The sequence below is a fragment of the Sedimentibacter sp. B4 genome, assembly GCF_000309315.1.
Lineage (GTDB): Bacteria > Bacillota > Clostridia > Tissierellales > Sedimentibacteraceae > Sedimentibacter > Sedimentibacter saalensis.
Genome location: NZ_CANG01000010.1, coordinates 1 through 89315 on the forward strand (window position 1 = coordinate 1; position 89315 = coordinate 89315).

Below are 89315 nucleotides of genomic sequence, written 5' to 3' on the forward strand. Positions count from 1 at the left end.
TAGTCCTTCATCTCGTCAACTGACTTGTTTGCTCCTATAAGGTAGCTTCTGAACGGTGTATCTATACCGAAGAAGCATGAATGAGTGACAGGTGGAGAAGCAATTCTCACATGTACTTCCTTTGCTCCTGCATCCCTTACCATCTGGGCAAGCTGTCTTGTTGTTGTTCCCCTTACAATGCTGTCGTCAATCATTACAACAACCTTATCCTTCACAAGCTCCTTGTTCACACTTAACTTAGTTTTAACTCCTTCTTCACGAAGTTCCTGGCTTGGCTCAATGAATGTTCTTTTTGCATATCTATTTTTTATGAGGCCAAGGCCGTAAGGTATTCCAAGCTCATTTCCATATCCTATGGCAGCTGGAGTTCCAGAGTCCGGAACGCAGAATACCAGATCTGCCTTCACGGGAGCTTCCTGAGCAAGAATTCTTCCTGCGTTATACCTTGACTGGTATACATTCACCCCGTCGATGGTGCTGTCAGGTCTTGCAAAATAAACATATTCGAAAATACATGATTTTTGTTGTGCGTACTTGCTGCTTTTTATGCTTTCGATTCCGTTTTCATCTATGATTATTATTTCTCCAGGCTCAATGTCTCTTATGAACTCTCCGCCCATGGCATTTATGGCGCAGCTTTCAGAAGCAAGCAGGTATCCACCGTCAGGTCTTTGTCCAAGACATAGAGGTCTTAGGCCAAAGTGGTCCCTCACGCCTATAAGCTGTTTTTCGGTTGCTATTACAAAGGCAAATGCTCCCTTTATGATTTCCATCACATTTTTAATTGACTTTAAAACATCTCCGTTTGCATTTCTTGCAATCATGTTTGCCACAACTTCAGTGTCTATGGAAGTTTGAAAAATAACTCCGCTGTCTTCAAGAATATTTCTAAGACTATCAGCATTTACAAGATTTCCATTGTGTGCAAGAGCCAGCGTTCCATTTTTATACCTTACAACAAGAGGCTGAGCATTTTCAATTTCACTTCCTCCTGATGTGGAGTATCTAACGTGACCTATGGCAATTCCGCCTGATAACCTTTGAATAACATCGCTGGTCATGACGTCAGAAACAAGCCCCATATTTTTGTGAAATTGAATTTTTCCTCCGGTATTGATTGCAATGCCGGCACTTTCCTGTCCCCGGTGCTGCAGCGCAAACAATCCGTAATAAATCAATTGTGATGTTATATCAGGGTTGCCTGAAAATACTCCCACCACTCCGCATTCCTCATGCAGCTTGTCATCTAATATTATATCCTGCATATTGTCTCCTCTTAGTGTTATTTCTTTTTGCTTATTCTTTCAAGAACTTCCTGATATACTTCTTCAACACCGCCTAAATCTCTTCTGAATCTGTCCTTGTCAAGTTTCTTGTTTGTATCTGCATCCCATAGTCTGCATGTGTCAGGGGAAATTTCGTCTGCAAGAATTACCTTACCTTCATACAATCCAAACTCAAGTTTGAAATCTATGAGTTTAATGTTGATTTCAAGGAAGAATTTTTTCAGTACTTCATTTACTTTTAATGCATAGCTTTTTACTGTATCAAGCTGCTCATCTGTTGCATAGCCCATTGCCTGAATGTGGTAGTCATTAATCATGGGATCGCCCAGTTCATCATTCTTGTAAGAAAATTCAAGAACTGTTTTCTTCATTTCAACTCCTTCTTCAAGTCCAAGTCTTTTTGCAAGAGATCCGGCAGCAACATTTCTTACTATTACTTCAAGAGGAAGAATTTTAACTGCTTTAACAAGTGATTCCCTGTCACTTAAAAGTTCTATCTGATGAGTTGGAATTCCTTCTTCTTCTAAAAGAGCAAACAATGCGGCAGACATTTTATTGTTTACAACGCCTTTTCCTACTATAGTTCCTTTTTTTATTCCGTTAAATGCTGTAGCATCATCCTTGTATTCAACAATGTATTGTTTCTCGTTGTCAGTTTTGAAAACTTTCTTTGCTTTTCCTTCATAAATCATTTCTAATTTTTCCATGGTATCCTCCGATTATTTTTAAAATATTTTTAAAATTTTGTTTTTTAGTTGTTTGATAATTTTTCGCTTAATTTCTTATCTTTTTCAATGACTTTTTCTGCCATTTGTTTTTTGTATTCCTTGAACTTAATTCTTAAATTTTCGTATTTTACTGAAAGAATCTGTACTGCCAATAAAGCTGCGTTGTCTGAGCCGTTGATGGCAACTGTTGCAACAGGAACTCCGGGAGGCATCTGCACTATGGCAAGAAGTGCGTCCATACCGTCAAGTTCTGTTGAACGTATTGGAACTCCTATTACCGGAAGAGGAGTACATCCTGCCAGAACTCCCGGCAAATGAGCTGCTTTTCCTGCTGCACCTATTAAAAGTTCATATCCGTTTTGTTCTGCATTTTTAGCAAAACTGATTGCCTCGTCCGGCGTTCTGTGGGCTGAAATAACTCTCACATCAACTTCAACTCCGAAATCTTTCAGTATGTTGTATCCTTTTTCCACTACCTGAAAATCTGAATCGCTTCCCATTATAATAGCTACTTTCATTGTTCCTCCTGTTATTTGAAATATTTTACGCCTGATTCGAAAATCATCTGGTTTTTGTTACCCGGTATATTTAAATATGTGTCTTTGTCACGTCTTTCCGAATGTCCCATCTTGCCGAAAACTCTTCCGTCAGGACTTGTTATTCCTTCTATTGCATCAATCGATCCGTTTGGATTGTACAGTCCGTCATATGTTGGATTGTTGTCTTCGTCAACATACTGGGTTGCAATTTGTCCGTTTTCTTTAAGCTTACGTATCCATTCTTCGTTAGCCACAAATCTTCCTTCTCCGTGTGACAGAGGCATGTAGTGAGTATCTCCCACACTGCATCCGTTAAGCCAAGGTGAAAGATTTGAAACAATTTTTGTTTTTTGCAAATGTTGATATGTGTCGGGCAATTTTGTTGTAAGTTAGAGTAGGATAATCATCCTTCATATCAACAATTTCGCCGAAAGGCACAAGTCCCAGCTTTATAAGTGCCTGGAAGCCGTTGCATATTCCAATAATCAGTCCGTCTCTGTTCTTTAACAGATCCATGACAGCATCCTTCAATATTTCATTTTTAAATACGGCTGCAATGAACTTTCCTGAACCTTCAGGTTCGTCTCCGGCGCTGAAGCCTCCGGGGAATGCAATGATCTGTGAATTTCTGATCATTTTGTTCATCTGCTCAATTGAATCCTTGATGTCCTGTGTTGTTAAATTCCTGAAAACAAATATTTCTGCCTGCGCCCCTGCTCTTTCAAAAGCTCGTTTTGTGTCGAATTCGCAGTTTGTCCCGGGAAATGCCGGAATGAATACTTTAGGTTTTGTTAATGATATAGAAGACTTCACAATGTTTCCGCCAGCATATGAATAGTGTTTTATTGACCCGGAAACGTCGCATTTAATGGGATAAATGCTGTTTAATGGCTCTATCCATGTATTTTTCATTTCATCCAAGTTTATGGAAATGTTGTTTAATTTTATTTCATTGCTGTCAGTGGTATTTCCCAGCACCACAGCTTCAGCAATTAATTCTGCCTCTTCTTTTACTTCAAGAATAATGCTGCCATAATCTGCTGTGAAACAATCATTAAGATCAAAATCTTCATTAGCTTTAAATCCTATTTCATTTCCGAAAGTCATCTTTGAAATTGCTGCTGCTATTCCGCCATAGCCGACTGTATGGGCGCTTAATACGCTTCCCTTTAATATTTCATCATGTATTTTTGAGTATTTGATTTTAATGTCTTCAAAATCCGGAATGTTGTTTTCATCCTTCTTGATTTTCACAAGCACTACTCTGCTGCCCGGTTTTTTGAAATCAGCAGATACAGTGTTTCGTACGTCTGATACGCATACTGCAAAGCTCACAAGTGTGGGAGGAACATTTAAATCCATGAATGTTCCGGACATGCTGTCCTTGCCTCCGATGGCCGGGATGTCAAGTTCATGCTGAACCTTAAAAGCCCCAAGAAGAGCGCTTAATGTTTTGCCCCATCTTTCAGGTTCCTTACCCAGTTTTTCAAAATATTCCTGCAGAGTTAATCTAACATTTTTATAATCTCCGCCCATTGCAACTATTTTAGCAACGGAGTGAATCACTGCATACATTGCACCGTGATAAGGGCTCTTCTTTGAAAGATATGGATCGAATCCATGAGCCATGAGAGAGCATGTGTTTGTTATACCATTTAGCACCGGAATTTTAGCAGCCATTCCTTCAGAAGGTGTAAGCTGGGTTTTTCCTCCAAATGGCATCAATACTGTTGCTGCTCCCACAGTTGAGTCAAAACGTTCCACAAGACCCTTCTGGCATGCCACATTTAAATCCGTAAGATTTTCGAGCCATCTTACTTTCACATCCTCTGTAACATTTTTAGTATCAAATGCCTGAGGTTCTTTTATGAAAACATCAACATTTTGCTTAACGCCGTTTGTGTCAAGGAAATCCCTGCTTATATTTAAAATTTCCTTGCCTCTCCAAGTCATTTTTAATCTTCTGTCATCAGTTACAACAGCAACTTCTGTTGCTTCCAGGTTTTCCTCATTAGAAAGGTCTATAAACCTTTTAGCATCTTCTTTTCTCACAACAACAGCCATTCTCTCCTGAGATTCTGATATGGCCAGTTCAGTGCCGTCAAGTCCTTCATATTTTTTTGGAACCATATCAAGTCTTATATCAAGTCCTTCAGCCAGTTCTCCTATGGCAACAGAAACTCCGCCGGCACCAAAGTCATTGCATCTTTTTATGAGCCTGCTCACTTCAGGATTTCTGAAGAGCCTTTGAATCTTTCTTTCTGTAGGTGCATTTCCCTTCTGCACTTCAGAACCGCATACGAGAATTGATTCCTGAGTGTGTTCCTTTGAAGAGCCTGTTGCTCCTCCGCAGCCGTCTCTTCCGGTTTTTCCTCCAAGAAGGATTACTACATCGCCTTTTTGCGGAACTTCTCTGATTACGTTGACTCTGGGGGCTGCTGCGATTACAGCTCCAATTTCCATTCTTTTAGCAACATAATCAGGATGATATATTTCAGACACATGTCCCGTTGAAAGTCCTATTTGATTTCCATAAGAGCTGTAACCGGCAGCAGCTTCTGTTGAAATTTTTCTTTGAGGAAGTTTTCCAGGCAGTGTATCTTTAAGCTTTTGTCTTGGGTCACCGCTTCCTGTAACACGCATTGCCTGATATACGTAGGCTCTTCCTGAAAGAGGGTCTCTTATGGCCCCTCCAAGACACGTTGCTGCTCCTCCGAAAGGCTCAATTTCTGTAGGATGGTTGTGTGTTTCGTTCTTAAACATCAGCAGCCATTCTTCATTTTTACCGTCTATGTCTGCATTTATTACAATGCTGCACGCATTTATTTCATCTGATTCCTCAAGGTCATTTAAAAGCCCTTTTTTCTTCAGTTCCTTTGCTCCTATTGTAGCCAGGTCCATGAGGCAAATGTCCTTTTTCCTGTCCTGGTACACATATTTTCTGGAATTTAAGTATTCTTCGAAAGTTTTCTTTATTTCGCCAGCAATTTTGCCATCATCATAACTTACATTGTTTATTATAGTGGAGAATGTTGTGTGTCTGCAATGATCAGACCAGTATGTGTCAATAACCTTTATTTCAGTAAGGGTTGGATTTCTTTTTTCGGTATTTTTAAAATATTCCTGACAAAAAAGCAAATCCTCGGTGCTCATAGCAAGACCCATTTGTTTTCGGTAATCTTCTATTTCTTCCTTAGATTTGTATGTGAAGTTCTCTACAATCACAACATCCTGTGGTTCTGGATACTCTTCGTCCAGTGTCAATGGCTTTTCAAGCTCAGCTTCTCTTGAATCAACAGGGTTGATGTAGTATTCTTTTATTTTTTGAACATCCTCATGTGAGAGTTGTCCTGCAAGGATTATTACTCTAGCATATTTCACAGGAGGTTTTTCTTTTCCTGTAATTATTTGAATGCACTGTGCCGCTGAATCAGCTCTCTGGTCATATTGTCCCGGCAAAAATTCCACTGCAAATATTTTATTGTCTGACATATCAATTTTATCTAAGTAAACATAGTCCTGATTTGGTTCTGAAAAAACATTAGTTACAGCTTTTTCAAAATCCTCGCTGCTAATGTGGGACACATCATATCTGTTTAATATCCACAAATTCTTCAAATTTTCCAGCTGCAAATTTTCTCTGAAATTGTTCAGCAGGTTTAAAGCTTCTGTGTTAAATCCAAGTTTTTTTTCTACAAATACTCTTTTAACATCAAAGTTCATATGTGACCATCCTTTTTTGTTATACAAAATTCAACATTTAAATTCAAGTACATGATAACAAATATAAAAATGTTTGTCAACTGGTTTTGTGTTCGTTTTTTTAATTTTTGTATTTTATATTTCGTTTCATCACGAACTATTGATATGTGTTTATGTCGTTCGTACGTTTTATTATGAACAAAGCAATATATTCCAGCCAGGCAAAAAAATAGACCCGCAATTGCGGGTCTTGTTTATTCTGTATATTCTCTTGCTGTTTCTTCTCCTCTTAACACTCTCAAGGCACCGTAAGCCAAAGCTTCCATTTCATTTTCTCCCGGCATTATTTCAACATGCGCTATGAAAGCCACGCGTTTTTCAATCCATGAAGTAAGCATCTTTGAATGGGCAATGCCTCCTGTAAGTATTATGAGATCTACTTTACCTTCCACAACCGTAGCCAGCTCTCCTATTCCCTTGGCAATCTGATAAGCCATGGCTTCGTAAATTGTTTTTGCTTCCTGATCTCCTTCTGCAATCATTTTTTCAACGTCCCTCGCATCCAGAGTGTTCAGGTAAGCCTTAAGTCCGCCGTTTCCCCTTAATTTTCGCTGCATTGTTTTTTTGTCATATTTACCGGAGTAGCACAGGTTTATAAGCTCCCTGCATGGAACCCTTCCTGCCCTTTCAGGTGAAAACGGACCTTCGTCGTCAGAAACAAGATCTATTATTTGTCCGCCGTGATGAAGATTGATGGATATGCCGCCGCCAAGATGAGCCACAATTATGTTTAATTCATCATATCTTTTTCCAAGATTCTTGGCTGCCTTAATAGCCATGGCCCTTGTGTTTAAAACGTGGCTTGAACTGGTTCTTGGAATATCGGGCATTCCTGATATCCTCGCAATATCCGTAAATTCATCAGTCATTACAGAATCATAGATATAAGACGTAACTCCTGCTTTCTTTGCAATGCCATAGGCAATGGGAGCTGCCAAATTTGAAGCATGTTCCATGACAGGTCTGTTTTCAACCCTGTCAATCATGAGATCATTTATTATGTATGCTCCCGATTTTACCGGAGGAAGCATTCCCCCTCTGGCAACAACACATGATAAATTCTTTATGTCAAATCCTTTTTCCCTGAGGTTTGACATAACCAGTTCCCTTCTCATGTTCAGCTGGTCTTCAACATTTTCAAATTTATCTATTAATTCTACAGGATGATTAATAGTGTTAGTAAAAATTTCCTTTTCATCTTCGTACAACGCTATTTTCGTGGAAGTTGAACCCGGGTTTATAGCCAATATTTTGTAGCTCATATAATTCTGCCTTTCTTCATCTTTTTGTTTTTAACTTACTGCTTCCATGCCTGCGTTAAATGCTTTTACATTCAGATCTGCAAACTTTTCTTTTACAGAAGATCTCACTGCTTTTTCCCAGTCTATGTCTGTGAGGTTCATCATTTTTACAAGAGCCCCTAAAAGAACAACGTTCATTACTTTCATGTTGCCCAATTTTTCGGAAATATCTGCAGCATTTACAACCTTTGTCCTTGCTTTATCACTGATCATTTCAATTATGCCCTGAGGATAATCTGCTTTTCCTGTAAGTATGGGGGCCGATGGTATTTCATAATCGTTTACAACAACAACACCGTCAGGTTTTAAAAATTCCAGCCATCTCATGGTTTCCATTGTTTCAAATGAAACAAGAATGTCTGCCTGGCCAATGCCTATAATGGGAGAATATATTTTTTCACCATATCTTACCTGGGTTGAAACACTTCCTCCTCTTTGAGCCATACCGTGTATTTCTGACATTTTAACGTCATATCCTGCATCCATGAGTCCTGTTGATAAAATTTTGCTCACAAGTATTGTACCCTGACCTCCAACGCCTACTAATAAAATATTTTTAGTATCCATTATTTTTCACCAACCTTACTGATAGCTTTTACAGGACATACCTGCATACACAACTTGCAGCCTACGCACTGAACTTTGTTTATGTTTGATTTCTTAATTGACTTATTGAAATAAATTGCAGGGCAGCCTGTGCTTACACACTTTTTGCAACCTATGCATTTTTCATGGTCAACTTCGCATACTCCACTGATAGGTCCGAACTCTTCTATGTCAGCTTCAGAGTATTTTTTAAGTGCACATGGATATCTTGAAATAATTACAGACGGCTCGTCAAGTGCAAAAGCCCAATCAAGCGCAGCTTTCATTTCAGCATTGTTCAAAGGGTTAACTGTCTTTATGTGATCTATACCAAGAGCGCTTACCACTTTTTCTATGTCAGTTATTTTAGCCGAATCTCCCTGAAGAGTAAATCCGGTTCCCTGATTTTCCTGATGTCCTGTCATTGCAGTTATTCTATTATCAAGTATGCATGTTATTGTGTTGCTTTTGTTGTAAACAACATCAAGAAGGCTTGTCATTCCCGAATGGAAGAATGTGGAGTCTCCAATCGTTGCTACAAGACGCTTTTCAACATTGGCCTTTTCAAACATCTTCTTTGCTCCATGTGCCATGCTTACGCTGGCTCCCATGCATATAACTGTGTCCATTGCATTAAGAGGCTCTGCCCCGCCTAATGTGTAACAGCCGATGTCTCCTGTTATCATTACATTCTTTCTCTTTGACAGTTCATAATAAAATGCTCTGTGAGGGCATCCTGCGCAAAGAGTTGGGGGTCTTCCAACTGCAACTGTCTTGTCGTAATCAATTGTTTCTCTTTTTGTACCAAACAATGTTTCTTCAACAATGTCCGGATTAAGTTCCCATGTGTTAGGAATTTTATCTTTTCCTATGCAATTGATTCCTGCAGCCCTGATTTGTTCTTCCATGAAAGGTTCCAGTTCTTCAACAACATAAAGAGTTTCAACTTGTTCTGCAAATTTTTTGATTTTTTCCATAGGAAGAGGGAATGAAAAACCAATTTTTAAATAAGAAGCCGAATCTCCGAACACTTCCCTTGCATACTGATATGCTACGCCCGCTGACACCACTCCTATTTTTTTATCGTTCCATTCAATGAAGTTTAATTCTGTTTCATTGGAGAATTTCTCAAGCTCCTTAAGTCTTTGTTCAACCTTAATGTGCAGCTGTTTTGCAACTGCCGGTGCTATCAGATATTTTTGAGCGTCTTTTTTGTATTCTTTTATTGGAACTTCTGTTCTTTCACCTGTTTCAACTATGGACTTGCTGTGGCATACTCTTGTGGTCATACGGATCATAACCAAAGTGTCATATTTTTCGCTTATTTCAAGAGCTGTCTTTACCATATCCTTGCATTCCTGGCTGTTGCTTGGCTCAACCATGGCTACCTTTGCCATTCTTGCATAATATCTGTTATCCTGTTCGTTTTGTGAAGAATGAAGTCCGGGGTCATCAGCACTTATTAGCACCATACCGCCATTAACTCCTGTATATCCAATTGAGAAAAACGGATCTGCAGCAACGTTAAGGCCTACATGTTTCATGGCCGTCAGAGTTCTTGCTCCTGCAAAGCACGCACCAATGGCAGATTCTACTGCTACCTTTTCATTTGGTGCCCATTCTGCTGTTATTTCCTTATAAGGAGCAATATTTTCCAATATTTCAGTACTTGGTGTTCCAGGATATGCAGCTGCGTAATGAACACCTGCTTCATATGCTCCAAGTGCTATGGCTTCGTTGCCTGTCAATAACTTTTTCATTAATTGTCCTTCCTTTCTGTTTTTATAATTACAAAAGGATGCATAAGAACAATGCATCAAATAATTATACTCCATATGAATATATGCATTTTTTGTGCCATAAACATAAGATCAGTTATATTTTTAAGAACAACTAATTTCCAACATTTATTAAAAAATAATTATAAACGTTTTCTGGCCCTGCATTTTAAAGGGATAAATGGTTGTACGTTTGTACCCATTCACCCCTTTTGTTGAAGTGATTTACTTTGTGCTCGCCATTGATAAATTCAATATTTCATTTTCAAGAGCAAGTATGTTGTTGCTGATGTCTTTATACTTTTTGGCATTTATTTTATCATCTTCAATATAATCTTTTGTGTTTGCCATAGTCTTTTCAAAAATTTCTTTAATTTTTTCAATTTCTTTCTTCAAATCTTCTATTTGACTTACATCTATTGACCTTGGTCTTATTTCTTTTACTTCATCAACAGTTATTTCTTTTATAACTTGTTGCTTCTTGATTTCATACACCTTGTTATATTCCGGAATTATACAGCTTAATTGCAATGTTTTTTCAATTTCTTCCGCAAATGATAATTTTGATTCAGTTTCACCGTGTACAAGAAATACTTTCTTTGGTTTATCACTAAAACCTCTGAGCCACTCCAATAATGCATTTTTATCAGCGTGTCCGGAAAATCCCTGCACATTATGAATTTGTGCATTTACTCTAATTTCTTCTCCGAGTACCTTCACATACTTTTCACCGTCTATTAATTTTCTTCCCAATGTACCTTCAGCCTGATATCCCACAAACACAATGCTTGACTCTTTTTTCCAAAGGTGATGCTTAAGGTGATGTTTTATTCTTCCTGCTTCGCACATGCCACTGGCTGAAATTATTATTTTAGGTTCTTTTGATGCATTGAGAATCTTTGACTCTTCCACACTTTGTGTGAAATGCAGATTTTCAAATTCAAGAGGATTATCTCCTTCAAGAATACATCGTCTTGCTTCATCATCAAACACATTGGCGTTTTGTTTAAATATTTCTGTTGCTTTTGTTGCCAGGGGGCTGTCTATATACACAGGAATGTCCATGAATTTTTTTCTGTTGTCTGATTTTTCGTCAGCATGGCATTCAAGAAATTTATTGAGCTCATAAATTATTTCCTGAGTTCTCCCCACTGCAAATGAAGGAATTATTACCGATCCTCCGCTTTCAACAGTATCAAGTATGATATTAATAAGACCTTCTGTCCTTGTTTCAAGATTTTCATGCAATCTGTTTCCATATGTGGATTCAATAATCAGGTAGTCTGCACTTTCTATAATTGAAGGGTCTCTTAAAAGTGCCCTATCCTTCATTCCCAGGTCACCTGAATAAACAAGCTTTGTTGTAGTTTCTTCTTCATTTATCCAAACTTCTGTAATAGCTGATCCAAGTATATGACCTGCGTCCTTGAACCTTACTGTAATGTTTTCATCTATGTTTATTATCTGGTCGTAAAGAACCGGATAGAAATATTTTAAACTTAATTCCGCGTCTTCCTGTGTATACATTGGCTCTACCAGTGCCCTGCCTGAACGCCTTGCCTTTACATTTTTCCATTCAGCTTCACTTTCCTGAATGTGGGCTGAATCCATTAGCATTATACGACAAAGGTCATAAGCAGGCTTAGAACAATAAATTTTCCCTCTGAATCCTTTCTTGACCAAAAGAGGTATTCTTCCGCTGTGATCAATGTGGCTGTGGCTTAAAAGAAGATAATCTATTTCAGATGGATTGAATTCAAATTCTTCATAATTCAAATCTTCATCTTTTCCCTGGTACATCCCGCAATCTAAAAGAATTTTCTTGTCATTAGCCTGAATCAAATGGGATGAACCTGTTACCCCACGCACTGCTCCTAAAAATCTTATTTTCATATTGCACCTCACTTAACTGTTATATTTTATATATACCATCTCAGGATAAATTTAACCATAATTATGTGTATGAAAAATAATAAATTTAATGCAGATAATGCTGGAATCAAAATAATAAAAGGAAGTTTTCTTTGCGAAAACTTCCATATAATAATATAATTTAACTTTCCATTTGTCTCGATAAGAAGATGCATGCAGTCTTAATCAATTTTTCTTCAATTTCAGTCATCTTTGCTGCTTTTTCTTTTGAAAGAAGCATTACAGCTCCTATAGGGTCACCATGAACAAGAATTGGAGATATAATCTGACTAGTGTAGTTGTCAGGGTTAAATTCATTTGCAGTTATTCTTATTGGCTTAGAATTGCCATTTGTTATATAAGTTTCTCTGCTTTCAATAATCTTTTCAAGCTCTGGACTTAATCTTTTTTCAGTATAATCTTTTTTTGAGCTTCCTGATACAGCTATCACTCCGTCTCGGTCGGTTATTACAGCAATGTGTCTTGTGGTTTCAAACAAAGACTCCACGTATTCTCCGGCAAATTCCGTTAACTCTCCAATTGGTGAATATTTTTTTAAAATTATTTCACCTTCTCTATCAGTAAATATTTCTAAAGGATCCCCTTCTCTTATTCTTAACGTTCTTCTTATTTCCTTTGGGATTACTACTCTGCCCAAATCATCAATTCTTCTGACAATTCCAGTTGCTTTCATGCTAATGTTCCTCCAATTGCATAATTTTATATTTATATGACATTTCTTTTAATATTTTCTATTATTTGCACTTTAATAGATTTTATCCTTTTTTATTTCCGGATATTATTGGAAATATCATTTAATATTATATAAGAACATTTTAGTAATAGCAACATTTATTTACTATTATTTACTTCTTTACTGTTTTTTCACAATGTTTGCATTGCTTTTTAAATCTTCCAGTAAGTCCTCATATTTGTATGATTTGTAATATTCTGTAAGTTCATCTTTCTTTGTTTCCAATGTCACTGAGTCATCAACAGTCTTGTCAGTCACTTCAATGATGTGGTATCCAAAGTCAGATTTAACAGGTTCGCTTATGTCGCCGATTTCCATTGAAAATGCAGCATCTGAGAATGGCTGTACCATGTCTGTGTATGAGAAGTAATCCAAATCTCCTCCGTTTGCTCCGCTTGAAGTGTCAACTGAAAGTTCCTTAGCAAGGTCTTCAAACTTTTCACCTTTGTTGAGTCTGTCGATTACTGCCTTAGCTTCATCTTCAGTATTTACTAAAATGTGTCTTGCTCTTACTTGCTGATTCATCTTCAGGTCGTCGAAAATTGTCTTAAGCTCATCATCTGTTGGCTGTAAATTTTCTATTTTAATTGCAAGAAAATGGTTAATTAAGAATTCCTTCTTCAGTGATTCCTTTAAGTAGTCTTCAGACATTGCTTTTTCTTCTAAAAATGTCTTGTATTCTTCATCTGTATCAAAATATGCCTTGAATTCATCCATTTGTGTCTGAAGGTCTTCATCTGTCATTGTGATTCCTTCTTTTCCTGCTGCTTCAACCATAAGCATTTCCAGTATCATATTATCCAAAAGAGAGTTTTCATAATAGCTTCCCATTGTTTGTCCTGCAGAAATTTCAGTGTCCCATGCGCCTTCGCCGTACTGAGACTCAACCATCATCTTGTATGACTGCAGTGTTTCGTCAAATTCTTCCTGTGTTATTGTCTTGTCATTTACTGTAGCAACAACACCTTCCTGATTGATTGTGTCAGTAGTTTCACCACTTGTATCTGAGCATGCTGTTAAAGCTAATGCAACACATAATGTTAATGCAAGGCCCAGTGACTTTCTAAATTTGTTCATTTTTTCCTCCTTGGCAGGCATTTAAACCTGTTTTGTAATTATTTAATATTTCAAAGAATCTTTCAAGTTCCTCAAGTATTTTCATTTGTTCTGAGGAATCTAATTTATATTTAATCATAGGCACCTTTGATACGTCAAATTTTATTTTTGCGTTATAATTTTCAATTAAGTAGCCTATCAATTCCTGATTTAAATCATTGCCTGAATTCATTTCAATGTTAACAGTGTTTCCTGACTGTGTAATCCCCTTAACGTGAAGCTTCTTGCACAATGATTTGATATATGATATTTTAAGCAGATTATCAACCTGCTTTGGAGGATTTCCGAAGCGGTCAATAATTTCCTCTGTGATGTCATAAATGTCATCTTTTCCGGAAGTTGCTGCAATCTTTTTATAAATTTCAATCTTTTGTTCTTCGTTTTCAATGTAAGTTGACGGAATATAGCCATCCACACTTAAATCAACAGAAGTTTCAAAATCTTCATCCAGTTCCATTTTACCCTGGAGTTCTTTTACTGCCCTTTCTAGGAACTTAACATACAAGTCGTAACCTATGGCAAGCATGTGTCCGTGTTGTTCTGCACCAAGTATGTTTCCGCATCCCCTTATTTCAAGGTCCCGCATTGCAATTTTAAAACCTGAGCCAAACTCAGTGAACTCCTTGATTGCTTTGAGCCTTTTGTCTGCAACCTCAGAAAGCATTTTGTCCTTTTCGTAAGTTAAGTACGCAAAGGATATCTTATTTGATCTTCCTATTCTGCCCCTTAGCTGGTAAAGCTGGGACAATCCCAGATGATCTGCATTGTCTATAATCAGCGTGTTTACATTTGGAATGTCCATGCCTGTTTCTATTATTGTAGTGCATACAAGTATGTCATATTCCTTTTGAACGAAACCAAGCATTATGTTTTCAAGATGTCTTTCGTTCATTTGACCGTGGGCAACTGCTATACGTGCTTCCGGTATCAGCCTTTGCAGTCTTGAAGCTGTAGATTCAATGTCTATTACCTTGTTGTGAACATAATATACCTGACCGCCTCTTGAAAGTTCTTTTTCAATGGCATCTTTTATTATGCCGTCGTTGTGTTCAATTACATATGTCTGTATAGGAAGCCTGTCTCCGGGAGGTTCTGATATAATGCTCATATCCCTTACGCCTATCATGGACATGTGCAGGGTTCTAGGTATTGGAGTTGCTGATAGGGTTAGAACGTCTATGTTGGTTTTAAGCTGTTTTATCTGTTCTTTGTGCTTAACACCAAACCTTTGTTCCTCATCTATTATAAGCAGTCCTAAGTCCTTGAATTTAAGGTCCTTTGAAAGAAGCTTGTGAGTTCCAACCACCACGTCAACAAGACCCTTGTTTAAATCACTTACTATTTTTGCCTGCTGGTATGGTGTTCTGAAACGGCTTAGCATTTCAATCTTAACAGGATATCCTCTGAAGCGCTCCACTATGTTTGTGTAGTGCTGCTGTGCAAGTATGGTTGTAGGAACAAGTATCGCAACCTGTTTTGATTCCATAACAGCCTTAAATGCAGCCCTCATGGCTACCTCTGTCTTGCCGAATCCAACGTCTCCGCAAAGAAGTCTGTCCATGGAAATCGGGCGTTCCATATCTTTTTTTATTTCCTTAATGCATCTTAACTGGTCATCAGTTTCTTCAAAAGGAAATTTGTATTCAAATTCTTTCTGCCATTCAGTGTCCGGTGAAAATGCAAATCCCTTTACAACTTTTCTCTGGGCGTATAATTTTACCAGTTCTCCTGCCATGTTTTCAATGGCAGCTTTTGAACGCTCCTTGGTCTTACCCCAGTCTGCGCTTCCCATCTTGTTCAATTTCGGTTTTTCTGAATCTGAACCGATGTATTTTTGAATGAGGGACATCTGGTCAACAGGCACAAAAAGCTTATCTTCACCTTTGTATTTTATGCAAAGATAGTCTTTCTTGATGTTTTGAACTTCAATTTTTTCTATGCCCACATACTGACCTATACCGTGGTGCTCGTGTACTACATAGTCTCCAACCTTTAAATCTGTGAAGACGTCTAGTTTTGATCCCTTTTGTTTCTTGGTCTTGTGTGTCTTTTTTCTGAACGAACCAAATATTTCATTTTCTGTAAGCACAAGTATTTTGTTGTCGTAATATTCAAAACCCTTTTTTAGTTCTCCTGGCACAATCACCACTTGTCCGCTTTCGGCTGCAATATTTGTGTCTTTGGAAAGAACTGTGCTGCATTCATAGTCGTTTAATAAGTTGTGAAGTTTCAAGCAGCTTTCAGAGCTGCTTAAGATTATTGCAATTTTATAGCCCTTGTACTTCAATCGGTTCAAATCTTTTGACAAGTCTTCAAGCTTTCCGTAATATGATGACGGTTCCTTGAACATGAACTGAAGCGTTTCATCTGCTTCAAATGTTTTGTTTTTGCCATTTATTGAAATAAAAGGTCTGCTGGTTATTTTTGATATCAATTCCCTGTCGCTTAAATAAACATTGCTTTGCTTGGAGAATATTTCCCCCTTTTCAAAAAGTTCGCTGTACTTAAGCTGAAAACTTTCATTTAACGATTTTTCTTCCTCGAAAACTCTTTCAGGCTCATCTACAATGAGAACAAAATCATCATCGAAGTAATCCAAGACACTTACAAAGCTGTCTTTTATGAATGGAACAAGCAAATCAGAATTTTCTATTCCAATTCCTCCCATGAGTTTATCCTGGTAAATGTTGTAAAGGCTTTTTAGCTTTTTTTCAACATCCTTTGAATTTGGAAGGCTGTGAACCTTACTCAGCCTGTTTTGATAATCCAAATCAATTTCAGACAAAATCTTTTTTATTTCTTCTTTCTTAAAAATTAAATCTCCGCATGGAATTATTCTTACAGATTTTAAATTTTTGATAGAGCGCTGAGTTTTTAAATCAACCAATCTTATGGAATCAACTTCATCATCAAAAAATTCAATTCTGCACGGATTTGTTTCAGAAGGAGAAAAGACATCAATTATGCCTCCTCTTACAGAAAACTGACCTACGCCTTCAACTGCATCAACCCTTTCATATTTAAGCTTTATCAAATTGCTGCGCAGCTGGTTCAAGTCATAAGATTTGCCGTATTTTAATTCTATAGTACTTTCCTTAAACCTATCTTTAGGCATAACCCTTGTTAAGACAGAATTGACGGATGCAGTGATTATTGCCTTTTTCGAACTTAGTATTTTGTCGAGAACTTCAGCTCTTTTGTATTCCGCATCTTTACTTAAAGCATCAACATTGTATAGCAGAAATTCCTTCGGCTGAAGTCTTTCACCATCTGCAATATATGATTTTACTGCTTCTTCATATTTTCTGGATTTAGTTTCGCTGCTTGTAATTATAAGAATTTTGCTTGCTGTTGTATCCAGAAGATTGCATGCCAAGTAGGCAGTTCCATCTTCGTTGATGCTTTGAACGAGCTGACTCCTGCCTCTTTGATAATTTTGTATAACTTTATTATACTTTTCTGTTTTTTGGAATTGCTCAAATAAAACCTTGTTCATACTTACCTCTACAATAGATTGAGCAAGTTGAAAAATAGTACTGAGCCTATTCTTATCAATTGCAAATCGATTGTCTATCTATTGTTTATATTGTATTTCTGCATGGCGCTGTCTGTGCCGACCGAGATTATTTCAACAATTGCTTCGGCCGCCTTCTCTATTATGGGATTTATTTTATCCCTGTCAGCTGCACTGAATTTTTGAAGAACATAGTCAGCCAGATCCATGTCAGGATTTCTGCCAATGCCAACTCTAACACGCGGAAAATTTCCGTTACCCACATGTTCGGTAATCGACTTCATTCCATTGTGTGTTCCGGGACTCCCGTTTGGCCTGATTCTTAAAGAGCCGGCCGGAATGTCTATATCATCGTAAATAACGATTAAATTTTCAGATGGTATTTTATAAAAACTTAATATTTCTTTGATGGCAATTCCGCTTCTGTTCATGAAAGTAACAGGCTTTACGAGCATGACTTTTTCTCCGTCTATGTTTGTTTCACCATATACAGAGTTGAATTTGAGTTTATTTAGGCTTAAATTATGCTTTTCAGCCAAATAATCAATTGTATCATAGCCCACATTGTGCCTTGTGCCTGCATATTCTTTGCCTGGATTGCCAAGTCCTGCTATAATGTACATATTTACCTCTTAATATCTGTTTTTCCCTAAACCTTTTTTGTTGACCTGTCTTGCTCTGGCAATGGCAAGGTCTCCTTCCTGTACGTCGTCTGTTATTGTGGAACCGCAGGCTACATATCCTCCCTGCTCCACATTAACCGGCGCCACAAGATTTGAATTGCTTCCTATGAATGCTCCATCCCCCACGATTGTCTTGTGTTTTTTCTTTCCGTCATAATTGACAAAAACAACACCACAGCCGATGTTTACATCTTTTCCAACTTCAGCATCTCCTATGTAAGACAAATGAGATGATTTTGAATTGTCTCCGATTATAGATTTTTTAACTTCCACAAAATCACCGATTTTTACATTTTTGCCAAGTTCTGTGCCTGGTCTTAAATATGCAAACGGACCTACGGTAGTTCCATCATCAATGCTTGCTTCTATTACTTTTGAGCTTTCTATTGTCACATTGTTTTTTACAGTTGAACTGATAATTCTTGTGTTTGGGCCTATGACGCAGTTTGTTCCGACTATTGTGCTGCCTTCAAGGAATGTTCCTGGATAAATCACAGTGTCTCTTCCTATTTCAACAGAATCTTCAATATATGTATTCTCAGGATTAATTATTGTAACTCCGCTTAGCATGTGGCGTTTATTTATTCTGTCCTGCATTATTTTTGTCACTTCAGATAACTGCACTCTGTCGTTTACTGCTCTTATATCTGTTGAGTCCTCAAGCACCCAGCCGCCTATTTTATATCCTTCGCTGTTAAGCACCTTTATGGTATCTGTAAGGTAATATTCATTCTGGGAATTGTTTGTATCTATTTTTTCCAAGGCATTCTTCAAAAGAATTCCCTTGAAGCAATATATTCCTGTATTGATTTCCTTGATTTTTTTAATGTCTTCTGTTGCATCTTTTTCTTCAACAATTTTGTCTATGGACGAATCTTCATTTCTTACTATTCTTCCTAGTCCTTTCGGGTTTTCCATAATTGCAGTCATCACAGAAACAGCACAATCACTTTCATTGTGATACCCTATGAAAGAAATCAGTGTTTCTTTTCTAATGAGAGGACCGTCTGCGCAAAGAATAACTACAGTGTCATCATCGTTGATATGCTCTTTTGCAACCATTACAGCATAGCCTGTTCCGTATGGAGAACCTTCACCTATGGGCTGTTCAACGGTTATTACATCCATATCTTTTATATTGTTTCCAACTTTTTCTTTTCCATGTCCCAAAACAACAATGTTTTTTTCTATTTGTGAATTTTCTGCAGCTTCTATTATGTACCTTATCATTTCTTTACCGCAAACCTTATGCAGTGTTTTAGGAATGTCTGATTTCATTCTGGTACCTTCACCGGCTGCTAAAATAATAGACATATTCATATTATTTCTCCTTATTTGTAATACTGAGATATTATATATCATATAATTAATTAAGTCAAAAAAAGTTTTTCAGCTTTATAATATGGAAACACAAATAAATGTTGAATAAATTGAACAAAACCGTTATATTACAACCAATAAAAAAGGGCCTTCAACAAGACCCAAAACTGTTGATGAAATCATCAGTTTTACGTTACAGAAGAGCTGCTTCTTCAGCATTGTCTCCTTCTTCCAAACGTTTTTCTTCATACGCTTTAAATACTGCCTCTGCCACAAGATTCCTGGTTTCTGAATTAATTGGATAAGCTATATCTTTAAACTCTCCATCGGGCATTTTTCTGCTCGGCATTGCTATGAACAATCCTTCCTGCCCTTCAATAATTTTGATGTCATGTACCACGAAGCAATCATCAAAAGTTACGGAAACGATTGCCTTCATCTTGCCCTCTGAGTTAATTTTTCTTACTCTGACGTCTGATATTTTCATGTCGTCACCACCTTCCCCCAAAAGTTTATGTCTGTATAATTTCATATTCATTATACTATACTTATTTGAGAAATGCAAAAAAACATTTTCATTTTTTTATAAAAAATTATGAAATTATTTTAACAATTTATAATTAGGTACTATTTCTATTAAACCTTCCTTCTCATTAATCTTATTTAGCACCAAAAGTGACAAATAATTATCGACAAGTTTCTTTTCAGGTTCCTTAGTTTCTATTACAACTGCAGTTCCCACAACCTCAGCATTAAACTCCCTCATCATGTCTGCCATGCCCTTGCATGTTCCTCCGCCCTTCATGAAATCATCCACAATAAGAACTCGGGAATTTTCCTTAAGAGACCTTCTGGACAATGACATTGTCTGAATATTGTTTGATGAGCCGGACACATAATTTATGCTTACTGTTGCTCCTTCCGTAACTTTGTTGTTCCTTCTTATTACTGCAACCGGAACATTAAGCTTTTGTCCTGACATAACAGCAACAGGTATTCCTTTTGTTTCTACGGTAATTATATAATCGATTTTTATGTTTGAGAATTCTGAAGCAATGATCTTTGCTATGTTTGTAACAATGTTTGGATTGTTGAACAAATCAGTCATGTAAATAAATCCGCCGGGAAGAATTCTGTTTTTTTGCGAAAAAAGCATGCACAATTCCGATAATATATCTGTCTTTTCTTCAATTCCCATTACAGGTATAAAGACAGCCCCTCCGGATGCTCCTGAAATTGTTTCAATTCTGCCGTAATCAAGTTCATTTACCAGTTCTTTTACAATAGCCACATCTTCGCTGATTGTGGACTTTGCAGCATTAAAAACTTCAGAAAAGTAATTGTACGAAAATATGTAGTTTGGTTTTTCGGCGAAAATTTTCATTAATGCACCGATTCTTTGATTTCTTTTATATTTTTTCATGTCAACTCCGTACGAATGTTTTATATGATTATACAATAAATGTTCGTATTGTTCAAGAGAATATTATTTTTTAACTTAAATTTTATTCAGGCTTTGGAGAACTTTTAAACAGCCATGCAAATCCTGTTTCAGCAGTTATTATTGCCACAAATATAAACATGAATGCTATAATTGTCATTATTGAATATTTTTCTCCTAAAAAAATCACTCCAAAAACACTTCCAATTACAGATTCCAGACTGAGAATAATTGCAGCATGTGTTGTTGATGTATATTTTTGTCCAACTGTCTGCATGAGGAAGCAAAGCATTGTAGATACCAGTCCAAGATAAAGCATGCTTAATGATCCGCTTAAGTTCAATGTTATTGTTTTGTTTTCAAAAATCATCATTATGAAAAATATTACTGTACTTGTTAAAAGCTGCAAAGTTGACAAAATGATCGGATCCTTGTCCTGAGAAGCTATGCCGGTTGCAACCACCTGCCATGCAAATGATATGGCACATAAAAATGTAAGGAAGTCCCACTTGTTGAATTTTCCGAAATTGTCAAAATCCACAGTCAAAAATATTATTCCAATAAACATCAAGACAGCTGCAATAACATTGTTTTTTCCAGGTTTCTTTTTTGTCACCATCCAAAAGAAAAACGGAATCATCACTACACCGGTTCCTGTCAGAAAAGCTGAATTACCTGCTGTTGTTCCTTCAAGACCGAATGTCTGAAGTATGTATCCCAAGGCAAGAAAAAGTCCCATGACTATTCCGGCCTTTAAATCTGATGCAGTTGTTTTTCTCAGGTTTTTATTGAATATTAGCAGAGAAGCTGCCGATGCAATTGCAAATCTTATGAAAAGAAGCTGTGATGTTGTGAAAAAGTCCAGGGCAATCTTTGTTACTGTAAAGCCTGTCCCCCAAAAAAATGCCACAAAAAACAGCATTAAATCTGCTTGCCTCGATGTTAAATGTTTCATATATTCCTCCGGTGTTAGTTAAGTTGCCCTCCGGCATACTCAATTGATTTTTCTGTCAGTACTTCTATAGGATTTATAAAATTTCCTTCAAACTTGTACAGGTACTGAGCAGATGAAAGTTCTGTGCAGCCCAGCAAAAATGATGTTGCTCCCATTTCTTTCAGCTCTTCAACAGCACTGAACATAAGAGACGTTCCTTCATTGTAGTTTCCTTTTTTAATTACATCATAGATAAACTTCATGACATCAGCCTGTGATTTATCAGGAACAACTGTCTTTATTCCAAGTCTTGCATAATAATTTTCATAAATTTTTGATTTTATTGTACCGTCAGTTGCCAGAATTCCAACCACTGTATCACTGCCGTATTTTTCAGCAGTGTACTTTACAGTTTCTTCAACCATATTTATAAAAGGAATGTTTACGCCTTCCTGTATTGTGTTGATGAAATAATGTGCTGTGTTGCAGGGCATTATTAAAAAGTCTGCTCCGCCGCTTTCAAGTATTTTTGCAGACTTCATAAGTTCAACGGTCGGATCCTCTCCGTCTGATATGATTGCTTTTGTTCTGTCCGGTATATTTGTGTTGCTGTCAATTAAAACACGAATGTGATCCTGGTCTCTCAAGGCTTTCGTTCTTAAAACTATTCTTTCATACAAGTGCACAGTTGCCAGAGGACCCATTCCTCCTATGATTCCTATTGTTTTCATTTTCCACCTCAATTGTAATATCATGCATTATTACATTATATCACATTCAAATATTAGCAACAACTGTTTTTGATATGGTGCCTAAGCTAAAAAAACAAGCATGCGCTTGTTTTTCTAACACAGTTCAAGATAATTGACTCCGTCTTCAGGTATTATAAGCTGAATATCATTGTTCTCTTCCTTTTCAGCAATAAATAAATTGTAATGCATCCTTGGGGCGAAATCCACATAAGGTAATTTAAGTACATTGTTTTTAGTATTTTTGTTTCTTAAGTACAACGTATAGGTTCCCGAAGGAATTGCTATGTTCACTGAAGCATCTCCGTAATCAACATGGGAGAAAAGAACTGTACCGTCCTGGGCAACAAGTTCCATTTCCGGTGCATTTAAAGCTATGTTTGTGAGTCTCACCGATGACATTCTTCCCTTTATTGAATTTTCCTTTTCCTCAGGAACCATCAATATGCTTATATCCTCAGGATCATCATCATCCCTTGTTACTACCCCTGTATATGCCAAATTCCTGCCCATTTTCAGATTTGTTTCAAAAATTAAGTTTTTAGAATCAAGAGCATCGTAAATTTTCACATGGTATGTTCCCGGTTCAAACTTTACGTATTTTGTGAGTCCGCCGATTTTCAAATCTTCAGCCATAAGTATTTCATTGACCTGTATGTCAATGGGTTTATCAGCATAGGCGTTAAGTATTCTGAAATATGATTTTTTGCAGCGGCATCCTCCCTGCTGCATAACAGCATTTTTGTAATAATCTAAATATCCGTTGAAATAAGGATATTTGCTGTAATCCATTCTATTGTTTTCATTAATAGAACTCATAAATTCACCCCTTTTCATTTTATTATATGAAAAGGGGTGTTAAATGTTCTAATGCTTAAATAAAGACTTCCGGATACTTCACATATCTTTCTAGTATCTCAGCAAACTGTTCAAGATATTTTTTATCTGTCTCGTCAAATCTGCCAAGTTTTGGGCTGTCGATGTCAAGAACTCCAACGATTTTATTTTCTTTAAAAAGTGGAATAACTATTTCTGAATTAGACTGGGAATCGCATGCAATGTGTCCAGGAAATTCATGAACATTTTTCACAAGCTGAGTTTTGTTTTGTTCTGCCGCTGTTCCGCATACTCCTTTTCCAATCTGAATGTGCGTGCATGCAGGCTTTCCTTGGAATGGTCCAAGAACAAGTTCTCCATTTTTATAAAGATAAAATCCCGCCCAGTTTATATCATCCATGAGCATCCACAATAAAGCTGCAGCATTTGACAAATTTGCAAGCCAGTCAGGTTCTTCAGAAATAAGCCCTTCCAATGACATATTCATGTAATCATATAATTCTTCTTTTGATTCGAATTTGATTTCTTCAATGTTGTTCAATTTTTACCTCCGGTGCATATTTCATTATTAAATATTATATAATAAAACACTCATCATAACAATACTCAACAATTATAACATAAAAATTAATGCGGCGTTACTATATTAACGCCGCATTTAAACTATTTTACAACTATGTTGTAGATTTTTCCTGCAACATAAATTTCTTTAACAATGGATTTTCCTTCCATATATTTATTGATGTTTTCATCTTCATTTGCAAGCTTTCTTGCTGTTTCAACATCAGCATCTTTAGATACAGTAATTTTTCCTCTCACCTTACCGCTTATTTGAACAGGAAGCTCTATGACATCATCAACTGTTTTATTTTCGTCCCAAACAGGCCACTCTGCTTCGTTAAGCATTCCTCCGAAGTTTTGTTCCTCCCATATTTCTTCTGTTGCGTGAGGTGCAACCGGGTTTAACAATGTTACGAATGATTTAAGCTCATCTCTTGTAACGAAACCGTCGTTGAACACTTCGTTTACAAAGCTCATCATGGCAGCAATTGCAGTGTTGAATTTCATTGCTTCATAGTCTTCGCTTACTTTTTTGATTGTTTTGTGCATTAAAGTCATATGTTTTTCTGAGTATCCTTCACCTTCAACAATCATATCCTGCAGTTTCCATGTACGGTCTAAAAATCTCTTGCATCCTTTAACGCTTGAATCATTCCAAATAGCATATTTTTCATAATCACCAATGAACATAATGTATGTTCTTAAAGTGTCTGCTCCGAATTCATCTATAATGTCATTAGGGTTAACAACATTTCCTCTTGATTTTGACATTTTTTCTCCGTCAGAACCAAGTATCAAACCCTGTGCTGTACGTTTAGCATATGGTTCAGGGAATGGAACTGCACCTATATCGTACAGGAATCTGTGCCAGAATCTTGAATAGATCAAGTGTCTTGTAACATGTTCCATACCGCCGTTGTACCAGTCAATAGGTCCCCAGTAATTAAAATTATCCTTTGATGCAATTGCTTCATGATTTCTTGGGTCCATGTATCTCAAGAAATACCATGATGAACCTGCCCATTGAGGCATAGTGTCTGTTTCTCTCTTAGCATCGCCGCCGCATACAGGACATTTCACATTAACCCATTCTGCAATGTTTGCAAGCGGAGATTCTCCTGTGTCTGTAGGTTGATAATTTTCAACATCCGGAAGTCTTACAGGAAGCTCATCTTCAGGAACAGGAACCATTCCGCAGTGAGGGCAATGGATTATTGGAATAGGCTCTCCCCAGTATCTTTGCCTGTTAAATGCCCAGTCTTTCATCTTGTAGTTTGTTTTTCTTTCTCCAAGCTTGTTTTCCTGGAGATAATCTATCATTTTAGCAATAGCATCTTTTACCTGAAGGCCGTTCAAAATGCCTGAATTAACCATAGTTCCTTCTTCAACATCTGTGAATGCTTCTTCCTGAACGTTTCCGCCTGCAATGACCTCAATTATAGGAATATTGAACTTCTTTGCAAATTCCCAGTCTCTTGAGTCGTGAGCAGGAACTGCCATAATTGCTCCTGTTCCGTAGCCCATCATTACATAGTCTGCAACCCATACCGGAACTTCTTCACCAGACACAGGATTTATTGCTTTAAGTCCTTTTATTTCAACGCCTGTCTTGTCTTTGGCAAGCTGCACTCTTTCAAATTCAGTCTTCTTTCTTGACTGATCCTGATAATCATGTATTTCATCTATATTTGATATTCTGGATTCATATTTTTCAAGGAAAGGATGCTCCGGAGCAATAACCATGAATGTAACTCCGTACAATGTATCCGGTCTTGTTGTGAACACTCTTAAATTGTCATCTGTATCTTTTAATTTGAAGTCTACTTCAGCACCATAAGAACGACCAATCCAGTTTTCCTGCTCAAGTCTTATTCTTGGAAGAAAATCAACTTCATTAAGTCCTTCAAGCAGTTTATCGGCATATTCCCTGATTTTCAGGAACCATACGTCTTTTTCCATCTGTACAACTTCGCTTCCGCATCTGTCGCATACACCATTTTGTGATTCTTCATTTGCAAGAACAACTTTGCACTTGTTACAGAAGTTTACATATGTTTTGTCCTTGAATGCAAGATTGTGTTTGAACAGCTGAACAAAAATCCACTGGGTCCATTTGTAATATTCAGGATCTGTTGTGTCAACAGTTCTTGACCAGTCAAAAGAATATCCTGCTGCCTTTAATTGAGATGTAAAAACCTTTATGTTGTCATCTGTTACTTTTCTAGGATGCTTGCCTGTCTGCATAGCATAATTTTCTGTTGGAAGGCCGAATGCATCCCAGCCTATAGGAAACAATACGTTGTAACCTTCCAGTCTTCTTTTTCTTGAAATAACTTCAAGAGAAGTGTATGCGCGAATATGGCCTACATGCAGACCTACCCCTGACGGATACGGAAATTCTACCAGACCATAAAATTTCTTCTTATCAGAATTGTCATGTGCTTTGAACGTCTCATTCTTTTCCCAAATTTCCTGCCATTTTTTCTCTACGGCTTGCGGATTGTATGATTTCATTTTATTCCTCCATTAATAATTTTTGATATTATTTACGTTTGACCTACCATCAATTTATTTCTCCCTTTGGTCGAAAAAACAGGGTTAGGGCATATCACAGTTTCGTTCGCCAATTTATCAGCTCCCTACGGTCGCATAAATCGGGAACTCATTGTGTTTGACCTACCGCTGTTTATTTCTCCCTTTGGTCGAAAAAACAGGGTTAGGGCATAAAAAAAAGCCTCTCCCATGCTGGGACGAAGACTCTCCGCGGTACCACCCAAATTAGGCAAAATGCCTCACTCTTATATTAACGGCAATAACCGTTTGAAACTACTTGATTCGCTTCAAAAACTCATGGACGAGTTCAGTCTTCATATTGCTGCCTTGCACCAAACGACAGTTCTCTGAAAATATGTACAAACCTACTGCTTCCAATCACAGTAATATATTCATTTATCTTTGTATTATATCAGAACGGCTTTTTGAATGCAATAATAAATTTGCGGGTTTTTCAAAAAAAAGCCAGATAGCAGTTTGGCACAGCTTGTCTGACTTCTAAGTATTAAAAGATAGTTTTATAATAAACCGTTGTAACTTCTTCTTGGACAGCGACAATCAACACATATTTCTCCATCTCCATCGCACAGCTTGTAGTCTCCGCCTTCAATTCTCAATACTTTTCCATTTACAAGAGATTCCGCAAGCTTCTTTCTTGCTTCGCTATAGATCCCCTGAACAGTTGTACGGGCAACTTTCATTTGTCCGGCACACTCCTCCTGAGATAAGCCTTCCAAATCTATTAACCGTATTGTTTCATATTCATCAACTGTCATTGTTACGAAAAAGTCACCCTCTATGGGTACATCTAAAGGCCCAAACCGGTTGCTGTCAGGAAGGCAGCAAACTTTTCTCCATTTTCTGGGTCTCGGCATATTTACACCTCTTTATATAATAAATTTTATGTCTATTATATACTATACCATTATGAAATTATATTCAATTAATTAATTATTTAACATTATAAAATTTCAGCTATATTTCCGAATAAGCTGTCATCTAACAGTTCTACCATTCCTCTGTCACAAGACGCTGCTATCTTAGGATCAATAGGAAGCTTTGCAATAACTTTTAAGTTGTGGTTTTTTGCAACATTATCAATATTGCTGTCTCCAAAGATTTTATATTCTTTATTGCAGTCAGGACATTTGAAATAAGACATGTTTTCAACTATGCCTATTATAGGTATGTTCATCATTTCAGCCATCTTCACAGCCTTTTCCACTATCATTGAAACAAGTTCCTGAGGTGAAGTTACAATAACTATACCATCAATAGGTATGGACTGAAATACAGTTAAAGGAACATCTCCGGTTCCAGGAGGCATATCAACAAACAAATAATCAATGTCATTCCATATTACTTCTGTCCAGAATTGTTTTACTGTGCCTGCAATAACTGGTCCTCTCCAAACAACTGGATCAGTATCATCTTCAAGCAACAGATTTATAGACATAATCTCAACTCCTGTCTTGCTTTTGCATGGCAGAATACCATATCCATTGCCTTTTGCTTTTTCAGTAACGCCAAAGGATTTTGGTATTGAAGGACCTGTTATGTCCGCATCTAAAATACCAACTCTGTGTCCACGCCTTTGCATTGTAACTGCAAGCATTGAAGTAACAAGAGATTTTCCTACTCCTCCTTTACCGCTTACAACACCTATTACTTTTTTAACGTTGCTCATCTTGTGAGGTTTTTCCATAAAATCTGTTTTTTCTTCTTTTCTGCTTTCGCATTCCTGGCTGCATGAACTGCAGTTTGAATTACAATTTTCGCTCATTTTTAACTCCTAGTAATTATTTAATGTTGGTTGATTAATTGTATAACAATCTCATATTAATTATACATCACATGTCAATTGCCAATGTATTTGACATATGTCAATTTTAAATATATAACTCTTCTCTTTCTATGTCAACAATTTTTATAATAAATTTTGTTAAAAATTACATAATAAACTTGAAATCAAAAAATACTCATGCTATAATTATTTAAACTTCATGAGGGAGTAGTTTGCACTAAAGTGTTGCAAGTCAACATAATGATCTAAGATCTGGCTTGCATTAAAAAACGAGACTCATGCATCCGCTTGGCATGCATGAGTCTTTAATTTTGAAGGAGAAAATATGGGTTACTTTACTTTGCTTTTTACATCAATAGGCTTGTCTATGGATGCCTGCGCAGTTTCAATTTCTAATGGAATGTGCTTTGGAAACATACATAAAAAACAAATTATATGGACTGCTTTGGCATTTGGCTTGTTTCAGGCATTCATGCCTGTAATAGGTTTCATAGTAGGTTCCGCATTCAGTAGACAAATTTCATTTTTGGACCATTGGATTGCGCTCATTTTGCTTGGCTTCATCGGCGGCAAAATGATTAAGGAAGCAATCGAGGAACTAAAATTTCCGGAAGCATGTCTTACAGGCTCTAAATACCTTACATCAAAAATTCTGTTTGTTCAGGCAATTGCAACAAGCATAGATGCCCTGGCCGTAGGAATTGGATTTGCCGTTATGAATGTTAACATTACATATGCAGCCCTGTTCATTGGAATAATAACATTTGCAACTTCAATACTTGGATCTAATCTTGGAAAAAAATTCGGAGAAATGTTCAAGCAAAAAGCAGAAATACTTGGAGGAGCAATTCTTATAATAATAGGTCTAAAAATATTTTTGGAACATACACTGCTTTAGTAAAATCACATAAATACATAATAAAAGTCACATTCCATGTGAATAAGACTATTGAAAGACAGACCTAATTTTCAACAAACTATAGGGGCGGATTTTGTCCGCCTGTTTTATTAATTCCATATAAAACAAAAAAGCCCTGGGGCTTTTTTGTCAGTGGTAATTCAGTATGCTAAATTAGCTTTCCTTTTTTTCGTCTTTAAGGTCAACTTCTAATTCTTTAGCTACTTTGTTCTGATAACCTTTAAAATTGTTTATTGCTTCACCCATGGATTTGCCTATTTCCGGCAACTTTGCCGGTCCGAAAATAACAAGCGCAATTGCAAGTATTAAAATAAGCTCTCCTGCTCCTAATCTTCCAAACATTTTAATGTCCTCCTTTTTAAATGGCTATTCTTTCCTCATACATGTAAATCACCGGTTTGCTTGAAACCACCCTGCCTATGACTGTAATGCCTAATTTATTGGCCAGTTCCAAAGCAGATGTGGTAGGTATGCTCCTTGATGCTATTAACGGGCATGCTATATTTGCTGCCTTTAAAACCATATCTGTGGAAATTCTGCCTGTTGTAATTATCATTGATTGGCTGAAATCTATATTTGATAATAATGCCTTTCCTATGACTTTGTCAACAGCATTATGTCTTCCTACATCTTCACAAAGCGCAATAATTTCGTTGCCGTCAGAAACAGCAGCGCAGTGCATTCCCCCGTACTGTTTGTACATATACGCCTGGGAGAACATTTCAACAGCTCTTTCCTTAATGGTATCCAAGGTTATATGAAAATCAGAATTAATTTTTGGTAACTTAGCAATGGAATTGTTGAATTTAACTCCGCTTCCGCAACCGCTTTGAAGAACTGTGTTAAGTTCTATGCCGTCAAAGTCAACCTCCCTGTCTGTAGTACCGAAAATCATTTTCATATCCTTGCATGCTCCCAGGGAAGAAATTTCGTCAGCACTTTTTATAATACCGCGGCTGTACAAATGTCCTATTGCCAATTCCTTAAGTTCTTCAAGAGTGCACATGAAAGTTACTAAATTTTTTCCGTTTAGCAAAAATTCAACAGGTTCTTCCTCACATATATTAACTTTTTGTAAAACCATAGTTTCTTTCATTATTGACTCCTTACTGGCTTTCTATACGAGTAACCTCTTGTAATTCTGTTAAAGCATCTGCATAGCCCTGCGATAAAAATTTGTCTGAATATACGCATACTACGCCGTTTGAAGCTACAGATTGTTTTATATCCTTATAATCATCCAAATTGCTGAGCTGCTTGTACAGCTCAGCTAATTCATCTTTCTTCAAATTATATGGTTCATTGAGAAAGACATTTGAATTTGTTGTTTTCGGATATCTTTTTGAATCAGTTCTAATTCTGTCGGCAACCATATTCAGTATATCTTTTTCTTCAATTCGATACAACAATTTGGCATAATTTTCATTCATTTCTTTTTTTGAATAGAAATATCTGTTTTCTTTGCCCTTAAGTTCTGAAATATCGCTGTATTCTTCATTGCTGAATAATTTTTCAAAGAAAATCTCTTTCTCTTCTTCTTTTAAACTAATAGGCTCTGTAAAAAAATCATCATATTTTATGAATTTTCCATTATATGAATTTTCTCTGATATACTTTGCCGTAAATTCTAAATTTTCTTGAAGAATTTCGTCATTAACTTTTTCCTTTGACAATTTAATTCCTCCTTTTAAAAATTAAGCCGGTAACAAACCTAATTTAGCAAGTTCGTCTGCAACATCCTTCATGTTTAATTTTTCCAAAGTTGCTCTTGTTGGAGCACCTGTTTTTTCATCCCAGCCCATTTCTTTATAGAACATTGTTAATGCTAACTGCATGTCATCACGATCCATTTTTATAGTTCCTTCAGTAAATGGTTTCTTGTCAGGATCAATGTCAAATACCCAGTTAACCATTAAATCGTGTTTTCCTCTCATGTCAGTTGTGCCCATTTCTTTTACAGTCAATGCTCTATGCAGTGTAAATACTCTTTCTCCCATTAAATCCAATTCTTCTTCTGTTGTATCTATTCCTGTTACAACTGAGAAATATTTAGATTCCAATGATGTGTCTCCCATGTAATCTCTTTCTTTTAGCGGAGAAGCTGTCAATGGCCACATCCAGTTGCACAATGTCAATGAGTCATGGAGGCAGTTTCTGATAACACCATATTTTGCAAATTTTGCTTTATACTCATTCATTGGAGTATAATTTGCAGGTGGGTCAATTGCATCTCCTGAGCCCCATAATTTTTCTGCTATCTTCTTTAATACATCAACAGGAAGTCCTGAACTTATAAAGTTTTGGTGTGAATGGCTCTGAGCATCTCTGTTGAACATACAATTGATTATAGCTCCTACCTGGTAAGATTCGTCACTTGCATGGTGTTTAGGGAATCCAAGTGGTGACCACATGCTGTATTTCTTAGTATCAAAGTAATCAGCTCCAAAGTTCCATCTCTTTGCAATGTGGTAAGTTCCATCACCTAAGTGGCTGAATTCACCTTCCTTAAATGTAACTCTTCTGTAGAATTCTTTCAGGAATGCAGGGTCTCCTGCTTCTAATAAATTCCAAGGAATGCTGTTGTATTCTTCTTCTGGAAGAACTTTTTTAATAATTCCTGATTCATAAGCATAAGCAAAGTCTCTTCCTATACTACCATAGTTGCACCATACACCATAATCATCAGCCAATTGTGAGCCAAGTGCTCTGGTGATCATGTTGCCATCGCCTTCTTCTTTCTGGTCCTTAGTACCCTTAAACATTACGCCAGCTGGTGAGAACCATCCCATACATGTATTTGCTGCATAAGGAGATACTCCATACTGCTCAAGCTGAGGTATGTTCATTTGAGCATGGCATCTGATTGGGCATGATTGACATCCGCCCATTCTTACAGTATATTTTGCTGCCACAGGACCTAAATCCTTTATTGCTTTCATAGTTCTGTATCCAACTTTGTTTACATCACCAGGTGCTGCAATTCCTGTATCTATATTGCCTTCTGAAGCTCCCCAAGTAAGTCCTTCTCTGGCAGTCCAACGGCTGTTTTCATATACAAATTCTGACCAAGGCTGTGGAGTGCTTGGAACAACGTGCTGGTTGTTTGCGCCTACTATTTCTTTCATAACATAAGCATCCAAATCCATCAGCTCTTTTTTGTCTTTGCCTATTTTTACAGAACCAGTTCCTATAACACCGATAGCTTTAAGTTTCTTAGATCCGAATACCGCTCCATGACCTCCGGCTGAGTGTGATGAACCGTTCATTATTACTGAAAGGTTAACCAGATTTTCTCCAGCCTGTCCAATTGCAGCAACACAAGATTCCTTGCCCATTTTTGAGCCAATTACTGCAGTTGTGTTGTAAATACCTGTTCCCCATACTGAGGAAGCATCTTCAAGGCTTACTTTATCATCTTCAATTCTCAGCCAAACCGGTTTGCTTGAAGCTCCTTCTATGATTATTGCATCCCATCCTGCATATTTCAAGAACGCTGCAAAGTTTCCGCCCATGTGGCTGTCTGTTACAAGGTTCATGTCAGTTCCAGGATATAATGATGTAATGTTTGTTCTTGAACTCATTGGAACTCCGCTTCCACATAAAGGACCTGTTCCAACAACTATTTTATTTGCTTCATCATATGGTTTTGTTCCTGCAGGAACTTCATCGAACAACACCTTGTATCCGATACCCATTCCGCCTATAAAATCCTGATACTTGCTTGTATCTTCTGAACTTATTTTTCCACTTGTTAAATTTACTCTTATTATTTTACCTGCCCAACCGCCTGTAGACATATAAATTCCTCCATCCTAATGTTATTTTAATACTGATTAAGCTTTGTAACCAAGTTTACGCATAGCATATTTTACTTCTTCCCAAGGAACTATTCTTAATGCTCCTGTAGGGCAATTTGCAGCGCAAGTTCCGCAGTTTACACATTTTGTAGATTTCATTGTTTCTGGATCTACAGTAGGCATAGTCCAAGGACATGCTTTTGTGCAAGTTCCGCATCCAACACACTTTGCTTCGTCAACAACTCTTGCACCTATTTCGTTGGTTGAGATTGCTCCAACCGGACATGCCTTTCCACAGTATGGCTCAGCACACTGTCTGCATGTTTCTGGTGACATGAGTTTGTTTCCAAAAGCTCCGTCTTCATATGCATATGCAAGCTTTGGTCCGTCAGTACCGAAGTTGTAGTTTCTGCTTACCTTAATTCTTGATATATAAGGCATTGCTTTTCCGTCATTTACCAATGAACAGTTTGTTTCACATCTGAGACAGCCTGTACATCTTGCTCTGTCAGCAATCAGTACTCCCTGAGCCAGCGGAAATGCTGCAACTTCTTCAACATTGGTGTTTGTACATCCAAGAAGGTTTAACAATGATAAAGAAATAAATGTTCCGCCTATTCCTTTACCGGATAATTTTAAAAACTCGCGTCGTGTGGTTTCTTTGTCAAGGAAACCCTTTTTTTCATTATTAGACAAAGATATCGCTCCCCTCAATATAAGTTGTGTTTCCGACATATGTTAGTTTGTTATTTAATTAACATAAATCTTGTCCATTATAACTTATTTATCATAAATATTCAACGGAAAATTCAATATACTTAAAACTTTTACTTTTTTAATAAGTTTTTCAATTTTAGCAAACTATACAAATAAAACAACCCGTTATCTTTTACAGAACATAACGGATTGTTTGTTCATAGTCCAATGTTTATACTCCTTTACCTTTGATGTAAAATTTATATCTTTGATTTTCTTCTGTTTCTCCTTACTCATCACATACATAAGTCGGACATTCTTCATCCGAAGCATTTCCGCATATTACAGATGTCGGACCGCTTCTGGCAGCCTCCCTGAACTCTACAGGAACCATTACACAAAGTTTCTGCACCAGTGTAAATTTGCATGTGCCGTTTTTATTCCATGTACTGCACGAAATAAGATACATAATATTCATCTCGGGCAGCTTGGTTACTTTTTATTTTGACAAAAGACGTCATCTTCTATAAAAGTTTATAAAAATGACGTACTGGTTTATAATTTATCATGCAATTGGTAATTAAATTTCGCAAATTTCCTTAAGATTGCTTAATGTTTCTTCCATTGCACTGTCTTGAATTTTTTCTACAACAAGAATATCTGCTAATTTCCCCAGTATATTACCCGGAACTTCATATTCAATATCTATCATTACCTCAGTGCTTTCTTCTTCAGGAACATATGTCCAGATCTGTGTGGAATTAATTGAGCCCTTAATTATTCCCTTCCACACATAGCAATCACCTTTTTCAGTATTTTCAACTACTTCGCAAGATATTGGAAGATCAACGCCAAGAATTTTGTATTTTAGAGTCATTTTAGTCCCTGTTGCACCATTTCCCAGCATTTCCTCCGGTTTCGAAAGTCCGACATACCACTCATGCCATTTAGTCGGATCTGTACCAAGTTTATAAACTTTTTCAGCAGGGCGATCAATAACAATACTTTTCTTTATAACAGACATTCATTCCTCTCCTTTCAATATATAAACCTTTATTTTTTGACAGATTATTTATTTTATTGTTTTGAATTTATTTACCCTTTTTCAAACAATTTAATCATAATTTGTAGATTTATGTAAACTTTTGCTAATCTTCCATGAGATCCATAGTTTTCAAAAAAAGCTTTTTATGATTTTCTTCCTGCATGGTTATAAATTTTTCCAGACAATTCCTTAATTTCAATTCTTCAATGCTTAAATCAGATTTGTTCTCCTCTCTAAAATCATGACGCCTTGCCAAAGCTGCAGTTTCAATCATGTCAAACCCTTGTAACACAGCATTTATTTCATTTTCGGACAGTTCATCTTCCAGTAGCAAATCTTCCATATCGGCTATTGATTTAATTTTTCTTTTTATAATAAGCAATTTATCACTTAAGTAACGGCACTGGGTAATTTCTTGAACCGTACTCCTGTACAACTCATCATCCATTTTAATTCCATAGTCAAATTTGAATTTTCTATTTAATTCCGGAAATTTTTTTGATATAAACACATTTTCATAAGTGCTGAGTTTTGCTGCATTGATTATAGAAGATATTACTTTCGGAAGACTGTTCTTTATATATTGTTTCAAGTAAATGTTATTTATGTTAAGTTCTTCTTCCAGTTCTTCACTTGCCATTATGACAATTTTTTCTATTTCCTCTTCTGATTTTAAGAACATTTTATCTGCTGCAATTTTTCTGTGAACCTGCATTATATTTAAGTCCAAAGCCTTTTTCCCTGCAATTTTACAACCTATTGCAATATTAAGTACAACTTCGTATATGTTAATCACTAAAAGTTTGTAATCCTTTGAATATCCAAACATCAAATGCTCTATATCTTCAGATGAAAAATAAGCACAAAACATATTTTCATAATATATATTTTCCAGATACTTAAGCACAAACTCAATTCCTGCTAGATTACTGACAGGAATTGATAGTGGATAATCTGCAGTTATGCGTATTTCATGAGCTTCATAGTCAGGATTGTATATTTTGAAAAATCCAGTTATTCCATCCTTGAGTGTTGCATTATATGTGTAATTATCAGTTTTAAGAAAGTTTTTAAGAACCATCATGTGAATGTGACGGGCTGAATTAAGCTTAGTATCAATCCTTTTTCTTCCTTTTTCGTAAATGAGTGATATGTGTGTCTTTTTTATTTCCTTTATTGCTTCATCTGCATTGTCCATTGTCTTAAGCCATATTCCGACAGTATATAAATTTGATATCATAATCTTTTCTGCAATTTCAACCCTTACAGAACTGCTTTCCCCTTGATTTAATTTTTCAATCCTGTGTTTTAAGAGTTCTAAACATTGATACTGAATATTTTCAACATCTTCTTCATCAATCATCCCTAGACTTGCTGCTTCTTCAATCAATGACCTGAAATAAAATTCTTCATTTAATTTTTTTCTATCTATATGAATTAATTTTTCAATATTGTTCATTTTCGTCCTCCTCATGAGTTTCACATGTATCCTCTGAATAAGATGGAGCATAACCATATCTAAGGTTGTTGGCCATTTTATTAAGCTCACGGTCTGCAAGCAGCTCAATTGATCCGCAACAGGTATTATTGAATGAATCTTTCATAAACTTAATAAGATCATCATCACTTAACAAGTCCAGAGTTTCATTTTTATAAAAATAAAATAATTTAAGCAGTTCTTGCAGAGTTTCAGCATAGTTATATCTAGTGATATATGGTGAGTCGCAAAATTCTTTTATAATTTTATCTATAACGCCTCCTCCCAATTCAATTCGTCCGTTTGCAGACAATGATGTGAAACGAGTTTCCACAAGCTCAGCTGCCTGTTCCAATGTAAGCACAAGACCGTACTCCCCTGTAAAATCATTGCACATGATTATTTCGTTGATTGCTTGTTTTTGTACTATTGAAGATGAAAGTGCTGCAACATTAAATTCCATAAAACACTCCTTAAAATATTTTTCAGAAAACTATTGACAAAATGATGATTTTGTGTTATATTTATGTTATCTTGTTATAAATGTTTATTTTTATATCAACCATTAATATAACATGTGAAATTCTAAAAGTCAATAGAACAAAGCCAATTCGTTTTTTGGTTTATTTTTTTGCTTAATTTTAAAAAGTTATATTGTTCAATATAACTTTTTTATAATATTTGACGATATTATAAGATAAAGCGTGCAAAATTTTAAAAAGCATTGTAAAATACCATAGTAATAATACTTAATATTTTTGGCATAGAGAGAAATCTCTACAGGAGGACTTATGTTTGAATTTGAAGATACATCAGAAAAACTTGCGAACATTAAAATAATTGGAGTTGGCGGCGGCGGAAACAACGCCGTAAACAGAATGATAGAAGCAGGTGTCAAGGGTGTCACTTTTGTAAGCGTAAACACAGATAAGCAGGCATTGGCCAACTCAAAAGCAGATATAAAATTTCAAATAGGAAAAAATCTGACAAGTGGTCTGGGTGCAGGAGCAAAACCGGAAATCGGTGAAAAATCAGCTCTGGAAAATGAAAAAGAAATAGCAAAATTGGTTGCAGGTGCAGACATGCTGTTCATAACAGCCGGCATGGGCGGCGGAACCGGAACAGGTGCAGCTCCCTGCATTGCAAAGATAGCAAAAGAACAAGGGATACTTACAGTTGCAGTCGTAACAAAGCCTTTTATGTTTGAAGGCAGAAAAAGAATGAAAAACGCAGAACAAGGTTTGAAAAAGCTTAAAGAAAACATAGATACCCTTGTAGTTATTCCAAACGACAAACTTTTAGAAACAACTGACAAGAAAACAACCATGCTTGAGGCCTTTTCTCTGGCAGATGACGTTTTAAGACAAGGCATTCAGGGAATTTCAGACCTTATAGCAATACCGGCAATTGTGAATCTTGACTTTGCCGATGTAAAGACAATCATGTCTGATCAGGGTCTGGCACATATGGGCATAGGACAGGCAAGCGGTGAGCATAAGGCTCTCACTGCTGTAAAACAGGCTATTCAAAGTCCTCTTCTAGAAACATCCATCAATGGAGCAAGAGGAGTAATATTAAACATCACCGGCGGTTTGAGCATGGGAATTCACGAAATAAACGAAGCTGCAAAGCTTATCGAAGAAGCTTCAGATCCAGAGGTAAATATAATATTCGGTGCAAACATAGATGAATCTCTTGGAGATGAAATTAAAATCACAGTAGTTGCCACAGGCTTTGACATTGCAGAAGAAATTTCCCAGGCAGCTGCCTCTTCTTCAAATAAGGAAAAAGTATCAAATGAAAGCAACCCGATATCTATGGATTTCAATATTCCTGATTTTTTAAAAACATTCTAATTGCAATAAAACGCTCGTTTAATTTAAACGAGCGTTTTTTCATTTTATTTAATTACTTAGTTTTCTTATTCACTTAATAATTTAAATTTACTTACTTCCTCTTTTAATGCTGCCGCCTGTGCTGACAGTTCCTCGCTTGATGCCGAACTTTCTTCAGCTGTTGCGGCATTGTTTTGAATAATGGCTGAAATTTGTTCTATACCCTTATTTATTTCAGAGATGGAAGATGCCTGAGCCTGAGAAGCATTATCAATTTCTGAAATAATATCTTTAACAAACTTTGTTTTCGTTGATACAATTTCAAGTGACTTTGCTGTATTCTGAGCGATTCCCGAACCTTCCTTAACTGATGATATAGATTTTTCAATTAAATTAACAGTATTTTTTGCTGCTTCTGCTGATTTTGCAGCCAGGTTTCGAACTTCGTCAGCAACAACTGCAAATCCTCTGCCTGCATTGCCGGCACGGGATGCCTCAATTGCAGCATTAAGAGCAAGGATATTAGTTTGGAAAGCTATATCTTCAATTGCTTTGGTTATTTTGCTTATTTCATTTGATGTCGTTTCAATTTCATTCATTGCCAGCAGCATTTTTTCCATATAATTGTTGCTGTCTTCAACTTCCAGCACAGTTTCATCTGCATACTTTGATGCTGCATATACATTTTCTGCATTCTTATTTGCGGATTCATATATTTCATTTATGGATGCAGATAATTGCTCTATTGAACTTGCCTGTTCTGTGGCTCCTGATGATAAAGCCTGAGCACCGTCAGCAACCTGTGAAGCTCCTTCATTTACCTGTTCAGCTGATATGTTAATGGCTGAAAGTGAATTGCTGAGGGATAAAGAAATATCATTTAAAGCTCTTTTAATCGGAGAAAATTCACCAACATAATCCTGATTAAGAGTAATGCACATGTCCCCTTTTGCAAATGTATTTAATGCCTCTGATATTTCTGTTATATAGTCAATATATTTGCTTAACCTTACAACGGTTTTATCAATGGCATCTGCCACCTGTCCAATTTCATCACGTGACTGTATGTCCATCTGAACATTTAAATTTCCATCGGCTATTTCATTTGCAATACCTCTGAGCTTTTTCAAAGGTTTTACAATTCCCATTGCAATAATTACAATCAAAGCAAAAATTATTATAATTGCCAAACTGAAAGAAATAAGAATGGCATTTCGAACAGAATTAAATGTCTTGTTGAATTCTTTGTCAGGCAGCCCTGTAGCAACTACCCATCCTGAATCTCCAACATTTGATACATATCCGTGTGTTTTCTGTGACTGTGACTCATATTCAATCTGTCCGGATTCATTGTTTTCAATGGCATTCTTAATATTTTCAGACATATCTGTCTCAGAAATGCTCTTATTTATATACTCTTCAACAGGATGATAAATAACCTGTCCATTGCTTGTGGCCAAAACATAGAAACCCGTCTCCCCAAGCTTATATTCCTTCATTAACAACCCAATATTTTCAATTGAGAAATCTATTCCCACAACACCCAGAAACTCCTTGGTTTCTTCTTCATATACAGGGCAGATTGCACTTACAATTATATTGCCTGTTACTGTATCCTGATATGGATCAGTAAGCACAACACTCTGCTTTTCCGTTACAGAAGCATACCATGGCCTCGATTTCATATCCCATCCTTCAGAGAGCAAGTAGTCATCAGATTGTGTCAGCTGATTAGTGTCTGCATCAGCTATCCATGAAACCACTATATTTTTAGGATCTGTTTCCTGCACATTGACCATGGTTTTCTTTGCATCAGCAAAGCTGTTAACTTCGGTAATGATTTTTCCGGGAACAGTCTCTTCAAATACTTTTTCTATCTGGCTATTTGTAGACATCTGCTCAGCAATTGATAAATGTTTAGTGAAAAATTCACTGACCTGATATGATGCAGTTTCAGATTTAGAAGCAAGTTCACTTTGGGTTAAATCGCTTACTGAATCACCCACTCTTTGCAATATGAATACTGCCGTTGCACAAAACGCTATTACAACCGGAACACCAATGAATAAAAGAATTTTAGCTAACAAATTTCTATTACGTACCATAATTTCATATCTCCTCAAAATCATATGCTTAATAAATTGACAATTTATGAATAAATTGATACTTTTCAGTTAATTTATTTGAATTGATCTTAATTGTCACTATTAAATCTTAAGAAACATATCGGCAGTTTATAAGAATAATTTAGGGGAGATATTAAATATTTTTTATCATTATATTGTCAATTTTTACATTATCTTCTTTCTATCTTTCAAGGCATATGTAATGCAGCGCTTCAAATCATAGAACCAGTTATACTCCTTCTTTGTCAAAAACCGGTATAAAACTTTCAAGGGCAGTTTCCCCTTCCTGTATAAAACCATTTTCAACGCCTATGTCAACAGCATAATCCACAAGCTCATCATATTCATCCTCAGTTATCTTTCTGTTTATTTCAGGATACTTTGATACTTCAGTAAGGGGCGTGTACTGGTTCATAATGCTTAAGTATATCTTATGTTTATATGTTTCATGGAGGTATCTGATTATGTTCTTGGAATCATCAAGATATCCAGGTAAAGTCATGTGTCTGACAATTACACCTTTTACAACCATACCATTTTCATCAAATTCAATTTCTCCTGTCTGTCTCACCATTTCCTCTATGGCCTTAGATGCATGTGAAAAATAGTCCTGGCAGTTTGAATATTTTTTTGCAATATTTTCATCCATATATTTTAAATCAGGAAGATATACAGAAACATGTCCTTCAAGCATTTTTATGGTTTCAATTTTTTCATAACCGCTTGTATTGTAGACTATAGGAATGTTAAGTCCTTTATTTCTGCTCATTATAATAGCATCCATTATCTGCACTACAAAATGGGTTGGGGTTACAAGATTAATGTTGTGGGCTCCCTTTGACTGAAGCTCGAGAAAAATCTCTGCAAGCCTTTCTGTAGTAATTTCCTTTCCTGACATTCCATTTGATATATTGAAATTTTGGCAATATATGCATCCCAGAGAACATCCTGAAAAGAAAACAGTACCAGAACCATTTGTTCCTGAAATACACGGCTCTTCCCACATGTGAAGAGAAGCTCTGGCAACAACTAACTTGTCAGTTTCTCTGCAGTATCCCCTATTCCCTTTTGTTCTGTCAACTTTGCAGTTTCTTGGACATATGATGCATTCTTTCATTAAATTCATTGCAGTTTCACCTCGTAACTATAATATCAACATCCCCATCATTTTTCAATATAAATAATATCTATGGTCCGCCCCCGAAGTTTAATAATTTAATATACAAAAAATATGCTGTAATAGATACGGCATATTTTTTGCACATTTAAATCTTATTCAACTCGTTTTCCCTTAATGTAAAAATTGAATGAGCTCCTTTTTTCACAATCATCCTCATCATTCTCTCCACAATCAAATGAAGGACAATCATCGTCTGAAATATCTCCGCAAATTACCGAAGTGGGACCGTTGCTGGTTTTTGCTTTAAATTCAATTGGAATCATTATACAAAGTTTTTGTGCTAAATTAAATCTGCAAGTACCATTTTTATTTTTTGAATTATATTGACTTGACACTATATATGGTTCATCAATACATTCTACTTCTGCTTCATGTAATTTTACAAATGGTTCAACTGTTATTGGTACACATACATCAAGATCTTGAAAAATGTTTACATCACAACCATTTTCATTGCAAAGAGTATCAAATTTTTCTATATCAATCTTATTTTTATCTTTAAACATAGCAATGCTCCTTTTTTATACAAATATCTTAATTTATACTAATATTTTATGTATAAATGACAGCTTAGTTACCGAATTTTTAAACAATAAAGGGCTTTGCTTATCGCAGGCCCTTTATTTCTATATGATATTATTTAAATTTTTTATATTCCAATGTCACCATTAGTTGGACAATTTTCACATTCTTCCAGATTTGGTTCATCACAATTTACTACAGGTGGACCATCTTCGCCCAATGCACTGAATCTAATTGGAACTTCAGCACACAATCTCTGTCTTACGAAGAATACGCAGTTTGGTTCACCTTCCATTGGACATGGAGTCAAAGATACCGTTGCAGGTCCGCAGCATCTTACATCTATAGGTCCTACTATAGTTTCAGGCGTAATAGTAATCGGTACACAAACATCAAGTGTTTGGAATACTGTAGTTTCACATATTTCAACTTCTCCGCATACTGGTCCGCATACAAATTCGCCTGTTCCAACAAAACCTCCGCCAGTAATACATGCTTCAACAGGACCGACATCGAAATTTCCCATTATTTCAAAACATACAACCATAACATCTCCTGCTTCTTCTAACCCAAAGTCAAATTTAATACCTGGGCAGTCAGTTACAGGATCTGTAGCTGGTGGGTTAAAAATCTCAACGTTATCCCCAATTATAACTATTTGCTCTTCACCATTGATAGTAACTGTTACTTCTACAAGATCATCTTCTGTAATATTAGGACAAATTCCTAAAACAAAGTGACTTAAAGCAGTTGGTTCTTCAACCTGCGTTACAGTGTAACAAAATGTTTGAGTACCATTATTTTGGGTTACTCCATTAAATGCTATTGTTACAGGAACATCTGTTCCGGTAAAATCTGCTATAAGTGGACAATCAAATTGTTGTTGTAATACTTCTGCCATAATAATTATCATGCTCCTTTATTTATTTGTCGTAAAAATATACGACTATGATAATATAATATGATTTACAAATAGCTTGGTTACATTTTTCAACAAAAATCCAAAAAAACACCATATTTTTAAAATATGGCATCATTAGTATAATTAGATTCTTCGCCCTCCTCCTCTGGCTCATCCAAGTTGTGGTAAACTTCCTGGACGTCATCCATATCGCTTCTAATTGATTAGTCTTTTAAATTATTAAAGACAGGGAGTTTTACATAAATAATGTGGAACACAAAAGGGACACGAGAATATTATGACGTTGTACAGGCTATACCTGTATAATATTATAAAGGAACGTGAGAAATCATGGCAAATATATTTAATATAAATAGTGACAGCATAAAAGATAATAATGTACAAAATGATGTTGACGTTCAACAAACCCCTGGCTTAAATGCAACTGCTGCATTTAATATTGTAGGTTCAGTTGCTTCAGAAGAAAATGCTCTTGCAGCTATAATACAAGAAGAAGCAGATAAACTATCATTATTAACCGGCGCTGCTTTAACTTTTGCTAATTTTACTGATTTGGCTGAAAGCATTACACGTACAATGAAAACCGTTTTGCTGAAAAATACAGTCTTAGAAGCAAAGTTAACAGAAACTTTAAACTATATTGATAATGAACCGTTTATAATCTCTCCAGTTTTTGTAGATAATTTAATAGCAATTCTTGCTAGAATTGCAAATGAAGAAAATGCATTGGGTAATTTGATTAGAGCATTGGGTAATGCAGTCAGGTTGTTAGCCCCAAGCCTTACCTTAGCACAATTACAGGCTGTTGACCAAATTGTAATATCACTATTGAGAGTTATAACAGAAAAGAATCTTGTTCTTTTAAGTAAATTGAGAAGACTTGTTAGATTTATAATTAATAATTCAGAGGCTTTCCCGACTCCATCCGCAGCACAGGTAGCAGCAACAATAGCTGCAATAAATAGTCTGATAACTTCAATAGTTGTTGAAGAAAATGGACTTGCCGTATTAATTGAAGGTGAAGCAGCTAAATTAAACAGAGCAGTAGCTTTAACCACTAACGCAGCAGGTATACCTGGTTTATTAGCATTCAATAATACCATCACATCTGTTATAGATATAGTAGTTCAGAAAAATATGATTCTGGAAGCTAAACTTGAAGATATACTTGCGTTGCTTGCATTAGGTTTTACACCTGCACAATTGGCAGTATTCGCTGCAACATTATCTAATCTTCAACAATCAATTGCCAATGAGGAATTTTCACTTGCAGCACTTATTGGCACTGAAGCATTAAAAATCAACGCTATCGCTGGAATTACACCTGGCAACATTGGAAACTTAGTTGCTGTAAACGATAGTGCAACAACTTTACTGGAATCAATCACATTAAAGAACATGATATTACAACAAAAGAATTTAGAAGTTATTAATTTCATATTATCACTATAATGTAATAAAAGGCTCAGGCTTCATGAGCCTTTTATACTTACTGATAAAATATAATGTAACATATAATGTAACATATCAAGACAGCCTGTATAAAATATAATACAGGCTGTTAATTTTTATGAAATGTACAAAATCTAAAGGAATGTGAGTATGACTATGTCAAATATAAATTATAATGATAATATGAATTTTCCTATTGAAGGAATACCAAGTAATGCTGTTTCTATTGTTGGATCTGTAGCCGACGAAGAGTATTCTATTGCATCATTACTTGAAGCTCAATCAAACTTGTTATGTAATGCAATAAATCATTGCATTACTGTCTGTGATTTCATTGATATTATTCAAAGTATAATACGAACTTTGAAGACTATAATACAAAAAAACAATATTTTAGAAAATAAATTAAGAGAAACCCTTAGCTTTATACAAAAGGAAGGAATTGGCTGTTTAGATTACAATGAACAATTTGAACTTCTAAACAATTTAAATTCTGTTTTAGAAAGTATAGGGACAGAAGAATCTTCGTTAGGTTACTTAATAGATAAATTAGGAAAAGGTGTAACAAATATTGCATCTTATTGTACTTTTGATGATATTAAACAAGTCAATAATCTCGTTATAACATTGATGAAATTAATAGTCGAAAAAAACATGATACTTTTAAGAAAATTACGAACAGTTATTAGTCTCATTAAATTTATTAAAGATTCTGAATTCGATATCTTTATAAAAATTAAAAAAGAAATGTTTTGCACAATAAAAAAACTCATTAATTCTATTTTTAAAGAAGAAAAAGGACTTGCCGAATTAATTTTCGGTGAAAGTGTAAAAATGAGCTGTGCATTAAAGATGTGTATAAATGAAGAAGAGCTTTCAGAACTGGATAGTTTAATAACTAGTTTTATTGATGTAATATGCGATAAAAAACGAATTCTTGAATATAAACTTAGTGAAATCTTAACCTTATTAAATACAGTTGGTTTTAGCTCATGTGAAATTGACTCAATAATGGATCATCTAAAAGAACTTCAATCAGTTGCATATATAGGTGAATTTGAACTATCAAAATTAATTAAAAATAATTCTAAAGAACTAAATAAATTTATTGATAAAGAATGTTGCAACTTCAATGAATTGATTAGTTTCAACATTTGTATAACCTGTAATTTAGTCTGTCTTTTATTAAATTTAAATAGTGGACGTAAAAACAAAAATGCATTTGAATGTGATCCAGGTAGTTGCAGCAATAAATCTATATGTAAAAAGATAAATAACATAATAAGACAAATTAAATAAATTTGTGGCAAACTAAAATAACTCACTCTTCATATAATTTAAAAAATTATATGAAGAATGAGTTATTATGAGATACTATTCTTCTTCCTCTTCTTCCGGTTCATCCCAGTTGTGGTACACTTCCTGGACGTCGTCGCAGTCGTCAAGAGCTTCTATTAATCTTTCAAGATATTTAACATTTTCTTCATCTTCAACTTTTACTGTAGTTGCAGGGATGTACATGATGTCACCCTTTATGTTAGTGTATCCTGCTTCTTTCAAGGCGTGCAGTACTTTGATGAAGTCTTCAGGTGCTGTTGTAATTTCATAGCTGTCATCTTGTGTTTCAAAGTCTTCTGCTCCTGCTTCCAAAGCCTGCATCATTAGAGTTTCTTCATCTATGCTATCGCTTAGTTCAATTTCAATGATACCTTTTCTGCTGAACAGGTAACCTACACATCCTGTTGTTCCAAGATTTCCATTATTTTTTGAAAAATAATGTCTTACGTCTGCAGCTGTTCTGTTTTTATTGTCTGTGAGGCATTGAACCATAAATGCTGTACCGCTTGGTCCGTAGCCTTCGTATGTTATTGTTTCAAAGTTTTCGCCTGATGCTGCGGCCATACCTGTTTTTACTGCTCTGTCTATATTGTCATTAGGCATATTTTGTGATTTTGCTTTTTCAATTGCTGTTGCCAGTGATGAATTATAGTTCGGATCAGGCCCCCCCTCTCTGACAGCTACTGTAATGTATCTTGCCAGCTTAGTAAATATTTTACCTCTTTGTGCATCTGCCTTACCTTTTTTATTTTTTATAGTTTTCCATTTTGAATGACCTGACATATTTCCTCCTTACTATCCTACGTTTAATATAACATCGTATTTTACCATACAATTTTTAATATTTCAAATATTTTAGATAAAATTATACATATTATTTATATTATTTTTATTCCACTATTTTTCCGTCCCTGACGGAATAATACTCAGCCTGTCCCACAGTGATTTCAGCCTGACCACTTGTAATTTCCATTACAATGTCCTTGATTTTATCTGTTTCTCCTTCTTTGACAACAAGGTGAAACTCAACCTGATCTAAATATATTTTATCTTTGACAATGAATTCGTTTTTCATAAGCTCATTGTCCATTTTTCCTAAAAGCGAATATTCAATGGAAAAGGACACCTGGTAGTACAGGTTCTTTTCAACTATAATGCCTTTTTCGAGTCCGATTTTTGCTCCCTTGGTGTATGCTCTCACCAGTCCTCCAGCACCAAGCAGCACTCCTCCGAAATATCTTGTTACAACAACAACTACATTTCTTAAATTTTCCTGCATTATAACGTTTAGCACAGGCATACCGGCGGTTCCGGACGGCTCTTTGTCGTCTGAATACCTTTGTATGTTTGAATTTTCTCCTATTACATAGGCATATACATTGTGTGTTGCATCCTTGAATTCTTTTCTCATTTTTTCTATGAATTCAATTGCTTCTTGTTCATTTGCAACAGGAGATGCTGAACCTATGAATTTAGATTTGTTTATAATTATTTCATCTCTTCCGGCCTTATGAATAGACTTATAATCACTCATTCTTAATACCCGTTATATATTTATTGAACTGTTCTTTTTCATTGTCATACAATACTGCTTCAAGGGTTACTCCTTCTCCGCCAAATTCAACATTGTCTGTCTTTCTGTTTTCATAAATCCAGTAATAATTTTTCAAATCGCTGTTTGGTATCATTAATAGATATGTACTGCTGCTTTCGTTTATTTTATAATCTACAGTTGAAAGAAGCATATCAATATTGAACCCAGTCTTTGCCGAAATGTACAATATGTCATTTGTTGAAACAGTTGTTATTTTGTCGCTCAATATTTTATCTACTTTGTTGTACACTGTTAAAACAGGAATTTCCTTGTCGGTAATTTTTTCAACAAGTTTTGTTGTAGTTTCCTTGTGCAGCTGCAAATTTTCATCATTTATGTCTATGAGGTGAATTATTAGGTCTGCATACTTGATTTCTTCAAGAGTTCCCTTGAATGCTTCAACAATCTGTGTAGGAAGTTTCTTGATGAATCCAACCGTGTCTGAAAACACTGCCTTCTTGCCGCCTGGAAGTGTAACTCTTCTCAGTTCAGTGTCAAGAGTTGCAAATAGCATATCCTGTGCAAATACTTTTTTATGTTCAGCATCATCTTTTTCACTGTACTCGCTGTCCATGAGCGCATTTAACAGCGTTGATTTCCCTGCGTTTGTATAGCCTACAATAGAAATTATGGGGATCTGATCTTTCATTCTTTTCTTTCTTTTTGTTTCTCTAACTTTTCCAAGGTCCTCAAGCTGATTTTGAATGTCGTTGATTTTTTCCTTTATGCGTCTTCTGTCAAGTTCAAGCTTTTGTTCTCCCGGACCTCTAGTGCCTATACCTCCTCCGGTTCTTGACAGGTTGTTGTTAAGCCCTATTAACCTAGGAAGGCTGTATTTTAACTGGGCAAGCTCAACTTGAAGCTGCCCTTCCTTTGTGAGGGCTCTTTTTGCAAATATGTCAAGTATGAGATTTGTTCTGTCAACTACTTTTGCATCTATTATTTCTTCTATATTTCTTATTTGTGAACCGCTTAACTCATCATTGAACACAACTGTGTCTATTTCAAGTTCCTTAACATAAGCAGCAATTTCTTCTATTTTTCCCTGTCCCACATAATATCTGTTGTCTATGCTTTGCCTGTTCTGGATGATACTTGACACAACTTCGCCTTCCGCTGCCTCAACTAGCAGCTCAAGCTCTTCCATATCATTTTCTTCTGCTTTATCTGTAGATAATTGCACTGCAACTATTAAACATTTTTCCTTATCCATGTATCCTCCGAATATATCATTTGTACATTATTTTAACATATGTATTATGTTTCTGTACACAAGTAAATATACTACTTAAGAACAAATTTTGCAATATCTATTCATTTTTAAGGGACGGAAGGTTCATGTACGAATCAGGAACATCTCCTACAATAACTACTTCTGCAATGAGCACATTGCTTCCAACGGTGGTTCTGCTGGTTGTTACCGGGCTTAAAACGCTTATTTCAACATCAACGGTTATGTATATTTTGTATCTTGTCTGATTAATACCGGATTCTGCAAATTCAGTTACAAAATCCACAAGGACGCTTCCCTGGTGAAGAATTGTGAAGTTCAGCCTAGGTCCCTTTCCTGCAAGAAGCTGGCTGCCCAGTGCTGTAAAAAGAGGTATTGTAAATGTCTGGTTTTTAAGTTCTACAATTTTTTGCTGCACGTTCCTGGCAATATTGGAAGATATGGTATTCATTACCATGGCATCAGTTCTTATCATGTTAACTCTTCCGTCCCTGTCATATGTTGGTATTAAAATTTGTTCTTTTAAAGCATCCTTGTTAAGTTCTTCTCTCACTGTATCATTTACTATTTGCGTTGCAATTACTTTGGCTTTCACTTCACAAATTGATGCAATAGTAGGCTTGATGCTCACTTCCACATAGTAATAAGCAAGCAGAGCAAAAAACATTAAAAACAGCAACATGAATTTGATGAATGTTCCATTCCGATTTTTCAACTATTGATTTCACACCCTTTCTATTATATAATATGTAAGAACTTTAAATCTTTGACAATATTAGATTGTTTTGAGGTATACTAGTAATGTAGTTCTAACGGAGGTAAATATGTCAAAAGAAAATAAAAAGGACTTAGAGATAATAGAAAGTAAAAGTGAAGATACAAAAAAAGAGATAAGTAAAAAGAGAAGAGCAAAAAAGAAAAGAAAAGTCATTTTCAGAGTTGCTCTTCTTGTTATTCTTGCAGCTATAATTATTGTGGGCGGAGCCGTTGCAGGAATGGTTATTGGAATTATGAAAAGTGCTCCTGAAATCGACCCCACAAATGTTCTTACAAATTTAACTGAAAGTTCCGTTATAGTTGATGAAGGCGGAAATATAATCGAGCAAATTCATGACCCAAATGAAAACAGGGAAATCGTACAATTAAGCGACATTCCTCTTTATTTGCAGAATGCTTTCATTGCTATTGAAGATCATCGTTTCAAGGATCACCCGGGTATTGACATCCAGCGTATTGCTGGTTCACTGCTGCACAACGTAAAAGTTGGAGACCCTACTGCTCAGGGAGCCAGCACTCTCACCCAGCAGCTGGTTAAAAATTTATATTTAACAAATGAAAAATCCTGGGAAAGAAAGATTAAAGAAATTTACCTTGCACTTCAAGTGGAAAGAAAACTTTCAAAAGAACAGATTCTTGAAAATTATCTGAACACAATTCCACTTGGTCAAAGTTCATATGGAGTTCAAACAGCAGCTCACACATATTTTTCAAAGGATGTAAACGAGCTTACTTTGGCTGAAAGTGCACTTTTAGCCGGAGCTGCCAAGAGCACAGTTTATTATGCACCTTTCAACAGATACAACCTTGAAGACATAACAGAAATTCCCGAAGAAGATATTGTAGGTTACGTCTACATAGGTTCCGTTCAATATGCATGCGTGTACAATCAAAATGCTATTGACCGCCAGATAGTAATTCTTAACAGAATGCTTGATTTAGGTCTCATAACTCAGGAAGAACACGACAAAGCCCTGGCTGAAGATATGAGAGAAGCTTTAAATCCTGGTCAGACAAAAGTTGAAGGAATATCTTCAACACCTATGGATTATGTTAAAGAAAAAGTAATTGAGGACTTAATGGCTTCACAGGGCATGTCTTATGAAGATGCGGAAGGTTACATCTACAAAGGCGGACTTACAATAACAACAACCATCGATGTTTCCATGCAGCAGTCACTGGAAGATTCATACAGCAATTTTGCAACATTGTTTCTTGGTGTAGCTCCCTCAGGAGATAAGCCCATAGCCCAGGACTGGAGATACTTTAAGTGGTCTGATGGTCAAGGAACAGGAAGCCTTGATTCAAATCTTAATATATTAAATGAAAACGGCCAGCTCATATACTATGCCCTTGACAATATAATGGATGCAAGTGGCAGCATTTATCTTAATGCTGATGAATATTATTTCGATGAAAAAGGAAACCTTGTAATAAGTTCTAAGAAATTCGACATTTATGCTTCAACTGTAGACATAGTTGACGGATACACCGTTGACGAAAAATTAAACTTTGTTTCACACAAAATAGGTGCTCTCAACATTGGAAGCAATTATGAGGTTCTTGAACAAAAAGGAACAAAAGGAAGCTTCAGGATTCCAAAAGATTATGTTCAAAAAAATGCTGAAATGTTTGTTGTGGGAAGCGACAATGTTCTTAGAATTCCCGAAGGATACTTCTTCTTCCAGGAAAACGGAACAGTCCAGCCTCAGTCAGCAACTGTAATTCTTGATTACAAGACAGGCAAAATTAAGGCGCTTATTGGCGGAAGAGATATCGAAGGAAGCAAGACTTTCAACCGTGCCACAGATGCTACAAGACAGCCTGGTTCAACCATAAAACCATTATCTGTGTATCTTCCGGCTCTTGACCTTGGTTATTCAGCAGCATACGTTCTTGATGACCTGCCAAGATACAACGAAAACGGAGACAGATGGCCTAAAAACTGGTATGAATACAAGGACATAAAGTACTGGGGAAAAATTACACTAAGAAAATCAATTGAACAGTCAATCAACACCAATGCAGTTTCAATGCTTGAAACAATCGGAACGGATGCATCAATAGATTCTCTTACAAAACTTGGCCTAATAAATGCAAATAGTCCTGATAAAGACTCATTTGTTTCTCCGGCAGAAAATACTGCATACAATGATGTGAATCTTGCATCTCTTGGACTGGGAGGGCTTACAAAGGGATTCACTCCTCTTGGAATGACTGCAGCTTATGGAGCAATTGCAAATGATGGTGTTTATATAGAACCTACAGTATATACAACAGTTACAAACAGCAAGGGTGAGACAATTCTTGAAAAAATTCCTGAAACCCACACTGTTGTAAGCCCTGAAGTTGCTTCACTCATGAAGGATATATTAAGATCCACGGTTAATCCGGGACTTTCATACAAAGCTAAGCTTCCTGCAGAAATGGGAATAGAAGTTGCAGGAAAGACAGGTACAACTCAGGCAAACGGAGATTTCTGGTTTGTAGGATTCTCTCCTTACTATGTAGGAGGAATTTGGGTTGGAAATGACAATGTTCAAATGAAACTATCAGGAGACAGCGGAAATACAGCAAGGCTGTGGAGCGGTATAATGACACCTATTCACCAAGGATTGGCTCCTGCAAAATTTGCACTTAATCCAAATTTAATACCTGTACAGGTATGTGCACAATCAGGAAAACTTCCTTCTGACCTATGCCAGCATGACCAGAGAGGAAGCCAGGTAATTACAGAATACTTTGTTCCTGGAACTCAACCAACAGAAACATGTGATGTACATGTGAAAGTCCAGGTCTGCACAACCACAAATCTGCTGGCATCACCGTTTTGTCCAGGAAACCTGCTGGAAGAAAGAGTATTTGTAAACAGAGATCCTCTTTACGATCCTGAAGCAAAATCAAGCAACCTTGACGCAAAAAAACTATATCAACAGGTACTGGAAGACAAAGTCACTTTCTCTGTTGAAGAATTAGAACAAATTTACGCTGGTCAGGTAACATTTGATGCCAACAAGCATATAACACATGTGCTTGGAGTTCCGGTAGCTGATTTAGCATTCTCAGGCATAATCACTGCAGATTATCAGTATCAGGTTCCTACAAAGATTTGCACATCCCACACTAAATGGCATTATGACCAGTGGCAGAATGAGCAAAACTCAGGCGAAAACAATAACAACGGAAACGACGGTAATAACGGAAACGGAAACAACAACGGAAACGGAAACGGAAACAACAACGGCGGAGCACTGGAAGATATCATTAACGACATCATAGAAGATTCTGGTGATTCACAAGTTCCGCTGGACAACATAATTGAATCAATTTCCAATTAAATAAAGATTAGGCTCAGCCTAATCTCAGATTTTTGGCAAGACATATTAAGGGAGAGACACTGTCCTCCCGCAGGCGGATACAATATCCCCTACAACATCTTTATTAAAAAGTATTTTTATAGAAAAAGGCTATTGGCAAACTAGTTTGCCAATAGCCTTATTTATTGCTCTTCGGGTTGAACACGACAGCAACTATGTAGCCAAACATAAGGGCAGCTGCAACACCGGGTGCAGTCTTTATCACTCCTCCGCTTAATGCTCCCATGAAGCCTTTAGAAGCCGCTTCTTCCATGGCTCCCTTTGCAAGAGTATTACCAAATCCAAGTAGAGGCACTGTTGCTCCCGAATACCCTATTTCAACCAGCTTGTCGTATATTCCGAAGTATCCGAGAACAGCTCCGGCTACAACCATTAGAACCAGCAGATAGGCATTGTTCTTTTTGAATGTATCGATGATTATCTGCCCAATGACACATATTATGCCCCCCACCACAAAACTCATTATATAATTCATAATTTCTCCTTTAAATTTCAATTCCGACGCTGTGGGCTATTCCAGGAATGCTTTCACCTTGCAGTGTAGCTGTAGGAGAATGCAATGCTCCTGTTGATGTGAACAATAGCTTTTTAATATCTCCATCTAATAGCTTCCTATACAAAAAAGCACCAAAGACTGTTGCTGAACATCCGCATCCGCTTCCTCCGGAATGAACATCCTGTTTTTCAATATCAAAAATTATTGTTCCGCAGTCATCGTATTTGTTTTCTATGCTGTTGTTATCTTCATTGAACATTTTGTTTACTATTCCCTTACCGACTGTTCCCAGGTCTCCTGTAACAATAAGATCATAATTAATTCCCGTGTCTTTAATATGCTGGCTCAGAGTGTCATATGCCGCAGGCGCCATGGCAGCTCCCATATTGTTGGCATCCTTAACTCCAAGGTCGGTTATTTTTCCAAATGTTACATTTTTTATTCTTGGACCGCCGCTTCCATTTTTAGAAAGCCACACAGCTGCAGAACCTGTAACTGTCCACTGAGCAGACATGTGCCTTTGTCCACCCATTTCAAGCGGAAGTCTGTACTGCCTTTCTGCGCTGCAAAAATGGCTGGATGTTACGCAAATTATGTTTTCAGCAAATCCACCGTCGATTAAAAGTGATCCCAATCCCATGGTAAGAGCCATTGTTGAGCATGCTCCGTACACTCCTATATAAGGAAGCTGTATGGCCCTTGCAGCAAACGAAGAAGATGTTATCTGGTTTAAAAGATCTCCTGAAATCATGAGATCTATCTGGTTTTTTTTCAACTGATTTGCTTCCATGAGCTTTTCAACTGCGGTTTTCTGAAACTTCAATTCGCTTTTTTCCCAAGAATCTTCTCCCCACAGGTCGTCTTCAACAACCATGTGAAACTTATTGCCCAAAGGTCCCTGGCCTTCTTTTTTGCCCACAATAGTATATGTGTCTCTTATGAATACATTGTCTTTTATGCTGAATGTTTGTTTGCCGATTTTTTTCAACTTATATTTCCTTTCTTATCCTGTTATTAATTTCAATAAACCTGCTATAAATGATGCCAAGTAGCCAAAAACCAATACTGGGCCTGCAAGTTTGAATATATTTGCTGCAGTTCCCAAAATATATCCTTCCCTCTTGAATTCAAGAGCAGGAGATACAACAGAGTTGGCAAAACCTGTTATTGGAACAACTGTTCCTGCTCCTCCATACTTGCCCAACTTGTCATACCATCCCAAACCTGTCAACAGGGCACTCAGCCCAACCAGAGCAACAGATGCCATTGGACCTGCATCTTCCTCAGCTGCGCCGAGGCCCGAAATGAATATGTTTTTAAATACTTCACCAAGCAAGCAGATTGCCCCACCGAATATAAAAGCATAAAAGCAATTTTTAAGCATTTTATTTTTTGGCGTAAATTCATCAACAACCTGCTTATAACTGTCTTTGTCGTATTTCATCTTTCCTCCTATAACAAAACGGCACTTTCAGGAATTTTTTTTATAGATCTGTCAATGCTGTTGCCAAAATATATGGCAGTAAAGCTGATGACTAAAAGTATTAATAATAAAAATATCTTTTTTTCATATAAATCACCTCATAAGTATTATTTACAAAAATATTTTTTGAATACTAAAAAAAAGCACTAACTGTGCCTTTTTTAATATGAGCTGTTAAATTATTGCAGAACATTAGAAGAATTATATTACTTAGTTTTGAAATTTCAATACAAATTGAATTTAAAAACTGCACAAAAACAATGTCTGTGCAAATTAATGCTTTTGACGTTCATGATTTTCTCCATAGGCCCAGCTCATAGCATAATAAAAAACAAGAAGTTTCAGTTACATAACCAAAACTTCTTAATCTATTATTCCTATTTTCTTGAATTGATAGTTTTTCTCATTATTACTTTTGTGCCCACATCTTTTTCTGATAATACTATGAGCTCGTCCATAAATGTCTCCATAACAGCAAAACCCATCCCAGAACGCTCAAGTTCAGGTTTAGTGGTAAACAAAGGTTCCTTGGCTTTTTCCACATTTACAATTCCACAGCCGAAATCCTCAATGATTATTTCAACCATTTGCCCCTTGATTCTGCACTGAATTTCTATATCTCCAACTTCATCTTCATAACCGTGGATTATTGCATTTGTAACTGCTTCTGATACAGCCGTCTTAATATCCGAGATTTCCTCAATAGTTGGATTCAAGCTGGAACAGAATGCCGCAACTGCCGCTCTTGCAAAGGATTCATTTGTAGAATAGCTCGGTATTTTTATAAATACATAATTGTTTTGCATCTTATCCCCCTATTTAATATTGATGATTTTGCCAATGCCGCTCATGTCGAGAATTTTTCTCACCTTTTTGCTTGCATTGACTATTTCAATGACTCCATTGCGTTTGCGGATAACCTTGTATCGCCCGATTACAAACCCAATACCTGAGCTGTCAATGAAATCAAGATTTTTTAAATCTATTACTATTTTATTGTATTTCTCGTCTTTGATTTTTTCGTCAATCAACACTCTTGATTCGTCAGCGCTGTGATGATCTAAGTCCCCTTTAAGTTTGATTGTCATGATTTGACCTGATTCAACAAATTCTAAATTCACTTTTTCAAATCCTTTCTCTATAGTGTACAAGCTATTATACTATTTGCAAAAGGATTTATCTTTGACTTGTTTTGTTGCATTTTGTCGATTAATCAGTTATAAAGTATTTTCAGAAAAATTGGTTAGGTAATCTATATGTATGGAAGCATTATTGAAAACTCAGAACCTTTACCAAGAGTGCTCTTTACCTTGATTTTTCCCTTGTGGCCCAGCACGATTATTTTTGCTATGGAAAGTCCAAGACCATGACCGCCTATTTCCTTGCTCCTTGATTGTTCGGCTCTGTAAAGTCTTTCAAATATTTTTTCAAGATCCTTTTTCTCGATTCCTATTCCTGTATCTTCCACCTTTATGACGTAGTAGTCATCCTGAATAAAGCTTGATACCATTATATACCCGTCCTGTGGCGTAAATTTCATTGCATTTTCAAGCAATATTCTAATTGCCTGCTTTATTCTTTTCTGATCACCATATATGGTGGCATCTTCATAAAATTTGAAATACAATCTGTGTTTTTGATCAATCATCTTTGTTTCTTTTTCTATTTCATTGAGTATTATGGAAATCTTAAAATCTTCTTTTGTATATGTAAGCGTGCTCTTGTCACTTCTTGCAATGAACAAAAGTTTTTCAATTAAATCCTGCATACTTTCTGTTTCATTCTTTATGGCACTTATGGATTCCTCCAGCACTGCCTTGTCGTTTTTTCCCCACCTGTCAAGCATGTTTACATATCCCTTTATAACGGCAATTGGAGTTCTAAGTTCATGAGAGGCATCTGAAACAAACTGCTGCTGAGTAGTGTAGCCTTCTTCTATTCTGTCCATCATTTCATTGAATGTCTGAGAAAGCTCCTTCAGTTCATCCTGTGTGCCCTTTATGTCAAGGCGTGTGTTTATGTTGTTCACTGTTATGGTCTTTGTTATTTCCGTCATGTTTTTAATAGGGCCAATGACCTTGTAGCTGGTTCTTGAAACTATGGGCACAAAGAAAAAAAGTCCTATGGTTCCAGAAACTAACACAAGCATGCAAATCCGTGCTGCATCCGACAGCAGACTTGTTATTTCATAGCTTATGTTGATGTAGTATGTTTCTGCACCAGAGTAGAAGCTTGAGGAATATATGTATTCCCTGTTATAAAATAGTTTTTCAAGAACAACTATTATGTTGTCTGAATACCTGCTGCTGGAGCCGGAAGGATAGACCGGATTCAGACTGCTGTCAAAAATTTCAACAGTTCTCACACTTCTATCTATGTCCAGTTTTTCTATTTCCGGATAATTGTTTATGATTTTTTCAACATCCTCTTTAGCAACGTTCTTTTCAAATTTATTTATTTCGTTTATCATGTAACCAGCAGATGTAATCATTGCAACAATGAGAATTATTACAATGTATAGAAAAAAGTATGATGCAGATATTTTAAATGCTATGGAAAACTTAAATCTTTTCAAAAGATTAACAATGGTCTTCCATATCAATTTGAAAGGAAAAAGAACAATGCCCAGCAATGTTTTAAGTATTTTCTTAATGGTCCTTATCATATGAAATCCTTCAATCACGAATTATATAACCGACGCCTCTTACTGTTTCTATAAGGTTCACGTTGTACTTCTGGTCTATTTTGCTTCTTAGGTATCTTATGTACACATCAATAATATTAGTGTCTCCGAAATAATCATAACCCCATACCTTATCAAGTATCTTTTCTCTGGTAAGCACAATATTTTTATTTATCATCATGAATTCCAGAAGCTCAAACTCCTTTTTTGTAAGTTCGATGTTTTCATTGTCATATTCAACTTTGTAGTTGTTTTTGCAAAGCTTAAGCTTGCCTATTTCAAGAATCTGAGATTCTTCTTTTTCTTTGTTTATGTTTTTTCTTTTTAATAGAACCCTTATTCGTGCCAAAAGTTCCTCGACAGCAAAAGGTTTTGTCATATAGTCATCAGCACCTATGTCTAGTCCTGTTACCTTGTCAGAAATATCATCTTTTGCAGTAAGCATTATTACAGGAACCTCAGAAGTCTGCCTCAATCTTCTGCACACTTCTATTCCGCTTAAGCCAGGCAGCATTAGGTCAAGAATAATCAAATCAACGTCAGATTCTTTTCCTTTTTCAAGTCCCTCTCTGCCGTTGTTTGCTATATCTACTTCATAACCTTCATATTTGAGCTCAAGCTCTAAAAATCTTGCAATTTTATGTTCATCTTCAACTATGAGAATTTTTTTCTTATCCATGGGAAACCTCTGTTTTTTTATTATTATACTCTCTTTAACAACTTATTGTAAATAATTATCTATGTTTAATATTGATTAATGGAAATTTATATTGTTTTGCATATATTGAATTATCAAATAATTATGGGGGAGATTGCCATTAGGTTAAAATTTAAAAACAAATTCAATAAAAACTTAGTAAAGGAATTGCAATTTCCAATACCCGGTACAGTTTATCAGAATGTTGTGACTGTACCTGATGTAATTACTGTCCATCTCGGCTCTCCTGATGAAGAAGCTGAAAATATAACCATACCCTTCATTGACTACATAAAAAATGTTGCTTCAAGCGAGCTGTACCCCACATGGCCTGAAAATGCCCTAAGAGCAAATGTTCATGCCATTGTATCAGTTGCACTGAACAGAATATTCACCGATTGGTACAGAAGCCGGGGCTTCCAATTCGACATAACATCAAACACTAGATTTGACCAGGCTTACGTGCCTGAAAGAGGTATATATGAGCCTATAGACAGAATTGTAGATGAAGTATTCAACGAATATATTTCAAGAGAAGGTCGTTTTGAGCCGTTATACGCCTTGTTTTGTGATGGCAGGGTGTCCCAATGCGACGGTCTTTACCAATGGGGAACTGTGGATCTGGCCACTTCAGGTTATACTCCACTTGAAATTTTAAAATATTATTACGGAGAAAACTTATCTCTTAATATTGCTCCTGTAGGAGACATAACATACAGATATACCGGCAAGGATCTTAAGCCTGGTGATTCCAGTCTCGATGTTTTTAGAAAACAGATGCAGCTTAACAGAATTTCAAATAACTTTCCTGCTATTCCAAAAATTCCTCTTGACGGATATTTTGGTGAAGAAACAGAAGAAGCAGTCAAATTATTTCAAAGTGTGTTCAATCTTCCTATGACAGGAATAATCGATAAAGGTACATGGTATAAAATATTTAATATATACGTGGCCGTGACAAAACTTGCCGAATTAACATCAGAAGGAATTCTTATTAAAGAAATAGAAGACGAACTTTCTGAGACGCTTTTATTGGGAGATATTCGCCGCCGTGTTTCTATACTGCAGTATTTTCTTACTCTTATATCATCATATAACAAATCTATTCCTCCTGTTCTAATAACAAGAGTTTTTGATGAAGCGACAAGATTTGCTGTCATTGAGTACCAAAAAAACAAGAACCTGGAGCCCACAGGGGCCGTAGACCGTGTAACATGGGATCTTTTATACAATGAAGCCCTTGGCATAATAAAAAGCATTCCTCCTGAATCAACCCTCCTGCCCCGTCTGGCATATCCCGGAAGAAATTTTTCGCTAGGAGATGAAGGTCTTGTTCCTTTTGTTCTGCAGCAGGCAATTCAGTATATATCTACTAAAATTAATGCTGTACCATTCATTGAAATTACCGGTGTATATGATGAAAAAACCAAAGAAGCCGTTCAAGCTTTTCAATCAGCCATGGCACTTAGCGTTACTGGAATTCTCGATGAAGAAACATGGAATGCACTTTCCGAAGTATACTATGCACAGAGGGAAAACAACAATTAATTCACGTAAGTCATTAAAAGAAATATCAGGTCATGGACCTGATATTTCTTTTGTTATTCAATAATTATTTCATTGTCATCCTCATCGTCATTTTTAGTTAATGGCTGTTCATCATCAACAATGATTTCTTCGGATTTTACTTTGATTTTATTAACTGCTTCCTTCATGTTCTTTTTCAAGCTGCTTACATTCATTGAATTCTTGTCTCTGTATACTTTAATCTTGCATGATGTCAATATTGCAAGCATAAGGCCAAATATCACAACCCAAAATGCCATTATGAAGACTGCCAGAACTATTACCAACGGCATATTCAATACTGTTTCTCCATCTTTGTTTCTTATGGACAGCTTAAGAGACAAAAGTCTGTTAGTAAATGATGTGAAGTTTCCTTTTGTTTCATTCTTTCTTCCTTTTTTCTTTTCAAGTTCAATAATTGATTTTATCAAATCACCGTCATTTTTCTCCAAGGTGCTTTTTGCTTCCTCATAGCTTACGTTAACTCTGTTTCTTAGTTCGTCTATTTGTTCCAATGTTACTTTCATTTCACCCTCCAAAATTTATATTTTCTATGTTACTAATATACATCCATAGAATTAAGCTTGTTTTAGGGATTTATTAAAATAAGATTAAAATTCAATTTGTATTTTTAATAAACTCTTCATGTTGCTGAAAGATTTGTTATAGATATTTTGCAAAACATCATTAATAATCATTACTATCATAGAAATTCACTGAATTGACAATAAACAGACTGACAAAAAATGAAAGTACCTACCGTTGAAGCCGCAGGCAGATATATGATGATTGAAATTTTTTTGACATTCAGAAAAATTGTGATACAATTATTTTCGTTGAAATAATTAAAGGAGAAATAAAATTGGAATTATGCATAAGAAAAATTAAATCTGCTGAAAATTACATTAAGACATTTATAAGATGGGTTATACTAGCAAGCATAACAGGTTTTATAGGAGGAATTATAGGAACATTGTTTCACGTAAGCGTTGAGCACGCCACGGAATTTCGTGTAGAAAACAATTGGATTATTCTGTATTTGCCCATAGGGGGAGTTGTCATTGCAGAATTGTACAAAATGTTTAATATGAGTGATTCCACGGGAACAAACCAAATAATTAGTTCCATACGTTCTGATCAGAAGGTTCCTTTTGTCCTGGCTCCGCTTATATTCATAAGCACATTCATAACACACCTTTTCGGAGGTTCTGCCGGAAGAGAAGGTGCAGCTCTTCAGCTTGGAGGAAGCATCGGTTCATTTGTAGGTTCTTTTTTTCACCTTGACGAAAAGGACATGCACCTCATAACATTATGCGGCATGAGCAGCGTATTCTCAGCGCTGTTTGGAACTCCTCTTACTGCAACATTGTTTGCAATGGAAGTAATAAGCATTGGAGTAATTTATTATTCAAGCCTTGTTCCATGCCTGGTTTCTTCACTTATGGCATATGGCGTTTCACTTTACTTTGGTGTTGCTCCTGTGAGATTTTACTTAAGCTACATACCTGTTCTCAATCTTAAAACAATAATTATGACTGTAATACTTGCAGGTCTGTGTGCGTTCCTAAGCATTGTTTTCATAGTAACAATGAAAAAAACAGAACACATGGTGGAATCAAAATTAAAAAACATATACGTACGAGGCTTTGTAGGAGGACTAATAATAGTTGCAATGACCCTCCTTCTTAAAACAGGAGACTACAACGGTGCAGGAATGAACATTATTGAAAATGCCATTGAAGGAACTGCCAGACCGGAAGCATTTATTCTCAAAATAATATTCACTGCCATAACCATAGCAGCAGGCTTTAAAGGCGGAGAAATAGTTCCTACGTTTTTCATAGGCGCCACATTCGGTTGCTTTGCCGGAAGTCTTTTAGGGTTAAATCCCGGCTTCTCTGCAGCTATTGGACTTGTAGCCCTGTTCTGCGGAGTTGTTAATGCTCCCATTGCTTCCATAATATTGTCCATTGAATTATTCGGCGCCCAAGGTGTACTTATATTTGCCATTGCCTGCAGTGTTAGCTACATGCTGTCGGGATATTATGGACTTTACAGCAGCCAAAAAATTGTATATTCAAAACTTAAGGCAGAATTCATAAACATAAATGCAAAATAAAAATATAAAAGATTTGAACGTCATGGTTCAAATCTTTTTACTTCAATTCTTAATTCTTAACTCTTAATTCTTAATTCTTAATTGCCTTGTCTTCTTTTATGAGATTTCTTATGGCTTCAATGGCTGTTACTATGGCTGCTTCCGTATCGTGTTCCATAGGATCATCCAGACCTAATTTTCTTCTTTCCTGGTTGGCAACCACATTTAGTATTGCACCAACCCTCACCCTTCTGTATGCTCCCACAATAAACAAAGCTGCCGATTCCATTTCAGAAGCTAAAGCTCCAAGTTTAAGCCAAGCATTCCATTTGTTTATTAGTTCATATGCTACAGGTTTTGTTTCAGGTTCATGCTGTCCATAATATGCATCCTTGCACTGAACAATTCCAACGTGATATTTCTTTCCTAAATCCTTTGATGCTTTTACAAGGGCATTTAACACGTCATAATTTGCAACTGCAGGAAACTCCATTGGTGCATATTCTCTGCCTGTTCCTTCCATTCTTATTGCTCCTGAAGCTATTACCAGGTCTCCTCCCATTACATTTATATCCATTCCTCCGCTTGTTCCCACACGGATAAATGTGTCGGCACCTATGTTTGCAAGCTCTTCTAAAGCTATGGAAGCTGAAGGCCCCCCTATTCCCGTGGATGTGACGCTGACTTTGACACCATCTATGAATCCTGTATATGTAACAAATTCCCTGTGATCTGCAACCAGCACAGGATTATCAAAATGCTCTGCTATTTTGACGCATCTTTTAGGGTCTCCGGGCAATATAACATATCGTCCCACATCTCCCTGCTTCATATTAATATGATACTGAACATCTCCTGAATATGCCTTGCTCATAATATCCTCCGATTATAAAATTTTGTTTAAAAAAGGAATTTTTCCTATTATATAACTAGCAATGAAGCTCATTGCAAAAACCGCTGCTGCAATTAACGGAACTGAAAAAACCGGATTATAATTCACGGCTGAAATTCCTGCTTCGTATAAAAATATGTTGAAAAAGTCATGGATTAGATAAATTCTGAATGAAAATGCTGACAAAACTCCTGCAGCCTTCAGGCTTTTAGTGCCGAATTTTATTTTTGAAACATAATACCTAAAAAACACAAACACTGCTATGCTGCAAATCAATACATTAGGAAATAGATAGCTGTAAAACATGCTATCAGCTTTACCGGTTTTTAAGGAAATTATGCTTGTTAAAGCTGCCGTTGCGACCACACCCAGAATTCCTGCCATATAAATGATTTTTCTCGTCATAATTTTAATTTCATAATTATCAATATAATATCCAAGCACGTAGTATCCTGAATAACCTAAAACCAGGCTTACTTCAAACTTACGGACAAACATTTCAAAATCCTTTAACAGAAACACTTTTGACACAAAAGGAAGCAAAAATGCAAATACCACAGAAAGAATGATGAAGTACTCAGTTGATTTTTTATCCTGAACTATTTTTCGAAGTATGGGCGTTATAATGTAAAGTCCTACAATCATGTATAAATACCACATGTGATAATGTCCAAATACGAATTCTCTAAGAAATCTTTCCTGTTCAAACTGAATTTTTCCGGAAGCAACAGGATATATTGCATAAAGAAATGACCATGACATAAAACAAATTACAATGCGGGGTATATATTTTTTGTAAATATCAACTATGCTCAAGTTCTTTTCAGTCCTTAAGAGAAACATTCCGCTTGCCATAACGAATACAGGAACTCCAAATCTTAACATACTGTCATATATATTAAATACTTTCCATTCATATGTTTCAATACCTGCTACTCCCCATCCTCCTGCAGCCACATGGAGAAATACAACTGAAAACGATGCGAAAATTTTCAAAATATCTGCGTAAACAACTCTATTCTTAGAAACTATTCTGTCGTCCAATTTATTGCTCCCTTTTACAATATTAAATATAACTACATTATTAAATATTACTCAGTACTTCCTTAAGTCTTTAGCTTACAAGATTATATATAATAATATCCATCAATAATTGTTGTGGCTTTGCCTCCAAATAAGACACTGTTTTCAAAAGTCTTTATGCTTACCGAGTTGAATGCTATATTATCGCCGCCTTGTTCAATTACAGCAGGAGTACCATCCCATAAAGCATTTTTAAGCAGATAATTCGCAAAAGCACTATTTCCGGAGCCTGTTGCCGGGTCTTCAAGATACCCGAATTTAGGAGCAAAGACACGGGTGTGTGCAATATAATTGCTGTTTCCAGCATTTTTGCTGAAAATCAAAATGATATCCACCTCATTATTAAGGCAAAATTCTTTTAATTTTTTTTCACTAGGATAAATAGAAATTTCTTTTTCAAAGCTTTTAATGGGAACAATCAGTGTGCGCAAACCCGCATCAATAAAATCAACACAATATTTTTCATCTATATCACTTATTGGAATTTCTAATGCACATGCCACTTGTTCATTGGTTAATTTAAGAGATAGATGCTGTGCTGCTGGTGCAGTAATATAAACTGCATCTTCCTGTTCGATATTGTTGAAAATATTTAAAATACCTTTTCTGTTTGTTTCAATATGGATTTGTTTTTTTGTTCTGAGTGTTTTATCATTTTTAATTAGGTCATACATAGCAGCAATTGTGCCATGCCCGCAAAAATCAACCTCACATTCAGAAGAATAATATGTAAGTTTTAAATCTGCCTTTGTTGAAGCTGAGCAAAATACAACTTCTGAAACAAAACCTGCATGATCTTTTCCAACATCTAACATTTCTTTTTCTGACAACATTTCGTTTTCTGTATACAAGTATGCAGCAGGATTTCCTTTTGAAATGTCAGAAGTAAAAGCATTGACTTTCTTGTATCTGTATTTATTCATTATATCCTCCCTAGACAAAATATAATAATCTCAAAATTAGTACGCCGTTGCATGCTTGCAATGGAAAACTAAATAAAATAAATTACCAATAATAGTATACAGCTAAAACATAAAAAACTCAACCAAAAACAAGCTGAATCTGTGTATAAGAAAACCGTAGAGCTTAAAGGCTCTACGGTTAATATAAAAAACAAAATACACTTTTACTTATGCCAGCTGTGGCGAGTCATTTTCTCTTGTAGCTACTTTGTTCAATATTACATCTGCTATTTCATCAATGTTCATTGAACCCATGTCACCTTGTTTTCTTTCTCTTACAGAAACACTGTTGTTTTCAACTTCTTTTTCTCCAACAACAAACATGAAAGGAACTTTTCCCATTTGAGCTTCTCTGATTTTATATCCTATTTTTTCAGCTCTTAAATCAACTTCAACTCTGATGTTCTTTTCTTCAAGATATTTTTTCACTTTTTCAGCATATTCATTGTATTTGTCTGAAATAGGAAGTACCTTTACCTGGACTGGAGCAAGCCATGTTGGGAAAGCACCTGCAAATTGTTCTATGAGTATTCCAAAGAATCTTTCAATGCTTCCGAATGCAGTTCTGTGAATCATTACAGGTCTGTGCTTTTGTCCGTCTGCTCCCACATATTCCATTTCAAAGCGCTGTGGCAACTGATAATCTAACTGAATTGTTCCGCACTGCCATGTTCTTCCTATGCAGTCAGTTAGGTGGAAGTCTATTTTTGGTCCGTAAAATGCTCCGTCACCTTCATTAATCACAAAATTAAGATTTAGTTCTTCAAGAGCAGCCTTAAGTGATGCTTCCGCCATATCCCAGTCCTTAATTTCTCCAAGAAACTTTTCTGGTCTAGTTGAAAGCTCTAATTTATATGAAAATCCAAATTGTTTGTATATCTCATCAATTAATTTGATAACACCTTTAATTTCATCCTTTATTTGTTCCGGCAGTATGAATAAGTGGGCATCATCCTGAGTGAATGCTCTGACACGCATGAGTCCGTGAAGTGCGCCTGACAATTCGTGTCTGTGAACTCTTCCTGCTTCAGCAACTCTCATTGGAAAGTCCTTGTAGGAGTGCATTGCATTTTTATATACAAGGATACCTCCAGGGCAGTTCATAGGTTTTATTGCAAAATCCTGTTCGTCAATTACAGTTGTATACATATTTTCCTTGTAAGTAAACCAGTGACCTGATGTTTCCCACAAATGTCTGTTTAACATCAATGGAGTTTCAATTTCCACATAGCCTGCTTTTTTATGCATCTCTCTCCAGAATTTCATCAGTTCATTTTTAACTTCCACACCTTTAGGAAGGAAGAACGGGAATCCCGGACCTTCTTCTGACATGAAGAATAAGTCTAGTTCCTTGCCCAGTTTTCTGTGGTCACGCTTTTTAGCTTCTTCAATCATTTTCAGATAATCTTCCAGGTCTTTAGCCTTTTCAAAAGTTATTCCGTAAACACGCTGAAGCATCTTGTTGTTTTCGCTGCCTCTCCAGTAAGCTCCGGCAATGCTTAAAAGCTTCACAGCCTTTGGTTTTTTAGTTGATTCAAGGTGAGGGCCTGCGCAAAGGTCAGTAAAATCTCCCTGCTTGTAGAAAGATATAACTGCATCTTCCGGCAAGTCCTGAATAAGTTCAACCTTGTAAGGCTCCTGACGCTCTTCCATGAATTTTATAGCTTCTGCTCTTGGAAGTTCAAAGCGTTCAAGTTCCAGACCTTCCTTGACGATTTTCTTCATTTCTGCTTCAATTTTTTCAAAGTCTTCCTGAACCAGCCTGTACTCCATGTCGATATCATAATAAAAACCGTTGTCTATGGCAGGTCCTATGGCAAGTTTTGCATCAGGCCAAATTCTTTTGATGGCATGAGCCATAATGTGTGAAGAAGTGTGCCAGAACACATGCTTTCCTTCTTTGTCTTCAAACTTAAGGAACTTTATTGTTCCGTCAGCTTTGACTTCGTCTTTAAGTCCAATTGTTTCTCCGTTGTAAACAGCTCCCACAACGCTTCTTGCCAAACCTTCACTAATGCTCTTTGCAACATCTAAAGCTAATATTCCATCTTCATATTCTCTTACGCTGTTATCAGGCAAAGTTAATTTAATCATAATTTCCCTCCAAGTTATATTTTAAAATAAAAAAATCTCGTCTTAAACATAATGTTTAAGGACGAGATATCGTGGTTCCACCTTAGTTGCTTCTCAAGGGATTTAAGGCATCCATACCAAACTTTTACGCTTGCGCTTTCAAGTTTAACTCCGGATTAGTTTTCACACAGTCATGCACAGGAAGCTCTCAGCCTTGACTCCCTTCTCTGAAGCGCTGTATCTGTATTACTCGATCCATCACAGTTTCATTTTTATCATTATATTACCATGATTTTATTGTGTCAACTAATTTTTAATATTTTTTTCTTGGTTTGTTTCTCTGCCACATTTGTTTATCATCATGAGACTTTCCTCTTGCAGGCCTTGAGGATTTCTTTTCCTTTGACAATTCAATCATTACATCCTTGCCTTTTATCTGAGCTCCCTGCATTCTGTCAAGTATTCTCATCTGGTGTTCAGAAGCTGCATTGAAGAATGAATAGTTTTCAAGTACTTCTATTTCTCCGATGTCAGAACCAGGTATGCCACATTCTCCTGCAACAGCACCAAGAATGTCTCCAGGTCTTATTCCTTGTTTCTTTCCAAGGCTCACGTGGAATCTTACAGTATCTTCAAGATTTTTAGCTCCTCTTGATATTTTCTTTCTTTCAGGAATAATATCATTTAAGTCTCTTTCTTCAGAAGTGTCGAATTTAACAAGCTTCTTTATCATTGCAGCAATAAGAGTTTCGGCATCAAATCCTTGTTCAAGAAGTCTTCCTGCAAGTGTTCTGTTTTCACCTATATCGCCTTTTTCAATTATTTCCACAACTCCTCTTATGAATTTATCCTGTTTAACTTCATTAACCTTGTCAACAGTAGGAATTGTTCTTTTGCGTATAGGCTTCTTGGTGTATTTTTCAATATTTTCAATTTTTTTGATTTCTTTTGCTGAAGCCAGTGTGAAGGATGAACCTTCCTTGCCGGCTCTTCCGGTTCTTCCGATACGGTGCACATAGTAATCTTCCTTTGAAGGAACTTCAAAGTTAATTACACATTCAACTTCTTTTATGTCCAGACCTCTTGCTGCAACGTCTGTAGCAATTAATATGTCAATTAGTCCGTTGTTGAACTTTGTTAGAGTGTCAATTCTTTGGGACTGTTTTATGTCACCATGGATTTTATCACAGTTGTAGCCCTTTTCAATCAAAACTTCATACAAATCATCAACAGATTTTTTTGTATTGCAGAACACCAGTGTCAATTTAGGTGTGTAAGTGTCAATGAGTCTTGCCAAAGCATCAACCTTGTCTGAATGTTTTACAAGGAAATAACTTTGCTTAACTTCCTTTGCAGTGATTCCTTCTCTCAATGTCTTTATGGACACAGGATTTTTTAGGAATTTTTTGATGATTTTTTTCATATCTTCCGGTATTGTGGCAGAAAACAAAAGCGTCTGAGTTACATGGTCCACATTGCTGAGTATAAGCTCAATGTCTTCCCTGAAACCCATTTTTAGCATTTCGTCTGCTTCATCCAATACAGTAATCTTAAGTTCATTCAATTTTATTACATGTCTGTCTATAAGATCTATGATTCTTCCTGGAGTACCGACTATTATCTGTGCTCCTTCTTTTACCTTGTTGATTTGTGTTCTTATATCTGCTCCGCCATAAACTGTTACAGTCTTGATGCCATCCATGTATTTCCCGATTTTTCTGAACTCGTTAGCCACCTGTACGGCTAATTCTCTTGTTGGCAACAATACTAAAGCTTGTGGAAGTTTCACTCTCGTGTCTATTTTTTCAAGTATTGGTATCCCAAAAGCAGCTGTCTTTCCTGTTCCTGTATTTGATTGTCCTATTATATCGTGGCCTTCCAGTACTACTGGTATAGCTTCTTGCTGGATTTGGGTACTTTCTTCGAATCCCATTTCTTGTAAAGCTTTTTGAATGTTGTCATTCAAATTTACATTTTCAATTTTCATTAATCGTATCATCCTCATTTTATTATTATTAACTTCTCATTATACTACGAAAGTTTTGCTAATACAAATATTATTTTGTAATTTTTCTAATTTTTATTATAATTGTGAAAATAATAATTTAAATCATGCTTTTACGTTATTATTGCCAGTGATTGACGTTTATATTATAATATTTCTTAGAGGTGATTATATGAAAATATACTTTATTTACCACAGCTGTTTTGTTGTTGAAACAAAAAGTTCATTTTTAATGTTTGATTATTTTAAAAACAAGAAGGACAAAAATTCGGATTTTGATTTCGATGTTCTTATGAACAATATATTTGAAAGTGAAAAACCACTTTATGTTTTTTCATCCCACAGTCATCACGACCATTTCAACAAGGAAATCTTAAAATGGCATGAAATGAAAAAAAACATCCATTACATATTAAGCTATGACATTAAAATAAAAAATCCTGAAATCAATTATTATTTTATGAAGACAAATGCAGAAATCCATATAAACAACTTAAAAATTTTATCATATGGTTCAACAGATGAAGGAGTAAGTTTTACGGTGGAAGTTGACCACAGAAGGATATTCCACGCAGGTGATTTAAACTGGTGGAAGTGGTCTGAGGACACATTGTCAGAGGAAAAAGCAATGGAAGAAGCATTCAAAAATATTGTAGATGATATAAAAGGAAAAAGAAATGTCATAAGCGTTGCATTTTTCCCGGTTGACTACAGACTTGAAGAAAATTATCTCTGTGGAGGAGAATACTTTATACGTAAAATAAAACCAAGAACATTCATCCCTATGCACTTTTGGGATGAGTTTGATATATCTCATAAATTTAAAATTTCGCAGCAGGAGAAGTTTCCGTCAACAAAAATTGTAGAAATCAGACACCCCAATCAATTGCTTGAACTTTAATTGTACAAAAATGCCGCTGTAAAGCGACATTTTTTTTATTTAATGCTTCTTTACAATAATATGTGAAAACTTTTAAATGCAAAATCGAAAAAACTTATGCTAAATTTTAAAATCCTTAATATATTTTACAAATAGATATGTCGAGGGGGACTTACCATGAAAATTACCATAACAAATGAAAGCGGAGACTGCAAGGAAAATCTGTACACCAAGGACAAAGTAACATATGAAGTCAAGGATCAGGAAATACTGGATTTTTTCTCACAGCTTGCTGAAGCTTACGCCAATGAAGACCATATGGATAAAATGTATGAATGCCTTTATAATTTGATTAATTACGGATACCTGTATACTGACGGTGTTGAGGAAGAATACAACAGTTACAGTCATTATTCTTTTGATGATGAGTATGATGATTACGGCGAAGAAGACGATTATGACTATGAATTTGAAGAAGATCATGTTTCTCAGGATGGATTCAAACTCATTTACTCTGAAGTTGAATATTATGTGGACGCTGAGCGCGTTTCAAAGGAAGAATATGATGATGCCTGGGATGACAGGCTTGGCTACCTTGGCTCTTCAAACTGGGAAGACCTTGGTTTACTAATAACAAACGCTGAAACAGAAGAAATAATCTTCCTTGGAAAAATTTCTTAAACCCGGGGCGGGCTTACCCGCCCATGATAACCATTTAATAAACCATTATGAAACAGCCAAATAAGGCTGTTATTTTGTATTTATAGCGATATGGTTGATTCCTTCCCCACTATGAGATTTACTTTTGTAGAAAATTCAAACCATTCTTTTTTCATATTGTATAAGGAAACCCTACCTTTTTTTGTTATTTTGTAATATTTTCTGGATTTGTTGGATTCCATCATGTACACGGCTGACTTTATGAGTTCATCTTTTTCAAGTCCATGCAGTATGGGGTACAATGTGCCTTCCTTCAAAACAAATGTACCGTACGACTTAGCTTCTAATTCCTTGATGATTTCATAGCCGTATTTATTGCCTGATTCAATTATCGATAAAACCAACAATTTTGTGTTTCCCTTTATTAAACTTTTATCTACTTTCATAATTCCTCCCTATACCTAGATTATCTATGTTCTATTATTGCATAGATTGTCTAGGTATGTCAAATCATTTCATTAACTTTCTTACTGAAATTATGTTTTTTACTTTTCTTTATGCTGGAACTTCATATCTTTCAATTTCATTTTTATGTATTTTTTGCGGCACTTGTTTTCTATGTGTAAAATTTGTTATATTATTATCAAAGATTAAAAATAATTACCGGAGGGGACTGTTTAATGATTGCAGAATTTAAAGAAAAAGTTGATGAAATATTAAGACGTCACAGCTGTGAAAAAAAAGAGCTTATAACAATTATTCAGGAAATTCAAAAGGAATACCGCTACTTACCTGAGGATATCTTAATTTATGTAGCTGAAAAAATGGACATCAGCCAATCTAAAATTTATGGTGTAGCTACTTTTTACGAGAATTTTTCACTTGAAGCAAAAGGGAAAAATATAATCAAGGTATGCGACGGAACTGCCTGCCACGTGAGAAAATCCTTGCCTATTTTAAACGCCATGAACAAAGAACTGGGCTTATCTGACAAGAAGAAGACTACGGATGACCTTCTTTTTACCATTGAAACTGTTTCCTGCTTAGGTGCATGCGGACTGGCACCGGTCATCACCATAAATGACCACGTACATCCTAAAATGACGCCTGAATCAGCCGTAGATTTAATTAGAGCCATTAAGAAGGAGGAAATGCAATGTTAATTAAAACACATCATGATTTATCATCCTATGCAAAAAAATTTGAAAATTCTTTAAACAAACAAAAAATAAAAGTCCTTGTATGCTGTGGTACAGGCTGTATTGCCAGCGGATCATTAAAAATATATGATGAACTTTCAAGACTCATACGAGAAAACGGTTCGTTGGCTGATGTTGACCTTTTAAAGGAAGAAGAAGGTACAAGCGTCAAGAAAAGCGGATGTCATGGATTTTGCGAAGCCGGTCCACTGGTAAGAATCGAGCCATACAACTATCTATACCTGAGAGTTAAGCTTGAGGACTGTGAGGATATTTTCAAACAAACCATTCTCAATGGTGAGCCTGTTGAAAGATTAATGTACCAGGATGAGAAAAAGGTTTACAAAACACAGGAAGAAATTCCTTTCTACCATAAACAAACAAGATTGGTTCTTGAAAACTGCGGCCATATGGATGCTGAAAATATTCAGGAATGCATTGCCAGAGGCGGTTATGAAGCTTTTTCAAAAGTTCTTAGAACCATGGAACCCAAAGATGTATGCAAACTTATACAGGACTCAGGACTTAGAGGACGCGGCGGCGGCGGATATGTCACAGGGAAAAAATGGGGACAGGTTTTGTCACAACCAAACCCCGTAAAATACATTGTTTGTAACGGCGATGAAGGTGACCCGGGTGCTTTTATGGATAGAAGCATGATGGAAGGAGACCCTCACAAGGTAATTGAAGGAATGTTGATTGCTGGCTATGCGGTAGGTGCCCATACAGGATATATTTATGTAAGAGCTGAATACCCCATGGCTGTTGAACGACTTAAACTGGCTATATCTCAGGCAGAAGAGTCAGGGTTACTCGGAGAAAACATTTTAGGCTCAGGCTTTGACTTTGACCTCCATATAAACAAAGGAGCAGGTGCTTTTGTATGCGGTGAAGGCAGTGCCCTTACTGCATCTATCGAAGGTGATCGTGGGATGCCTCGTGTAAAACCCCCTCGTACTGTTGAGCAGGGTTTATTCGGATGCCCTACTGTTTTAAACAATGTTGAAACATTTGCCAACGTTCCATTTATAATAACAAATGGAGCTGATGAATATAAAAAATACGGAACAAAAGACAGTCCGGGAACAAAAGCTTTTGCCCTTACAGGCAACGTTGTTAACACAGGCCTAATTGAAGTGCCTATGGGAACTACTCTAAGAGAAGTAATATTTGACATAGGAGGCGGTATTCCTGACGGTAAAAAATTCAAGGCAGTTCAAATTGGAGGACCTTCCGGCGGATGTCTTACTTTTGATGAAAGGCATCTGGATTTGCCCCTAAGCTTTGACTCTCTTAAAAAAGTTGGAGCCATGATAGGCTCCGGCGGTATGGTTGTAATGAATGAAGATACATGTATGGTTGAAGTTGCTCGTTTCTTCATGAGTTTCACCCAAAGAGAATCCTGCGGAAAATGCATTCCATGCAGAGAAGGAACAAAGAGAATGCTTGAAATACTGGAAAAAATAGTTGCAGGAAACGGCACTGTAGAAGACTTGGATCTTTTAAAAGACATTGCGGACACAGTTAAAAACACTGCTCTTTGCGGTCTTGGCAAAACTTCTGCTAATCCGGTTCTAAGCACACTGGAATATTTCCATGACGAGTATCTTGCTCACGTTGTGAACAAAATATGTCCTGCAAAACAATGCAAGGATTTATCAGCAATAGAAATAGATGCATCACTTTGCAAAGGATGTTCTAAATGTGCAAGAAATTGCCCGGTTAATGCCATAAGCGGCAAAATCAAAGAAACTTATGTAATAGACAAAAAAGTCTGCATAAAATGCGGTGCTTGTATTGAAGCATGCTCATTTAAAGCAATTAAGGAGGTTTAGTCATGAGCGGAACTATGATCATAGATGGCAGAAAAGTTGACTACACAAATCAAAAAAACATATTAAGCGTTATAAGAGATTCAGGTATAGATTTGCCTACGTTTTGTTATCATTCTGAGCTGAGTATTTATGGAGCATGCAGAATGTGTTCTGTTGAAACGTCAAAAGGCGAAATAATTGCCTCATGTTCTGAAAAGCCCAGAGATGGAATGGAAATTTTCACAAATTCACCAAGAATCAGAAAATACAGAAAAATGATATTGGAACTTCTGCTGGCCAATCATGACAAAGACTGCACCTCCTGTGACCGTACAGGAAGATGTCAGCTGCAGAAACTTGCCAAAAGATATGGTCTTGGTAAAAACAGATTTCCTCAGATTAACAAGGATTATGAAGTGGACAATTCAAGTCCCAGCATAATAAGGAATCCCAACAAATGCATAAAATGCGGTGACTGCGTCATGGTTTGTGAAGAAATTCAAGGCGTTGGAGCATTAGGATTCGTTCACAGAGGTTCTGATGTCATGATAAATCCGGCTTTCAATAAATCGCTGGCGCAGTCAAATTGCGTAAATTGCGGTCAATGCCGTATAGTATGTCCTACAGGAGCAATTTCCATAAAAAATGAAACTCAAAAAGTATGGGATGCTCTGTATGACAAAAATATAAGAGTGGTTGCACAAATTGCTCCTGCTGTAAGAGTTGCCCTCGGGGAAGAATTCGGTAAAAATCCAGGAGAAATTACTACAGGAAAAATTGTTGCAATTTTAAAGAAACTTGGAGTGGATCATGTGTTTGACACATCATTGTCCGCTGACCTTACGGTTATGGAAGAAAGTGAGGAATTTATCGGAAGGCTTCAAAGAAATGAAAATCTTCCTCTCTTTACTTCATGCTGTCCTGCATGGGTAAAATATGCAGAAGATAAATATCCTAATCTTAATAAAAATATTTCATCATGCAAATCGCCTCAGCAAATGTTTGGCACAGTACTAAGGGAAGCATACAACCAAAAAGATTTTGAAGACGGCAAAGATACATTCATACTTTCCATTATGCCATGTACTGCAAAAAAAGCTGAGGCTGCAAGAAAAGAATATATCCATGATGGAATAAGAGAAGTTGATGTTGTTTTAACTACTCAGGAACTTGCAATAATGATTAAGGAATTAGGCATTAAATTTGATGAAATTGAAGAAGAAGCAATGGATATGCCTTTTGGTATAGGCTCCGGAGCAGGAATAATTTTCGGAACAACAGGCGGAGTAACTGAAGCAGTGTTAAGGAGAGTTTTGAAAAACAAATACGGCAAAGATGACTGCAAAATCATTTTTGAAAGCGTAAGAGGTCTTGAATCTGTTAAGGAAACTTCTGTGAATGTAGACGGAAGGGAAATAAGATTAGCAGTTGTTCACGGTCTCAAATATGCTGACACTCTTATAAAAAAAATCCAGCGTGGTGAAAAGCAATATGACCTCATTGAAGTCATGGCATGCACCGGCGGATGTATTGCAGGTGGAGGTCAGCCTGTTCCAAAAGTTATAACTAAGGAAACAAGAATGTTAAGAGCCGGCGGACTTTATAAAATAGACAAATCAATTCAAATAAAAAGCTCTGATGACAACTATGCAGTAAACAATGTATATGAAAATATTTTAAAAAACAACCGTCACAAACTTCACAACCACAAATAACTTAATTAATTAAGACTTTAGTCTAATTAAAAACCACCGGATGAAATGAACCTCCCACATATGTCATTTCATTACCGGTGGTAATTTTTTTGTTTAAAAACCTCTTCCTGCTCCGCCTCCGCCAGAACTTCCGCCCCCTCCAAAGCCTCCGCCTCCGAAGCCGCCTCCGCCGTAACCTCCTCCGAAACCTCCGCCTCCGAGAAATGGCCATATGAAAAATCCTCGTCTTCTTCTGCCGCCTCTACCTCCTCCTATGATTATGAGAAGGAGTATAAGCATTATTAATCTTCCATATGAGGCTATATTAGCCGGAGCATTTTGTTTAACATCCGTATTGATACTGCTGAATATTTCATCATTGTTATAGTTGTATTCTTCATTTACCCGGCTGGCTGCATTGATGAAGATGTTATTTATCCCTGATGAATAATCTCCATTTGAGAGATAATCAGTTGCAGCATCCAATATTCTTCCGGCTTCTGCATCTGTTATAACTCCTTCAAGTCCGTACCCAACTTCAATTTTAATTCTTCTTTCCGCTATGGCAAGAAGAATCAGCACACCATTGTCGTATTCATCATTTCCTATTTTCCAATTTTCAAAAAGTCCCACAGAATAATCATATTCGTCAAGGCCCTGCATATCAGGAACAGTCACAACTACAATCTGCGGTTTTTCTGAAGTATTTTCATATCTTTTGTTAACATTCAGAATATTGTTTTCTACATCGACATTTATTAAATTTGCATAGTCATTTACATAAAATTCAGTTGTAGGATTCGGATATGTTACAGCAAAGGCATGAGAGCCTGTAATCGCTGTTACGAGTATAAAACAAAGAAGATGTGGCAAAAATAATTTCTTCACCCTATCACTCCCTGCTAGTCAAAGTTTACTTCCGGTGCTGTTTCAGCGCCTTCATTAGCTTCAAAATATGGCCTTTGCTCAAATCCAAACATTCCTGCCAGTATGTTTTGTGGGAATTTCCTGATTGCAGAATTGTAATTCTTCACTGCCTCATTGTATCTGTCTCTTTCAGTAGATATTCTGTTTTCAGTTCCGGCCAATTCATCCATCAGGCCTCTTACATTTTCATTTGATCTCAGTTCAGGATAATTTTCAACTACTACAAGCAGCCTGCCAAGGGCTCCTTCAAGAGCGCTTGATGCCTCTACTTGTTCTGATGTTGTCTTTGCTCCTGCCATTCTCGCCCTGGCATCGGCTATTGCAGTGAAAATTTCCTTTTCCTGAGCCATTGCCCCCTTTACCGATTCCACAAGATTCGGTATGAGGTCAAATCTTCTTTGCAGCTTGCTCTCTACGTTAGCCCACTGTGTGTTTACTTTTTCATCCAAAGCAACCAGTGAGTTGTAGCTGCCAAAAACAAATGCTGCCAATCCCCCGATAATTACCAATACAGCAATTAATGCTATTAACCCTTTACTCATTTAACCGCCTTTCTAGTCTTCGTCAAACTTCAGTACGGCCAGGAACGCTTCCTGAGGAACCTCCACATTACCAATTTGTCTCATGCGCTTCTTGCCTTCCTTTTGTTTTTCCAGAAGCTTTTTCTTTCTTGTTATGTCGCCGCCGTAGCATTTTGCAAGAACGTCCTTCCTCATGGCCTTTACGGTTTCTCTTGCTATTACCTTAGTACCGATTGCTGCCTGAAGTGGCACTGCAAATAGATGTCTTGGAATAACGTCTTTAAGTTTTTCCACAATCCCTCTTCCTCTTTCATATGCCTTGTCAGCGTGGACTATTATGGAGAAGGCATCTACCAGCTCTGCATTAATTAGTATATCCATTTTTACAAGTTCTGATCTAACATATCCGCTTAATTCATAATCAAGTGATGCATATCCTCTTGTCTTTGATTTCAGCGCATCAAAAAAATCATAGATAACTTCATTCAAAGGCAGCTTGTAATGTAGTATTACCCTTGTTTTTTCCATGTATTCCATGTTCTCAAAAATTCCTCTTCGATTCTGGCAAAGATCCATTATAGGTCCCACATAATCAGTAGGAGTCATTATGGAAGCAGATACAATTGGTTCCTCCATATAATCAATTTCTTGAACCGGAGGCATGTTTGTAGGGTTCTGCAATGTTATCATTTCGCCGTTTGTTTTGTAAATTTTATAAATAACGCTTGGAGTTGTTGCTATAATGTTTAAATTAAATTCTCTTTCAAGTCTTTCCTGGATTATTTCCATGTGAAGAAGACCTAAAAATCCGCATCTGAAACCAAAGCCTAATGCTATGGATGTTTCAGGTTCAAATGTAAGAGAAGCATCATTAACCTGAAGCTTTTCCAGGGCATCCCTAACGGCTCCGAACTCTTCTCCTTCTGCAGGATATACCCCGCAAAATACCATTGATGTTACTTTTTTATATCCAGGAAGTGCAGCACTTGCCGGGTTCTCAGCATTTGTAATTGTGTCGCCCACCTGGCAGCTTCTTACTTCCTTCATGCTTGCACATAAATAACCAACATCCCCTGACAACAATGCGGTTGTTGGTTTTTGTGTTGGAGAAACTATTCCCACTTCTGTTACGTCAAAAGTTTTTCCTGTTGCCATCATTTTTATTTTATCGCCTTTTTTAACCTGGCCTTCTTTGACTCTAATGTAGGCAACAACTCCTCTGTAGCTGTCATAATATGAGTCAAATACCAAAGCTTTCAAAGGAGCATTTTCATCCCCTGATGGAGGGGGAATTTGTTTTACTATTGCTTCAAGAACCTGGTCTATGTTTATGTTGTCCTTTGCTGAAATCAAAGGAGCATTTTCGCAGTCAAGACCAATTACATCTTCTATTTCCTGTTTAATTTCATCAGGTCTTGCACTTGGTAAATCTATTTTGTTTATAACAGGAACAATTTCAAGATTCTGATCCAGTGCCAGATACACATTGGCCAAAGTCTGGGCTTCAATTCCCTGTGCCGCATCAACAACCAGCACAGCTCCTTCGCAGGCAGCAAGGCTTCTTGAAACCTCATAGTTGAAATCCACATGTCCCGGAGTGTCAATGAGATTCAAAGTGTAGCTGTTACCGTCCAAAGCCTTGTATAAAAGGCTTATGTTCTGAAGCTTTATTGTAATTCCTCTTTCTCTTTCAAGATCCATGTTGTCCAATACCTGCTCCTGCATTTCTCTGTGAGAAAGCAGTCCTGTATTTTCTATAAGTCTGTCCGCCAAGGTTGATTTGCCATGATCTATATGAGCGATTATCGAAAAGTTTCTTATGTACTTTTTTCTGTCCAAGTATTATACCTCCCTAATTAACTGGTAAGGGTATTATATCAAAAATTATGTAAATGTAAAAGAATTTATTTGCTTATTTCGTCAATATACTCAAGCAATACCTGTGATACTAAATCCGCTGAATATTGGGCTTCATCGAGTGTGTTAAGACTGCTTCCTATCTCAATTAGCATTGACTGATTGCTTAAGTACTGGTTGAAGTATGCTCCGGGTCTAACTATTATTTTTCTGAAAAGTCCCGGGTACATTTCTTCGGCAATGGCGTACAATTTGTCTGCTGTTTGTTTTACCTGTTCATAGTTACCGTTTTTGTCCCCCACTACCAGGGTACATGTTGCTGCTGCCCTGTCATTTATGTATGTTGTTTTTACCTGGGAAAGCACTGCTTCATACTCCGAATTTTCTTCAGCGCCGTCCCTGTGAATATCTATGAGTAAATTTTTTTTGCTGTTTGATAAAATTTGGCTTACAGCGTAGTTTGAATTGGCATAGGATGAATTGTAGTCAGGATAGTCGTTGTATTCCTGCAAATGTGTTAAATTAATTCCGTTTCCCTCTAGATTTGCAGCAATTATGTTTCCTATGCCTGTAACATTTTTACCTTCATCCAGAGATCTGTAGTTGCTCCCTTCATCCGGATAAAAGGATTCCGTGCCGTGGGTGTGGTAAATTATCAGATTTAAATTTTCATTAATAGAAGCAGCGTCTAAAAACAAATCTCTCGGACCGCTGCTCCTTGATGTTTTTGATTCCACAATCTTAAAAAAATCTTCTTTTCTGTTGTTTGCAAGATACACTGTCTTTTCGACATTATCGATATTTTCTTTACTTTCGTCGTAAATTTCAAGAGGCTTTTCATTTTCTGTTTTGCTGTCAATTGTCTTGAAAACTTCTTTTTCTTTATCATCATTTGTTTCAACTATCTTACCGTCCTGACTGCTAGTTTCATCCGTTTCTTGTTTTTCCTCGCTGTCATCGCTTCCTTCAGTATTTTCATTGAATGTTTTCTCAAGGAATATATTGAAGTAGGACATCATTTTATCAAGAGCGCTTAGCTGTTCGTCATTTTTGTCGTCACCATTGTAATTGATGGAAATAGTAGTAACCTCCTGCCCTTCCTTGCGCTTTTCCGACATGTTGTAAACATAGCTGTAGCCTACAAAAAGTATAGCCAGGCACAAGACAGACATCACCATGTAAAATTTTGTTCCACCCTTATTTCTTCTTCGTCTTTTCATGATTCAACTCCACATATTTTCACTTTTAGTAATATATTAATGTATATGTGTATTGTTTCCTGAATAACACTGTTATTTTTTACAATTGCATTACGTCTTACTCGTATCCCGGGTGAACAGCCTTGTTTATAGATTCAGCCAAAATTTCCGACAAATTTTCAATGAGTGAATCAACGGAACTTGGAGTTACAATTGATTCACCATACATGGGATTTAATATTTCCTTGATGAAAGCATGCTTTTCGTTGTATTCAAGATCGCTTAATATTCCCATTATCTGTCCTACGTCGTCGGTCTTATCGCGGAGAGCTTCCTCCATGGCTTCAATTGTGTCGTTTACAATTGTGGCAGTATCAACAACTGTAGGTATTCCAATAGCCACAACCTTTATTCCGATGGTGTCTTCGTTGAGTGACCCCTGCATGTTTCCGATACCAGAACCTGGCTCAATTCCTGCATCCGTTATCTGCACCACAGAACATAATCTTCTCATTTTTCGTGATGCAAGAGCATCTATTATAATAAGAAGAGTTGGTTTTATTTTTTCAACAACACCTATTATTGTATTTATTGTTTCAATTCCCGTTGTTCCCAGAACCCCTGGCTCAAGAATTGCAACCTCGTTAAAATCCTGATCAAATTCCTTGTTGTAAGCCTTGAAAAACTGCCTTGTAACTTTTATTTTGTCCAATGTCTTAGGTCCTAAAGCATCAGCAGTTATGTTTCTGTTTCCAAGACCAACAACCAGCACCCTTCCCCTCTCAAGTCCGGAAACATCCTTTATTGCCCCAGCCAATATTTCAATCACTTCCTGCCTGGACTGTTTGCTCAGGTCTTTGAGGCTGTTGGTTTCATAAGTAACATACTTCCCTTTTTTCTTTCCCACCTGCTTCTCGGCATCATCATCAAGAATTTCAAGTTCAATTACTTCTCCGTGGCTGAAGTTTCTTGTGTTAAGCTTTATTCCTTCAACTCTTTCTTTAAGAGATTCATTTGCTTCATATGCTAAATCCGTCCTGTAATACATCTTTCCTCCCATTTGATGCAAAAATTTTATTGTATTTTTATCATTTCCATATATAATAATATGTATATAAGATTTATTATTGAAATTTTTCATTTTTTTATTCTTTATACTTGATTTTTGTCAGAATTCCCTGTATAATTGGTTTGCTGTCAAAAATATTATCACTTATGCAAATAATGTGTTACAATATTAAGCGCATCTAAAAAGACTTTTGAAGGAGGTGAAGATTTTGGCAAATATTAAATCTGCAAAGAAAAGAATTTTGGTTATAAACAAGAAAACTGAAGCTAACAAAAGCAGAAAGTCTGAAATCAAAACATATATTAAGAAGTTTGAAGTAGCATTGGCTGAAGGAAACTTAGAACAAGCTAAAGAATACTTAACAGTATGTGAGAAGAAATTATATCAGGCAGCAGCTAAGAACACAATTCATAAAAAAGCTGCAGCTAGAAAAGTAAGCAGAATGACACTTAGATTAAATAAAGTTGCTTAAGTTTTAATTGGTGGGTCCTCCACCTCTGAAACTTTAGCCGCCATAAGATTCATCAACTAACCTCATAGTCTAGAATGTGGTGTTAGTTGATGAATCTCTGGAAAATAAAAAAACCGTTCTCGGTTTTTTTTATTTTTCGTAAGTTCCGGCAAATTAATTGCCGGAATTTTATTTTCTCTTTTAAAGCTTCACTTGATAATCCCATTAGTAATCAATTCCAAACCTATGCGGTTGTCAATTTCTCCGGTTTTAATCTTCTTGTCAATATCTAGAATTTCTCTCATGTATCCTTCGATTTTTTCCTTGCTTAATACTCTTGACTGTTTTGAGAGTTTAGTAGCAACGAAATTCTTTATTTTCATCCTTGTCATTATGTCATTTAAAGAATAACCCTTCTTGCTTAATACCACATACTGGTACAGCAATCTGTACTGCCTTGCAATCATGTGAATTATAAATTGCTCCGGCGTGTTGTTCAAAAGCATTTCTTCAAGAATTTCATAAGCCTTTTTCTTGTTTCCTTCGCATATGTAATCAACAAGTTTAAAAATGTTGCTTTCAACTGACTTAATCATCAAAAGTTCAAGGTCTTCCTGAGTTAATGATTTTTTTCCTTCATTATAAGAAGATATTTTTTCAATTTCATTATTCACGTGGTAAAGGCTCACAACACTTTCATATTCTAAATATCCGCAGTTGTTGGCAAGATAGTCGGCATCCTTGAGATTTACGTCAATGTTATGTTTTTTAAATCCGTTTACTATGTACTTGGAAAGTTCTCCTTCAGTTAATTTGTTTATTTCAAACAAGCCGCCAATTTCCTTGATTTTTTTTACAGCCTTTTTCCTCATGTCAGGCTTGCCTCCCTTTATGAGAAAAAACGCTATGAAGGAATCATTGTGGTCAATCATGTCTAAAAGCTTTTCTTCTTCCTTTTTTCCAAGGCTTCCCGTTGAAGTCAAAAAAGATGCTTCCTTTACAATGCAAAGTTTCTTATCAGCCATGAAAGGAAATGTAGCGGCAAATCCATAAAAATCATCGAAGCTGTTTTCGATTTTTTCTGCTTCCATGTAGTTCATGCTTTCATAGTTTTCATCAACATAATTGTCTTTTGCTTTCTTAACTGCCATGTCTATGTAATATTCCTCCGTGCCGTAAAGAAGCACAAAGTTTGGAACCTTATTCTTATCAATTAAATCTGTTATTATTTTGTAGCTCATAGCACTCCTCTTTTTTAATCCACATCCATGCCAATAGTGCAATAAATATGAACAGCTTTGGGATTATCAGTTCAAAATATAGTCTGTAGTAGTTTTCTGAACTTTCACCTGTATATGTATTATAATATAAATTTCCATCTTTTAAAACAAAATTTATTTCTCCATGCTCAAAGGTTGAAAGAACCTTGCTGCCTGAAGACTCATACCTTTTTACAACATCAGTATCCGGTATGCCATAATTGTTTTTTCCGTAGCTTAATACAGAAATTTCAGCTCCGGACTTCTTAACAAATTCTTCAGTTGAAGACGTGCTGCTCCCATGGTGAGGCACAATTAATATAGTTGATTTTTCAATATCTTCAATAACAAATCTTTCAACATCACCTTCAATGTCTCCGGGAAGAAGAATGTTCATGTTCATATAATTAAGCATTAAAACCAGCGAAGAATTATTTTTCTTCTTTGAATAATAACTTTTTTCAGGCCACAACACATGGATTTTAAAATTTTCATCAACATTAACCACTCCGCCTTTTTCTACAGGCATGGCAGTAATAAATTCTTCATTTTGGGAAGAAGAAAATAAATTCCTAACATTTATGTTGTTTTGTATGTCAGCTAATCCTGAGCAGTGATCCTGATCCCAATGACTTATGAAAATACAATCAACATTTTCTACCCCATGCTTTACAAGGTAAGGAACAGCTGTATATTCTCCGAAACCTCTCTTTGAACTTCCGCAGTCAATTATAAAGCAAAAATCTTTGTACCTGACTGTAGTGAACAATCCCTGCCCTGCATCTGCAACACTGAAATACAAATTAGTATCAAGTATTGGATAAATTGCATAGATAACAACATAAAAACTTATGAGGACACTAAAAACAAATTTTTTAATGGAACAGTTCTTGTGGTCCGCTAAATACAAACATAAAAACAATGCAGTGTAAAAAAACATGATTTCAGAAAAAGACATAGATCTTACAACTATTCCATTAAATGCAAAATTGTCAGAAAAATAAACCAGGTATCTGAGAGATGTTAAGATTAGATCAAAAATACGAAAAGGAACTGTGAGAATAAAAGAAAACATTCCGTTTAAAATCAGGAGCAAAAATCCCCATGCCAGAATAACAGTGAAAACAGGTATCAAAATAATGTTATAAACTATACCCATGAGTGGAACGTAGTTGAAAAAATATGAAATTACCGGCAATGTAAGTACCTGCAGGAAAATATTCATACATATATTTCTTAAGAACTTTTTTTCTTCAGGAATATGTCTTGAAATAAATCTGCTAAACAATATGAAGCTTAAAGCAGCAGAAAATGAAAGAAGAAATCCTGCATCAGAAAGCCAGTAAGGGTTGTACACTGTAAGAATAAGGGCTGCCATACCTATGGCATTAAGAGAGCTGTACTTTCTGTACAAAACCTCTGAACCAAACAACAAGCTGAACATTACAAGAGATCTCATTACTGAAACAGGAAATCCAATGAGAAAACCGTAAAACCATATTAAAGACCAAGACAGTATCCAGCTCATCCTCCTGCTTATACCTAAAGACATAAATACAAATAACATGAACCCATACATAATAACTATATGTGTGCCTGAAACAGCAAAAATATGAGCAAGACCCATCTCCTTTATTCCATTGTATAAGTCTTCTTCCAGGTAATCTGACTCGCTTAATATTATTGACAATACTATGTCTGCATTTTTACGGCTCAAATTGCTGTAAAATGTGTTCTTGGTATACTCCTTGAATTTTAATGACACTTCATTTAATAAAGAGAAGTCTTTTTTTATAACAGAAACTTTACCTTCCGCAAAAATAACAGCATGAATTTTTTTACCTCTTAGATAATTCTTGTAATTAAATAAAAGCTTGTTTTTGGAAAAATCAGTTCTCTGGATACTCCCTTTTATTTCAACGAGGGAGTTTTCTGCAATTTCAGTATTTTTATCAACATACACAATTGTGTTTTCACGGCTGTCAAGTTTCTTCCCGTCAATTGTCAGTACCGCTGCATTGTAGCTTAGGTAATCAGAATGGGATAAATTTTTGCTTTTTATTTCTACTCTTACACTCATATTTTCATTAATGTGTTGTGCAAGAACAGAATTTGAATTATAATTACAGTTGACTGCGGACAATAAAAGAAATGCAATAATTACAGAATTGTACATAAACTTTTTCGTAACAAACGAGTTATATATGAGCAAAGCAAAAACAAGTGTAAAAAAGAAAACTGAAAAATCTCAGTTCATATGCAATTATTCCTGCAGCATAAAACATAAAAATGGAAATTAATATATACATGCATACCACTTAATATTTTATCAGATAACTTTATATTAATCAAAATAATTTTTCTTTATAAAGGGAGCCTCATGATAGTAAACTCAAACGAAACAAACATAACAGCAAGCAAAGAATTACATAATCTGTTAAAACAGTCTGTTTTTCTTGACATAGAAACAACCGGTCTTTCCAGGCAGTTTTCTGACATTATATCAATTACCATTCTTCTTAATGAAGATAATGTGTACAAAATATACCAGATTTTCTGTCAGTACAGTGTGGACGAGCCCCAGGCTCTGAAACTTTTAAAGGATTTAATTAAAAACAAGAATTTCATAATAACATACAACGGCAACAGCTTCGATATCCCTTTTCTATCCTTTAAAGCACAAAAGCATGGCGTAGATTTAAAACTAGATGCCATGATTAAAATAGATCTGTACAACTACCTTCGCCAGATTAAAAATAAAGTTGATATTCCGGACCTTAAACTTAAAACAGCAGAGGAATATTTTAAAATTAACAGAACAGACACACTATCTGGAGAAGATGTGACTGTTCTTTATGAGGCATACAGATTAGAACCAAGAAATGAATTTTCATTTCTCATAATGCAGCACAACTATGAGGATGTTTTAAATCTTCCCATTTTGATGAACAATATTTTAAACCTTTACGATGATGTTTTTTACTTCAATAACCTCATAGTAAGGATTAACAACAGTAACTTTTGTATCAAAAAGAATTCTTTGGTAAGCAAATTCAACATTATATCGAACCTTAAGGCAGATTATATCCATCCATCGATAAATTTTAATTTAAACGTGAATATAAGCTCTCAGACAATGGATTTAGATATTCCTGTAGGTTTTTTCAAAGACGTATCCATAAGTGAATTTTATTTCGTTGATAACAATGAGTACAATCTTAAGTCCTACACTGCCATCGAAGGAATAAAAAGAAACCTCATGCCCATAAAATTAAACGGCAAAATGTATTACGACAATATCCTGGGCCTGACCAAAAGCATTTTGTATTCCATATTCCAATAATAACTTAATAAAATAAACCATCCATTAAAGACTGTAATTTTACAGTCTTTAATTTTTTAATCTATAATCTACCTTACTTCATTTAGCAAGTATAACTCCGTTCTTTAATTTATTTAGTAAGGTTTCTGATTTTGTTTCCTCATTTTGCATTCAAATCGTCATAATGCCTTGAAATTTAAACATCTCTAAGTATTTTTATTATTATTCAACCACATTTTATCCTTATTTTTGAAACTTTTTTACCTTATTGATTTTTTTATTTAACTTAAGTTTGGCGTGAGTTTATTATTTTAACTTGTATTAAAAATATACAAACTTATAAATAGGTTTTATGTGTTTATTCCTAAAATAATTAGGCAAAAAGCGCTTTTTACTATTGACACCCCAAAACTATTGTTATATAATCATTTTAAGTTGAGACTCTTAATATTATAATGTTCATTTATAAAACATCAAATTATTAATCAGAACTTTCAACAATGCAATTTATAAAACAAGGATAAAATCAAAAATGCTAATTTCCACATATGACTTTCAGTAAATTGCATTTATATATAATGATAATACTGCAATAATATCAATATGTCAGTATTATCATATTAATGAAGTAATTCCGAGCTGGAATTAAAGCTTTTTATATAAATAAAATTGCATAGCAAGGCTATGACTATTATGCTAGGAGAAGATATATGAAAGTAAACATAACCGAAACGATTCTGAGAGATGCCAATCAATCTTTAATTGCAACACGTATGCCTTTTTCAGATTTTGAGGGAATTTTAGAAACATTAGATCAGGCAGGATACTATTCTCTGGAATGCTGGGGAGGCGCAACATTTGACTCATGTTTGAGATATCTTGACGAAGATCCATGGGAAAGATTAAGAAAAATCAAATCTAAAGTTAAAAATACAAAACTTCAGATGCTCTTCAGAGGTCAGAACATTTTGGGATACAAACACTATCCTGATGATGTTGTTAGAAAGTTTGTTGCACATGCAGCAAAAAACGGCATAGACATATTCCGTATATTCGATGCCCTCAATGATTTCAGAAATATTGAGACAGCAGTTGATGAAGTTAAAAAGCAAGGTAAACATGCGCAAGGCTGCATATGCTACACAACAAGCCCTATACATAACCTTGAAAAATATGCTGCAATGGGAAAACAGCTTGAAAAAATGGGTGTTCATTCAATCTGCATAAAAGACATGGCCGGAATTATGGGGCCTCAGGAAGCTTATGACCTTGTAAAGGCTCTTAAGGAAAGTGTAAAACTTCCTGTATATCTTCATACTCATTCAACAACAGGCCTTGGACCAATAACTTACACAAAAGCTATTGAAGCAGGATGCGACGGAATCGACACAGCAATTTCTTCATTTAGCGGTGGAACATCTCAGCCTCCTACAGAAACAATGAATTATGCAATAAAGCAAATGGGATATGAAACTAGTCTTAATGAAAAAACTTTAAAGAAAATAAATGATTACTTTAAAACTTTGAGAACAGGATATATTTCATCAGGCCTTATGGATCCATTTGTTATGGGAACAGAAACTGACGCTCTTGTTTACCAGGTGCCAGGCGGAATGCTTTCAAACCTTATTTCACAGCTGAAGGCTCAAAATGCAATTGACAAACTGGAAGAAGTGCTTGAAGAAACACCAAGAGTAAGAAAAGACATGGGCTATCCTCCTCTTGTAACTCCTATGAGCCAAATGGTAGGCGTTCAGGCTGCTACAAATGTTCTTTCAGGCGAAAGATATAAAACAATATCAAAAGAAATAAAATCATATGTAAAAGGTGAATACGGTCAGGCTCCTGGAGAAATTGATTCTGAACTTATGAAAAAAGTTTTAGGAGACGAAAAACCAATGACACACAGATTTGCAGATGATATGGAACCGGCATTTGAAAAAAATAAAAAAGAACTCAAAGGAATTGCGAGAAACGATGAAGATGTTCTTTCATACATTGCGTTCCCACAAATAGCTGAAACATTCTTCAAGAAAAGAGAAGAACGTGAATCAAAGACTGTTAATTACACAATTACAAGAAAGTAGGTGAACAGAATGGCATTTTCAGAAAGTTTATTGGTTGCACTGTTCTGTTGGGCAGTAGTATTTAGTGTATTAATAATTCTGTTTGCAATAATTAGGACATTCTCATTTGCTTTAAAATTACTTCCAAAAAAAGTTGTAGAAGTACCAGCAGCTGAAGTTGCTGCTGTTGAAGAAGAAGAATTTTCTTCAGGAACATTAAAGTTAAAAGATGTGGATGAACAAACAGCTGCCATGATAATGGCAATTGTAAGCGACGAATCAGGAATACCACTTTCAGAGCTAATATTCAAGTCAATAAAACAAATTGCTGCTTAGCAATTATTATTTAAGGAGGAATAGAAATGATATATGTTGTTAATATAAATGATAAATCTTATGAAGTAGAAGTAGAAAAAGGAAAAGCAAACATAGTTAAAACTACGACAGTTGCTGCTCCAGCTCCAATAGTTCAGGCGGCTCCAGCCGCAGCTGCTGCTCCTCAAGCTGCAGCTCCTGCAGGAAACGTGTCAGGGGAACCAATAAAATCCCCAATGCCTGGTGCAATACTTGATGTTAAGGCAAGTGTTGGAGCCACTGTAAAAAAAGGACAGCTCCTTTTCATACTTGAAGCAATGAAAATGGAGAATGAAATTTTCTCTACAATTGATGGTGTTGTTTCACAGATTATGGTTTCAAAGGGTTCAAGCGTATCAACAAATGACATCCTGATGGTAATTCAGTAAGGGGGAAAAAATGTTTATTGAATCAATTATAAAACTACTTGCAGACTCAGGTTTCGCAGCACTTACATGGCAGTCCGTTGTTATGATAGCAGTATCTTGCGTCCTTATATACCTTGCCATAGTAAAAAAGTTCGAACCTCTTCTGCTTTTGCCGATAGCTTTCGGCGTACTGCTTGCAAACATGCCGTTAGCAGATTTAATGGCTGCACCTCCAAGTGCATCTGAAGCTGGCGGGTTGTTATACTATTTGTACTTTGGAGTAAAAAAAGGAATTTATCCTTCACTAATATTTCTTGGCATAGGTGCCATGACTGACTTTGGTCCATTAATAGCAAGACCGAGCAGTTTATTCATGGGTGCTGGTGCACAGCTTGGCATAAGCATTGCTTTCATCATAGCTGGAGTGCTTGGATTCACACCGGCGGAAGCATCATCAATTGGTATTATAGGAGGAGCGGACGGTCCTACAGCTATTTATCTTACTTCAAGACTTGCTCCCCACTTATTGGCTCCTATTGCCATAGCTGCTTATTCATACATGGCTCTTATTCCTCTTATTCAGCCTCCGATTATGAGAGCACTTACTACTAAGAAGGAAAGAGAAATTAAAATGGAACAGCTTCGTGAAGTGTCCAAGCTTGAAAAAGTTTGTTTCCCAATATGTGTAACAATATTCTGCGTTCTTTTGCTTCCTTCAGTAGCTCCTCTTCTTGGAATGCTAATGCTTGGAAATCTTTTCAAAGAATCAGGAGTTGTTGATAGACTTTCAGACACTGCACAAAATGCAATGGTTAACATAGTTACAATTTTCCTTGGATTGACAGTTGGAGCAACTGCAGCAGGAGAACAATTTTTAAAACCTGAAACATTAAAAATAATAGCACTTGGTCTTACAGCATTTGCATTCAGCACAGTTGGCGGACTTTTAATAGGAAAGCTAATGTGTGTACTTTCAGGTGGCAAGGTTAATCCTTTAATAGGATCTGCAGGAGTTTCAGCAGTACCTATGGCAGCCCGTGTATCACAGGTTGAAGGTCAAAAAGCAAATCCTTCAAACTTCCTTCTCATGCATGCAATGGGACCAAATGTAGCAGGAGTAATAGGCTCAGCTGTGGCAGCAGGAATTCTTCTCTCTCTGTTCGGTTAAAATAATTAAATAATAAAAATACATC

77 protein-coding genes, 1 pseudogene and 1 other annotated feature are annotated in these 89315 nt (G+C 36.1%); of the genes and pseudogenes, 18 read left to right on the forward strand and 60 right to left on the reverse strand.

Features of this window, described 5'->3' with window-relative positions:
* From purF to BN358_RS02045, 22 genes and pseudogenes are all read right to left on the reverse strand, one after another.
* On the reverse strand, nucleotides 1-1265 hold a 1265-nt coding region (gene purF / locus BN358_RS01940), incomplete at its 3' end, for an amidophosphoribosyltransferase (protein ID WP_019227643.1).
* Nucleotides 1266-1282: 17 nt separating this feature from the next.
* On the reverse strand, nucleotides 1283-1993 hold the full coding sequence (purC, locus tag BN358_RS01945; protein ID WP_019227644.1) for a phosphoribosylaminoimidazolesuccinocarboxamide synthase: 711 nt from the start codon (nucleotides 1991-1993) through the stop codon (nucleotides 1283-1285).
* 44 nt (nucleotides 1994-2037) lie between these two features.
* The gene (purE, locus tag BN358_RS01950) at nucleotides 2038-2532 is read right to left on the reverse strand and encodes a 5-(carboxyamino)imidazole ribonucleotide mutase (RefSeq protein ID WP_019227645.1); all 495 of its coding nucleotides are present in this window, start codon (nucleotides 2530-2532) and stop codon (nucleotides 2038-2040) included.
* 11 nt (nucleotides 2533-2543) lie between these two features.
* A pseudogene (locus BN358_RS01955) lies at nucleotides 2544-6276 on the reverse strand (phosphoribosylformylglycinamidine synthase).
* A 233-nt stretch (nucleotides 6277-6509) separates the two neighbouring features.
* Nucleotides 6510-7577, reverse strand: a complete 1068-nt coding sequence (buk, locus tag BN358_RS01960) for a butyrate kinase (RefSeq protein ID WP_019227647.1) — start codon at nucleotides 7575-7577, stop codon at nucleotides 6510-6512.
* Between the two features lie 30 nt (nucleotides 7578-7607).
* Nucleotides 7608-8183 (reverse strand): indolepyruvate oxidoreductase subunit beta, encoded by a 576-nt coding sequence (locus tag BN358_RS01965; RefSeq protein WP_019227648.1) that lies wholly within the window; start codon nucleotides 8181-8183, stop codon nucleotides 7608-7610.
* Nucleotides 8183-9961 carry an indolepyruvate ferredoxin oxidoreductase subunit alpha gene (gene iorA, locus BN358_RS01970; protein WP_019227649.1) on the reverse strand — a complete coding sequence of 593 codons (1779 nt, stop codon included), beginning with the start codon at nucleotides 9959-9961 and terminating at the stop codon, nucleotides 8183-8185. The genes BN358_RS01965 and iorA overlap by 1 nt, the downstream gene beginning before the upstream one ends.
* 243 nt (nucleotides 9962-10204) lie before the next feature.
* Entirely contained in the window at nucleotides 10205-11872 is a 1668-nt protein-coding gene (locus tag BN358_RS01975) for an MBL fold metallo-hydrolase RNA specificity domain-containing protein (protein ID WP_019227650.1), read from the reverse strand.
* 160 nt (nucleotides 11873-12032) lie between these two features.
* A complete protein-coding gene (gene spoVT, locus BN358_RS01980; RefSeq protein WP_019227651.1) occupies nucleotides 12033-12584 on the reverse strand; it encodes a stage V sporulation protein T in 552 nt (183 codons plus the stop codon).
* 180 nt (nucleotides 12585-12764) lie between these two features.
* Entirely contained in the window at nucleotides 12765-13721 is a 957-nt protein-coding gene (locus BN358_RS01985) for a peptidylprolyl isomerase (protein WP_019227652.1), read from the reverse strand.
* Nucleotides 13708-17256 carry a transcription-repair coupling factor gene (mfd, locus tag BN358_RS01990; RefSeq protein WP_019227653.1) on the reverse strand — a complete coding sequence of 1183 codons (3549 nt, stop codon included), beginning with the start codon at nucleotides 17254-17256 and terminating at the stop codon, nucleotides 13708-13710. Before mfd ends, BN358_RS01985 begins: the two co-directional genes overlap by 14 nt.
* Nucleotides 17257-17330: 74 nt before the next feature.
* Nucleotides 17331-17897: an aminoacyl-tRNA hydrolase gene (pth, locus tag BN358_RS01995; RefSeq protein ID WP_019227654.1), complete on the reverse strand. Its 567-nt coding sequence runs from the start codon at nucleotides 17895-17897 to the stop codon at nucleotides 17331-17333.
* A 9-nt stretch (nucleotides 17898-17906) separates the two neighbouring features.
* The gene (glmU, locus tag BN358_RS02000; RefSeq protein ID WP_019227655.1) at nucleotides 17907-19277 is read right to left on the reverse strand and encodes a bifunctional UDP-N-acetylglucosamine diphosphorylase/glucosamine-1-phosphate N-acetyltransferase GlmU; all 1371 of its coding nucleotides are present in this window, start codon (nucleotides 19275-19277) and stop codon (nucleotides 17907-17909) included.
* Nucleotides 19278-19470: 193 nt separating this feature from the next.
* Nucleotides 19471-19764, reverse strand: coding sequence for a septation regulator SpoVG (gene spoVG, locus BN358_RS02005; protein ID WP_019227656.1), 294 nt, complete (start codon nucleotides 19762-19764; stop codon nucleotides 19471-19473).
* A gap of 114 nt (nucleotides 19765-19878) precedes the next feature.
* Complete coding sequence (gene purR, locus BN358_RS02010; protein WP_019227657.1) at nucleotides 19879-20700, reverse strand: pur operon repressor; 822 nt, start codon at nucleotides 20698-20700, stop codon at nucleotides 19879-19881.
* A gap of 82 nt (nucleotides 20701-20782) precedes the next feature.
* On the reverse strand, nucleotides 20783-21673 hold the full coding sequence (locus BN358_RS02015) for a DMT family transporter (protein ID WP_019227658.1): 891 nt from the start codon (nucleotides 21671-21673) through the stop codon (nucleotides 20783-20785).
* Nucleotides 21674-21687: 14 nt separating this feature from the next.
* A complete protein-coding gene (locus tag BN358_RS02020) occupies nucleotides 21688-22383 on the reverse strand; it encodes an aspartate/glutamate racemase family protein (RefSeq protein WP_019227659.1) in 696 nt (231 codons plus the stop codon).
* A 114-nt stretch (nucleotides 22384-22497) separates the two neighbouring features.
* Nucleotides 22498-23220: a DUF4397 domain-containing protein gene (locus BN358_RS02025; protein WP_019227660.1), complete on the reverse strand. Its 723-nt coding sequence runs from the start codon at nucleotides 23218-23220 to the stop codon at nucleotides 22498-22500.
* 55 nt (nucleotides 23221-23275) lie between these two features.
* The gene (locus BN358_RS02030) at nucleotides 23276-23779 is read right to left on the reverse strand and encodes a GAF domain-containing protein (RefSeq protein ID WP_019227661.1); all 504 of its coding nucleotides are present in this window, start codon (nucleotides 23777-23779) and stop codon (nucleotides 23276-23278) included.
* 122 nt (nucleotides 23780-23901) lie between these two features.
* Nucleotides 23902-26313 carry a leucine--tRNA ligase gene (gene leuS, locus BN358_RS02035; RefSeq protein ID WP_019227662.1) on the reverse strand — a complete coding sequence of 804 codons (2412 nt, stop codon included), beginning with the start codon at nucleotides 26311-26313 and terminating at the stop codon, nucleotides 23902-23904.
* Nucleotides 26314-26542: 229 nt separating this feature from the next.
* Nucleotides 26543-26743 (reverse strand) — a binding site (T-box leader).
* Between the two features lie 127 nt (nucleotides 26744-26870).
* Nucleotides 26871-27227 carry a DUF134 domain-containing protein gene (locus BN358_RS02040; protein ID WP_019227663.1) on the reverse strand — a complete coding sequence of 119 codons (357 nt, stop codon included), beginning with the start codon at nucleotides 27225-27227 and terminating at the stop codon, nucleotides 26871-26873.
* Between the two features lie 86 nt (nucleotides 27228-27313).
* On the reverse strand, nucleotides 27314-28135 hold the full coding sequence (locus tag BN358_RS02045; RefSeq protein WP_019227664.1) for an Mrp/NBP35 family ATP-binding protein: 822 nt from the start codon (nucleotides 28133-28135) through the stop codon (nucleotides 27314-27316).
* A 346-nt stretch (nucleotides 28136-28481) separates the two neighbouring features.
* Here BN358_RS02045 and BN358_RS02050 point away from each other — a divergent pair, with 346 nt between their 5' ends.
* Nucleotides 28482-29054 (forward strand): manganese efflux pump MntP family protein, encoded by a 573-nt coding sequence (locus BN358_RS02050; protein ID WP_019227665.1) that lies wholly within the window; start codon nucleotides 28482-28484, stop codon nucleotides 29052-29054.
* Between the two features lie 174 nt (nucleotides 29055-29228).
* Here the strand turns inward: BN358_RS02050 and tatA are convergent, their stop codons facing one another.
* The 9 genes from tatA to BN358_RS02095 form a co-directional block, all read right to left on the reverse strand.
* Nucleotides 29229-29417: a twin-arginine translocase TatA/TatE family subunit gene (gene tatA, locus BN358_RS02055; RefSeq protein WP_019227666.1), complete on the reverse strand. Its 189-nt coding sequence runs from the start codon at nucleotides 29415-29417 to the stop codon at nucleotides 29229-29231.
* A 16-nt stretch (nucleotides 29418-29433) separates the two neighbouring features.
* Entirely contained in the window at nucleotides 29434-30171 is a 738-nt protein-coding gene (gene fdhD / locus BN358_RS02060; protein WP_019227667.1) for a formate dehydrogenase accessory sulfurtransferase FdhD, read from the reverse strand.
* Between the two features lie 10 nt (nucleotides 30172-30181).
* Complete coding sequence (locus BN358_RS02065) at nucleotides 30182-30748, reverse strand: hypothetical protein (RefSeq protein ID WP_019227668.1); 567 nt, start codon at nucleotides 30746-30748, stop codon at nucleotides 30182-30184.
* A gap of 21 nt (nucleotides 30749-30769) precedes the next feature.
* On the reverse strand, nucleotides 30770-32872 hold the full coding sequence (locus BN358_RS02070) for an aldehyde ferredoxin oxidoreductase (protein WP_019227669.1): 2103 nt from the start codon (nucleotides 32870-32872) through the stop codon (nucleotides 30770-30772).
* 36 nt (nucleotides 32873-32908) lie between these two features.
* Nucleotides 32909-33568, reverse strand: coding sequence for a ferredoxin-like protein (locus BN358_RS02075; RefSeq protein ID WP_019227670.1), 660 nt, complete (start codon nucleotides 33566-33568; stop codon nucleotides 32909-32911).
* Nucleotides 33569-33857: 289 nt separating this feature from the next.
* Nucleotides 33858-34046, reverse strand: a complete 189-nt coding sequence (locus tag BN358_RS02080; RefSeq protein WP_198018332.1) for a hypothetical protein — start codon at nucleotides 34044-34046, stop codon at nucleotides 33858-33860.
* 102 nt (nucleotides 34047-34148) lie between these two features.
* The gene (locus BN358_RS02085; RefSeq protein ID WP_019227672.1) at nucleotides 34149-34592 is read right to left on the reverse strand and encodes an SRPBCC family protein; all 444 of its coding nucleotides are present in this window, start codon (nucleotides 34590-34592) and stop codon (nucleotides 34149-34151) included.
* 124 nt (nucleotides 34593-34716) lie between these two features.
* Nucleotides 34717-36072 carry a DUF6179 domain-containing protein gene (locus BN358_RS02090; RefSeq protein ID WP_019227673.1) on the reverse strand — a complete coding sequence of 452 codons (1356 nt, stop codon included), beginning with the start codon at nucleotides 36070-36072 and terminating at the stop codon, nucleotides 34717-34719.
* The gene (locus tag BN358_RS02095; protein WP_019227674.1) at nucleotides 36059-36553 is read right to left on the reverse strand and encodes a DUF6323 family protein; all 495 of its coding nucleotides are present in this window, start codon (nucleotides 36551-36553) and stop codon (nucleotides 36059-36061) included. The genes BN358_RS02090 and BN358_RS02095 overlap by 14 nt, the downstream gene beginning before the upstream one ends.
* A 328-nt stretch (nucleotides 36554-36881) precedes the next feature.
* Here BN358_RS02095 and ftsZ point away from each other — a divergent pair, with 328 nt between their 5' ends.
* Nucleotides 36882-37946, forward strand: coding sequence for a cell division protein FtsZ (gene ftsZ, locus BN358_RS02100; RefSeq protein WP_019227675.1), 1065 nt, complete (start codon nucleotides 36882-36884; stop codon nucleotides 37944-37946).
* A 65-nt stretch (nucleotides 37947-38011) separates the two neighbouring features.
* Here ftsZ and BN358_RS02105 read toward each other — a convergent pair whose 3' ends face one another.
* The 4 genes from BN358_RS02105 to BN358_RS22170 all read right to left on the reverse strand — a co-directional run bounded on the left by BN358_RS02105 (nucleotide 38012) and on the right by BN358_RS22170 (nucleotide 42654).
* Complete coding sequence (locus BN358_RS02105; RefSeq protein WP_019227676.1) at nucleotides 38012-40030, reverse strand: methyl-accepting chemotaxis protein; 2019 nt, start codon at nucleotides 40028-40030, stop codon at nucleotides 38012-38014.
* Between the two features lie 250 nt (nucleotides 40031-40280).
* Nucleotides 40281-41177 (reverse strand): radical SAM protein, encoded by an 897-nt coding sequence (locus tag BN358_RS02110; protein ID WP_019227677.1) that lies wholly within the window; start codon nucleotides 41175-41177, stop codon nucleotides 40281-40283.
* Nucleotides 41178-41323: 146 nt separating this feature from the next.
* On the reverse strand, nucleotides 41324-41737 hold the full coding sequence (locus tag BN358_RS02115) for a hypothetical protein (RefSeq protein ID WP_019227678.1): 414 nt from the start codon (nucleotides 41735-41737) through the stop codon (nucleotides 41324-41326).
* A gap of 143 nt (nucleotides 41738-41880) precedes the next feature.
* Nucleotides 41881-42654, reverse strand: a complete 774-nt coding sequence (locus tag BN358_RS22170) for a hypothetical protein (protein WP_019227679.1) — start codon at nucleotides 42652-42654, stop codon at nucleotides 41881-41883.
* Nucleotides 42655-43005: 351 nt separating this feature from the next.
* On the opposite strand from BN358_RS22170, the gene BN358_RS02125 reads away from it, so the two are divergent.
* Together BN358_RS02125 and BN358_RS02130 are read left to right on the forward strand one after the other, a co-directional pair.
* The gene (locus BN358_RS02125; protein WP_019227680.1) at nucleotides 43006-44127 is read left to right on the forward strand and encodes a hypothetical protein; all 1122 of its coding nucleotides are present in this window, start codon (nucleotides 43006-43008) and stop codon (nucleotides 44125-44127) included.
* Between the two features lie 156 nt (nucleotides 44128-44283).
* Nucleotides 44284-45426: a hypothetical protein gene (locus BN358_RS02130; RefSeq protein ID WP_157593220.1), complete on the forward strand. Its 1143-nt coding sequence runs from the start codon at nucleotides 44284-44286 to the stop codon at nucleotides 45424-45426.
* Nucleotides 45427-45501: 75 nt separating this feature from the next.
* Here the strand turns inward: BN358_RS02130 and BN358_RS02135 are convergent, their stop codons facing one another.
* From BN358_RS02135 to yunB, 4 genes are all read right to left on the reverse strand, one after another.
* Nucleotides 45502-46248: a YebC/PmpR family DNA-binding transcriptional regulator gene (locus BN358_RS02135; RefSeq protein WP_019227682.1), complete on the reverse strand. Its 747-nt coding sequence runs from the start codon at nucleotides 46246-46248 to the stop codon at nucleotides 45502-45504.
* Between the two features lie 106 nt (nucleotides 46249-46354).
* A complete protein-coding gene (locus BN358_RS02140; protein ID WP_019227683.1) occupies nucleotides 46355-46999 on the reverse strand; it encodes a YigZ family protein in 645 nt (214 codons plus the stop codon).
* Nucleotides 46992-48272 carry a GTPase HflX gene (gene hflX / locus BN358_RS02145; RefSeq protein ID WP_019227684.1) on the reverse strand — a complete coding sequence of 427 codons (1281 nt, stop codon included), beginning with the start codon at nucleotides 48270-48272 and terminating at the stop codon, nucleotides 46992-46994. Before hflX ends, BN358_RS02140 begins: the two co-directional genes overlap by 8 nt.
* Nucleotides 48273-48369: 97 nt before the next feature.
* Nucleotides 48370-49005 (reverse strand): sporulation protein YunB, encoded by a 636-nt coding sequence (gene yunB, locus BN358_RS02150; protein WP_019227685.1) that lies wholly within the window; start codon nucleotides 49003-49005, stop codon nucleotides 48370-48372.
* A gap of 109 nt (nucleotides 49006-49114) precedes the next feature.
* Here yunB and BN358_RS02155 point away from each other — a divergent pair, with 109 nt between their 5' ends.
* Entirely contained in the window at nucleotides 49115-52405 is a 3291-nt protein-coding gene (locus BN358_RS02155; RefSeq protein ID WP_019227686.1) for a transglycosylase domain-containing protein, read from the forward strand.
* 157 nt (nucleotides 52406-52562) lie between these two features.
* Here the strand turns inward: BN358_RS02155 and spoVAE are convergent, their stop codons facing one another.
* From spoVAE to BN358_RS02190, 7 genes are all read right to left on the reverse strand, one after another.
* Nucleotides 52563-52919 carry a stage V sporulation protein AE gene (gene spoVAE, locus BN358_RS02160; RefSeq protein ID WP_019227687.1) on the reverse strand — a complete coding sequence of 119 codons (357 nt, stop codon included), beginning with the start codon at nucleotides 52917-52919 and terminating at the stop codon, nucleotides 52563-52565.
* A 10-nt stretch (nucleotides 52920-52929) separates the two neighbouring features.
* On the reverse strand, nucleotides 52930-53928 hold the full coding sequence (gene spoVAD / locus BN358_RS02165; protein WP_019227688.1) for a stage V sporulation protein AD: 999 nt from the start codon (nucleotides 53926-53928) through the stop codon (nucleotides 52930-52932).
* Between the two features lie 15 nt (nucleotides 53929-53943).
* The gene (spoVAC, locus tag BN358_RS02170; RefSeq protein ID WP_019227689.1) at nucleotides 53944-54384 is read right to left on the reverse strand and encodes a stage V sporulation protein AC; all 441 of its coding nucleotides are present in this window, start codon (nucleotides 54382-54384) and stop codon (nucleotides 53944-53946) included.
* Between the two features lie 416 nt (nucleotides 54385-54800).
* A complete protein-coding gene (gene spoIIAB / locus BN358_RS02175) occupies nucleotides 54801-55229 on the reverse strand; it encodes an anti-sigma F factor (RefSeq protein WP_019227690.1) in 429 nt (142 codons plus the stop codon).
* Between the two features lie 9 nt (nucleotides 55230-55238).
* Complete coding sequence (locus BN358_RS02180; RefSeq protein ID WP_019227691.1) at nucleotides 55239-55544, reverse strand: anti-sigma factor antagonist; 306 nt, start codon at nucleotides 55542-55544, stop codon at nucleotides 55239-55241.
* Nucleotides 55545-55675: 131 nt separating this feature from the next.
* Nucleotides 55676-57088 carry a cell wall metabolism sensor histidine kinase WalK gene (locus BN358_RS02185; protein ID WP_019227692.1) on the reverse strand — a complete coding sequence of 471 codons (1413 nt, stop codon included), beginning with the start codon at nucleotides 57086-57088 and terminating at the stop codon, nucleotides 55676-55678.
* Between the two features lie 10 nt (nucleotides 57089-57098).
* Nucleotides 57099-57785: a response regulator transcription factor gene (locus BN358_RS02190; protein ID WP_019227693.1), complete on the reverse strand. Its 687-nt coding sequence runs from the start codon at nucleotides 57783-57785 to the stop codon at nucleotides 57099-57101.
* 123 nt (nucleotides 57786-57908) lie between these two features.
* Here BN358_RS02190 and BN358_RS02195 point away from each other — a divergent pair, with 123 nt between their 5' ends.
* A complete protein-coding gene (locus tag BN358_RS02195) occupies nucleotides 57909-59351 on the forward strand; it encodes a peptidoglycan-binding protein (RefSeq protein WP_198018333.1) in 1443 nt (480 codons plus the stop codon).
* 53 nt (nucleotides 59352-59404) lie between these two features.
* On the opposite strand, the gene BN358_RS02200 is transcribed toward BN358_RS02195, so the two are convergent.
* On the reverse strand, nucleotides 59405-59896 hold the full coding sequence (locus BN358_RS02200) for a DUF4342 domain-containing protein (protein WP_019227695.1): 492 nt from the start codon (nucleotides 59894-59896) through the stop codon (nucleotides 59405-59407).
* A gap of 335 nt (nucleotides 59897-60231) precedes the next feature.
* Here BN358_RS02200 and BN358_RS02205 point away from each other — a divergent pair, with 335 nt between their 5' ends.
* Entirely contained in the window at nucleotides 60232-61488 is a 1257-nt protein-coding gene (locus BN358_RS02205; protein WP_019227696.1) for a chloride channel protein, read from the forward strand.
* A 70-nt stretch (nucleotides 61489-61558) separates the two neighbouring features.
* On the opposite strand, the gene udp is transcribed toward BN358_RS02205, so the two are convergent.
* The 5 genes from udp to BN358_RS02230 form a co-directional block, all read right to left on the reverse strand.
* Nucleotides 61559-62341: a uridine phosphorylase gene (udp, locus tag BN358_RS02210; RefSeq protein ID WP_019227697.1), complete on the reverse strand. Its 783-nt coding sequence runs from the start codon at nucleotides 62339-62341 to the stop codon at nucleotides 61559-61561.
* A gap of 12 nt (nucleotides 62342-62353) precedes the next feature.
* Nucleotides 62354-63403: an acyltransferase gene (locus tag BN358_RS02215; protein ID WP_019227698.1), complete on the reverse strand. Its 1050-nt coding sequence runs from the start codon at nucleotides 63401-63403 to the stop codon at nucleotides 62354-62356.
* A gap of 83 nt (nucleotides 63404-63486) precedes the next feature.
* Nucleotides 63487-64365 carry a PhzF family phenazine biosynthesis protein gene (locus BN358_RS02220; RefSeq protein WP_019227699.1) on the reverse strand — a complete coding sequence of 293 codons (879 nt, stop codon included), beginning with the start codon at nucleotides 64363-64365 and terminating at the stop codon, nucleotides 63487-63489.
* A gap of 207 nt (nucleotides 64366-64572) precedes the next feature.
* On the reverse strand, nucleotides 64573-66498 hold the full coding sequence (gene thrS, locus BN358_RS02225) for a threonine--tRNA ligase (RefSeq protein WP_019227700.1): 1926 nt from the start codon (nucleotides 66496-66498) through the stop codon (nucleotides 64573-64575).
* Between the two features lie 292 nt (nucleotides 66499-66790).
* The gene (locus BN358_RS02230) at nucleotides 66791-68464 is read right to left on the reverse strand and encodes a DEAD/DEAH box helicase (RefSeq protein ID WP_019227701.1); all 1674 of its coding nucleotides are present in this window, start codon (nucleotides 68462-68464) and stop codon (nucleotides 66791-66793) included.
* A 190-nt stretch (nucleotides 68465-68654) separates the two neighbouring features.
* Between BN358_RS02230 and BN358_RS02235 the strand changes: the two genes are divergently transcribed.
* Both BN358_RS02235 and BN358_RS02240 read left to right on the forward strand, forming a co-directional pair.
* Nucleotides 68655-69383 carry an MBL fold metallo-hydrolase gene (locus BN358_RS02235; protein WP_019227702.1) on the forward strand — a complete coding sequence of 243 codons (729 nt, stop codon included), beginning with the start codon at nucleotides 68655-68657 and terminating at the stop codon, nucleotides 69381-69383.
* 156 nt (nucleotides 69384-69539) lie between these two features.
* Nucleotides 69540-70043 carry a hypothetical protein gene (locus BN358_RS02240; protein WP_019227703.1) on the forward strand — a complete coding sequence of 168 codons (504 nt, stop codon included), beginning with the start codon at nucleotides 69540-69542 and terminating at the stop codon, nucleotides 70041-70043.
* Between the two features lie 80 nt (nucleotides 70044-70123).
* Here the strand turns inward: BN358_RS02240 and BN358_RS02245 are convergent, their stop codons facing one another.
* Nucleotides 70124-70468 carry a PadR family transcriptional regulator gene (locus BN358_RS02245; RefSeq protein WP_019227704.1) on the reverse strand — a complete coding sequence of 115 codons (345 nt, stop codon included), beginning with the start codon at nucleotides 70466-70468 and terminating at the stop codon, nucleotides 70124-70126.
* Nucleotides 70469-70702: 234 nt separating this feature from the next.
* Between BN358_RS02245 and BN358_RS02250 the strand changes: the two genes are divergently transcribed.
* Genes BN358_RS02250 through BN358_RS02260 form a run of 3 tightly spaced genes read left to right on the forward strand, consistent with a single transcriptional unit; the run spans nucleotide 70703 to nucleotide 74750 of the window.
* Nucleotides 70703-71185 (forward strand): NAD(P)H-dependent oxidoreductase subunit E, encoded by a 483-nt coding sequence (locus BN358_RS02250; protein WP_019227705.1) that lies wholly within the window; start codon nucleotides 70703-70705, stop codon nucleotides 71183-71185.
* A complete protein-coding gene (locus BN358_RS02255) occupies nucleotides 71179-73056 on the forward strand; it encodes an NADH-quinone oxidoreductase subunit NuoF (RefSeq protein ID WP_019227706.1) in 1878 nt (625 codons plus the stop codon). Before BN358_RS02250 ends, BN358_RS02255 begins: the two co-directional genes overlap by 7 nt.
* 2 nt (nucleotides 73057-73058) lie before the next feature.
* Nucleotides 73059-74750: a [FeFe] hydrogenase, group A gene (locus tag BN358_RS02260; protein ID WP_019227707.1), complete on the forward strand. Its 1692-nt coding sequence runs from the start codon at nucleotides 73059-73061 to the stop codon at nucleotides 74748-74750.
* 93 nt (nucleotides 74751-74843) lie between these two features.
* On the opposite strand, the gene BN358_RS28445 is transcribed toward BN358_RS02260, so the two are convergent.
* The 5 genes from BN358_RS28445 to gpr form a co-directional block, all read right to left on the reverse strand.
* Complete coding sequence (locus tag BN358_RS28445; protein WP_019227708.1) at nucleotides 74844-75617, reverse strand: YgcG family protein; 774 nt, start codon at nucleotides 75615-75617, stop codon at nucleotides 74844-74846.
* Between the two features lie 14 nt (nucleotides 75618-75631).
* A complete protein-coding gene (locus tag BN358_RS02270) occupies nucleotides 75632-76198 on the reverse strand; it encodes a LemA family protein (protein WP_019227709.1) in 567 nt (188 codons plus the stop codon).
* Nucleotides 76199-76210: 12 nt separating this feature from the next.
* Nucleotides 76211-78016, reverse strand: coding sequence for a translation elongation factor 4 (lepA, locus tag BN358_RS02275; RefSeq protein WP_019227710.1), 1806 nt, complete (start codon nucleotides 78014-78016; stop codon nucleotides 76211-76213).
* 65 nt (nucleotides 78017-78081) lie between these two features.
* Complete coding sequence (spoIIP, locus tag BN358_RS02280) at nucleotides 78082-79254, reverse strand: stage II sporulation protein P (RefSeq protein ID WP_019227711.1); 1173 nt, start codon at nucleotides 79252-79254, stop codon at nucleotides 78082-78084.
* Between the two features lie 97 nt (nucleotides 79255-79351).
* Nucleotides 79352-80281, reverse strand: coding sequence for a GPR endopeptidase (gene gpr, locus BN358_RS02285; RefSeq protein WP_019227712.1), 930 nt, complete (start codon nucleotides 80279-80281; stop codon nucleotides 79352-79354).
* Between the two features lie 229 nt (nucleotides 80282-80510).
* Between gpr and rpsT the strand changes: the two genes are divergently transcribed.
* Nucleotides 80511-80774: a 30S ribosomal protein S20 gene (gene rpsT / locus BN358_RS02290; RefSeq protein ID WP_019227713.1), complete on the forward strand. Its 264-nt coding sequence runs from the start codon at nucleotides 80511-80513 to the stop codon at nucleotides 80772-80774.
* A 188-nt stretch (nucleotides 80775-80962) separates the two neighbouring features.
* Here rpsT and holA read toward each other — a convergent pair whose 3' ends face one another.
* Both holA and BN358_RS02300 read right to left on the reverse strand, forming a co-directional pair.
* The gene (gene holA, locus BN358_RS02295) at nucleotides 80963-81994 is read right to left on the reverse strand and encodes a DNA polymerase III subunit delta (RefSeq protein WP_019227714.1); all 1032 of its coding nucleotides are present in this window, start codon (nucleotides 81992-81994) and stop codon (nucleotides 80963-80965) included.
* The gene (locus BN358_RS02300; protein WP_019227715.1) at nucleotides 81963-84188 is read right to left on the reverse strand and encodes a DNA internalization-related competence protein ComEC/Rec2; all 2226 of its coding nucleotides are present in this window, start codon (nucleotides 84186-84188) and stop codon (nucleotides 81963-81965) included. The genes holA and BN358_RS02300 overlap by 32 nt, the downstream gene beginning before the upstream one ends.
* A gap of 204 nt (nucleotides 84189-84392) precedes the next feature.
* Here BN358_RS02300 and BN358_RS02305 point away from each other — a divergent pair, with 204 nt between their 5' ends.
* The 5 genes from BN358_RS02305 to BN358_RS02325 all read left to right on the forward strand — a co-directional run bounded on the left by BN358_RS02305 (nucleotide 84393) and on the right by BN358_RS02325 (nucleotide 89290).
* Nucleotides 84393-85355: a ribonuclease H-like domain-containing protein gene (locus tag BN358_RS02305; RefSeq protein WP_019227717.1), complete on the forward strand. Its 963-nt coding sequence runs from the start codon at nucleotides 84393-84395 to the stop codon at nucleotides 85353-85355.
* A 689-nt stretch (nucleotides 85356-86044) separates the two neighbouring features.
* The gene (locus BN358_RS02310) at nucleotides 86045-87421 is read left to right on the forward strand and encodes a pyruvate carboxylase subunit B (protein WP_019227718.1); all 1377 of its coding nucleotides are present in this window, start codon (nucleotides 86045-86047) and stop codon (nucleotides 87419-87421) included.
* Nucleotides 87422-87430: 9 nt separating this feature from the next.
* Nucleotides 87431-87736, forward strand: a complete 306-nt coding sequence (locus BN358_RS02315; RefSeq protein WP_019227719.1) for an OadG family transporter subunit — start codon at nucleotides 87431-87433, stop codon at nucleotides 87734-87736.
* A gap of 26 nt (nucleotides 87737-87762) precedes the next feature.
* Entirely contained in the window at nucleotides 87763-88143 is a 381-nt protein-coding gene (locus tag BN358_RS02320; protein ID WP_019227720.1) for a biotin/lipoyl-containing protein, read from the forward strand.
* Nucleotides 88144-88153: 10 nt separating this feature from the next.
* A complete protein-coding gene (locus BN358_RS02325) occupies nucleotides 88154-89290 on the forward strand; it encodes a sodium ion-translocating decarboxylase subunit beta (RefSeq protein ID WP_019227721.1) in 1137 nt (378 codons plus the stop codon).
* Nucleotides 89291-89315: the final 25 nt, after the last annotated feature.

Coding starts and splice junctions, on each gene's coding strand:
- ftsZ (WP_019227675.1), top strand. CDS start 36,882: ATGTTTGAATTTGAAGATACATCAGAAAAACTTGCGAACATTAAAATA.
- mfd (WP_019227653.1), bottom strand. CDS start 17,256: ATGAACAAGGTTTTATTTGAGCAATTCCAAAAAACAGAAAAGTATAAT.
- leuS (WP_019227662.1), bottom strand. CDS start 26,313: ATGAAATCATACAATCCGCAAGCCGTAGAGAAAAAATGGCAGGAAATT.
- holA (WP_019227714.1), bottom strand. CDS start 81,994: ATGAGCTACAAAATAATAACAGATTTAATTGATAAGAATAAGGTTCCA.
- BN358_RS02135 (WP_019227682.1), bottom strand. CDS start 46,248: ATGTCAGGTCATTCAAAATGGAAAACTATAAAAAATAAAAAAGGTAAG.
- BN358_RS02130 (WP_157593220.1), top strand. CDS start 44,284: ATGTCAAATATAAATTATAATGATAATATGAATTTTCCTATTGAAGGA.
- BN358_RS02245 (WP_019227704.1), bottom strand. CDS start 70,468: ATGAAAGTAGATAAAAGTTTAATAAAGGGAAACACAAAATTGTTGGTT.
- pth (WP_019227654.1), bottom strand. CDS start 17,897: ATGTACATTATAGCAGGACTTGGCAATCCAGGCAAAGAATATGCAGGC.
- spoVG (WP_019227656.1), bottom strand. CDS start 19,764: ATGAAAATATCAGACGTCAGAGTAAGAAAAATTAACTCAGAGGGCAAG.
- BN358_RS02190 (WP_019227693.1), bottom strand. CDS start 57,785: ATGGATAAGAAAAAAATTCTCATAGTTGAAGATGAACATAAAATTGCA.
- BN358_RS02325 (WP_019227721.1), top strand. CDS start 88,154: ATGTTTATTGAATCAATTATAAAACTACTTGCAGACTCAGGTTTCGCA.
- fdhD (WP_019227667.1), bottom strand. CDS start 30,171: ATGAAAGAAACTATGGTTTTACAAAAAGTTAATATATGTGAGGAAGAA.
- hflX (WP_019227684.1), bottom strand. CDS start 48,272: ATGGATAAGGAAAAATGTTTAATAGTTGCAGTGCAATTATCTACAGAT.
- BN358_RS02200 (WP_019227695.1), bottom strand. CDS start 59,896: ATGAAAGTAACATTGGAACAAATAGACGAACTAAGAAACAGAGTTAAC.
- gpr (WP_019227712.1), bottom strand. CDS start 80,281: ATGTATTACAGGACGGATTTAGCATATGAAGCAAATGAATCTCTTAAA.
- buk (WP_019227647.1), bottom strand. CDS start 7,577: ATGAGCTACAAAATATTGGCTATAAACCCGGGTTCAACTTCCACGAAA.
- BN358_RS02155 (WP_019227686.1), top strand. CDS start 49,115: ATGTCAAAAGAAAATAAAAAGGACTTAGAGATAATAGAAAGTAAAAGT.
- BN358_RS02140 (WP_019227683.1), bottom strand. CDS start 46,999: ATGAGTGATTATAAGTCTATTCATAAGGCCGGAAGAGATGAAATAATT.
- tatA (WP_019227666.1), bottom strand. CDS start 29,417: ATGTTTGGAAGATTAGGAGCAGGAGAGCTTATTTTAATACTTGCAATT.
- BN358_RS02310 (WP_019227718.1), top strand. CDS start 86,045: ATGAAAGTAAACATAACCGAAACGATTCTGAGAGATGCCAATCAATCT.
- BN358_RS02070 (WP_019227669.1), bottom strand. CDS start 32,872: ATGTCTACAGGCGGTTGGGCAGGTAAAATAATAAGAGTAAATTTAACA.
- BN358_RS02050 (WP_019227665.1), top strand. CDS start 28,482: ATGGGTTACTTTACTTTGCTTTTTACATCAATAGGCTTGTCTATGGAT.
- BN358_RS02090 (WP_019227673.1), bottom strand. CDS start 36,072: ATGAACAATATTGAAAAATTAATTCATATAGATAGAAAAAAATTAAAT.
- BN358_RS02080 (WP_198018332.1), bottom strand. CDS start 34,046: ATGAATATTATGTATCTTATTTCGTGCAGTACATGGAATAAAAACGGC.
- BN358_RS02220 (WP_019227699.1), bottom strand. CDS start 64,365: ATGAATAAATACAGATACAAGAAAGTCAATGCTTTTACTTCTGACATT.
- BN358_RS02040 (WP_019227663.1), bottom strand. CDS start 27,227: ATGCCGAGACCCAGAAAATGGAGAAAAGTTTGCTGCCTTCCTGACAGC.
- BN358_RS02260 (WP_019227707.1), top strand. CDS start 73,059: ATGAGCGGAACTATGATCATAGATGGCAGAAAAGTTGACTACACAAAT.
- spoVT (WP_019227651.1), bottom strand. CDS start 12,584: ATGAAAGCAACTGGAATTGTCAGAAGAATTGATGATTTGGGCAGAGTA.
- spoVAE (WP_019227687.1), bottom strand. CDS start 52,919: ATGAATTATATAATGAGTTTTGTGGTGGGGGGCATAATATGTGTCATT.
- BN358_RS02305 (WP_019227717.1), top strand. CDS start 84,393: ATGATAGTAAACTCAAACGAAACAAACATAACAGCAAGCAAAGAATTA.
- BN358_RS02255 (WP_019227706.1), top strand. CDS start 71,179: ATGTTAATTAAAACACATCATGATTTATCATCCTATGCAAAAAAATTT.
- BN358_RS02020 (WP_019227659.1), bottom strand. CDS start 22,383: ATGAAAACAATAGGAATCATAGGAGGAATGGGTCCTCTGGCAACTGTG.
- BN358_RS22170 (WP_019227679.1), bottom strand. CDS start 42,654: ATGGCAGAAGTATTACAACAACAATTTGATTGTCCACTTATAGCAGAT.
- BN358_RS02235 (WP_019227702.1), top strand. CDS start 68,655: ATGAAAATATACTTTATTTACCACAGCTGTTTTGTTGTTGAAACAAAA.
- udp (WP_019227697.1), bottom strand. CDS start 62,341: ATGAGCAAGGCATATTCAGGAGATGTTCAGTATCATATTAATATGAAG.
- spoIIAB (WP_019227690.1), bottom strand. CDS start 55,229: ATGCAAAACAATTATGTATTTATAAAAATACCGAGCTATTCTACAAAT.
- BN358_RS02270 (WP_019227709.1), bottom strand. CDS start 76,198: ATGAGTAAAGGGTTAATAGCATTAATTGCTGTATTGGTAATTATCGGG.
- BN358_RS02230 (WP_019227701.1), bottom strand. CDS start 68,464: ATGAAAATTGAAAATGTAAATTTGAATGACAACATTCAAAAAGCTTTA.
- BN358_RS01985 (WP_019227652.1), bottom strand. CDS start 13,721: ATGAACAAATTTAGAAAGTCACTGGGCCTTGCATTAACATTATGTGTT.
- BN358_RS02185 (WP_019227692.1), bottom strand. CDS start 57,088: ATGATAAGGACCATTAAGAAAATACTTAAAACATTGCTGGGCATTGTT.
- BN358_RS02195 (WP_198018333.1), top strand. CDS start 57,909: ATGGGGGAGATTGCCATTAGGTTAAAATTTAAAAACAAATTCAATAAA.
- BN358_RS02125 (WP_019227680.1), top strand. CDS start 43,006: ATGGCAAATATATTTAATATAAATAGTGACAGCATAAAAGATAATAAT.
- BN358_RS02250 (WP_019227705.1), top strand. CDS start 70,703: ATGATTGCAGAATTTAAAGAAAAAGTTGATGAAATATTAAGACGTCAC.
- iorA (WP_019227649.1), bottom strand. CDS start 9,961: ATGAAAAAGTTATTGACAGGCAACGAAGCCATAGCACTTGGAGCATAT.
- spoIIP (WP_019227711.1), bottom strand. CDS start 79,254: ATGAAAAGACGAAGAAGAAATAAGGGTGGAACAAAATTTTACATGGTG.
- BN358_RS02115 (WP_019227678.1), bottom strand. CDS start 41,737: ATGTTTAAAGATAAAAATAAGATTGATATAGAAAAATTTGATACTCTT.
- BN358_RS02320 (WP_019227720.1), top strand. CDS start 87,763: ATGATATATGTTGTTAATATAAATGATAAATCTTATGAAGTAGAAGTA.
- thrS (WP_019227700.1), bottom strand. CDS start 66,498: ATGATTAAATTAACTTTGCCTGATAACAGCGTAAGAGAATATGAAGAT.
- BN358_RS02085 (WP_019227672.1), bottom strand. CDS start 34,592: ATGTCTGTTATAAAGAAAAGTATTGTTATTGATCGCCCTGCTGAAAAA.
- BN358_RS02025 (WP_019227660.1), bottom strand. CDS start 23,220: ATGAGTTCTATTAATGAAAACAATAGAATGGATTACAGCAAATATCCT.
- purR (WP_019227657.1), bottom strand. CDS start 20,700: ATGAAAAAATATAAAAGAAATCAAAGAATCGGTGCATTAATGAAAATT.
- BN358_RS02110 (WP_019227677.1), bottom strand. CDS start 41,177: ATGAATTTAATGAAAGAATGCATCATATGTCCAAGAAACTGCAAAGTT.
- BN358_RS01975 (WP_019227650.1), bottom strand. CDS start 11,872: ATGAAAATAAGATTTTTAGGAGCAGTGCGTGGGGTAACAGGTTCATCC.
- BN358_RS02105 (WP_019227676.1), bottom strand. CDS start 40,030: ATGGTACGTAATAGAAATTTGTTAGCTAAAATTCTTTTATTCATTGGT.
- BN358_RS02300 (WP_019227715.1), bottom strand. CDS start 84,188: ATGTACAATTCTGTAATTATTGCATTTCTTTTATTGTCCGCAGTCAAC.
- BN358_RS02315 (WP_019227719.1), top strand. CDS start 87,431: ATGGCATTTTCAGAAAGTTTATTGGTTGCACTGTTCTGTTGGGCAGTA.
- purE (WP_019227645.1), bottom strand. CDS start 2,532: ATGAAAGTAGCTATTATAATGGGAAGCGATTCAGATTTTCAGGTAGTG.
- BN358_RS01965 (WP_019227648.1), bottom strand. CDS start 8,183: ATGGATACTAAAAATATTTTATTAGTAGGCGTTGGAGGTCAGGGTACA.
- glmU (WP_019227655.1), bottom strand. CDS start 19,277: ATGAATATGTCTATTATTTTAGCAGCCGGTGAAGGTACCAGAATGAAA.
- BN358_RS02015 (WP_019227658.1), bottom strand. CDS start 21,673: ATGAAACATTTAACATCGAGGCAAGCAGATTTAATGCTGTTTTTTGTG.
- spoVAC (WP_019227689.1), bottom strand. CDS start 54,384: ATGAAATACGACAAAGACAGTTATAAGCAGGTTGTTGATGAATTTACG.
- BN358_RS02045 (WP_019227664.1), bottom strand. CDS start 28,135: ATGAGCGAAAATTGTAATTCAAACTGCAGTTCATGCAGCCAGGAATGC.
- BN358_RS02095 (WP_019227674.1), bottom strand. CDS start 36,553: ATGGAATTTAATGTTGCAGCACTTTCATCTTCAATAGTACAAAAACAA.
- BN358_RS02240 (WP_019227703.1), top strand. CDS start 69,540: ATGAAAATTACCATAACAAATGAAAGCGGAGACTGCAAGGAAAATCTG.
- purC (WP_019227644.1), bottom strand. CDS start 1,993: ATGGAAAAATTAGAAATGATTTATGAAGGAAAAGCAAAGAAAGTTTTC.